A 111,194-nucleotide genomic window follows, 5' to 3' on the forward strand; every position below is an offset into this window, starting at 1 on the left:
GATGGCTATCGATCCAAAAATAAGCAACAGTGCCGAACTGATCAGGGTACCCCAAGTGTTCCAGAAGTGCTTGAGCTGGTCTATTTGCTCTTGTTCTTCAAGATCGAGATGATTGGCCATAAAGTGAACCCCGATTTAATGGGTGGATTTAAAGACGGCTGCCCACTCATGGACATGGGCAATGGCGTATTCCTGCTGTTGGCCTTGACCATCGCGCAGAGCCTTGACGATCACATGGCCACGAGAGACCTCATCTTCGCCAAAGATCAAGGCATACCGGGCGCCACTGGCATCGGCCTTCTTAAATTGCGATTTCATGCTGCCCATCCCCTCACCAGGCTGGGTGGGACTGTGCATTTGTACTGAAGTTCCCAGTGCGCGCAATTGCTGCAATAACGCGAATGCAGCTGGCAATACGGCAGCACTGGGCAAAATAGCGTAGGCATCAGGGGCCACAGGCTGTGGCGCGGCTCCTTGCTCCTTGAGCAGTTCCAGCACCCGCTCAACCCCCAAAGCCCAACCCACCGCTGGAGCGGGCTTGCCACCAATTTGTTCAATCAAACCATCGTAGCGGCCACCACCACAAATGGTACCTTGGGAGCCCAGCTGCTCGGTGATGAACTCAAACACCGTCAGGTTGTAATAGTCCATGCCCCGCACCAAACGCGGGTTGATCTGCCAAGCCACGCCAGCGGCAGTGAGAATAGATTGCACCGTGTGCAAATGGGCCAACGAGGCTTCACCCAAAAAATCAAGCAGGCGTGGCGCGGCTTCAACCAACGCCTTCATGGCTGGGTTTTTGGTGTCGAGAATGCGCAGGGGGTTGCTATGTAAACGCCGGCTGGCATCTTCATCGAGCTGATCGGCATGGGCCTCGAAATAGGTAATGAGCGCGGCACGGTGGGCCTTGCGTTCTTCAGGCTGACCTAGGCTGTTGAGTTCTAGGCGAACGTTGGTCAAGCCCAGTTCTTTCCAGAGTGCATCGGCCAGCAGGATCAATTCAGCATCCACTTCGGCACCCGGAAACCCCAAGGCCTCCGCACCCATCTGATGAAACTGTCGATAGCGTCCCCGCTGAGGCCGCTCGTGGCGGAACATCGGCCCCATGTAGTACAGGCGCTTGCCACCTTCATACAGCATCGAGTGCTCGACCACCGCCCGCACCACGCCAGCAGTGCTTTCAGGGCGCAAGGTGAGCTGCTCACCATTGAGGCGGTCTTCAAAAGAGTACATCTCTTTTTCGACGATATCTGTGACTTCGCCCAAGCCCCGGATAAAAAGGCCAGTGTTCTCTAGGATGGGGGTGCGGATATTTTGGTAGGCAAAGCGCGCCATCAGTTGGCGCACCTTGTCTTCTAGCCACTCCCATTGTGCAGAATGGGGTGGCAAGATGTCATTCATGCCCTTGATGGCTTTGATTTTTCCAGCTTTGGTCACAGTCTTGTTGTTCTCGGTACTCACACGCATCCCTCATCCATAAAAACCAGAATCCACCACATTAGGCACCGAACCGCTGCGCCACATAGTTGTCCACGATTTGGTGAAATTCGGCAATGATCTGGCCACCGCGCAGAGTGGTCACTTTTTTGCCATCAATAAACACTGGGGCCGCAGGCGCTTCGCCAGTACCGGGCAGGCTGATACCAATATCGGCGTGTTTGCTTTCACCAGGGCCATTAACGATGCAACCCATTACCGCCACCTTGAGGGTTTCGACCCCTGGGTATTGGGTGCGCCAAGTGGGCATTTGCTGACGCAGGTAGTCGTCAATTTGCTTGGCTAACTCTTGAAACGTAGTACTGGTGGTACGGCCACAACCGGGGCATGCCGTGACGCTGGGGTTGAACGTGCGCAAACCCAAGGCCTGCAAAATCTCAGACGCCACCACCACCTCTTGGGTACGCGACTCGCCGGGCTGAGGGGTGAGAGAGACACGAATGGTGTCGCCAATGCCTTCTTGCAATAACACCGACAGCGCCGCCGCAGAGGCTACCGTGCCTTTGGTGCCCATGCCAGCCTCGGTCAGGCCCAGATGCAAGGGATAGTTGCAACGGCGGGCCAACTCCCGGTAAACCGAGATCAGATCTTGTACGCCACTGACTTTACACGACAAGATGATTTGCTCACCGGGCAGGCCCATGGCTTCAGCCCACTGAGCCGATTGAATGGCCGAGGTAATGAGTGCCTCGTACATGATTTGCTTGGCATCACGGGGGGTGGCACGCAGGGCGTTATCGTCCATCAACCGAGCCAGCAGTTCTTGGTCTAAGCTGCCCCAATTGACACCGATACGCACCGGCTTTTGCCAACGCATGGCGGCCTCGATCATCTGACCAAACTGGCGGTCGCGCTTCTCCCCCTTGCCCACATTACCGGGGTTGATACGGTATTTGGATAAAGCCTGCGCACAGGCTGGGTAGTCCGTGAGCAGGGTATGGCCGTTGTAGTGGAAATCACCCACCAACGGCACGTCAATACCCATGCGGTCGAGCTGCTCGCGCACATACGGCACCGCTGCGGCAGCTTCAGGGGTATTGACCGTGATACGCACAAGCTCAGAGCCTGCCTGTGCCAACTCTTTGACCTGAATGGCTGTGGCAATGGCATCGACAGTGTCGGTGTTGGTCATGGACTGGATGCACACGGGGGCATCGCCACCGATACGCACCTCACGCGTCCCCCACACCACCTTGGCTTGGCGGCTGCGGCGGGCTAGGGGGGCTGCCACGGCAATGGCTTCTGTGGTGTCTTGGGGAGTTTGCATTACTTCACCTCAAATTTGGCGACATTTTCCCGAGACAGTGCGGCAATTTCAAAACGCGCACCACGCACATAAACATCGGTCATATCGGCCCGGCCCACGGTCACCCACAGGGGAGGTGAATGGGTGACGGTCACACTCTCGCCACTGGCCAGCGTGCGCTGCAATACCGTTGCACCTTTGGCATCGCGGACATGAATCCAAGAGGATGCACGGGCGCTCAACACCAAGACACCCTCAGCAGAGACAGCAGGGGCTGTCTGTGGGGAAGAAGATGCTGCCACTGTGGCAGGAGAGGGCGACAGAGGAAGCTGCTGCGGGGTGGCAGGCTGGGGCTGACTTAGTGCCAGTGTGGGAGTGGTGGTGGGCGGTGCCACAACCACGCTGGGCGTTGTTGGCACAGTGGGTGGTGGGGTGGGGATGTGATCGGTTTTTTCTGCGTCCAGCCTAGCAGCAGGCGCAGGCGCTGGGGCAGATAGCTCTTCTTCGGGTATTTCTGGCTCAGTTTCTGAACGCTGGGGCAGGAAAAACACCAGCAAAGCACCCAGCAGCAGAGCAAAAATAGCCAGCGTGATCGACTTACCCCCCAGCACGGTAAACAGTGAGCGGCTGCGCTCGTCACGCAAACGGGTATTGATACCTTCACTGTTATGTGCCAACCGAGGCAAGGCACCTGGAGGCATGGCTGCCAAAACTTCTGCGGCGTCTATTTTGAGCGTTCTACAGACGCTGGCTGCAAATGCACGAACGAAATTGGCATCTGGAAACACAGCAAAGTTATCTGCCTCCAGCGCCTCTAATTTAGCCACAGGCACTTTGAGCGAGGCGGCCAGCGTCTCGACATGCAGTCCTTGGGCTTGACGCGCTTGGCGCAACAAACTACCGGGGGATACCGAAGGCGGTGCTGCAAATGGCACTGTGGCCTCAGTGGGGGCGCTTGACAACTCACTCATCAAAGCGCCCCTTATCGTACAAGGCGAGTTCGGAGGAGTCTGGGAACCGTTTGCGCAACTGGTCTGCCAATTGTTGCATGGCCACCACATTACGCAAGGCCCGCTCTACCTTGATACCCAACCACAGTGTTTCGGCATTCGACATTTCGCTATTGTTCAAACGACGGATGTAAAACTGGGCCCGCACCAACTCATTGCGCCGCAAAAGCAAACTGGACAGGTGGTAGGCCACCACTGGGTTGCCTGCATCGAGTTCATAGGAGCGCATCAAGGCCTGCTCGGCGGCCACCTCGTCACCCGCCCTGGCATGGCAAAGCCCCTGCGCCATCAAGGTCTTGCTACGGGCAGCATAGGTAGGATGGGCCAACACCTGCATAAAGATGTCGTTGGCCTGCGGATATTTTTTTTGTGAACAGAGCAACCATGCCCGGTTGTGCAGAAGATTCGGGTCGGTGGGACGCAAATCCAGCGCCCGCTGGAAGCTGGTGTCGGCCTGTGCATACTCATTGAGCCGCATGTAAATCAGACCGAGCAGGTTGTAAGCGTCGGCATAACCAGGGTCGGTGACCAATGCTTGTTTAACTTCGTCCAGAGCTACCGAGGTTTGACCCGCCTCGAAATAATTGGCAGCCAACTCCAAACGAATACGGGCCCGGCGACGTGCTTCACCCTCCTCAGAGGGCGACAAAACGTCACTGTTTGCCACCGGAGGATGCCCAGTAGCGCAGCCAGACAGGCCACCGAGACACCAAAGCAATATCCCGATTCCTGCCCAATAACGGCCTTTCTTGGTCAGACCTGGGGGCATTTCAGTGCTTCTCCTGCCCGGAGGCGATGGGTGTCAGCACAATAGTACGCCGCTGCGCCATGCGTTCGGTAGCACGGGTACGATCTTGCACTTCACCTGCCAGTTGTCCGCAGGCGGCATCAATATCGTCGCCACGTGTTTTGCGCACGGTGGTCACAATGCCCGCATCATTGAGCAATTTGGCAAACGCCAATACCTGTGGCTGTGCAGAACGGTGCAAACCTGAAGCAGGAAAGGGATTGAAAGGGATAAGGTTGAACTTGCACCAAGCCTTGCCATTGGCATAAGAGCGCACAAGCCGGATCAGTTGCTGGGCGTGTTCTGGCTGGTCATTGACGCCATCCAGCATACAGTATTCAAAGGTAATGAAATCGCGCGGCGCATGGGCCAGATAACGCACACAGGCTTGCATCAACTCATCAAGGGGATATTTGCGGTTGAGCGGCACCAGGTGGTCGCGCAAAGTGTCGTTGGGCGCATGCAGGGAGACAGCCAAGGCCACGGGGCAATCCACTGCCAGTCGATCTATCATGGGCACGATGCCAGAGGTGGACACCGTCAGGCGGCGGCGCGACAGCCCATAGCCGTGGTCGTCCAGCATGGCACGCAAAGCAGGCAACAAGGCGCTATAGTTCTGTAAAGGCTCGCCCATGCCCATCATCACCACATTGGAAATCACCCGTTCTGAGACGCCAAGGCGAGCGCGCAGGGTGTGCTCGGCAAACCAGAGCTGGGCCAATATTTCTGCAGTGCTCAGGTTGCGGCTAAAACCTTGGTGTCCGGTAGAGCAAAAGCGGCAGCCCACAGCGCAACCCGCCTGTGAAGAAACACACAGGGTGCCCCGGTCATCTTCGGGGATAAAGACGGTTTCAACTGCATTACCGGCACCCACATCAAACAGCCATTTGACAGTGCCGTCCGCAGATTGGTGCTCGCTAACCACTGGCAAGGTGCTGATATGCGCGCAGGTGGCCAACTTTTCGCGCAGCGACTTAGCCAAATCACTCATTTGGCTGAAATCGCTGGCACCCCGCTGGTGAATCCAGCGGAACAATTGGGTAGCTCGAAAACGCTTCTCACCCAGCCGCTCACAAAAAGCGGTCAGGCCTTCAAGATCAAAATCCAGCAGATTGGTGCTCATGTCTTTGCAAAAACGCTTTCGTGCTTGTTGCCCCCATTCATGGGCTGACGCTGCATCCCGAGGGTGTGCGGTGCCAAGCCCGGCATGGGGTACGCCATCTCAGCGCGAGTAAACGTTCAGGCCAGCGAAGAAGAAAGCGATTTCTACAGCGGCTGTTTCGGGGGCGTCAGAGCCATGCACAGCGTTGGCATCGATGCTGTCGGCAAAGTCAGCACGGATGGTGCCAGCGTCTGCCTTCTTGGGGTCGGTTGCGCCCATCAGTTCGCGGTTTTTCAAGATAGCGTTTTCGCCTTCCAGAGCTTGAATCATCACGGGGCCGGAGATCATGAAATCGACCAGATCCTTGAAGAAGGGACGCTCTTTGTGCACAGCGTAGAACTGTTCGGCTTCGAGGCGCGACAGGTGGGCCATACGGGCAGCAACCACCTTGAGGCCAGCGGCTTCAAAACGGGCGTAGATTTGACCGATGACGTTCTTAGCAACTGCGTCGGGCTTGATGATGGAGAGAGTGCGCTCGATAGCCATAAGATTTCCTGATGAAACAAAGGTGGATAAAAGGGCTGCCTCTGATGAAACAGAGACAAAGCTTTTGATTCTAACTCGCTGTGTTGACGCCCACGCTTACCGGCGGCCTCGCCCGCCCGTGCCACGGCTGTTGCGGCGCTGCTCTTGGCGGTAACGAGACAGGCTGTCGGTGCCGATGTAGCCGACCGAAGTTTTCATGGGATCGGGCTGCTGGGCGGTTGTGCCTGTCTGGCGGGTGTTGCTGCGCTTTTCCACGGCACCTCGGGGCAATGGTGCCGCTGTGCCAGTACGTACATTGGTGCCGCGTGTGGTGGGTGTGGGGCCACGGCGCATAGGAGCAGAACCGGGTTGGGCCTTCTGGGCCAGTGTGTTCAGGCCCGTAGCTTGCAACAGCGCATTGATATCACGCTCATCCAGCTCCAACCAAGCACCACGCTTGAGACCGCGTGGCAGCACCATCGCCCCATAACGAATACGGATCAGACGGCTGACAGCATGGCCCACGGCTTCAAACATGCGGCGCACTTCACGGTTGCGACCTTCAGAGATGGTGACGCGGTACCAGCAGTTGGAGCCTTCTCCCCCGCCTTCTTCAATGGAGCCAAAGGAGGCCATGCCATCATCCAGCTGCACGCCATCGAGCAAGCGTTGCCGCTCCTCTTTACTCAAAGCCCCCAACACCCGTACGGCATATTCGCGCTCCAAGCCAAAACGCGGGTGCATCAACTGGTTAGCCAACTCGCCGGAGCTGGTGAACAGCAATAAGCCCTCGGTATTTAAATCCAGACGGCCCACCGACTGCCACTTGCCCTGCATCAGGCGTGGCAATTTACGAAACACCGTTGGGCGGTTTTGTGGGTCGTCTTGGGTCACGACCTCGCCCACTGGCTTATGGTAGGCAATCACCCGTGGTGGTGGTGGATCAATGCGGAAACGAATGGGCTTGCCATTGAGCTTGACCACATCTCCGTACTGCACCCGTTGTCCGATATGGGCAGGTTCGTTGTTGACAGAGATGCGCCCCTCCAAGATCAACTGCTCCATCTCTAGACGCGAACCCATTCCGGCCTGGGCCAACACCTTGTGCAATTTGGGTGTCTCTACCTGTGGCAACAACACCCGTTTAGGCGGCAATGCCTCGGCGCTGGTTTCGTCGGCATCGAACTGACCAGACACCACGTCAGCAAAATCGTATCCACTTACCTTGGGCGCTGCAGAAGACGCTGCTGTGGGGCGCTTTTGGGGCAGGGCCGTGCGCGCACCAGACTCCTTTGCGGCCCCATTGTTGCTTGGGCGCGAGCGGGAAGGACGATTTTTGGCGGCAGGACGTTTGGCACTGCCTTGGGGGCGGTGGGGCGGCTCGGCAGGCTGAGCGGAATCGCCGGAGAGAAGCTCTGGATTCATGGATATTTTGCGCAATGCCAAAGCATTGCCCGATAGGGACAAAAAAGAATGGCGCCCTTATGCCTTATGGCCTCTGGACTTGCGGCGATGCAGGCGTCGTCGTGGGCAAACCATCGTCCTGCAGGGACTCCAAGGTTTGCAAAACTGGCAAGGAACCGGATGGTTCAAGCGAACCCTCCAGAACCGGCAACTGGCTCAAGGACTGTAGCCCCAGATCATCCAGAAACTGGCGGGTGGTAGCCAACAGTGCCGGACGGCCCACCGATTCACGGTGGCCGATAGTTTCTACCCAGCCACGATCTTCCAATTGCTTGATGATCAGACTGTTGACCGTCACACCGCGGATATCCTCGATATCACCACGCGTTACGGGCTGGCGATAAGCAATGATAGCCAAAGTTTCTAAGGTAGCACGAGAATAGCGGCTGGGCTTCTCGGGCTGTAGGCGGTCGAGAAACTCCCGCATCTGCGGTTTGCTCTGAAAACGCCAGCCTGATGCCACCTGTACCAGTTCCATGCCCCGCAGTTGCCAGTCCTGCTGCAATTCCAGCAACAAAGACTTGAGGGTGTCAGCCCCTAAGGCACCATCAAACAGCGCCCGCAACTCACGCAACGGCATGGGCTGTGTGGTACACAGCAGCACCGTTTCGATAATTCGTTTGGCGTCCACCGTATTCATCGGTTCAGTGGCTCAAAAAAGGTGGCCCCATATCACACACGGGCTATTAGACGAGAATGAACAGGCTTGCGCCGTACAGGCAGAAAAACAGACAACAGGCGCAGTGGGCCTCAAACAGCAACCAGCCTCTTTGGAAGAAACATCAGCAGGTGTTAGGGGGGATTGTAGCCCAGCCCCCACAACAAGAGGGCTTGTTGCATGTCAGCAGGCAGTGGCGCACGCAAATCCAATGCTTGTGCTGTGATGGGATGGGTAAAGGCCAGACGGAAAGCATGCAAAGCTTGGCGCTGCATGCCCGCTACTTCGCTGCCGCCATACAAAGTGTCGGCCACCAACGGGTGCCCAATATGGGCCATGTGAACACGGATCTGGTGGGTGCGTCCAGTGTGCAAGGTGCATTGCACCAAACAGCCCACATCACCGTGGGCCAACAATTGCACATCGGTTTTTGCTGTTTTGCCTGCATGGGCAGCCAAATCAACCACGGCCATGCGCAATCGGTTGCGTGGATCACGGCCTATGGGGGCATTGACGCTGCGCTGCACGGCGCCCTGCCAAGGCCGGTGGGCCAGTGCCAAATATTGACGGCTGACCTGACGGGCCGCAATCATTTGCACCAGTGCATCCATGGTGCGGCGGTTGCGGGCCACCACCATCAACCCGCTGGTATCTTTATCCAGCCGGTGGACAATGCCCGCGCGTGGCAACAGGCTGGCTTGGGTATCACGGGCCAGCAAACCATTGAGCAAAGTGCCTGTCCAGTTGCCGGGCGCGGGATGCACCACCAGCCCTGCTGGTTTGTGCAACACCAGCAAATCGGCATCTTCGTACACAACGTCCAACGCCATTGGCTCGGGACGAAAGGCCTGGCTTTGCAACGTGGCACGCATTTCCAGCACAACCAGATCACCCGCCTTGATACGCTGGGATGCTTTGCTGGCAATCTGCCCATTGAGCCGCACGGCCCCCTGCTCCAACAGTTGTTGCAGGTAGCTGCGGGAAAATTCGGGAACGGTATCGGCCAAGGCACGGTCAAGACGCTGACCATGCTGTGCCAGTCCCATAGACAACGTACGCAGCTCAACTTCAGAGGTAACTTCGGCGTCCAGATCAAGGTCGGGGCCATCACCAGATGCGCCCAGCACCCCTGCCTCTGGAGGCAAGGACAGTATTGGTGTCATGTAGAAAACTCTGGCCTGCTCAACGGGATGGCAGATAGCGTGAGGGGTCTACAGGCTTGCCTTGGCGCCGGATTTCAAAGTGCAGTTTGACACGGTCAGCATCCGTGTTGCCCATTTCAGCAATTTTTTGGCCTTTGCGCACCGACTGGTCTTCCTTGACCAGCAGAGTTTGGTTGTGGGCATAGGCCGTCAGGAAGGTGTTGTTGTGTTTGAGGATGATCAGATTGCCATAACCGCGCAAACCGGCCCCTGAATATACGACGCGACCATCGGCAGCGGCCAGCACAGGATCGCCTGCTTTGCCACTGATGTCGTAGCCTTTGTTGCGCGCCTCATCAAAACCGGCCAGCAAAGGGCCACTGGCAGGCCAGATGAAGCCTACATCATCGTCGCCACCAGATGCCGCAGGGGCCGGCTTACTGGCAGACGGTGTGGCGGCAGGGGGCTTGGTGGTGGCGGCAGCAGCAGGGGCCACCACCGTTGTAACCACAGGGCGGCTCACCACGCTGGTGCCCGCTGTTTCAGGGGCAACTGGCGGCACAACGCGCAACACCTGTCCAACCTCAATCAGGTTGGCGTTCTCTAAATTGTTCCAACGGGCCAAATCTTTCCAACTTTGGCCCGTTTCCAAACCAATGCGGATCAGGGTGTCACCGGGTTTGACGGTGTAGTACCCCTGTTTGCCTGCGTTTTCTGCGCCAGGCAAAGGCTTATCGGCAACCACCACCGCACCGGGTTGACTGACAGTCATCCCCGCCGAGGTTCCGCGGTCTTCGACGGGTGCCTTGCTGAGCCGCGTGCCACAGCCAGAGAGCACCAGCCCGACCAGCACCATAGAACCCCAGACTTTCAGGCCACGCGATACCAACATATAAATCAATCCCTTTAGGCAATCCCCGATTTTAGAGGGACAAAATGTACCGACTCCAAGACGCTTTGCTTCAGGCCTTGGGCTGTCTTGTCGATCACCAACAGCACCTGCTTGCCACCCGACACCACGGTTGGGGCAACTAAACGGCCACCCACAGCCAGTTGCTCGCACCAGCCAGGGGGCAGGGTCTCACCACCTGCAGCAGCAATGATGCCTGCATAAGGTGCCCCTTTGGGATAGCCCAACATGCCATCGCCCAGCATCAGATGCACATTCATCAGTTGCAAGGGGCGCAAATTGATACGTGCGCGCTCATGCAGCCCACGCAAACGCTCCATAGAATAGACCTCACGGGCCAAGCGACTGAGTACGGCGGCTTGGTAGCCACAGCCCGTACCGATTTCCAGCACCCTGCCTAAGCCCCCCCCCGTTTTGGCAATTTCTGCCCCCAGCAACAATTCTGCCATTCGGGCCACAATGCTGGGCTTGGAGATGGTCTGGCCCAGTCCGATAGGCAAGCTGGTGTCTTCATAAGCTTGGTTGACCAACGCACTGTCTACAAAGCGGTGGCGCTCCACAGCGCCCATGGCTTGCAAGACTTGCGCCGAGGTAATGCCAGCAGCCGCCAATCTTTGCACCATTCGGGTGCGTACTGCCGCTGAGTCCATGCCCACCCCCACAGGGGTGGCCAATGGCATGGCAACACCCGCCTTGCGTGCAGCAGGCGTGGGCAGCGCCGCCGGGGTGTTGCTGGAGAGCTGGGGAATGCGGGCAGGAAACCCGGGCCGACGTTGCTGCATCAGTGCCCCTTGTCTGCCGACGTGGCAGGGCCATCCGATTCGTTGCCTGACTCCACAAAAACCATGCGCTGCGCCCAGTCTTGCAGGTGCAGATAGTCGGTCAGGTCGATTCGTAATGGTGTTATAGACACATGGCCTTGTGCCGTGGCATGAAAGTCCGTACCCTCACCATTGTCTTTGGCTGGGCCAGCGCCACCAATCCAATACATGGTGTCACCACGGGGGCTTTGTTGGGTGATGACACGCTCGGCTGCATGGCGTCTGCCAAGACGGCACCATTGCACAGGGCGCAAGGCCTGTAAAGGCAGATTGGGAATATTGACATTGAGCAGCCAAGGATCAGAACCAATGCGCTGCTGTGCTTGCAATTGCAACACGATCTCGCGGGCGCGGTGGGCTGCCGCTTGCAGCTCGCCCCAGCCCTTGTCTACCTGTGAAAAAGCGATGGCCGGAATACCAAACAAATACCCCTCCATGGCTGCACCGACCGTGCCGGAATAAATGGTGTCATCGCCCATGTTGGCCCCATTGTTGATACCCGAAACCACCAGATCGGGCCGATAACCCAACAACCCCGTCAGGGCAATGTGGACACAATCGGCAGGAGTACCATTGACGTAGCGAAAACCATTGGCTGCTGTGTGGACATACAAAGGCGAATGCAGCGTTAGGGCATTGGATTTAGCACTGTTGTTGTGCTCAGGAGCGACCACCTCCACATCAGCCACGGTAGACAATGCCGCATGCAGCGCCACAATGCCGGGGGCCAAGTGGCCGTCGTCGTTGGAAATGAGGATCTTCATGAGTGAACTGAACCAGAGTGCAGCCAATTGTAGGCGGCTCTGTGTGGTAGGGTGACGGCTTGCAACAGCAGTGCTTTGCAAGTGGGCAGCTGTCTGTCACACTCGCCGCTCTTGCTGATCCCTCCTTTCTTTGTACCGGTGCCCTTCCATGGCGCAACGACCACCCTCGGATATCGCACGCGAAACCCTTAAGCAACTGGCGGTGCGCCGCTTGCCACCCACGCCCGAAAACTATCAGGCGCTTTATGACGAAATTGCGGGCCATCGCTCGCCAGCACCTTTTCCCGAAGGGCCACTGCGCCACATTTTGCGCATCATTCCGGGCCAGACGCCCGCACAAAAGCGGCTACTGGATCAGTTTGAGGCGGCTGTGGCGCTGCACGACTGGTCTGCATTGCAGAACGTGCTGGTGGGCTATGCCAAGCTGGGACTGCATCCACAAGAAATCAGCGTAGCAGAGCCTCCCGCCCCGGCTGGCCCCACCACGTTGGCCGTGGTGTTACCCAACGAATTGGCAGAACAAATTGCCCGCATGGTCGAATACACCCTGCCTGCGCTTGACAGCGAAGATGTGCGCGTACACATGCTGGGGGAGCAGTTGGTTCAATTTCTGCGCCAACCCCAACCTCCGGTCAGCACCGCACAATTGATGCTGGCCAACTTCAGCTATCGGCTCTCTTTTGCCACAGAAGACCAAGCTGCTATTCGCAGCACCCTGCTGGAGTTGCTGCACATGGTGTTTGAAAACATTGCTGCATTGAGTGCCGATGACCAATGGCTCAGTGGTCAGGCCGAGGCGCTGATGGCTGCAACAGCGCAGACATTGTCACTGCGCCGTTTGGATGATGTGCGCTTACGACTCAAAGACGTGATCTTCAAGCAGACCGAAGCCAAAGGCCGCATGGTTGAGGCGCAAGAGCAAATGAAGGAGTTGCTCGCCATTTTCATTGACCGGCTGGCCGCCCTGAGTCGCTCCAGTGGCAACTACCAAGAACAGATAGAGCGATGCGCCGACTTGCTGGGCAAGGCGACCACTCTGCACCAAATCACGCCTGTGCTCAAAGAGGTAATGGCTGCCACCCGTGCGATGGCACTGGACAGCAGAGTAGCCCACGGTGAGTTGTCTGACCTGCGCCAGCGCACTGAAGAAAAGCAAGCCGAGATGGCTAGACTGCAGCAGGAGCTAGACCGTGTCAGCGCCCAAGCCCGCCATGACCCCCTGACCGGATCGCTCAACCGCAAGGGCTTGGACGAGGTAATGGAGCGTGAGTTGGCACGGGCGCGTCGTCAAGGCACGCCCCTGTGTCTTGCGCTACTGGATGTAGACAACTTTAAGCAAATCAACGACCGTTTAGGCCATGATATCGGTGATGCGGCACTGGTACATCTGGCAGATGTGGTGCGCGAAATCATGCGGCCCCAGGATATGCTGGGCCGCTATGGCGGTGAGGAGTTTGTCTTGGTGTTGCCAGATACCTCTTTACCCCAAGGCGTAGAAGCCATGCAACGCTTGCAACGCGAGCTGAGCACCCGGTTTTTTATGCAAGGCCCAGAGAAAGTGCTGATTACTTTCAGTGCCGGAGTGGCAGAAATTGAGCTGGATGAAACCAGCACAGAAGCACTGCGCCGTGCCGATCAGGGTATGTACTTAGCCAAGCGATCAGGTAAGAACCGGGTCATGGCCGCCTGAAATACCAGCCGACTGGGGACAAGATTTGCACAAAATACACTTCCGCACGGTATCTGCCTATAGCAATCTCTGACCAAGACCATGTGGCTAGAGATAGGTGCAGTGCAAGCACTAGGCCCGCAATAGCAGACCAGAGGGGTTGTTATATATCTTGCTGCATTTGGGTGGATGGCACAAAGATTCAACTTCAATAATATAATTCACCACTTTCTACTTCTTATTTCATAGACCCATCATGTCCAATTACAAAGAACTCCTGAAGCAGCGTGAAATTCTTGAGGCACAAATCAAGCAGGCCCGCCAGGCTGAATTGGCCGAGGCAGTGGAGAAGGTGCGTGCTCTGGTCAATGAATTCCAATTGACCGAACAAGATGTTTTCCCCCCTGCGCGTTCGCGTGGTGCTAGCACCAGTGCAGGCACCAAGGTAGCCCCTAAATACCGCGACCCAGCTACCGGCCAAACTTGGACTGGCCGTGGCAAGGCACCAAAGTGGATTCAAGGTCAAAATCGCGAACAATTCGCTATTTAAACCAGCCTCCAAGATGTCCGCCACGGCGGACATTCTTCATTCTGCCTGTGTGCAACAGCACATGGGTATTTTTCTCTAAGCTCCAAAGATAGCCTCATCTGAATGCGGGCTGGTTTGTCTTTGATTGTCTTGACCTTGTCTTGACAAAAGTTTACTGAGCATCGATTGCTTACCGGTGTATAGGCACACAGTGGGTCTGAATGAGACCGTGGCGGTTGTTCTTTTTACGCAATACCCCCACATGGCCCAAGGAATATTAACCCCGAGTATTGGCAGCGATATTGCCGTCTTGGTTCTGATAGATGGTGGTTATCGTTCAAACACACGGGCCAGTGCAGGCACAATTCCGACATGAAAAAACAGGTTTTGATTGCCGGAGGCGGTATCGGTGGAATGGCCGCCGCTTTGGGGGCAGCCCGTGCGGGTTGGGATGTTCGTCTGTATGAGCGGGCCGCCGCATTCACTGAAGTGGGGGCAGGCGTACAGCTTGGCCCTAATGTGGTTCGGTGTTTACAAAATTGGGGACTGCAACAAAGCCTACAAGCTGTAGCGGCATTTCCAGCACAACTGCATGTGCGCAGTGCCCTGAGTGGTCAAACACTGGCATCGCTCAGATTGGGTGTAGAAATGGTGCAACGCTACGGTGCTGCTTATGCCACTATCCACCGTGCTGATCTGCATCATTTACTGTGGCAGGCGGTACAGCCGTGTGCTGAAGTGCAACTGAACCAAGGCATTACCATCGACCACTATGCAGAGTCCGATGGCGTGGTGCTTATTCGTACCACCGATGGCAAAGAAATTGAAGGTGACGCCTTGATTGGTGCTGATGGTGTCTGGGGCCGTATTCGCACACAGCTGCTGGGCGACGGCCCACCGCGCAGCACAGGCCATCTAGCCTACCGTGCATTGGCACGACAAGCCTCGCTGCCTAAACGCCTGCGCACACAAGAAGTAACCGCTTGGCTAGGGCCACGCCTGCACGTGGTGCAATACCCCGTACGACGGGGCGATTGGCAAAATTTGGTGGTGATTGTGCATGGCCCAGCCCCTGAGGATATGGCGCATTGGGATCATGCAGCAAATGCCGCTGATCTGGCCCATGCCCTCACGGGAACTTGCAGCGCATTACAAGACATTGTCCGAGCCGTGCCCGCATCAGGACAAGGCTGGCGGCTTTGGCCCTTGTCGGACCGGCCTCCGTTGCGCCATGCCAGTCAGATGGCACAGGGTTTGGTGGCCTTGCTAGGCGATGCAGCCCACCCCATGCGCCCTTATCTGGCCCAAGGCGCAGGTATGGCCATTGAAGACGCCACACAACTGCAAAACGCCCTGTCTATGCACGACTTGGAAGTGCCATTGCGGCTGCGCCGGTATGCCCTGAATCGTTGGCAACGCAATGCACGGGTGCAGGCACGCTCACAACGCAATGGCAACATCTTTCATGCCACCGGGCCCATGCGCTGGGGACGTGATTTGTCACTGCGACTGTTGGGCGAACGGATATTGGATGTTCCTTGGTTGTACCGAGGTCATCAACCCGGTCAGATGGCCTGATTGCATTTTCCGACAATAACAGTCGGATATTAGACGGCCAGCCCCCCCTCTGCAACCCAGGAGGGGATAACAAAAAACCCCACTGCTTATGAAGCAATGGGGTTTTTGACTGGTGCCCGGGGCCGGAATCGAACCGGCACTCCTTTCGGAACAGGATTTTGAGTCCAGCGCGTCTACCAATTTCACCACCCGGGCGGGTAATTTGTGTAGGTCTGAATTATGGCACATTTATGCGCATGAAATATCCAACTATTGAAGATGCAGTGGGTCAGACCCCACTGGTAGCTCTGCAACGCATTGAAGCGCAGGCCAACAAGGCGCGTGGCAATGTGGTGTTGGGCAAGCTCGAAGGCAACAATCCAGCAGGTTCGGTGAAGGATCGGCCCGCACTGTCGATGATTCGACGTGCTGAAGAACGCGGCTCCATTCGCCCTGGAGACACCCTGATTGAGGCCACTTCGGGCAACACGGGCATAGCTCTCGCAATGGCTGCTGCCATCAAGGGTTATCGCATGGTGTTGATCATGCCTGAAGACCTGTCGATTGAACGTGCCCAGACCATGAAGGCTTTTGGTGCCGAGTTGGTTCTGACCCCCAAAAGTGGCGGTATGGAGTATGCGCGAGATCTGGCCAACAGCATGGTGCAGCAGGGCAAAGGCGTCGTGCTGGATCAATTTGCCAATGCGGACAATCCGCGCATCCACTACGAAACGACCGGCCCAGAACTGTGGGAGCAGACAGCGGGGCGCATCACCCACTTTGTATCGGCGATGGGCACCACTGGCACCATCACGGGTGTGTCGCGGTTTTTGAAGGAAAAGAACCCTGGCATCACGATCATTGGGGCACAACCTCAAGATGGCTCACGCATTCCAGGTATCCGCAAATGGCCGCAGGCTTATCTACCCGCAATTTACGAACCATCCGCTGTCGATGAGCTGGTCTTGGTCAGCCAAGACGATGCCGAAGAAATGTGCCGCCGTTTGGCGCGCGAGGAAGGCATTTTTGCTGGCATCTCGGCAGCGGGTGCTTGCTGGGTAGCACAACAAATTGCTGCACGGCACCACAATGCCACTATCGTGTTTGTAGTGTGTGACCGAGGTGATCGCTACCTCTCCACCGGCGTCTTTCCTGCTTAAAACCACATTTATCATCCATGCACATCAGTAAAGAAGTTGATGCACGCGGTCTCAATTGCCCGCTCCCCATTCTCAAGGCCAAAAAGGCACTGGCCGACATGGAGAGTGGCCAGCTCCTGAAGGTGGTAGCCACCGACACCGGCTCCTTGCGTGATTTCAAGGCGTTTGCCAAACAGACCGGCAATGAATTGATTGATCAGCAAACGGTAGGCCCGGAGTTCGTCCACATTCTGCGGCGCCGTTAAACGTTGGGGACTCCGCCGTAGGTTGGAGTCTGCCACTGGGCATGGTCAATGCGCTCGATGCGTTGCCCTTGCACACCTTGCAGCTGTGCCGTGGTAATGCGTTCGGGCACCAACTCGGCCAACGGCAACAGCACAAAAGCGCGCTCGTGCCAGCGGGGGTGCGGCACGGTGAGCGTGCTGGTGGCGATTTGCAGATCACCAAACCACAGAATGTCTAGATCAAGGGTGCGAGGAGCGTTGCGGTAGGGGCGCTGGCGCCCTGCATCAAGCTCTAAGGCCTGCAACACTTCTAACAGGGCTTGGGGTGCCAGGGAGGTGCTTAACTCAGCCACTGCATTGAGGTAGTCAGGCCCTGCTGCATCGACAGGGGCGCTACGGTACAGTGATGAGGTGCGTTGCACCCTGATGCCAGGCTGGGCGTGGAGTTGCTCCACAGCTTGGCATAGCGCACTGGCGGCGTTGCCCAAGTTGGCTCCTAGGCCTACCCAGGCCAAAGTGGCTGCATCGTGCTTCATAAGAGATACGACAGACCTGTTTAATCTGTATTGGAGGGGCTTGCCGTATCTCCAGTGCCGGGTTTGCGTCGACGGCGGCGGCGCTTTTTGGCAGCAGCTGCTACTGGCTCACCAGTGCTGCTGGCGGGCTCTGGGGCGGCAGGCGCTATGCCATGGTCGGTGGTGACTTTGGGCGCAACGCGCCGTACCACAGGTTGCTGCGCACGTTGACGGGCCTTTTGTTCCTCACGGGCCTGTTCCAACAGATCGTAGCGCCGCTGCTCATCGGCAGTGCTGTATTCCTGCCACCACTCGGCCAAAGCCTCATCGACTTCACCCACTTCAGCACGCAGCCAGAGAAAATCAAACCCCGCCCGAAAGCGCAGTTGCGCGACCATGCTGTCGGGCACCCGGCCTGTGCGCTTTTCAAAGCGTGGCTGCATCACCCAGATCTCGCGCATATCGGCAGCCAGTTTGCCCCGGCCTGAAATATCGCCAATGCGTTGGTCGAGCGTGTCGTCAATCGCCTCATAGAGTGCAGGCAATGGCAATTCTCCAGATTGCATACGGCGATTCCAGCCCGCACGGACATCTTCCCACAGCACACAGGCTAGCAGGAAACTGGGCGCCACGGGCTTGCCTTCACGCACACGCCGGTCGGTATCGCTCAGAGCAGCGTGGACAAAATCGGTATCTGCTCGCTCCACCACCACATCCAACAGCGGATAAATGCCCTGCGACAGCCCAAGTTTGTGCAACTGGTCAATGGTGGCAAGGGCATGGCCTGTCTGTAACAGCTTGAGCACTTCATCGAACATGCGGCTTTGTGGTACGTCTGCCAACAACGCTTGGGACTGCACCAAGGGTGCTGCTGTCTTGAGTTCCAGCGCAAAACCTAGATCGCCGAGTTTGGCCGCAAAACGCACAGCGCGAATGATGCGCACTGGGTCTTCACGGTAGCGTGTGGCAGGATCGCCAATCATGCGCAGCAGCTTCTTTTTGGCATCTTCAATGCCGTGGTGGTAGTCGACGACGATCTGGGTTTCAGGGTCGTAGTACATGGCGTTGAGAGTGAAGTCGCGCCGGGTGGCATCTTCATCCTGCGGCCCCCAAACGTTATCGCGCAACACACGGCCACTGGCATCAACCGCATGTTGCACGCCCGCGAGCGCACGACGGCTGGTTTTCTCATTGCCACTGACCTGTTCTGCGGCACTGTTGTCCAAAAAGGCGCGGAAGGTGGACACCTCAATCACATCGCTCTCTTTGCCGTGGCCATACACCACATGCACGATGCGAAAACGCTTGCCAATGATGAAAGCACGGCGAAACAGCCCTTTTACCTGCTCTGGTGTGGCATTGGTAGCCACGTCAAAGTCCTTGGGATTAAGCCCCAGCAGCAAGTCACGCACAGCCCCCCCAACGATATAGGCTTCAAAACCTGCATCTTTGAGCGTGCGCACCACATCGACCGCCCGGTGATCTACCAAGGAAGGATCAATACCATGCACTTCTGCGGGTACTTCTGTGCGTTTGCCAAACCGGGGCTTGGCCCGACGAGGGCCGGGCGTGGCCTTGGCGATCAGTTTGTCGATGAATTGCTTGATCATGGTTGGGCCGCAAAAAGGTCGAGGGTGCGCCAGCCACGTTCTTGCGCCAAAGCGCGCAGGCGGGCATCAGGATTGGTGGCCACGGGTTCGTTGACCTGTTCCAGCAGCGGCACGTCGTTGGTGGAATCGCTATAGAAGGTGCTGTGCACATCATCCCAACCGAGCTGCTGCCCGGCCAGCCACTGCGCCATGCGGCGCACCTTGCCTTCGCGCATATTGGGCTCGCCTCGGATTTCGCCAGTAAACCACCCATCGGCGCCACGCTCTAACTCGGTGGCCAAAAGCTCTTGCACCCCCAAGGCTTGCGCAATGGGGCGGGTGACAAACTCGTTGGTAGCCGTGATGATGAGCACCCGATCACCCGCTTGCTGGTGCTGGCGCAACAGTTCTAGCGCAGCTGGGCGAATGGCCGGGGTAATGACTTCCTGCATAAAGCGGGCATGGGCAGCGTCAGCCTCCTGGGGGCCGTGGCGGCGTACGGCTTCGATCGCAAAACGCACATAGTCATGGATGTCGAGCGTGCCCGCTTGGTAGTGGGCGTAGAACTCCGCATTGCGGCGGCTGAATTCTTGGGGGTCTGTCCAACCGATACGGGTAGTGAACTCACCCCATTCGTAATCGGAATCCAGGGGCAACAAGGTATGGTCTAGGTCGAACAGGGCCAGTCGGGGGCGGTGTGCCGGGGAATCAAAGGTCATGCGGTTTGCAGCAGATGGAAGGTATGAAGATAAAAAAGAAACTCTGCCCATTACTCGGTATCGAGCATGTCTTTGAGCAGCGGTATGGTGATAGCCCGTTGGGTGCGCAGGGCATGGTGGTCTAGTTTGTCTAACAGTTGCATCAGACTGCCCAGGTCGCGTGAGAAGCGCCGCAACATGTAGTCCACTACATCGCCTCCCAACGTCACGCCCCGCGCTGCAGCCTCTTGGCGCAGCACCATGTGGCGCTCTGTTTCGTCTAGCAAATGCAACTGAAATACATCTCCCCAGCCTAAGCGACTGCGCAAATCGGCACGCAGGGGCAAATCTGAAGGAGGCAAGTTGCCAGCCGCCAGTACCCAACGCGGCACACCGTTGGCAGGGCTCATGGCATTGATGAACCAGTTAAAAGCCACAGCCTGTTGCGACGTGCTGTAGAGATGCACATCATCCAAGATCACGGCCGTCCAACGCTCATCAAAGGCGGGGGCGTATTTGCTGCGGGCATCGCGCCAACCCACGCTGGCGCCCTGCTCGCGCAGCGCCTCGCGCACTGCCTTGAGTAAATGAGATTTACCACTGCCGGGCTCACCCCACAAATAGGTAGGCACAGGTGAATGCGCATCACTGGTGCTGGTATGCACCGATTGCAACACATGCTCCAGTGCCGCCGCATTGGGGCCCGGAAAAAAACGCTCCAGCGTAGGCATGGGCGCCAAACCGATGTCTAGGGCAAGCTGTTTCACGGCTACAGCCCCTGCATAGGCAGGATGGCACATGAAGGGGTGACAAATCGTGGCATGGGTCAGCGGGCAAAGTGACGGGAGCAGTGTAGAGGCCAGCAGGGCTGGCAAGCTGTGGTTGGCGGCGGTTAGGGGTTGCTAGTGCCGTTGACCGCACGACTCCTGGGGCAACTTTGGACAGCGCCGAACGCGCAGCCCGTAGAATCTGCGCAAATTCTAGTCTGTCAGCACGCTAGTCCGTGCCACGCCCGCCATGAGCTCCTCTGCATCCCATCCTACTCCCCTTTCGTACAAAGATGCTGGCGTCGATATCGATGCTGGTGACGCGCTGGTCGAGCGCATCAAGCCACTGGCAAAAAAGACCATGCGCGAAGGCGTGCTGGCCGGCATCGGTGGCTTTGGTGCTCTGTTTGAAGTCCCCAAACGTTACCAAGAGCCAGTGCTGGTCTCTGGCACCGATGGTGTCGGCACCAAGCTTAAATTGGCATTTGAGTGGAACATGCACAACACCGTTGGCATCGACTTGGTGGCCATGAGCGTCAACGATGTGCTGGTGCAAGGGGCTGAGCCCTTGTTCTTCTTGGATTATTTTGCCTGCGGCAAGCTGGATGTGGATACCGCTGCTGCCGTAGTCGGAGGCATTGCCAAGGGTTGCGAGTTGTCTGGCTGCGCCCTGATCGGTGGTGAAACCGCCGAAATGCCCGGCATGTACCCCCCCGGTGAATACGATTTGGCCGGTTTTGCGGTGGGTGCAGTCGAAAAATCCAAAATTCTCACCGGCCAAAATGTGCAACCCGGCGATGTGGTGCTAGGACTGGCCTCTGCCGGTGTGCACTCCAATGGCTTTAGCTTGGTACGCAAGTGCATCGAACGCGCTGGTGCCAATGCGCCCGCCACGCTGGACGGCAAATCATTCAAGCAGGCCATCATGGAGCCAACGCGCCTGTATGTGAAAAACGTGCTGGCCGCACTGGCACAACACCCCATCAAGGCACTGGCCCATATCACTGGTGGTGGTTTGCTGGAAAACATTCCGCGTGTACTGCCTGAAGGCACCGCAGCGCATCTGCAAAAAGGCAGCTGGCCACAAACCGAGCTGTTTGCTTGGTTGCAAGCCACCGCAGGCATTGACGATATCGAGATGAACCGCACCTTCAACAACGGCATTGGCATGGTGGTGGTGGTGGCCGCAGAGCACGCCGAAGCCACGGCTGCTACTCTGCGCGCAGCAGGTGAGCAGGTCTACACCATTGGCGCCATTGCGCCGCGTGGCGAAGGCGCTGCCGTCGTCGTGCGCTAAGCCAAGGTTACACAACCCTTATGGAGTGGCCGCCCCCCACGGCCGCGCGTTCCTCTGCGCCGCCCCCTGTTCCTGCCTTGCTGCCATCTGCAGGTGCTGTGCCGCCGCTATCGGCACAAACTTGCAGCCCTCCTGGGGTAGTGCTCAGTAGCTACCTGCTGATGGCCGCGGCGCTGCTGTTGATCATGTGGCGTGGCTTGTTGCCGGGGCTTTTGTGTGTCTGCTTGGGTTTTTTGCTCACACGCTGGTTAGCCCCCCGTTTTGCCATGTTGGCGCGCCCCGTGCCGGGGCATATTGGTGTGCCCCGCTGGGCGCAAGTGGTGGCGGCTACACTGGTCATGTTGTCCCCACTGGCCTTGTTGGGACTTGGCTTGTCGCACTCGCGAGGCTATCTGGTGGAAGCACCACAGCAATACCGCGAACTGCTGGACTATATGGCCCGCACGGTGCTTGAACTGCGCGAGAAGCTCCCCCCTGACATCGCGCAGCAATTGCCTGATGGGGCACAAGAAATCCAGCGCAGTATTGCCAGCTATTTGGGAGCCAAGGCTGGAGCGTTGGCACTGGCAGGTCGGGTTTGGTTGAGTGGTTTGCTGTTTGCCTATGTAGGCATCTTGATTGGTGCGTTGGCTGCGGTGCGCCACGTTGGGGGAGTGCGGGGGCCCTTGGCCCAAGAGTTGGTGTTGCGCATCGCACTGTTTGGTGAGGCTTTTCGGCAAATTGTGGCGGCACAGTTCTGGATTGCCGCCTTCAACACCCTGCTCACCGCACTTTTTTTACTGATCGTATTGCCTTTGTGGGATATGGCACTGCCCTATACGCCAGTCCTGATCACCATTACCTTTGTGGCAGGGCTGGTGCCGATTGTGGGCAACTTGCTGTGCAATGCCATCATCACAGTGGTGGGACTGTCGGTGTCGCCAGTGGCGGCTCTGGCCTGTCTGGGTTTTCTGATTTTGATACACAAGGCCGAATATGTGATTAACGCCAAAGTGGTGGGCCAGCGCACGCACATGGGCGTTTGGGAACTGCTGAGCGTGATGTTTGTGGCTGAGGCTGTGTTTGGCCCCGCTGGTTTGGTGGCTGCCCCTTTGTTTTACGCCTACCTGAAAAAAGAACTCAGCGTGGCCGGGCTGGTGTAAGGGCTAGCGCCTGGGCTCAGCGGCGCAAAGTTTGGCGCAGGTTCAAACCCGCCAGCCGCAAGCAGCCAAAATACAGCACCACGGCCCCCACCAGCAGCAAGGCCAGCAGGCCTGCCCGCTCTAAGCTGTGGCTGCGCAGAGCAATCCAATCAAAATGGCTGCTGGCCCAAAGTAAAAAAGCGGCCAGCAAGGTACTGGCTGCACCCACTTGCAAGCTGTAGCGCCCCCAACCCGGTTGGGGGCAATAGCTGCCTCGGCGCAACAAGCCGATCAACAACCACAACGCATTCACCAAAGCGCCCAAACCAATCGACAAGGCCAAACCGGTATGGGCCAACAGTGGCACCAAAGCCAAATTGAGCAATTGGGTAATCAACAGCACAACCACTGCAATCTTGACAGGGGTGCGGATGTCTTGGCTAGCGTAATACCCCGGAGCCAATACTTTGATGGCAACCAACCCCAACAGCCCAGCGCCATAGCCAGTCAGGGCCAAGGCAATTTGCTGCACATCGCTGTCTTTGAGAGCACCATAGTGGAACAAAGTAGCCACCAGCGGCTGGGCAAAAGCCAGCAAACCAATCGCACAAGGTACTGCTAACAACACCACAATACGCAAGCCCCAATCCAACATGGCCGAATAGTGCTGCGTATCACCTGCCGCTTTGGCAGCAGCCAGTTGTGGCGTAAGCACTACGCCCAAGGCCACACCCAACAGGGCGGTGGGAAACTCCATCAGCCGATCGGCATAGAACAACCAAGTAACACTGCCAGGGGCCAGATACGAGGCAATTTGTGTGTTAATCATCAAGGAGATTTGCGCCACACTCACGCCCAGCAGGGCAGGAGCCATCAAGCGCAAAATGCGGCGCACGCCCTCATCTTGCCCGGCTTGGCGCAAGGCACGCCAAGTGATGCCAATGCGCGGCAACAAGCCCAAGCGGTACAACACCGGCACTTGCACGGCCAGCTGCAACACGCCACCCAGCATCACGCCAGCGGCCATCGCATAAATGGGCTCTATGCCCTGCGCCTTGAGCAGTGGTGCCCCCAACCAGGCGGCCAAAATCATGCATAAATTGAGCAACACAGGCGTGGCCGCTGGCACGGCAAACCGCTTCCAGGTGTTGAGCACCCCGGCAGAAAGCGCCACCAGCGACATACAACCAATGTAGGGGAACATCCAGCGCGTCATGTCTACGGCAGCATCAAAACCCTCGCCGGTTTGGCGCAAGCCACTGGCCAGCAGCCACACCAAAATCGGCGCACCCACCACCCCTAGAATGCAAACCAACACCAACACCCACGCCAGCACGGTGGCGACATGGTCAATGAGTTGGCGCGTAGCCTCTTCGCCATGTTGCGTTTTGGCCGTAGCCAACACCGGCACAAAGGCTTGGCTGAACGCCCCCTCGGCAAACAAACGTCTGAACAAATTGGGGATGCGAAAAGCAACATTAAAGGCATCGGTGAGCGCGCTAGCGCCAAACATCGAGGCCATGATGAGATCGCGTGCCAACCCCGTGATGCGCGAGGCCAGGGTTAGCAGAGAAACGGTAGAGGCGGCTTTGAACAGTGACACAGCGCCAGTGTATGCGCTGGCGGGGTGATTGGAATGGCTGGGTTACAATCGCGGGCTTTGCTGGCATCATCCTCGAACACAAGGAATACACACAATGGCATCCGCTAAACCCAAGAAAAAGAACCCCCGTCTGGCATCCGGTCGCAAGCGCGTCCGCCAAGACACCAAACTGAACGCCGCCAATACCTCGCTGCGTTCTAAGTACCGTACCGCTGTCAAGAACGTCGAAAAGGCTGTTCTGGCTGGCGACAAAACCAAGGCTGCCGAACTGTTTGCCAAGATGCAATCTGTGGTGGACAACGTGGCCGACAAGGGCATCTTCCACAAGAACAAGGCCGCTCGCGACAAGAGCCGTCTGTCTGCCAAGGTCAAGGCCCTGGCACTGGCCGCCTGAGCCTCATCAGGCAAATCGCACAGATGGGCACAGCCCATCTGCCGTTTGCACTGGGTGCGCTGTTAGCAAAATGAAAAAACCGCCTTTGGGCGGTTTTTTTATGGGCGCTTAGAAGAGCCAGAGGGGGGATCGGGCAACAGGCAAGCCTCTGCCACCTGCAACTCGTTGTCGCGGGCAAAGTTCATGACAAAGTCCCAGGCCATAGGCTCGTGGTCACGCAGGGCGCGATTGACAATGACGCATTTGACGCCGTGGATCACCGTAGGTACGCACCAAGGTGAGTAACTGAGGTGACTACCAGGTTGGGCACCGCCGGGACGAAACTGGCTCATGACTCCGGCGAGGCGTTCAGCCCAGTCGCTGGGGCGAAAAGTTCTTCCGCTGTGGGTGATGCCCTGAATGAAAACCTCTTGGGTGGAAGGAGAAGCCATCTGGGTAAAGGAAGGATAGTGAAACGGTCGGTGCAGGATCGCTGCGGGCAACGCCGTGGTGCGTGATTCTAACTCTTATATAAGAGATAAGAGTTTCCACGGGTTATGGCAGATTGCACGCAACAGCCGTGCCAGACATTTTGCGCCACTAGAATCAGCGTTCTTTGGGGCCGCAAAGGCTTGTGGCCCGTTATCTGCCCTGTCTGGAGATTTCTGCATGACCGCTTTCATTGAGGCCACTTCGCCCCACGTCATGAACACCTATGGCCGTGTGCCCATTGCGCTCTCGCACGGTCAGGGCTGCCACGTTTGGGACGTGAACGAAAAGCTCTATCTGGACGCCCTGGCGGGCATTGCCGTCAATACTTTGGGGCATAACCATCCCAAGCTGGTGTCTGCCTTGCAAGACCAGCTCACCCGCCTCATTCACACGTCCAACTACTACCACGTGCCGCACCAAGAGGCACTGGCTGCCAAGCTGGTGGAGTTGACGGGCATGAGCAATGCCTTTTTCTGTAATTCAGGGCTGGAGGCCAACGAGGCCGCGCTCAAAATTGCCCGCAAATACGGACACGACAAGGGTATTGAACGTGCCGAGGTGGTGGTTTATGAAAAAGCCTTTCATGGCCGCTCCATTGCCACCCTGTCGGCTACCGGCAATCCCAAAATCCAGGCGGGTTTTGCACCACTGGTCGAGGGTTTTGTGCGTGTACCCAAAGACGACATCGAAGCCTTGAAGCAGGCCACCGATGGCAACCCCAACATCACAGCGGTATTTTTGGAAACCATTCAAGGCGAGGGTGGTCTGCACCCAATGCGCTTAGAGTACCTGCAACAGGTGCGCCAGCTTTGCGATGAGCGCGGCTGGTTGCTGATGATTGACGAAGTGCAAACTGGCGTGGGCCGCACGGGCAAGTGGTTTGCCCACCAATGGGCGGGCATTGTGCCCGATGTGATGACGCTGGCCAAAGGCCTGGGTTCTGGTGTGCCGGTGGGTGCAGTGGTGGCTGGCCCCAAGGCCGCCCAAGTATTGCAGCCAGGCAACCACGGCAGCACCTTTGGCGGCAACCCACTGGCAATGCGTGCCGGGCTCGAAACCCTGCGCATCATCGAAGAAGATGATTTACTGAAAAATGCCACCCAAGTAGGCGCCTATCTCCAAGAAAGCCTGCAACAGGCGCTGGGCCATGTAGAGGGTGTGAACGATGTGCGGGGCATGGGCCTGATGATTGGCATTGAGCTGGCCAAACCCTGCGGTGCCTTGGTAGGGGTGGCTGCAGATTCGGGGCTGCTCATCAGCGTCACGGCCGACAGCGTGATTCGTCTCGTGCCTCCACTGATCCTGACTGAAGGTGAAGCCGATCTGATCGTTGCCCTCCTGACCCCCTTGGTCAAAGCCTTCTTGGCTGCTTGAGAACCCGATGAAACATTACCTGCAATTCAACGACCTGGACACTGACGAGTACGCCTATCTGTTTGAGCGTGCCGCCCTGATCAAACACAAGTTCAAAGCCTACGAAAAGCACCGCCCACTGGTGGATCGCACGCTGGCGATGATTTTTGAAAAGGCCAGCACCCGCACCCGTGTCAGTTTTGAGGCGGGCATGTACCAGATGGGTGGCAGCGTGGTGCATTTGACCACTGGCGACAGCCAATTGGGCCGGGCCGAGCCGATTGAGGATTCGGCGCGTGTCATTAGCCGCATGGTCGATCTGGTGATGATTCGTACTTTTGAGCAGACCAAAATTGAACGCTTTGCCGCACATTCGCGGGTGCCAGTGATCAATGGCCTGACCAACGAGTTTCACCCCTGCCAGATCTTGGCAGACATCTTCACCTTTATTGAGCACCGGGGCAGCATTGCTGGTAAAACCGTGGCCTGGGTGGGCGATGGCAACAATATGGCCAATACGTGGTTACAAGCAGCCCAGTTGTTGGGCTTCAAAGTGCATGTGAGCACGCCGCGTGGCTACGAAGTAGATGAGCAACTGGCGGTGGGAGCCAACGGGGCCAGCGCAGGCAGTTACGAATTTTTTAGCAACCCGCTCGATGCCTGCCGAGGTGCTGACTTGGTCACCACCGATGTTTGGACGAGTATGGGCTATGAGGCCGAAAACGAGGCACGCAAGACAGCCTTTGCCGATTGGTGCGTCAATGCCGAGATGATGGCACTGGCCCAGCCCGACGCCCTGTTTATGCACTGCTTGCCCGCACACCGCGGCGAAGAAGTGACCGCAGAGGTGATTGACGGCCCACAATCTGTGGTGTGGGATGAGGCAGAAAACCGTATGCATGTGCAAAAGGCGTTGATGGAGTATTTGCTGTTGGGACGCCAGAGCGAATGAGCCATCCCTGCCTAAGCTGTGGTGCCTGCTGCGCGAGTTTTCGCGTAGATTTCTCGGTACACGAATTGCAGGAGCGTGGAGGTACGGTGCCCGATGGGCTGGTCGTGGAGGTGAACGCCAGCCTGTGCCGCATGCGTGGCACCGACCATTTGCAGGTGCGCTGCGCAGCACTGACCGGCAAGATCGGCCAGCAAGTGGCTTGCGGTATTTACGAGTGGCGGCCTTCGCCCTGCCGCGAGTTTGCCGCTGGCGACTATGCCTGCGACAAGGCCCGCCAACGCCACGGCCTGCCCCCTCTGGCAGGCCCAGCGCCCTGACGCACATGGCAGCGTTCCCATTGGAGCCAGATGTGCGCCAACTCTGGGACATTTCGGCCCCAGTGCACCCTGGCAGTCCGGTGTATCCAGGGGATGTGCCTTATTCCCAGCAATGGTGTGCCACGCTTTCTGCGGATTGCCCGGTCAATCTCAGTGCCATGACCTTGTCCCCCCATGTGGGCACCCATGCCGATGCACCTTTGCACTATGCCGCCAACGGGGTGGCAGTGGGTCTGCTGGCGCTGGAGCCTTTTATTGGGCCGTGCCGTGTTATCCATGCCATGCACTGTGGGCCGTTGATCGAGTGGCACCATCTGGCCCATGCGCTCACGGCCCTACCGCCGCGCGTGTTGGTGCGCACTTACCCTCAGGCCCCTACACAGTGGGACGCCGCCCTGACGGCTTTTGCCCCTGAAACACTGGAGCGTTTGGCCGATGCAGGGGTGGTGCTGGTAGGCACCGACAGCGCCAGCATCGATCCAGCAGACAGCACCCAGCTACCTGGCCATCAGGTTTTGTATCGACGCCAACTGCGGGTGCTGGAAAATTTGGTGCTGGATGCTGTATCTGAAGGCGACTATGAACTCATCGCCTTGCCTTTGCGGCTGATAGGTGCCGATGCTTCACCTGTACGGGCTGTGTTGCGCAGCTTGCCCCAAAATAGAGCATGAAACCATTTTTTGGTGCAGATTGGCACCATGATTGTGCGTTTTATGCAGTGCGGGTGTGGCGTGGGTGTTGCTTTTTGGTGGAGTGGTGGATGCGGGGTGGTGCATGGTATGCGGTGTGCTCAAGCTGCGAAGAAAATGCGAGAAATGTTCAAACCGTGTACCGACGATGGTCTCGGCACTGCCACACCATTTCTGCAATGACCACCTGCTCACCATGACAGAGAAAAATCATGAACACGCTTCCATCTGATCGTTCTGTATGGCACTGGTGCAAGGGTTGCGGGTTGCTGGCGTCTTTGCTGTTGTTGCTGGCCTGGGCAGCGGTGACAGCATCTGGGGCGCGGGCAGCCCCCAAAGAAGTGCATGTGGGGGTGTACAACAACCCTCCCAAGATCATGGCTGCTGCCAATAGCCAACCCAGTGGGATTTTGGGTGATCTGTTGCAAGAAATCGCACGCAAAGAGGGTTGGCTGTTGCGGCCTGTGCATTGCACTTGGGAGGCTTGCTTGGCGGCCCTGGAGTCTGGTGATATTGATTTGATGCCAGATGTGGCCTACAGCGAACAACGGGCCACCTCGTTGGACTTTCACCAAACCCCCGCTTTGCACAGTTGGTCACAGATTTACCGGCGCGACGGCGTGGTGCTGCATTCAATGCTCGATCTGCAAGGCAAGCGCCTGACCGTGCTGGCAGGGTCTGTGCAAGAAGAGTACCTTCGCACCTTGCTCGCCAGCTTTGGCGTGCAGACACACCTGATTCCAGCGCAAAATTTTGAGCAGGCATTCTCCAAGGTGGCTGCCGGTGAAGCCGATGCGGCTGCCGTCAATTATCACTTTGGCGATCAAGCCGCCCACCAGTTTCGGCTACAGCCGACCAGCCTGATTTTTTTGCCCTCTAAGCTCTACTACGCCACCCGCAAGGGCCGCAATGCCGACCTGCTGGCCGCACTAGACACCCACTTGGCCGCTTGGCAGGCCAATCCTGATTCGTTCTATTTTCAGAATCTCAAGCACTGGAGTGGTCAAAAAACACCATCGACCATACCCGTAGCCTTCTGGTGGGGACTGAGTGCTGTGGCGGCGCTTTTGCTATTGGCCTTGGCGGGCGTACTGCTGTTGCGCCGCGAGGTAGCCCGCCAAACATACAACCTGCGTGCCAGTGAAGAAAAGCTCTCTACTATTCTCAACAGCATTGAAGCCCATGTTTTTATCAAAGACCCGCAATTGCGCTACCAATATGCCAACCGCAAACTGTGTGAGTTTTTGGGCCTGTCTGTAGAGCAGATTCTGGGCAAAACCGATGAGGCCTTTTTTGATCCGGCCACCGCAGCCCGGATTCGAGAAGTTGATGAGTTGGTGCTGGAGTCGGGCCAGCGGCTGGTGAAGGAGGAATTTGGGCACAAATTGGGGCAGTCCAAAAAACATACGTTCTTGTCCGTGAAGCTGCCATTGGGTCTGCCAGGGCAGGAGGGATACACCCTGTGTGGTATTTCAACCGAAATCACCGAACAGCGGCAATTTATCGAAGAAATCCATCAATTGGCTTTTTACGATCCCCTCACCCACCTGCCCAACCGCAAGCAATTGATGGAACGCTTGCAACAATGGTTGAATGAGCCACATACGCACCAAGGCAGCCATGCGCTGCTGCTGATCAACCTCGACAACTTCAAAGATCTGAACGACACCCACGGGCACAGTGCAGGAGATCAGTTGTTGCAACAAGTTGCCCAGCGCCTGACCGCTTGCGCCCGCCCCGGTGACATGGTGGCCCGCTTGGGCAGTGACGAATTTGCCCTGCTGATGGGCGAACACAAACCCCAAGTGGCCAGCACCCAACACCAGATTGAATACGCTGCCACACATATTCTGAAAGCCCTGTCAGAGACCCCCTACCCTATTGGCACCTTGGAATACCGTGCGTCGGCAGGCATTGGCATTGCAGTGCTCGACAGCCGCCAGCTCTCGGTAGAAGCCATTCTGAAACATGCCGATCTGGCATTGTTTCAGGCCAAAGCCCAAGGACGCAACAATCTGCGCTTTTTCAAGCCTGATATGGAAGTGGTGGTGGCCGCCCGCGCTGCACTGGAAGCCGATCTGCGCGAAGGCTTGGCCCGCGAACAGTTTTTGCTCTATTACCAGCCCCAGGTGGACAGCCAGCACCGCATGTTTGGTGTAGAGGCGTTGGTGCGCTGGCAGCATCCGCAGCGTGGGCTGGTCGCCCCTGGCAGCTTTATTGGTTTGGCAGAAGCCTCGGGGCTGATCGAACCACTGGGGCTGTGGATTTTGCGCACAGCCTGTATGCAAATCAGGCGCTGGAGCAACCATTCAGACACAGCGCATCTGCAAATTGCTGTCAACATCAGCGCCCACCAATTACACCATCCCCGGTTTGTAGAGCAGGTGGTCGGTATTTTGCAAGAGACCGGCGCCAACCCCAACCGACTTGAGCTGGAGTTGACCGAAAGCCAACTGGTAGAGGACATGGAGGGTGCTATCGCCAAAATGCAAACCCTCAAGGGCCAGGGCGTACAGCTGTCGCTGGATGATTTTGGCACCGGGTATTCTTCGCTCAACCACCTCAAACGCCTGCCCTTAGACCAGCTCAAAATTGACCAATCATTCGTGCGCGATTTGTTGATCGATGCCAATGACCTGTCCATCGTCAAGGCCATTGTGGGTATGGGGCACAGTCTGCACCTGTCGGTGTTGGCCGAAGGGGTGGAAACCCAAGAGCAACGCAATATGTTGGAGCAGCTCGGTTGTGTGCTCTACCAAGGTTACTGGTTTGGCCGCCCCATGCCGGTAGAACAATTGCAGGATTGGCGCAGCCCTACTGTCTCAGGCGGCTAAGCCTTAGGGCCGCAGTTTGCTTAATCGGCCAAGAACCGAGCATAACGGGCCATGTCAACATTGCCCCCACTGATGAGGATGCCTACACGCTTGCCCTGAATATCCAAGCCACCGTGGCGGGCGCCTGCAATGGCCAACGCACCCGTGGGTTCGACCACGATTTTCATTCGTTCAGCAAAGAAGCGCAGGGCGTGCAGGAGCTGTAAATCACTGACCGTGACGATGTCTTGGACATGGGGTTGGAGCAAGCTAAAAACGATTTTGCCCAAGCTCTCGGCTCTGGCCCCATCGGCAATGGTGTGCGGAGGCGCAATTTGCACAATCTGCCCGCTACGCAAAGATTGTTGGGCATCGTTGCCCGCCTCAGGCTCTACCCCCACCAAAATGCAGGACGAGGCGCGGGCCTGAGCAGCGAGCACACTGCCTGCCAACAGACCGCCGCCACCTACGGCAACAAATAGGTAGTCCAGATCTGGAACCTCTTCCAACAGCTCTAAAGCCGCGGTGCCCTGCCCGGCAATCACCTGTTGGTGCTCAGACGGTGGCACCAACGTCATGCCACGTTCTTGGGCAAACTGGCGGCTGAGGGCTTCGCGGTCGGTGGTGTAGCGGTCGTAGGTCACCACTTGGGCACCATAGTGGCGCGTGGCAGCCATTTTGGAAGTAGAGGCATCTTCGGGCATAAACACCACTGCCGGAATGTCCAACAGGCGTGCGGCCAAGGCCACCGCTTGGGCATGGTTGCCCGCTGAGAAGGCCAGCACCCCATGCCGACGCTGCTCGGCATTGAGTTGGGACAAGGCATTGAAAGCGCCGCGAAATTTAAATGATCCTGTGCGCTGCAAACTTTCGCACTTAAAGAACAACTGTGCTCCTAACAAGCGGTCGGCAGTGCTGGAACGCAATACTGGCGTATGGTGTGCCACGCCTTTCAGGCGTGCAGCCGCTTGGATGACATCATCAGGGGTGGGAGCAGTCAGAGGCATTGCAGAATTCTCCATTGCATGGCAGTTCACCCCGGCGGGGCAGATCACATGGCAGGATGGATTATCCTGCAATGAATTGGCCCCATTGCCCATGCAAGCGACTCTTTCAGCTATGGTTTTATGGCCACCAGCATCGGGTGGCAACTCTGGTCAAGCCTTTCAATCACCACCGCAACCACCACCGCCATCCCCATCGCCTCCACCGTCACTGCCCCCATCAGAAGATTCGGCACCACCAAAATCATCGGCCCCCCCATCGTAGCTGGCATCCATAAAGTCAGTACCGCAATAGACGGCACCGCCACTGCCACCCATCTCGTTTTTGCGAGCAATGTCGGTGCAATCGGGCAGATAGAAAAAGCCATTGGCAATACCCAACTGCGCATCCAGCGCAAACAGCAGTGGCAAGCGGGTGGGGGCACGCGGGTCAATATCCTCTTGCCTGCAAGCCCAATACCAAGCCCGGCGCAACCCATCGTTGTGCTTGGCACGCCGTCCTAAGGTCTCGGCGGGCGTATGGTGCAAAAAAACCCCCAACGCACTCTGGCACCAGCCTTGGTAGGCACGGGTATGCAAGATGAACTCGTGCCACAACACATCTACCGCCCGCGATGGCATGGCCACAAACTTTTTGCGGCTGTGCAAACAAGCCAGAAAAAACTGCCGCAGCCCCTGCTCCACCAACTCCGCATCTTTCTGCGCCAGATGCGGATAGGCGTCACGCAACTTGCGTTTGAGAAACTGTGGCAAAGCCGCCTCGCGCACAAAACGTTCGCGTGCTGCCCGCACAATATAGGCCAGCAATGCCCACACCACCATCGTGGCAAACAGGTATAACGCCCATTGTGGCTGTGCAGGCCACCAACCCACCAGCACTCCGGCAGCCGCCCCTAACCAGACCAACGTGCACACCAGCACGCCACGCCGATAGTGATGAATCAGCCGTTGCGTCCACCAGCCCATGGTGCATGCTCCAGTTTTTTCGCTGGCTGCCAAACTGCTCCTATTGGACAGTTGTTTGCCATCAACAAAAGATCGGCCATAGCAAAGAGATAGGCAAAAGTAGAATCGGAGGGTTAGATTAAATCAGGATAGCAAAAGGACTTCCCATGGCCGGACACAGCAAATGGGCGAATATTCAGCACCGCAAGGGCCGCCAGGACGAAAAGCGCGGAAAAATCTGGACCCGCATCATCCGTGAAATTACCGTCGCTGCCCGCGCCGGGGGTGGCGACTTGAGCGCCAACCCGCGTCTGCGCTTGGCTGTAGAAAAAGCCAAGGCAGCCAATATGCCCGCCGACCGCGTCAAATACAACATTGACAAAGCCACCGGCAACCAAGAGGGCGTCAACTACGAAGAAATCCGCTACGAAGGCTACGGCATCGGTGGTGCGGCCATCATCGTTGACACCATGACCGACAACCGCGTGCGCACGGTGGCTGAAGTGCGCCATGCTTTTAGCAAATACGGCGGCAACATGGGCACCGAAGGCTCGGTGGCTTTTCAGTTTAAAAACGTGGGTCAAATCATTTTTGCCCCCGGCACCAACGAAGACAAAGTCATGGAAGTGGCTCTGGATGCAGGGGCAGAGGACGTTGTGACCGACGACGACGGCGCCATCGAGGTGCTGACCTCGCCTGCCGAGTTTGAAGCTGTAAAAAACGCACTAGAAGCGGCGGGCCTCACGCCCGATGCGGCCGATGTCACCATGCGCCCCGACATCACCATCACCCTAGAAGGCGAAGACGCCGCCCGTATGCAAAAACTCCTCGACATCCTTGAAGACCTGGACGATGTCCAAGAGGTCTACCACAACGCTGCATTATGAAAGTTCTTGTCATTGGCGGCGGTGGCCGCGAACACGCCATCGCTTGGAAACTCAGCCAGTCGCCCAAAGTCACGCGCGTTTTTGTCGCGCCTGGCAACGGCGGCACCGCCCTAAATCCCAAGTTTGAAAACCTACCCATCACCGATGTGGTGCAACTGCGTGAATGGGCGCAAGCTGAAAAAATTGGCCTGACCGTGGTCGGCCCCGAAGCGCCGCTGGCCGCTGGTGTGGTCGATGAGTTCCGGGCGCATGGCCTGCGCATTTTTGGCCCCACCAAAGCCGCAGCCCAACTCGAAAGCTCTAAAGCCTTTTCCAAGGCATTTATGCGCCGCCACGGCATCCCCACCGCCGATTACGACACCTTCACCGATCCCGCCGCCGCCCATGCGTTTGTCGATCGATTGGGTGCGCCTATCGTCATCAAGGCCGATGGCTTGGCCGCTGGCAAAGGCGTGGTGGTCGCCATGAACCTGCAAGAAGCCCACGATGCCGTGGACTTTATGCTCGTAGACAACAAATACGGCGTCACGCACAACGCCGGTGGTGCCCGTGTAGTGATCGAGGAATTCCTCGAAGGCGAAGAAGCCAGCTTTATTGTGCTGTGCGATGGCAAAAATGTGGCCGCTCTGGCCACCAGCCAAGACCACAAGCGCCTCAAAGACGGCGACGAAGGCCCCAACACCGGCGGCATGGGTGCCTACTCGCCCGCGCCAGTGGTCACTGCCGATGTGCATGCCCGCGCTATGCGCGAGATCATCATGCCCACCATCCGAGGCATGGAAAAAGATGGCATCCCATTCACCGGCTTTCTGTATGCTGGCTTGATGATTGATGCCCAAGGTCGTCCCAAAACGCTGGAGTTCAACTGCCGCATGGGCGACCCTGAAACCCAACCCATCCTGATGCGCCTCAAGAGCGACATGCTGGATTTGCTCAATGCTGCCGTGGATGGGCGCCTAGACCAGGTAGATCTGCAATGGGATCGCCGCCCAGCATTGGGCGTGGTCATGGCTGCGCACAACTACCCCGAAGACCCGCGCAAGGGCGATGCCATCACGGGCCTGCCTGCCGACCACGACGATGCCATGGTGTTCCATGCTGGCACCACCATGCAAGAGGGCGTCGTGCGCACCAGTGGTGGCCGTGTGCTGTGCGTGACCGTGCTGGCCGACAGTCTGCGCTTGGCCCAAAACCGGGCCTACGACGTGGCCCGTGGCATTCACTTTGACGGCATGCAGTACCGCCGCGACATCGGCCACCGCGCCATCAAAAACCCATGAGTCCAGCCATCAGCCCAACGTTCAACCCCGACAGCACGGTAGCACAGGTGCGCGGCTATTTGGTGGGCCTACAAGCACGCATCATGGATGCGCTTGAGGCCATTGAAGGCCCGCAAGGTGTGCGCTCCGTCATTGACCCTTGGCACAAACCCGAAGGCGAACGCTTGCAGGGCGATGGCATCACCCGCATCATCGAAGGGGGCCGTGTGTTTGAGCGTGCGGGCTGCGGCTTCAGCCATGTGCGCGGGCCACAGTTGCCACCCTCGGCCACGCAGCACCGCCCCGAACTGGCCGGTGCCCCCTTCGAGGCGATGGGGGTGTCGCTGGTGTTTCACCCGCGCAACCCCTATGTGCCCACCGTACACATGAACGTGCGCATGATTGCTGCGGGCCAACCGGGCCAGCCCCCTGTGTGCTGGTTTGGTGGCGGCATGGATCTCACGCCCTACTATGCCTTTGAAGAAGACGCGGTGCATTTCCACCGCAGTTGCCACAATGCGTTGGCCCCGTTTGGCGAAGACAAATACCCACGCTTCAAACAATGGTGTGATGAGTATTTTTTCCTCAAGCACCGCAACGAGCAACGCGGCGTGGGTGGCATCTTCTTTGATGACTTTGCCGAACTCGGGTTTGAGCAAAGTCTGGCTATGACGCAATCCGTGGGTGACGCCTTTTTAGGCGCCTACCTACCCATTGTGGAGCAGCGCCAGCACCTGCCCTATGGTGAACGCGAACGCGAATTCCAGTTGTACCGCCGGGGGCGCTACGTTGAATTCAACCTCGTCTGGGACCGTGGTACCCATTTTGGCCTACAGTCGGGCGGACGCACCGAGTCCATCTTGCTGTCGATGCCACCACACGCATCGTGGGCCTACCAACGCCAAGATGCACCGGGCACCCCCGAGGCTGAATTGACGCAGCATTACTTGGTGCGCCGTCACTGGCTGTAAACCGTGCCCCATGGCCGACCAATGCTGCGCTTTGGTGCCACCCTTGGTGCCAAGCGGCTGCCCTGACTCTGCCCACGTCTTTTTCCTGACACCGCCGCCGCGGGGCCACTGGCCTGATCTGCGGCGGCGCGCTATATTGGGCCTTCCCGATTTTTTTCTTTATTCCAAACATACAACCTGATGACCACCAATACCACCTCGGCCCCCGCTGCCAAAAAAGACGTGACCAAACTCCAGCGCGCCATCGTCGATGGCCTTGAAGACGTCAAGGCACAGGACATCCAGGTTTTCAACACCGAGCATCTGTCACCACTGTTTGAGCGTGTGATCGTGGCATCGGGCACCTCCAACCGCCAAACCAAGGCACTGGCCGCCAGCGTGCGCGATGCCGTGCGCGAAGCAGGCTTTACCAAGCCCCGCACCGAAGGCGAAGACAATGGCGAATGGATCATTGTGGACTGTGGGGCTGCCGTGGTTCACATCATGCAACCCACCATCCGCCAATACTACCGATTGGAAGAGCTGTGGGGTGAAAAACCCGTGCGCCTCAAACTCGGTGCAGCCAAGCCAGTAGCCCCCGCAGCCAAGGTGCCTGCCAAAACGGCCGCCCGCCGGGCAGCCAAAGCACAAGCGGCCACCCCAGAAGACACCCCTGCCACCAAGAAACCCGCCGCGCGCAAAACCAGCCGCAGTGTCGCTGCCACTGCCGAGTCGCCCGTGGCAGCCAAAAAGCCCGCTGCCCGCAAGACAGCCGCTCCCAAGAGCACCTCGGCCAACGCAGCCAGCCCCAGCACGGTGACCAAGGCGCCCGCCAAAAAAGCCCCCAAGAGCACCACTACAGCACCTGCTACTCCCAAGCCAGTCAAGACCGTGGTAGTCAAGCCCCGCGCCGACAAAAAAGCGGCCCCGGCCAAAACCACCGCCGCCAAGAAAGCCCCTGCCCGCAAGGCCGCACCCCGCAGCAAGCCGGAATAAGGAGTCTTGAGCCATGCGCCTGCTGATTGTTGCAGTAGGCCAGCGCGTGCCCGACTGGGCACAAACTGCCTACGACGACTACGCCAAACGCTTTCCGCCAGAGCTTAAGGTGGAACTCAAAGCCGTCAAGACCGAGCCGCGTGGCTCCAAAACGCTAGAAACCCTTTATGCCGCCGAACGCGAACGCATCGAAGCGGCTATTCCACGCGGCACCCGTGTGGTGGCGTTGGACGAACGCGGCACCAACCTGACCACCAAGGCCTTGGCCGAACGGCTCAAAGGCTGGCAGCTGTCGGGCGATGATGTGGCACTGGTGATTGGTGGCCCCGATGGCCTAGACCCAGCCTTTCGGCAAGCGGCGCATGAGCGCATTCGCTTGTCTGATCTGACGTTGCCACATGCCATGGTGCGGGTGCTACTGATTGAGCAGCTCTACCGGGCTTGGTCAGTCAATGCGGGGCATCCTTACCACCGAGAATAGCCCGTTTATCGCCATTTCGCTGGAGCATTGCCATGCCTGCTTTTATTTACTTGGCCTCGCAAAGCCCACGCCGCAGCCAATTGCTAGAGCAACTGGGCATTCAGCACCAATTGCTGCTGGCCCACTCCCCAGACCATCCTGATGAGGCCGAAGATGCCGAGGCATTAGAGGCAGTGCTGCCCGGTGAATCCCCCACGGCCTATGTGCAGCGCGTAACGGCCCTGAAGCTCGATGCCGCCGTGGCCCGCCATGCGCGCCGGGGACTGCCACCGGCCCCCATTTTGTGTGCCGACACCACCGTGGCACGGGGCCGTACCATTTTTGGTAAGCCAGAAGATGCCACACATGCCACGCACATGCTGACACAACTGGCAGGCAGCACCCACCGCGTGCTCACCGCCGTGGCTTTGCAGCACGGTGTACGGCGCTGGAGCACTCTATCGGTGTCTCGCGTGACTTTTGCCGCCATGAGTGCAGAACAGATTGCTGCCTACGTGGCCAGCGGTGAACCTTTGGGCAAGGCAGGAGCCTATGGCATTCAGGGCCGAGCAGCAGCCCATGTACAACACCTGAGCGGCAGTTACTCAGGCATCATGGGCCTGCCACTGTTCGAAACCGCGCAATTGCTGCGTGGTGCCGGATTTTCCCTCTGATCCTTCTCTTTGCCGAGCGCCTGCGGGCGCCCATCTGCCATGCCCAGCCTGCAACAAGACATCCTCATCAACTGGTCACCCCAAGAAACCCGCGTTGCCATTATCGAGAACGGTGCCGTGCAAGAACTGCACTTGGAGCGCCCGCTGGAGCGGGGCTTGGTTGGCAACGTTTACTTGGGCAAAGTAGTACGGGTGCTGCCCGGCATGCAATCGGCTTTTATCGACATTGGGCTGGAACGTGCCGCCTTTTTGCACGTAGCCGACGTTTGGCAACGCCAACCCGATGGAGAACCACCCAGTTTGGCCCGCAAAGGCGAACCACTGGTGCCCATTGAAAAACAAGTTTTTGAAGGCCAGTCACTGATCGTGCAGGTCATTAAAGACCCAATGGGCACCAAGGGTGCCCGCCTGTCCACCCAAATCAGCATTGCCGGACGCTTGCTGGTATTTTTGCCACAAGACGACCACGTCGGCGTTTCACAAAAAATACCCGCTGCCGAGCGCGATGCCTTGCGCAGCCGTTTGCAAGCCTTGGTGGGCACCAAAGAAACCGGCGGTGGCGGCGGTTTTATTCTGCGCACCAACGGCGAAGATGCCAGCGACACCGAACTGGCCGAAGACATTGCCTACCTGCGCAAAACTTGGGCGCGCACCAAAGAAGCCTCGCTCAAGTTGCCCCCCAAATCACTGCTGCTGCAAGACCTAGACCTGTTGCAACGTGTGCTACGCGACTTGGTTGGTGAACACACACACACCATCCGGCTTGACTCTATGGAGCAGTTCCAGCGCCTGCGCGCCTTCGGCCAAGAATTTATGCCTGCGGCCACGGCCAAGTTACAGCATTACAAAGGCGAACGCCCAATCTTTGACCTGTATTCGATTGATGAAGAGATTGCCAGGGCGTTGGGCCGCCGGGTGGATCTCAAGTCGGGCGGCTATTTGATCATTGACCAAACCGAAGCCCTCACCACCGTGGATGTGAACACAGGTGGCTTTGTGGGTGCGCGCAATTTTGACGACACCATCTTCAAGACCAATCTGGAGGCAGCGGGTGCTATTGCCCGCCAACTGCGCCTGCGCAACTTGGGTGGCATCATCATTGTCGATTTTATTGACATGGTGCGCGAAGACCACCAACATGCCGTGCTGGCCGAATTTAAGAAGCAACTAGGCCGCGACCGGGTCAAGACCACTGCCGGGGGCTTCTCGCAATTGGGGCTGGTAGAGATGACACGCAAACGCACCCGAGACTCGCTGGCACACATGCTGTGCGAGCCTTGTCCTTCATGCCAGGGACGGGGAGCCATCAAAACTGCCCGCAGCGTGGCCTACGATATTCTGCGCGAGGCCCGCCAGTTCCATCCACGCGAGTTTCGCGTGGTCGCAGCACCGCAGGTCGTGGAGCTACTACTGGACGAAGAAAGCCAACATCTGGCCGGACTGAGCGACTTCATCGGCAAACCCATTTCGCTGCAAGCAGAAAACGCCATCGGACAAGAACAATACGACATTGTGCTGCTGTGATGCAACCGCAGGCATAAGATGGTGGCCCCGACCTGCCACGACTGTCCTTGCTCCCATGACCAGCCTGCACATTCCCACCATGTTTGTCATGCTCTTCGTGGGCGTGATGGCAATGGCACTGTCGATTGCTTCCGTAGCCTACCGCCGCCAACCAGATTTACAGGTTTTCTCTTGGGGCTTGCTAGCGCAAAGCGTGGGTTATGCCCTCTTCTTTTGGCGCGATCAGGTGTCACCGCTGTTATCAGTGGTCTTGGGCAATATGGCCATCAATGCCGCAATGGCGTTGTATGTTTTGGCGCTGTACCGCTTTCAGGGGCGCAAGGCTCCGCGGGGCTTGGTGGCGATTCCGGTGGTCATCGTGGGGCTGGGCACCTGGTGGCTGGTGGATGCCTACCAAGCTCGCCGGATTCTGTTGTCCTTCATTACCTTGCTACAGTTTGTCCACATGTCGGTGCTGTTGTGGCAGGGGCGTCAGCAGATTGTGGGGCGGGGCAAATACATCTTGGGGTTTGCCGCCGTACTCACCTCCTTGACCATGCTCTATCGGATAGTGGTGACCTTGGCCGGATTAGATTCCGCACAAAAAATCACCGACTCCACTTTGACAGTGATCCTGAGCTTTATGCTGTCGCTACTGGACACGCTGCTGCTGTCGGTGGGGATGCTGGTGATGGCGCAAGAGCGGTCAGAACAGGCCCGTGTAGAAAGTGAGCACCGCTACCGCAAGCTGATTGAGTCGGCCAATGAAGGCATCTGCGTGCTAGAAAACGGCGTGTTGCGCTTTGTCAATCCCAAATTTATAGATTTGTTTGGCTATAGCCGTGACGAACTGCTGGGGCAGTCCATCTTGAGCTTCATCCACCCTGACGACCGCCCACTGGTGTACCAAAACCACCAAAAACGGCTACAGGGCCATGCCGATGACCTGAAATACCCGGCCCGTGTGCTCACCAAAAACCGGGGTGTGCGTTGGATGGAAATCAGTGGTGTGGCCATTGATTGGTGTGACCAACCCTCCACGCTGAACTTCTGCTCCGACATTACCGAACGGCAGCAAATGGACGAACGCATCCGGGCACTGGCCTTCCATGATGCGCTCACGCACCTGCCCAACCGCCGCTTGCTGCACGAGCAGCTGGATCTGGCCATGACAAATAACCAAGGCACCGGCCAGCACAGTGCGGTGGTGTTTATGGACTTGGACAACTTTAAACCGCTGAACGACCGCTATGGTCACCATATAGGCGATCTGCTGCTGATAGAAGTCGCGCAGCGCCTGCGCCAGACCATTCGGGGCAGCGATACCGCAGCCCGTTTGGGTGGCGACGAATTTGTGGTGGTGCTCAATGGTCTGAGCAACCATTGGCCTACCGCCACCGAACAGGCCCGCCATGTGGCAGAAAAGGTGATCCAAGCTCTGTCAGAACCCTACCAGTTGCAAGACACGGATGCACAAGGCCAGCCCACGGTGATTGAACATCGCTGCACGGCCAGTGCAGGTGTGACTTTTTTCTCAGGACATGACACCAGCGCCGAACAGCTGCTAGATCAGGCAGATGCAGCGATGTACCGCGCCAAAGATGCTGGGCGCAATCGCATGGAGTTTTTTCAGCCTCCCCCTGCCGTCATCCCTTAACGGCTGGCACGAAAACATCCCCGCAAACGCTCCAGCGCAGCCCGCAAGGTTTCGTCCCGTTTGGCAAAGCAAAAGCGCACCACGCGCTGGTCAAAGCCATCACCATAAAACGCCGACAGCGGAATAGCCGCCACGCCCACTTCGCGCACCAGCCACTGGCAAAAATCGGCTTCGTTCAAATCACTGACTGCAGAAATATCTACACACTGAAAGTAACTGCCCGTGCTGGGCAACAGGCGCAGGCGGGAGCCTTCAAGCCCTTGACGGAATAAATCACGCTTAGCCTGGTAAACCCTGGGCAATTGCAGATAGGGGGCCGGGTCGCTCATGTAGGCGGCCAAGCCATACTGCATCGGGGTGTTGACGCTAAACACATTGAACTGGTGCACCTTGCGAAACTCAGCCATCAATGCCGCCGGGGCCGCCACCGTGCCCACCTTCCAGCCCGTGACATGGAAGGTTTTGCCAAAACTGGACACCAAAAAAGCCCGTGCCGCCAACCCCGCAAAGAGGGCGGCACTTTCATGCTCGGCACCATCAAACACCATGTGTTCATACACTTCATCACTGATGAGCAGCACATTGGTGGGGGCCAACAACTCTTGCAGCCGTAGCATATCCTGCCGACTCCACACAGTGGCGCTGGGGTTGTGTGGGCTGTTGATGATGAGTGCGCGCGTGCGTGGCGTGATAGCAGCACCGATACGGTCAAAATCAGGGCGAAAACTACCGGGTGTCAAGGGCACGCGCACGGCCACACCACCAGCCAAGGCAATATTGGGCACATAGCTGTCGTAGCAGGGATCAAGCACGATCACTTCATCGCCCGGATGCACCACGGCCAAAATAGCGGTCAAAATGGCTTGTGTAGCCCCAGCAGTGATGGTGATTTCAGTATCGGGGTGGTAGCTGCGCCCATGCAATGCCTCTATTTTGGCGGCCACTGCCTGTCGTAGCAGGGGCACCCCCGCCATCGGCGCATATTGGTTGTGTCCAGCCCGCATCGCTTGGCCGACAGCCTCCAGCAAGGTGGGATCGCAATCAAAATCTGGAAATCCTTGCCCCAAATTAACGGCCCCATGCTCGGCAGCCAATGCCGACATGACCGTGAAAATGGTGGTGCCTACTTGGGGCAGGCGACTGGTTAGTACAGGAGTAGGGTCAGCGGCAAAAGTGGAAGTCATGGCACACCCTGGCAGCCTTAGAGTTCGTAGTCGTTCACATGCCCAGTCATGGCACGGGCCACCAAATCGCGGCTCAATCGGTCGCTGATGAGTTCAGCGAACTTATAAACAAAGTTGCGCAAATACGCCCCCCGCTTAAAAGCCACCCGTGCCACACTCTGACCAAACAGATGGCCCACGGGGCGCACCACCAAGTCGCCTACTGGGTCGTCACGCATGGCCATTTCGGCCACAATGCCAATGCCCAACCCCAAACGCACATAGGTTTTGATCACGTCCGAGTCAATCGCTTCTAAGGCGATGCGCGGTTGCAAGCGACGCGCAGCAAAAGCGGCATCAATCTTGCCGCGCCCAGTGAAGGACGGGTGGTAAGTAATGAGCGGCTCGTGGGCAATGTCTTCTACGGCAATGCGCTCTTTTTGTGCCAACGGATGGCCCGGCGGCAACACCAACACATGCTGCCACTCGTAGCATGGCAGTGTGACCAATTCGGGGTAGTCGGCCAGCGATTCGGTCGCCATACCAATCTCGGCTACTTCGTCAATCACCATGCGCGCTACTTGATCGGGCGTTGTTTGGTGCAGGCTCACATTGACTTTGGGATAGGCTTCGCGCAAACGCGCCACCGGCACGGGCAACACATAACGCGCTTGGGTGTGGGTAGTAGCAATGCTCAGGGTGCCATTGTCTTGGGCGCTGAACTGCTCACCAATGCGTTTGAGGTTGCTGACCTCGCGCATGATGAGCTCAATACTGCGCAACACATGCTGGCCCGGCTCGGTAATGCGCTTCAGACGCTTGCCATGGCGGGCAAAAATTTCTACGCCCAGCTCCTCTTCCAACTCAATGATGGCCTTGGAGACCCCCGGCTGCGAAGTGTGCAACGCCTTGGCGGCTTCGGTCAGGTTGAGATTGCGGCGGGCTGCTTCTTGCACGAAGCGGAATTGATGCAGGTTCATGCTTTATTTTTCATAAAGATTTTCTTCATTATGTCTTATCCATCTAAAGCACTCACCATCCCCGTGGCCGTATGCCCCCCGCACCCACCCTACAGGGAGGGTGGGTGCGCGCCAGCAATATCGGCCATCAGCGCCGTCATGCGGGGGTCTTCACCAATGGCGGCTTGCACTGTCAAATCAATCGTCGGGTGGGCCACACGCAAGGCATCGACCAAATGGGGCAGGTCTTCACGGGCGTGTTTACCTGTGCCCAAAAACATCGGTACGACCGTAATGGAACGAACGCCCTGATCGCACAAATGCTGCACAGCCTGCGTCAGATCTGGCTGGCACAACTCCAGATACGCACAACAGGCCAGCACCTGTGGCTGGGTCGCAGCCATGCGCTCCCGCACTGCCTCGATGGGAAGACGCCACAAGGGGTCGCGCGAGCCGTGGGCAAACAAAATCACACCGTGGGAAGGAGGGGGAGACAGGGCCATCAGAACATCCAGAAAACTACACCTTCAACGGCGCAGCACCAACCAGCCAAAAGCCGCCAATGACAGCAAGGAATACAACACCCCAGGCACCGCAGCCGCCACCCAAGGCGCCCAATGCTGCAAACTGCCCACAAAACCAAACACATTGTTGAGCAAAAAGAAACTAATGCCTGCCATCACACCACCAAACACATAGCTGGCAATGCCTCCAGAGCGGAAATGCAGGTACGCAAAAGGCAGCGCCAGCACAACCATCACCAAGCAGCTCAGGGGATAAAACACCTTGCGCCAGAACTCAATCTCGTAGCGTTGGGCTGCTTGCCCGTTGGCCTCCAAGTGGTGGATGTACTGGAACAGATCGAGAGTAGCCATGCGATCGGGTTTGAGCACAGCAGCAGCCACCATGTCGGCACTGATCTGCGTGGGCCAATGCCATTGGGGCAATTGCAGGGTCTCAACACGCGCAGGGGCCATTGCATCTGTGGCGGCGTAGTAGGCTGTGTGCTGGGCCTGCTGCAACATCCAGCCACCTTCAGCAGCAAACTGTGCTCCGGCAGCCTGTGTGCGCGACACCATGCGGCCTTGGTGATCAAAACCAAACACCCGCAAACCCAGCATGTGGCCATCTGGGCCAATGGCACGCACATTCACCACAAAGGAGTATTCTCCTTGGGTTTCGCGCAGCCAAGCCCCGGTTGCGCCCGTCGTTAACACACCTTGGTAGCGGGCCTTGACCAACTGTGCAGCCCGGTCGGCCAAGGGGGCCAAATAGTCTCCCACCGCAAAGGTCAGCAAGACAAAAAAGCCGCCCAGTGTCAGTAAGGTGCGCAAAGCCCGCCAAGGCCCAAGCCCACTGGTACGCATGATGGTGAACTCTGAGCTTTGCGCCAGCCTGGCCATGACAAAAATGGTGCCAATCAACACCGTGATAGGCAGCAGCTCATACAGGTGGTTGGGCAATGCCAACGTCACAAACAGCAAGGCATGGGGCAACTGGTAGCCGCCAGTAGGACTGCGGCCTACCCAGCGCAACTCATCGACCAGATCGAAAAAGAAGAACAGTGCCAAAAAACCCAGTGTGACAAAACCCACCGCTGCCAGCACTTCGCGATGGATCAAACGACGGATGGTTTTCATGCAGCACTCCGACGGCGCCACCAATAGCGCGGACTCCAATGGTGATGGCGCACCGCCAGCAATATCGCCGCCAACACCAGCGTGCTGCCATGCAGCAACCCCAGGAAAGACACGAGCGTGATACGGCCCGACCCCACCCAACTTTGGCCCAACGTGAGCAAGTTGTAATACACAATGAAAGTAAACAAGGCCAACAGCAGGTTGCCGCTGCGGCTGGCGCGGGGATTGACACTGGCCAATGCCAGCGCCAGCAACACAAAATTGAAGGCGGCCAAGGCCAACCCCAGACGCCAGCCCACCTCGGCCAAATCGGTGGAAGCGCCTTGGGCCAACAGTTGTGGGGTGCTGCGCGTCTTGACAGGGCGGGCATTGTTGGAATCAATGGCCGCAGTGCCAATGCGGGTGCCGTATTCGGCAAACTCACTGACCTTGGTGCCAGGCTGATCGACAGCGGTCTCGACCCGCTGGCCCTTGCTCAAAATGACCAGTCGCTCGCCATCGCGCACTTCCACCCTGGCGCTGTGGGCCGAAGTAACAGCCTCGCTGCGGGCCTCCGTGGCGGCAATGAAAACCTTGCTGGCCACATCGCCCGCCGTGCTGTCGCGGTCAATAAAAAACACACGGGTGCCATTGGCCGACTCTTGGAACTCGCCCGGAGCAATCCGGTCAATGTCGCTGCGTTGCTCGTACTGAAGCTTGAGGGTTTCAATCTGCTGATTAGCCCAAGGCCAAACCAGTAATGCGAGCAAGGCAATAGCCAGTAACACCGGCCAGGCAAAGCGCAACAGCGGCCCCAGAAAACTGAGCAATCCCCGGCCACTGGCAAACCAGATCACCATTTCGCTGTCGCGGTACATGCGCGTCAGCGTGCTAACAATCGCAACAAACAGGCACAGGCTCAACAGAGTGGGCAATTGGCCCAGCACCGTAAAACCCATGACCAGCATCACATCCGAAGGACTGACATTGCCGCGTGCCGCCTGACCCAAAGTGCGGATCAGCATCATGGTCATCACCACCGTGACCAACACCACCAAGGTGGCGCCGAAGCTGCGGGCCAGCTCCTTGCGGATGGATGAATCGAATAACATTGGTTGAAAATAAAAGGTGAATTATGAACTTCGACTTGAAAGCCCTTACGCTGTCCACAGCCGCCACCGAAAAATGCGATCTGCTGATCGTGCTGGTGCCCGATGGTTTTACCGCAGGCAGCGATGCACTGTCCACACTGGTGGCTGGGGCCATCAAGGCGGGTGACCTGCAAACCAAAGCAGGCAAAATTCTGCCTTGTTACCAAGTGCCCACGGTGGCGGCCCGCCGGGTGGTGCTGGCAGGCATAGGTGACGGCCTAGCAGCCAGTGTGCGCCAAGGCGTACAAGCACTGGCAGGCACACTCAGCACTGGCGCCCCCAAACGCGCTGTGGTCTGCTTTGCTGGCCCCGTGGAGGCCAGCGCAGTGGCGGCTGCCGTGGCAGCGGTGTCGCAAGCCAGCTATGTTTACACTGCGACCAAGCCCAAAGCCGAAGCCCGCAGCCTGCAACGGGTGCTCATTGGTGTGGCCAACCCCGCCTCAGTGGCCGAGGCCTTTCACCAGAGTGTAGCCATAGCCACGGGCGTAGAACTGGCCCGCGAATGGGGCAACCGCCCCGGCAACCACGCTACCCCCACAATGCTGGCTAACGCAGCCAAAGAGCTGGCCAAACAACCCAACATCCAATGCAAGATCATGGGGCCAGCCGAGGTGAACAAACTGGGCATGGGCGCCTTTATGGCGGTGGCCCAAGGCACACATGAAGAATTGCGCTTTATTGAACTGCGCTACAACGGCGCTGCCAAGTCCCAAGCCCCCATCGTACTGGTAGGTAAGGGCATTACCTTTGACAGTGGCGGCATCTCGCTCAAGCCCGGCGCCGAAATGGATGAGATGAAGTTTGACATGTGCGGTGCTGCCAGCGTGTTGGGCGTGTTTCAGGCGCTGGGTGAACTGCAACCCGAGATCAATGTGGTGGGGCTGATTCCTGCCTGTGAGAACCTGCCCGATGCCCGAGCCGTCAAACCCGGTGATGTGGTCACGAGCATGAGCGGCCAGACCATCGAAATCCTCAACACCGATGCCGAGGGCCGACTGATTTTGTGCGATGCCCTCACTTATGCGGCCCGCTTCAAGCCGACTGCCATCATCGATATTGCCACGCTCACAGGTGCCTGTGTCATTGCCCTGGGCAGCGTACGCAGTGGCTTGTTTGCCACCAATGATGCGCTGGCCCAGTCTTTGCAAACTGCTGGCGAGGCTGCACAAGATCTGTGCTGGCGCTTGCCATTGGACGATGATTACGCCGAAGGGCTGAAGTCCAATTTTGCCGATATGGCCAATGTGGCAGGGCGCCCCGGTGGCTCCATTACCGCAGCCAAGTTTCTGCAAAAATTTGTAGGCAGTACCCCGTGGGCACATCTGGACATTGCTGGCACCGCTTGGAAGGGTGGCGCCGCCAAGGGCGCTACAGGCCGCCCGGTAGGTCTGTTGGTTCAATACCTATTGCAGCAAACCAGCACCCCCAAGGCAGCAGCACCTGCCAAGCCCGCACGCCCCTCGCGCGCCAAGGCCAGCACACCCCGCGCTGCTTGAACCTGCAAACGACGATGACGCAGATTGCCTTTCATTTCAATGCCCCCGACAAACTGGCCTACGCCTGCCGAGTGGCCCGCAAGGCACTGCGTCATGAACAACGGCTGGTGATTACAGCCCCCCCCGATATTCTGGCGGAGCTCGATCCCATGCTATGGCAGTGGGCACCTGAGGAGTTCATTGCCCATTGCGGTGCCGAGGCCAGTGAAGAGCTGCTCGACGCTTCGCCGGTGCTGTTGCTGCCCGACCCACGCCAAGCACGACACCACCAGGTGCTGCTGAATTTGGGCACGACAGTGCCCGCCGGTTTTGAACAGTTCGAGCGTCTGATCGAGGTCGTCAGCATGGGGGACGATACCGACCGCCAACACGCCCGCGCCCGCTGGCGCGACTACAGCAGCCAAGGCTATGCCATCGTGCGCCACGATCTGGCCCCAGAAGGTCGCAATCCAAGGTGATTTTTAGATGAGCCGACACCCCAAGGCACCACCCCGTTTTATTCCTACCCTGACCGAAGTGGTGCCGATCCCTCGTGACAAACCACCTCTCGCGTCTGCACCAGTGGCAACACCTCCTGTGGCTACCGCCACAGACTTGCCTCCAGCCAGCCCTCCGCCCTGGATGCTCGATATCCCCACACTGGCCGATAGCATTGATGCGGCATTGGCCTCGCAGATCACATCACCCACGCCATTGCACCCTGCCACACCAGTGCCGCCCGCACTGCCCGGCACCCTGTCAGCAGAGCAGGAAGCCCGCCTAGTCCAACGCCTCCTGCAACGGGTGGAAAGCACGTTAGAACACCGCTTGCATGAAGCCATCAACCATATTGTGCAAGAACAGGCCGCCTTGATCTTGCCCAAACTGCGTACCGAAGTCCGTAGTTTGGTACGACAGACGGTGGGCGAGGCCGTCGCCCAAGAGTGGATCAATGCCCGCACCCCAGGCCGCCAAGAGCCGGTCAACGGCGCATCTGTAACGCCCCTGGATTGACGATATTGGTGGGTGTGCCTTTGATGTAGTGCAGCACATTGTGAAAGGCTGCACCAAAAGACTGTTCATAGCTGTCTTGTTCCACATAACCAATGTGGGGCGTGCAGACACAGTTTTCTAACCGCAGCAAGGCATGGCCTTGCAGAATGGGTTCGCTCTCAAACACGTCAATGGCCGCCATACCAGGGCGCCCACGGTTGAGTGCGGCAATCAAAGCGTCGGGCGCAATCAGTTCGGCGCGTGATGTATTGACCAACAAAGCCGTAGGCTTCATGCAGGAGAGGTCTTCTAAAGTAATACTTGCTTGGGTCTCTGCACAAAGCGGTAGGTGCAACGAGACCACATCACATTCGGCAAAAAATGCCTTACGGTTGCTTGCCACGGCAAAACCATCCTGCTGCGCCCGTGCCAGTGAAGTGTCACGCCCCCAGATACAGACCTGCATACCAAAAGCCCGACCATACCCAGCAACCAACTGGCCCACCTGACCATAACCCCAGATGCCCAGCGTTTTGCCGCGCAGTACAGCTCCCAACCCAAAATTGGCAGGCATGGAGCCAGCCTTCAGACCCGACTGTTGCCAGGCACCGTGCTTCAGATTGGAAACATACTGTGGCAACCGCCGCATGGCCGCCATCAACAGCGCCCAAGTGAGTTCGGCGGTGACAACGGGAAAGCTCACCCCCTCGGCCACGGCCACACCCTGCTCGGTACAAGCCAGCACATCCACATGGCTACCTACTCGCCCCACCTGAGCAATCATGCGCAACCGGGGCAACTTGTCGATCAACTGGCGGGTGATTTGCGTACGATCGTGAATCAGGACGATGATGTCGGCATCTTTAAGACGCACAGACAACTGCCCTAATCCCTTGACCGTATTGGTGTAAACCTTGATGGTGTAAGCGTTGAGATAGGAAACGCATTGCAGCTTGCGGACAGCGTCCTGATAGTCGTCCAAAATGACAATGTTCACTGTCATGCGCATCCTTCTCCCGTATAGGGAATGACAAACCAATCGATAAAACGGCACAGCAGGTGGTTGCCGCTGGGATGCTGGAGTTTACGCAAGGTGAGAAGGTGCCAATGGCCCATCGTGGCAGTGGTACTAGGTGACGATACGTTTACACAACTTGTCTTGGGAGACCGCCAAGCCGCCGGTAGTAGTCAGGCGTTGTTGCGTAAATCAAGTTTGAGATGCATTGCCACAGCCACAGCCACAGCCACAGCCATTGTCTGAGGACGACCCAGCTCAGTGAATCTGTTCAATATCGTTGTCCAGATGTGCAACTCGTTGGCTGGGTGCTCGAAGGTGCGTGACATCACACGCTTACCCAGTCGCTTGATGCAGTGCATCTTGGTCTCCACCCAACTTCGCTGGCGGTAGCTACTCCAGACTTGCCATGCTGAGCTACCAACACCTGCCGATGTGGACGACAACCGTCTTGACTGGTCAAGTAACGGCCTGGCCAAACGAGTTGTTTGTCACTACAGCGAGGCTTGCTAGAACAAGCCCGCGACGGACGATCGAACACCGCATTTTTGTTTCCGATGTCGAGTTGGTAATCAATTTTTCTTGGGTACGTCCCGTGCGGCAGGACCGTCATAAGTCCACAAATACTCGCGTGGGATTGGCCCCTTGTTCCGCCCGCCTTGGCCCGTCTGTTCCCAAGCATGCGACAAAATCCCAACCGAGCGGGAAAGGCAGAACAGGCCGCGCGCTAGTGGTGCAAGGAATCCCAGCTCTGCATAGATCACGGCCGTCGCGCCGTCTATGTTCATAGGAATGCGTCGGCCGCCTTTACGTGCCGCGAGTTCGTCCTCGACGCCGCGGGCGATGGTGGCGAAGCGCCCGCTGACGATGCCATCGCGCGCAGCAGCATCGACCAGTGCTAGAAGCGGCGCTGCGCGCGGGTCTACCGGGTGGAAGCGATGTCCAAAGCCAGACACAAACTTGCCGTGTTCAGCGATGGCTGCATCCAGCCCTGCACGCACAGCATCGGTCAGCAACGCCCCTGCGTCTTGTCGGGTGGCAATGTCGAGGTACATGCTGACGGCCTGCTCCCCTGCACCACCGTGAACGTCACCGAGCACGTTTACCGCCGAGGCCATGGCGTTGTTCAGGCCCACGCCGCATGTAGCTGCCATGCGCGCAATTGCGATGCTTGGTGCTTGGGGGCCGTGATCCACGGCAGACATAAGCGCAGCATCCAGCAGTCGGCCTTGGCCTTCACTGGGCAGTTCTCCGCGTGTCATGAGCCAGATCATTTGCGCGAAGCTAGTGCGGCCGATCAGATCCTCGATGGCATAGCCGCTGTAGCGGATCATGCCGGGCTTCATTTCGATGATGGAAGTGCGCCACCAGTCGGGCACACGTGGGTCTTCGATGGTCATACGACCTTCTCCTGAAAGTGTTCCTCAATCTCACGATCCGAATAGCCAAGTTCGGCCAGGATCGCTGCGGTGTGCTCACCGAGCTGGGGTGGGGGGGTATCGACCGTAGGGGTCTCGCCGTTGAGCTTGAATCCCGTGCGAACTACCCGAATATCCCGACCTACGCCCGGTACGCTCTCAAATGTTCCGACCATGCCACGTTTAGCGATCTGCGGGTGCTCCAGCGCCTGCGGTACCGTGTATACCGGCCCTGCTGGCACGCCGACCTCGTTCAGAAGCAACCACCAGTCGTCGGCTGATTTCGCGGCAAGCCCGTCCTCAATCAAGGCCTTGAGTTCGGCACGGTGCTGCAGGCGGCCTTGCCGCTCGATGAAGCGTGGATCGGTTTTCCACTCTGGATGGCCCAGAACGTCGCATACCGCCTCAAACTGTTCCTGCTTGTTCGCTGCGATGTTCAGCAGGCCCTTCCCTGTACGAAAAGTGCCGGACGGACTGGCCGTAACGTTGTCATTGCCCAGCGGCTTGGGTTCGCGGCCAGCGATCAGGTGGTTGGACACAGCCCAGCCCATCGTGGCCATTGCAGCTTCAAGCATAGACACATCGATGAAGACACCTCCAGTACGGTGACGGTTAGCGAGGGCTGCCGCGACTGCGAAAGCAGCCGTAATACCACCGATGGTGTCTGCGACTGGATAGCCCACACGATATGGAGCATTCTCCGGGGCGCCTGTGATGCTCATAACGCCAGACATGCCTTGGATGATCTGGTCGTAGGCCGGGAGGTCGCGCAAGGGCCCATCTTGGCCGAAGCCAGAGATTGCGCAGTAGATGAGCGTGGAGTTCTCCTTCAGCAAATCCTCGTAGCCCACGCCCAAACGCTGCATCACCCCGGGCCGATAATTTTCGACCAGCACATCGGCGGTGCGCACGAGGCGACGCAAGGCCTCCTTGCCTTTAGGGTGCTTTAGGTTTAGTGTGATCGAACGCTTGCCAGGGTTTTGTGCCAGGAATGACACACCCATCATGGCTTGGTTCAGTTCTTGGTCTGCACCCAATTGCCGCGCCAGATCACCAGTGTTGCACGCCTCCACCTTGATGACATCAGCGCCCATGTGAGCCAGTTGGTGGCAAGCGAACGGCCCGGCCAACACGTTGGTCAGATCCAGCACACGGATGCCGCGTAGAGGTTTGATGGACATGGCAACTCCTTATTCGGGCTTGATGTTCCCCGCCTTGACGACAGCGGCCCAGCGTTTCATTTCAGCTGTAGCTTGCTGCGATGCCTTCGCAGGTGTGTTGGCAACGGGGGTCAAGCCTTGTTCAGCGAGTCGTCGCTTGCCGTCTTCGGAATTCAGGGATGACATGAAGGCATGGTTCAGCTTGTCGATGACTGGTTGGGGAGTGCCTGCAGGCGCGGCAAAGCCAACCCAGAAGTCCATCACGAAGCTGGGCAGATTGGCTTCTTTGGCCGAGGGGACGTCGGGTAGTAGCGGCGAACGGTGATCGCTGGTTACAACCAACGCCCGCAGCTTGCCGGATTTGATGTGCGGCAATGCGGTTGGAAGCGATGTGACCAGCGCCTGCACTTGACCTGCCATCAAGTCCGTCAGCACTGCTCCGGCTCCCTTGTAGGGGACATGCATCAGGTCAACACCCGCTGCGCTCTTGAACAGCTCGCCGCCCAGGTGGGTGTTGGTACCATTCCCGCCCGAGCCGTAGTTCATGCTGCCTGGCTTTGCTTTGGCCAATGCGATGAATTCCTGCACCGTCTTGGCTGGCAGGTTAGGAGTAACGACCAAGACGTGTGGTGCAGACGCAGCAGTGATGATGTGCGAGAAACCTTTCTGTGCATCAAAGGGCATCTTTGGCAAGAGCCCAGGAGCGATGGTGAAGGACATTTCTGTGGTGAGGAGTGTGTAGCCGTCCGGGGCTGCGCGTGCCACTGTTCCCCAACCGATAAGACCGCCCCCGCCGACCTTGTTGTCCACGACGAAAGGCTGACCCAGGCCATTGCCAACCTGGTTGGCGGCTAGGCGCGCCACGATGTCAGTGGTGCCACCGACTGAATATGGAACGACGATGGTGATGGGGCGCACAGGGTAATTCTGCGCGAAGACAGTTTGAGCGATGGCAAGAGTGCAGACTACAGCAGCGGTGGTCGAAAGAAAGCGGGTGAAGTTCATGGCCGGTCTCCAAAAAATGGCTTAATCGAGCTTGATGTTGCCGGTGCGCACGACTGTGCTCCAGCGCTGTTGTTCGGTTTTCAGAAGGGAGGCAGCCTCCTGAGACGAGCCACCCAAGGGGGTGCTGCCTTCTGCCAGCAACGTGGCCATGGTGTCGGTACGCGCTAACGCCTTCGCTACCTCGGCTTGCAATCGCGACACGATGGCGGGTGGCGTTCCAGCCGGTGCCACCAGCATCTTCCAGTCATTGGTGTCGAATCCTGCATAGCCGCTCTCGGCCACAGTGGGAACGTCGGGTAGTGCTGGCATGCGCTTGCTTGAACTGACGGCCAACGCCCGCAGCTTGCCGCCCTTGATGAACGAGATTACGGTCTGCGGTGTGGCGAAGTAGTAGTCCACCTGGCCGCCCAGCAAATCGTTAGCGGCGGGGCCCGCCCCCTTGTAGGGAATGTGTCGCGTGACGATTCCGGCCTTTTTGGCAAAGACCTCGCCTGTAAGATGGCCTACGGTGCCGTTGCCGGCAGACGCCATGGTGAGCGAATCGGGTCTGGTTTTGGCCGTGCTGACCAAGTCCTTGAGTGTTTTATAGGGTGAGTCACCCTTGACCACCAGTAGCACAGCTTGGCCCGCCACCGTGGCGATGGGTGTGAATGCCTTGCTCGCGTCGTAAGGCATCTTGGCGTACAGCGAAGGATTGATTGCCAAGTTGGCTGTTTGCCCTATGCCCAACGTATACCCGTCCGGCACCGCTTTTGCTACGGCGTCCATGCCGATGTTGCCACCGGCACCGGCTTTGTTCTCAACGATCAACGTCCAGTTTGTGCCGATCCGAATCTTGTCTAGCACCATGCGGGTCACAGCATCCGTGCCACCACCTGGTGGGAATGGAACTATGACTTTGATGGGTTGGTTGGGATATGCCGACTGCGCCTGAGCGGTCACAGCGAACGCAAAGGCGCAAGCGCCGATTAGACGGGGAAGAAAGGACATGATGTCTCCTGGGGCGTGTATGTGGGAAAAGTTGTCAGGCAAGCCGATACACGCGGCGCGCGGTGCCTTGGAAAAGCTCTTGTCGTTCGGCGGCCGACAATTCCTGAGTCAGTCGTTTGAAGGCATTCCAGCCGTTTACGTAGCTGTAGGAGCCTTTGTCAACGGGGAAATTGCTCTCAAACATGCAGCGTTTGGGGCCGAACACCTCAATGCAGGTCAGCATCCATGGCCGCCAGGTGGTAGCAAGCAACTCCGAGGATGGTGGCAGTGCCTTGTGCTCAAAGCCGAAGCCGTTGATACGCATACCCAGGCCGCCGAGCTTGACGAACACGTTGGGCCGGCGGGCGAGTTCATGCATTCCCGCACGCCAACCAGAAAAGACTTCTGCCTCGCGGCCGGCATAGGAGCCAATGCGCACGACACCGCCGCAGTGGTCTACGATGATCGGGAGATTTGGTAATGCGTCTGCGACGTCGCATAGCTCGCCAAGCTGGGGCCAAAACAACCAAGCGTCATAGCTCAGTCCGCGCGCCGAAAGTTCTGCTAAGCCTACGCGATAGCCGGCATCGGCGAGGAGGCCTTTGGGGGCAGCGGTCAGTGGGTTGGCCAGCGAGCTGTCTGTATCCCAGGTTGCCAAGTGCCGGACGCCCCGAAATCGCCCCTCACCTGCCGCCTCATGCGCTTCTAATACCTCGCGCACTGCCGCCCCTCTGCGCAGATCGACATAGCCAACGATCCCATGAGCAATGAATGGCGTACTTGGCTGCGGCAAGGTGGACTGCACCACAAACGCAGTTTCGCCCACAGGCCTCAGGTGCTCCGGACCATCGGCCCGATAGCGCGTAAGCGCCTGCATGTAGACCGAGGCCTGCACTGCATGACCAGACATGGCGTCCGCAAGATACTCTTCGCGTAAATAAGTCCAGCCAGGGCGGTCGTAAAAGTGGTGATGCGCATCCACGATGGCAAGGTCTGGCTCTAGCACCGGCTCCAGCCCCTTTGCCAGCCAGTCAGGTCGCACGCTCAGATAGTTCCCGCTCATGTCGTACCCCTCATCCGACCACTGAAATAAACGGGATGACGCCGAACAGCAGCATGGCCAGCACCAAGCCGAAGAACCATAACAACGACGTTTTTGGTCGCCTCCGTATCTGATGTCCTCATGATGTTGAAGTAGAGGATGCTGAAAGTCAGCATCTTTCCGATCGCATCAGGCGAGGCGGCAACCAAACCAAATGCGATGGGCACCAACGCCAGAGCTACCAGGGCCAACATACGCCGCCGGGTCATGATCAAAACCATGAAGGTGATGATGACCATGCCGTATCTGAGAGCGCGCAACATCACTGTTTCCACCACTTTCTTATGAGGTGCGGCGTGCCGCCGCATTCAACTTTTGTTAATTATGTTCTGTTAGATAGAACTATATTCTGTGTGGAAGAACTGTAAGGTCATGAAAAAGGCAGGGGCTATAGGGGAAACCCTTGTTATTTCGTTATATGTCACTATGTTCTACTAGGCAGAACAACCTCTACGACAATGACTCCCGATTTACCAAACCTCAAGTCCTCAAATGACGGCATCGCAGAGAATTCGAGTGGCGTCGCCGTTCTTGATCGTGCTTTTGCCTTGCTAGAGGCATTCCAGCTGACCGATGAGCGGCTGACTCTCACGGAGCTCTCCCGCCGTACAGGTCTGTACAAGAGCACCGTACTGCGCCTTCTGGCGGCACTGGAGCATGGCGGTTTCATGCGAAAACTAGAGGATGGGCAATACACCATCGGCCCGCAGCCGATGCGCTTGGCTGCGATCTACCAACGGTCTTTCCGGGTTGATTCGATCATTGAGCCTTTACTTGCCGAGTTGAGCGCCAAGCTTGGCGAGACTGCCTCGTTCTACGTGCGCGCGGGTGCGCGACGCTTGGTGGTTAGCCGCGTCGAACCTGCACGTGCAGTACGCGTGTCGATTCGGATCGGCGAGGACTTTGATGTGAGTAAGGGTGCGTCGGGCAAAGTGCTCTTGGCATTTACGGAAACAGACAGCAGTTTCGAACTGATAAGAGAGCGCCTGTGGGCAACTTCATACGGCGAACGCGATCCCGAAACGGCTTCTGCCTCCGTACCGGTCTTTGGGGCCTTGGGAGACCTGAAAGGGGCGCTGACCATTTCAGGCCCATTGTCCCGCTTAGGAGAGCCGTCTGCCATGGAGGTAGCTGTGGCAGCACTGCTTGAAATGGCGCGCCGTGCAACAGCTGAGTTCGGGGGGAACCCCAGCCGCTACACAAGCGCCTTGCAGAGTGCTTCAGTAGACGGTGCGTAGGCGGTTGCCGCCGCACGGCACATGTTCAAGCAGCGATAGAGAACTGGAATCACCCCAGCTTCCGCTGGCGGGAAGTACCCGATGGGTTCAAGCAGGCGGTGGTGATTGAATCATGATACCCATTCGAGCGTTGTGACTTCGACAGCTTCTTTGGTTTTCTATTGAGACCATGCTGTGCATCCATTGCCTGCAACTGTGGTGGAACCTGTGAGTGATCCTGCCATGGAAGAAGAGCTGCACGAGCGGCCGCTGTGCCGCTGCTTTGCGGATCTTGATGGCGCAGCCCGCATGCCTGACGAAACCATCATCTTGCACTTTCGCCACCTGCTGGAGAAACACCTGCTGGCGACCATCAACATCGGTTTGGCCCAGCAAGATCTGATGCTCAAGACCGGCCCCATCGTGGATGCCAGCAGCATTGCTGCGCCCAGCTCGACCAAAAACAAAGAGGGTGAGCGAGATCCAGAGAGGCACCAGACAAAGACAAGGCCGAGCGGCTTAAGGCCAGCGTGTGAGACAAGGTGGAACAACCGTTCAGGGTGAAAAAGCAGTAGTTTGGCTACCACCAAGGTGGGCTACCGGGGCCAGGGGAAGAGCACGGCGCGGTTGACGATGCTGTTTACGTTGGGAAATCTGTGAATGGCAAGGAAGTGCATCATGGGTGCACAGGGATAGGAGTGCTTTCCCAGTGCTAAAGCGGTATCGCAGAGGCCAAAACAGGCCTGCAAACTGCGCGAAAAGGGTGCCAATCAACCGGTTATGCAGGCATCAAGTGAACCTGCGCGCTCTGTCGGGCGGAGTTGATAGGGCCACCAGAACCACAATCTTCTGTATTTTCGAGACAATTCCCACATCATGGAATAAAAAACAACGGTGAAAAGTAAGAAATTGCTTCGCCGAAGATTTCAGTCCTCAGCCCTTACTCAAACTCCCGAGTTCCATGCTGTATTTGCCCTTGTCTCACGTGGCAAACGTCCCCATAGTTCAGTGCTCAGTGCAAAAAACAGAACCTAGAAAAATTTCGCTGGGTCTTACATCAGCGGAGGTTTGAACAAGCTTGACGAAGTCGGCGTTAAAGGCATCCGCCAGAGTCGCCCCCTTTATTGGGTAGCGTATTCGGTGCCTCCTTGTCTGAACGAGAGGCTAGAGGCACTATCAATCCAACCCCAGTAATTGGGGCTATTGCCCTTTGATCCCAAACGAAAGAAGCAGTCAGAGTTCAGAACTCAGTGCAAAGAGCGGGAAACTGAGTGACGATCAACATTGATTTTTTTGTTACAGGGTCGGGAACTTCGGGTCTTGGCACTCTCTCCAACAGAGTGCTAACATGAAGACTTGGAAGAAAGGACTTCTGGAATGACACTCTCATCTGGATCCGCATCGGCGGCTTTGGCATCGACCAACCCGTGGGCCGTAGTGCCGTCGCTGGGCAATCTGGACGCTTATATCTCGGCAGCCAATCGCTTGCCCTTGCTCACCTATGAGGAAGAGCAAAGCTATGCGCGTCGGCTGCGCGACCACAATGATGTGGAGGCGGCTGGGCGCTTGGTCATGTCACACCTGCGGCTGGTGATTTCTATTTCGCGTCAATATTTGGGGTATGGGCTGCCCCACGGCGATTTGATCCAAGAAGGTAACGTGGGCCTGATGAAGGCGGTCAAACGCTTTGATCCTGATCAGGGGGTACGTCTGGTCAGTTATGCCATGCACTGGATCAAAGCCGAGATCCATGAATACATTCTGAAGAACTGGCGTATGGTCAAGGTGGCTACCACCAAGGCGCAGCGCAAGCTGTTCTTCAATTTGCGCTCCATGAAGCAAGGCTTCAAGACCGATGCCGAAGACACGCACCGCAGCAGTTTGTCCGATACTGAAATTGACCAAGTAGCCCATCAGCTCCAAGTCAAGCGCGAAGAAGTGATAGAGATGGAAACACGCATGTCTGGTGGTGACGTGCTGTTAGATCCAGCTCCCTCCGACGATGGTGAGCAGGCGTTTGGCCCGATTGCCTATCTGGCTGATGCTTCGCACGAGCCTACGGCTGTGATGGAGTCGCACCAGCGCGACATGCTGGCCAGCGATGGTATTGCCACTGCCTTGGCTACGTTGGATGAGCGTGGTCGCCGGATCGTGGAGGAGCGTTGGCTCAAAGTGAATGACGATGGTTCTGGTGGCATGACACTGCATGAATTGGCGGCGGTTTATGGCGTGAGTGCCGAGCGCATTCGCCAGATTGAGGTGGCCGCTATGAAGAAAATGCGCAAGGTGTTGAGCGCCTACGCCTGATGGGCTGTTCCCCACCGTATGGGGTGGCGATAATGTAGGATGCACCATTGAGGTGCAACGTGCCTTCTTTGCGCTGGGGTCATAGGATCACAGCGATTGTTCAGGAGTTTTGATGCCCCCTTCCTCCTCGCGCCGCACGGCCCTGCTTTGGGCCTTGGCTGCTGTTGGCAGCAATGCCTGTCTGGCACAGCCCGTGGTGGCGGGCAGGGCGCTGGCTACGCCTGGATGGCCTACGCAACCTATCCGGTTGGTGGTGGGTTTTCCGGGGGGCTCTTCGCCCGATTTGGTCGCACGTACATTGGCAGAACCCCTTGCACAGGCTTTGGGCGTGCCAGTGGTGGTAGAAAACCGGGTGGGGGCTGGAGGCAACATCGCCGCCGAGGTGGTGGCCCGTGCCACCGACCACCACACGCTGGGAGTGATGATCAACGGCAACTTGACAATTGCACGGATGCTCAACCCCAAACTTGTTTACGACCCCCTCAAAGATTTGGCGCCTATCAGTTTGATCGGTACCGCCCCTTTGGTTTTGGCGGTGCCTGCCAAAGCACCGGGGAGTCAAACCCGTGATTTCTTGATAGCAGCTCGCCAAGCGGGGGATCGGTGGAGTTATGGCACGCCGGGGGTGGGCACAGTCGCCCACATTGGCATGGAGTTGCTCAAAGCCAAAACAGGCATGGCCCCAGTGCATGTGCCCTATCCTGGCAATCCTCAGGTCATCCAGGCGCTGGTGGGGGAGCAGTTGCAATTGGCCCTGCTGCCCCCAGCAATGGCAGCCGCCCAAGAGCGGGCAGGCAAGTTGCGCATTATGGGGGTGACATCTACTGGGCGTAGCACGTTGGTGCCCCATTACCCCAGTTTGTCCGAGGCGGGGGTGGCTGATTTCCATTTAGAAATATGGAATGCCGTGGCCTCCTCGCCAGCACTGCCGTTGCCAGTGCGAGAGCGGCTCTCAGTGCTGCTCAGCCAGATCGTACGCAATCCAGGGGTGCGCCAAAAATTGTTCCAACAGGGCTGGCAGGTTGCAGGCACCACCGCCGAAGGGCTGGCCCGACGCATTCAGGCTGACACCCAGCTGCTGGGGGGAGTGATTGCCACCCAGAGCATTCGGGCCGATTGAGCCAAGGAGCGTCCTTTGGCTGCTGCACCTTTGCCATTGCCAGCCCCCCCCCAAGGGGCCGTGTTGCGTGGCTTGGCGGTAGACGCAGCCGAGGGGCGGGCAGCCGATTGCGCACGCTGTGCCTGTCAGCGCCTGTGCCTGATGGGCAAGATGGCTCCAGAGGTGCGTCCGCATTGGCAGTCGTTGGTCACCGAGCGATCTTTTGCCAAGGGGAGCTATTTGCTGCGCCAGGGGGAGGCTCTGACGGTTTTTCGTATCGTCAAGGTGGGCACCACCATGTTGTTGCGCAGTTCAGAATACGGCATTGAACGGCCTGTGGGCCTGTGCGGTCATGGTCAAACGTTGGGTTCCACCATGTTGCTCGGTCAGCCTGCCATGTTGTCGTGCATTGCCATGTCACCCGTGCGGATCTGTGAAGTGCCCATTGCACCTTTGTTGGCGGGTGGCTTGGTCAACCAGACTTTTTTATGGGAATTGGCCGTGGCTTATGCACAGACCAATGCCCAAATGGCAGATTGGGCGCGTTTGGTACGCATTCCTACCGTGGCAGGTCAGGTGGCAGCGGCTTTGCTGCAATTGGCCACTTTGCAACGCAGCACCTTGGTGCGCCTGCCTAGCCAGAGCGCATTGGCGGCCTTGTTGGCCACCACGCGCGAGACGATTGCCCGCACCTTGCGCCAGTTGGAACTGGAAGATTGTTTGGTTCGCCGAGACCGCTGGCACTGCGAGATTCGGCGCGAGTTGCTGCTGGCCCGTTGTGGTGAAGGCCAAACGGCATTGCCGTCTTGACCTGTTGCACAACGGTGGCAGTTTAGGGTGTTGGGCAACTCGCCGCAGCGCACAGGGCGGCAAAGGACACAGGCGTGCCCATCCAGCGCGGCATTTCTTGGGCTGGAACGGCCTTGGCGTAGAGCCAGCCCTGCACGATGTCGCAGCCATAGCGGTGCAAACGGCGCAATTGATCGGGCGACTCGACTCCTTCGGCTACCACGGTCAGGCCCAACGTGTGTGAGAGATCAATGACTGCCCGCACCAGTGCGGCCTGATTGTCGCCTTGCAACATAGGCTCAATAAAGTCGCGTGCGATCTTGATGCGTGAGATGGGCAACTGTTGCACATAGGCCAGCGAAGAATGGCCCGTGCCAAAGTCGTCCAACGTCACGTTCAGGCCCAAGGATTTGACGCAGGCCAGTGACTGGCGGGCCAGCACTGGGTCGGCCATTGCCTCGGATTCGGTCAGTTCTAGCTCCAGCAGGTCGGGTGGGACACCGTGGCGCTGCAATACTTCTTGCAATTGCGAGCCCCAGTCGGGTTGCTGTAATTGCTGCATGGAGACATTGACGGCTACTCGCAGCGGAGTACCTGCCTGCTGCCAAGCCATGATTTGCCTGCACACAGTGTTGAGCACCCATTGCCCCAAGGGCAAGATCAGCCCCGTGGCTTCGGCCACCGGAATAAAACGTGACGGCGGCACTTCGCCCAGTGCGGGATCTGTCCAGCGCAGCAGGGCTTCAGCCCCCACCACCTCGCCACTGAAAACATCGACTTGTGGTTGGTAGTGCAAAGACAAACCGCCATAGGCCAGCGCCAGTTTCAGACGATCATGCAGCAATACCTTTTCTGCCATTTTCTCGCCCATGGGCGGGGTGTAGAGCGCATATTGTCCCCGACCCCGATCTTTGGAGTGGTACATGGCGATGTCGGCATAACGCATCAATGTTTCGGCATCGCTGGCATCGTGTGGGAACACGGCAATGCCCGCACTGGCACCGCAGTTGAGTTCAAAGCCCTGCACCCGAAATGGCTCTTGCAGCAGTTGCAGGAGTTTGGCGGCTGTGGTTTGGGCCTCTTGCACTTGGGTCAGGGCAGGTAGCAGCACGGTGAATTCATCACCACCCAAGCGCCCCACCACATCGCTGGCCCGCAAGACGCTTTTCAAGCGCCGCGCCACCTCAATCAGCACTTGGTCGCCAGCGGCGTGGCCGTAGCCATCATTGATGGCCTTGAAGTCGTCCAGATCCAGTAGCAACAAGGCAAACGGTTGATCTTCTTCCGCGCCCAACTGGATGGCCTGTTCTAATCGCTGGCCAAACTGCCAACGGTTGACGAGCCCGGTCAGGTTGTCATGTGCGGCTTGGTAGCAAGTTTGTGCTTCCAGGCGCTTGACTTCAGAGATGTCGCGCACAAAGGCCACTGCCGCACCACCATAGGCTTCTGAGTAGCCCAGTGCCACATCCACAGGAATCAGATTGTTGTCTTTGCGGTACAGCCACAGATCATGGCCCATGCCCATAGGACGGCGCGTGGGGTTCTGGAAGTAGCTGCGCATTTGTTGTGCATGCTTGGCACCAAGATGCGGCGCTAGCAACACGCTGACCGATAGCCCTATCAATTCGTCGGTGTGGTAGCCAGAGATGATTTCGATGGCCGGATTGGCCATGATGATGGTGCCCTCACGGTCGACCAACAAGATGCCATCGGGTGCTGCCTGCATGGCCACTTGTTCGAGCCAGCCACCAGGAACCTCACGCAAGCTATCGGCATAGACCAGCGGCGGACTGCTGCCGTGGTGGAAGGGGCAGCGGCGGGGGGCGACAGTGCCTTGGCTGTTGCTGTCGCGAAGCGCGGGAAGATCAAAAATATGCATCGATGCGGCTCCTGTTCTGTAACAAAAGCCCCTATCGGGTGCTTCTGCAATCAGCCCACTGGCCGTGTGGGAGGGTAGATACTGTCTTCACTCTAAGCAAGTTTGATGACAACACTATGGGGTAATCCCGTATCTCCGCACCGACGAAACTGCAATGTGATGCAGTTGGCAATTCGCGCTGTTTTTGTGTGGGCTTAATGGCTGGAAGTTGCCACGGGTTGCAGCAGCGCACGCACATCAGCGGCCAGTGCTTGGGCTCCGCTGCCATAACGGGCGTATACGCGCAGCTTGCCTGTGGGGTCGTAAATGTAACTGCCGGCCGAATGGTCTAATGTGTAGCTGGTAGGGGTGGGGCCATCTACTTTCTTGTAGTAGATCTTGAAATCTTTGGCTAAGGCTGGCAGTTGCTCTGGCGTTGGGCGCAGGGCCAGAAAGTGGGGGTCGAAGTTGGCCATGTAGGCTTTGAGCATCTCGGGTTGGTCACGCTCCGGATCGACACTGATGAAAATACCCTGCAACCGTTCACCATCGTTGCCCAACAATGCCTTGGCTTGGGCTAGCTCTTGTAGCGAGGTGGGGCAGACATCGGGGCACTGGGTGTAGCCAAAGAACACTACGACCGCTTTGCCACGAAAGTCTGACAACCGGCGCAATTGGCCTTGGTGGTCGGTCAGGGCAAAGTCGCGGGCGTAGTCGGCTCCAGAAATATCAACACCTCGGAAGGTCGGGCCTTCTTTGGAGCAGGCACTCAACATAGCACCTGCACTGATGACCAGCGTGGTAGCACCCAGCTGCCGTAGAAATTGTCTTTTGAGTATGGTCATGGTCAAGGTTGTGTGCTGCCCCGCAGCATGGCGCGCATGTCTTGCAAAGAGACTGCGCTTTCAGAGGCCACGCGTACGCGCGGAGTTGGTTTGAAAGCGTGGCCGTAAATGATTTCAAAAGTGAGCGCCAGCTGACCATTGTCACCCGGCGTGGCGAGGCGTTGGCTGATTTGCTCTAGCAGTTGCCCGTACCAATGGCGTCCGCGCAGGGCGGCAAAGCGTTGTGGGTGCAGGTTGCGCCCGAGTTCGCGCAACTCTTGCAGCAGGCGCTGCGGGCTGGAAAAAGTCAGGGTGATGCGTTCCATGTCCATCACCGGCTCGGCAAAGCCGGTATGTACCAGCATGTCACCCCAGTCGTGCATATCGGTGTATTGGTGGCTGGGGGCGGGCCAGCCCAGTGCCTCATAAAGGCTGCGCAGTTCTTTGAGCGTATCTGGCCCTAGGCAGGAAAACATCAGGTAGCCATCTACAGCCAAAGTGCGGTGCCACTGTGCCAACAGCTCTTGTGGCTGGCTGTGCATGTGCAGGGCCATATTGGCCCAAAGCATCTGCATGGTGCCATTGGGGGCCGGCCCAAATTGTGTGGCGCCGCCTTTCCAGCGGGCGGCGCTCCACCAAGCGGGGGAAAGGGTTGCTTTGGCAGTCGCTTGGCGTTCTGGCGCTGTCTCGGTGATATGGCACAGTGCATCTGGGTAGCGTTGGCGCAGCAGGGCATGGGCTTGCAGACCGCCGCGCACCGGGTCCCAGTGGCACCAACTGGTGGGCGCTTGGCGTATCCATTGCAGGCGGCCCTCCATGCGCCGGGCTACTTCTTCATGGAGCCAGGGTGAAGGGGAGGGGGCCATTTGGTGCCAGCGGGCGGCTGCCACGCAGTCCATGGTGGGTGGGGAGGTGCTTGGGGTAGAGGGCGATGACATGAAAAACAGAAAAAAGCAGCGCGTATATATTGGACACCATCATGACCAACCCATTGTTCGCCAAGGTTTCCACTGCATGGCATCGTTTGTTGGCAGGTGTTCCTAGCCAGTGTGAGGTGTGCCGTGCTTGGCCTGCGCAGCGTATCTGTGAGGACTGTGTAGCACGGTTTGCCAGACCTCGTTTGCGCTGCCGTACCTGTGCGCTGCCTGTGCCTGTTGGCGTAGTGCAATGCAGCCATTGTCTGCGTCAGCCCCCGCCGCTGGATGCCTGTGTGGCTGCAGTGGATTACGGCTTTCCGTGGGAGCATATTTTGGGTGCCTATAAATTTCATGGCGACCCAGGCTGGGCAGGCACTTTGGGGCAGTTGTTGCGCAGCACTCCGTGGGCAGAGCCTGTGCTCGAGGCCGCCGATCTGGTGCTGCCTTTGCCGCTGTCTCCGCAACGTTTGCGCCATCGGGGTTTTCATCAAACCTTGCTGTTGGCACAGGTGTTGGCTGCAGACAAGGTAGATGCCAAATTGTTGCTGCGTGTGCGCAATACGCCTGCGCAAAGTGGCTTAGGGCGGGCCCAACGGCTCGAAAATTTACAAGGCGCCTTTGCGCTGGCACCGGGCCGCTTGTCGGATGTGCGGGGGCGGCGTGTCGTCTTGTTGGACGACGTGATGACCACTGGCACCACGCTGCACACGGCGGCCACGGTGCTGCGCGAGGCTGGTGCAGAACATATCGCCGCTTTGGTTGTGGCACGGGCTGCCTGACGTCTTTGCCACACTGGCGGACAATACGGGCCATGTTCCATATCGTTTTGGTTGAACCTGAAATCCCGCCCAACACGGGTAATATCATCCGTCTTGCAGCCAACACAGGTTGTGCCTTGCATCTGATTGAGCCGTTGGGCTTTTCGATGGAAGACCGCCTGATGCGCCGCGCAGGGCTGGATTACCATGAATATGCCCAAGTGCTGCGCCATGCGGATTGGGCCGCCTTTGTGCAACAGACACAGCCTGATCCAGCCCGCATGTTTGCACTCACTACCCACGGCACGCAGCAGGTGCATGACGTGGCTTTTGCCCCTGGTGATTGGCTGGTGTTTGGCTCTGAAACCCGTGGTTTGGCCCCAGACTTGCGCGAGACTTTTGCACCTGCCCAGCGTTTACGTCTGCCGATGGTGCCGGGTCAGCGCAGCCTTAACCTGTCCAATGCGGTGGCCGTGACGGTGTTTGAGGCGTGGCGTCAGCATAGTTTTGCCCCTGTGGGCCTGAAAGCAAGCAATGGGCTGGTTTGAGACCCCTTTTGAGCTGTTGCGTTACCTGCTAGAGGTCGCCGCCACTATCGCTTTTGCCTTGTCCGGCGTCATCATGGCGGCGCGCAAGCGGCTCGATATCGTGGGCGTCTGTGTGGTCGCTTTTGTGGCAGCGTTTGGTGGTGGCACGCTGCGCGATTTATTGCTGGATCAGCGGCCCTTTTTCTGGGTGCGCCATGTGGGCTTTGTCTGGGGTATTTTGGCCCTGTGTGTGGCTGCCATGCTGTTTATGCGCCAACGCCACTTTCAGCCCACGGAGCGGGCCATGCTGTTGCCCGATGCTATCGGGCTGGGTCTGTTTGCTGCGGTAGGGGTGGATGTGGCCTGTGCCACGGATATGCCCGCGCTAGTGGCCGTGATGATGGGCGTGATTACGGGGGTGTTTGGTGGTGTGTTGCGCGACGTGTTGTGCAATGAAATCCCCCAAGCTTTCAACGACCACCGGCCCTATGCCCTGTGTGCTTTTATAGGTGGCTGGGCCGATATTGGCTTGCGTCAGTTGGATGCGCCAGCTTGGTTGACTCTGCTGGCCTGTGTGGTGGTCACTGCGGGTCTGCGTGGGGTGGCACTGTGGCGCAATTGGCAACTTCCGGTCTGGCGGGTTTGAGCTGCAACGCGTGCTACGCTTGCGGCCATGTTCAATCCCTCCCAAGCCGATGTGCGGCGGTTTTTCTGCGCTGCACATGCCAAAGCCCAAACCGGTGCCCCCATGGAAGCCATAGAAACCTTGGCCAGTCTGTGGATTGCTGAGCACCCCGAGTACCACACTGACTTGGCAAATGTGGATGCTGCGGTAGCCCGCAACTACGATAAAACCCCCGAGCAGACCAACCCGTTCTTGCATCTCTCGATGCACTTGTCCATCAGTGAGCAGTGCAGCATTGACCAGCCTCGAGGCATTCGTCAGGCGGTAGAGCTGTTGGCCAAACGGCTGGACTCGTTGCACGATGCCCACCATGCCGCTATGGAATGCCTAGGACAAATGCTGTGGGACAGCCAACGCTCAGGCCAACCGCCCGATGGTGATGCCTATGTGGCGGCGGTGCAGCGCCGCGCCACCCGCGACTGAGCAGGTGGCCCCAGCAGGGTAGCCTGCACGCTGATCAGGCTGGCCGTAAAATCGCCCGCTCCCATGCCTGCTATCTCCTTCCAATCGGTCTCTAAGACCTACACCACGGCCCAAGGGCCGTTCCATGCGCTCAACAACGTCAGTCTGGACATCCAAGAAGGCGAGTTTTTCGGCCTGCTTGGCCCCAACGGCGCCGGTAAAACCACCATGATCAGCATTTTGGCTGGTTTGGCCCGTGCCAGTAGTGGCCGGGTGTTGGTGCAAGGCAGCGATGTGCAAACCGACTACGCCGCAGCCCGGCGCAAGTTGGGCATCGTGCCACAAGAGCTGGTGTTCGACCCCTTTTTTAATGTGCGTGAGGCACTGCGCTTTCAGTCCGGTTATTTCGGCGTAACCCACAACGACGACTGGATTGACGAACTGTTAGAAAGCTTGGGCTTGACAGAAAAAGCCAATGCCAACATGCGCCAGCTCTCAGGCGGCATGAAGCGGCGTGTGCTGGTGGCCCAAGCCCTAGTCCACAAGCCGCCCATCATCGTGCTGGATGAACCCACCGCCGGGGTGGACGTGGAGTTGCGCCAAACCCTATGGCACTTTATTGCTCGCTTGAACAAAGAGGGCAACACCGTACTCCTGACCACGCACTATTTGGACGAGGCCGAAGCCCTGTGTGGCCGTATCGCCATGCTCAAGCGTGGGCAGGTGGTGGCGCTGGACGACACCTCCAAACTGCTGCAAGCGGTATCGGGTAATGTGCTGGTGTTCAAAACCGATGATGTGCTGCCACCCGCCTTGGCGGCCCAAGCACGCATCACGGGACGTGTGGTGCAGATGGTCGCCCACGATGCGGGGGATATTGAACGCCACTTGTCTGCCCTGCGCGAGGCCCAGGTGCAGGTGCAAGATGTAGAAATTCGCCGTGCCGATTTAGAGGATGTGTTCCTCAGCGTCATGGCCGCCCACACCCCCGGAGGTGCCGCATGACCGGCTGGCAAATGCTGTTTTACAAAGAGGTGCTGCGTTTCTGGAAAGTCAGTTTCCAGACGGTGGCAGCCCCGGTGCTCACTGCCGCCCTATACCTGCTGATTTTTGGTCATGTGATGCAAGACCATGTTAAGGTGTACGACCGAATTGACTACGCCAGCTTTTTGGTGCCGGGTTTGGTGATGATGAGTGTGCTGCAAAACGCCTTTGCCAACAGCTCGTCGAGCTTGGTGCAAAGCAAAATCATGGGCAACGTGGTGTTTTTGTTGCTCACCCCGTTGTCGCATTGGGCATGGTTTGTGGCTTATGTGGGGTCGTCCGTGGTGCGTGGCTTGGTGGTGGGCGTGGGCGTGTTTTTGGTCACGCTGGGTTTTGCCACACCAGAGTTTGCGGCACCGTTGTGGATTGCTGTGTTTGCCGTGTTGGGGGCAGCGTTGTTGGGCACCTTGGGCCTGATTGCCGGGCTGTGGGCCGACAAATTTGACCAGATGGCCGCCTTCCAGAACTTTGTCATCATGCCCATGACTTTTTTGTCGGGTGTGTTTTATTCCATTCACTCGCTGCCACCGTTTTGGCAGCAGGTGAGCCACCTCAACCCGTTTTTCTACATGATTGATGGTTTTCGCTATGGCTTCTTTGGTCAGAGCGATGCCTCGCCCTGGCTGAGTTTGGGCATTGTCGGCGTGGCCTGGTTGGCCGTGAGTGCGCTGGCCCTGCACCTGCTGCGCACAGGATACAAAATTCGCAACTGAGATTTTTCAATGACTGCCGATCAACTCCAGCAACTGATTAGCGCGGGCCTGTCCTGCCAGCACCTGAGCGTCGAGGGCGATGGCCGCCACTGGTACGCCACCATTGTTTCGCCCGAATTTGAGGGCAAGCGGGCCATTGCCCGCCACCAGCGCGTGTATGCCACGCTGGGCAGCAAGCTGCAAACGGACGAGGTACATGCCTTGTCCATGAAAACCTACACCCCTGCCGAGTGGGCTGCCCAATCGGAATCGGGCACCTGAGATTTTGACCATGCACAAACTCCTGATTCGCGGTGGTCGCCCCTTAGAGGGCGAAGTGGTGGTCTCTGGCGCTAAAAATGCCGCCCTGCCTGAGCTGTGTGCTGCTTTGCTCACCGCAGAGCCGGTACAACTCAATAACGTGCCGCATCTGCAAGATGTAGCCACCATGCTCAAGCTGATTCGCAACATGGGCGTGACGGCCCAGCGCGATCACCACGGTGGCGTACACATTGATGCTGGTGCGCTGTCCAACCCCGAGGCTCCTTACGAATTGGTCAAAACCATGCGCGCCTCGGTGCTGGCGCTGGGGCCATTGCTGGCGCGTTTTGGCCGGGCTACCGTGTCTTTGCCCGGTGGTTGCGCCATTGGCTCGCGCCCCGTCGATCAGCATATCAAGGGCTTGCAGGCGATGGGGGCTGAGATTGTGGTCGAGCATGGCTACATGATTGCCCGCTTGCCCGAAGGCCGCACCCGCCTCAAGGGCGCACGCATCACCACCGATATGGTGACCGTCACTGGCACCGAAAACTTCCTCATGGCCGCCACGCTGGCCGAGGGCGAGACGGTGCTGGAAAACGCAGCCCAAGAGCCTGAAATTGTCGATTTGGCTGAGATGCTGATCGCCATGGGAGCCCAAATTGAAGGCCACGGCAGCAGCCGCATTCGCATCCAAGGGGTAGAGCATTTGCATGGCTGCACCCACCAGGTGGTGGCCGACCGCATTGAGGCTGGTACCTTTTTGTGCGCCGTGGCCGCCGCTGGTGGCGATGTGGTGTTGCGCCATGCCCGCCCCGATCATTTGGATGCTGTCACCGACAAATTGCGCGATGCTGGGGTGGATGTACAGGCCGCGCCGGGGGGCATCCGCGTGCGCAGCCCAGGTGCTGCCCACCTGAAGGCGCAGGGCTTTCGCACCACCGAGTATCCGGGCTTTCCCACCGATATGCAGGCGCAGTTTATGGCGCTCAATTGTGTGGCCCAAGGCACGGCCACCGTTACCGAAACCATTTTTGAAAACCGCTTCATGCACGTCAATGAGCTGTTGCGGTTGGGGGCGCACATCCAAATTGATGGCCGTACCGCCGTCATTGAGGGGCTGGGCCACAGTGGTCAGCGTTTGTCTGGGGCTACGGTGATGGCGACCGATCTGCGGGCATCGGCCAGCTTGGTGATTGCCGCCCTGGTGGCTGAAGGCGAAACCTTGGTAGACCGCATCTACCACCTTGACCGTGGCTACGACTGCATGGAAGCCAAACTGCGCGGCTTGGGTGCCGACATAGAAAGAATTTGACCGATGATTACCCTTGCCCTGTCCAAAGGCCGCATTTTTGATGAAACCCTGCCTTTGTTGGCCGCCGCTGGCATCGAGGTGCTTGAAGATCCAGAAAAATCGCGCAAGCTGATTTTGCCCACCAACCAGCCCGATGTGCGCGTCGTCATGGTGCGCGCCAGCGATGTGCCCACCTATGTGCAGTATGGTGGTGCCGATATGGGCGTATGTGGCAAAGATACCCTGATAGAACACAGCGCCGAATGGGGCGGTGCCGGGCGCTCGGGCCTGTACCAGCCGCTGGACTTGCGCATTGCCCAATGCCGTGTCAGCGTGGCGGTGCGTGCGGGTTTTGACTATGCCCAAGCCGTCAAAAAAGGCTCACGCCTGAAGGTAGCCACCAAATACACCGCCATTGCCCGCGAGTTTTTCGCTAGCAAGGGTGTGCATGTGGATTTGATCAAGCTCTATGGCAGCATGGAGCTGGCCCCGCTCACGGGCATGGCCGATGCTATCGTCGATTTGGTCTCTACCGGCAACACCCTCAAGGCCAACCATTTGGTCGAGGTTGAGCGCATCATGGACATCAGCTCGCATTTGGTGGTTAACCAAGCGGCCCTCAAACTCAAAATGGCGCCACTGCGGCGCATTATTGACATTTTTGCTGCGGCCATTCCAGCAAAAGACTGAGTTACAAAAAAGGCACAACCTTACAATAATTTTCTCCCCATTGAGAAATTTTATGGAAGGCCGTGCCATGCCTAACAAGCAACAACTGCTCGACATCATTGGTATCCAGTCAACTACTGCGAGCCAGCATTGGTGCTGCTTATTTTCCAGACGATGGCAAGGACTTGGAGACTCTGATGGAAATCGCTGATCAGCGGATGTATGCTGTGAAGAAAGAACACCATCAGCGGCAAAAGCCCGTGGTGCCTCGCCAAGATACTTGCACCGCCTAAAACGGCCCTGACAGGAAGATTGCCCCATGAAAGCCACACCCGCCCGCCTGCATACCAGCAGCGATTCGTTTGATGCTGATTTTGCCGCTCGCCTGCATTGGTCTGCCGATACCGATGCCGCTATTGAGCAGCGGGTGGCCGACATCTTGGCCGATGTGCGTCAAGGGGGTGATGCGGCAGTGCTCGAATACACGCAGCGTTTTGACAGCGTGTCTGCCACCAGCATGGCCGAGTTGGAACTGTGCCAAGCAGAACTCAAGGCCGCTTTTGACGCTTTGCCCGAGGCGCAACGCCAAGCCCTGCAGCAGGCTGCTGTCCGTGTGCGTCGCTATCACGAGGCACAAAAAAAAGCCAGTGGTGAAAGCTGGAGCTACCGTGACGAAGACGGAACCCTGTTGGGCCAAAAAGTGACGCCGCTAGACCGCGTGGGCATTTATGTGCCCGGCGGTAAAGCCTCCTACCCTTCCAGTGTGCTGATGAATGCCATTCCAGCCCATGTGGCAGGCGTGGCTGAGATCATCATGGTCGTGCCTACCCCCCGTGGCGAAAAAAATCCGCTGGTGTTGGCAGCCGCCTATGTGGCGGGCGTCACGCGGGCTTTTACGATTGGAGGTGCTCAGGCAGTGGCGGCCTTGGCCTATGGCACCGAGACTGTGCCTAAGGTGGACAAAATCACTGGCCCTGGCAATGCTTATGTGGCCAGTGCCAAAAAGCACGTCTTTGGCACCGTAGGCATTGACATGATTGCTGGCCCCAGCGAAATCTTGGTGTTGGCTGATGGCACCACCCCGCCCGATTGGGTGGCGATGGACTTGTTTAGCCAAGCCGAGCACGACGAGCTGGCCCAATCCATTTTGCTAAGCCCCGATGCCGCCTATTTGGATGCTGTGCAAGAAGCGATTGATCGCCTGCTGCCCACCATGCCACGGGCTGAGATCATCGCCAAGAGCCTGAATGGCCGTGGTGCGCTCATCCACACACGCAGTATGGAAGAAGCCTGTGCCATCAGTAACCAAATTGCGCCAGAGCATTTAGAAGTCTCTAGCCGCGAGCCGCACCGTTGGGAGCCATTGCTCAAACACGCTGGGGCGATTTTTCTGGGTGCCTACACCAGCGAGAGCCTAGGCGACTATTGTGCTGGCCCCAACCATGTGTTGCCCACTTCGGGCACGGCACGGTTCAGCTCGCCCTTGGGCGTGTATGACTTTCAAAAGCGTAGCAGTCTGATTGAAGTCAGCGAGCAAGGGGCGCAAACCTTGGGCCAGATTGCCTCGGTGATGGCGCATGGTGAAGGTTTGCAGGCCCATGCCCGTGCCGCCGAGTTGCGGCTCATCGGCAACTGCGAGCAGTACACAAAAGACTAAGCGTATGCTCATCAAGTCGGCAGATGACAAAAGTCGGCGTATTGCCTTATTGGAGTCTTTACTGCAAGCCCCACAGTTGAGCAGTGAGCAAAAAACCTGGTTGCAGCACGAGGTCAAAAATGTGCGTTATGGTGTGCAAGGTGAGCGTGATGCAGCACACTACATTGACAACCATTTTGCAGATGCCCCCAACCACGCCGTGATTCATGATTTGCGTGTGGTGCATGAGGGCGAGGTGGCACAAATCGACCATCTGGTCATTTCTCGTGGCTTTGTCTTTTATTTGCTAGAAACCAAAAATTTCAGTGGCAATTTACAGATCAACGAGTTTGGTGAATTCACAGTGAATTATGGGCCAGATAGGGCGTTTGGCATCCCATCACCACTGGAGCAAAGTCGTCGCCACGAAAACGTATTGACCAAGGTGTTAGAGCAGTTGGGCATTACTGGGCGTGTGCAGAGAAAACCAGACTTTCGGCACGTAGTGCTAATTCATCCCAAGTGCACCATCCAGCGTCCAGATGCCAAAAAATATGACACCAGTAGTGTCATCAAAGCGGATCAGTTTGCTAGTTGGCATAAAGAGCACGTCGAGAAAGATACTTCTACTTTCCAAGTGCTAGGCTCAATATTTAACCTGCGCAGCGCCGATACGGTGCGTCAATGGGCAGAAAAATTAGCCAGCCTGCACTCTCCGCCCGATTTACTGGCCTTGCCTGAATTTCTGCAATCCCGTGCTGCGGCCCCTATCACACCTCCCGCTGTCGCTCGTGTGTCGACCCCAGCACATCATCCAGCTGCACCAGTTGCACCAACCCCGACTCTTGTAAGCGGTAGTGATGATGGCACTGCCCTGAAAAAGCGCTGTATCTGTGCAACCTGTGCTGCAAAGATCAGTTATGCAGAAGCCAAATTTTGCTGGAACAATCCCCGGCGTTTTGGCGGTCTTCAGTACTGTAGAGAACATCAGGGTGCATTTGTTTAATGGATAAGGAAGCGCGTTGTCATCCACCCCGAGGTCTACGCCATGAAAAAAGCCGCACCAAGCTGCAGCTTTTTTCTGGATGGGGTGGCTGTGGTTGGCTTTAGCCTGCCAATATCTCGCCCAAGGCTTGAACCAACAGAGCACATTGTGCGTCAGTGCCCACAGTGATGCGCAAAAATTGATCGATGCGGGGCTGTTTGAAATGGCGCACGATGATGGCGCGCTGGCGCAGTGCGGCTGCCAGTGCGGCTGCATCTTGCTGTGGGTGGCGGGCAAAGATAAAGTTGGCTGCTGAAGGCAGCACTTCAAAGCCCAAGGCGGCCAAATCGGTCACCAATTGCTCGCGCGTGGCAATGACCTTGCGGCAGCTGTCCTGAAAGTAGTCTTCGTCTGCCACCGAGGCCACGGCACCGGCCAAGGCCAGCCGATCGAGTGGATAGGAGTTGAAGCTATTTTTGACCCGCTCCAGCCCTTCAATCAGCGCCGGGTGGCCCACGGCAAAACCTACCCGCAGCCCAGCCAAAGAGCGGCTCTTGGAGAAGGTATGCACCACCAGCACATTGGGGTATTGGTTGACCAGCGCGATAGCACTCTCGCCACCAAAATCAACATAGGCCTCATCGACCAAGACCACGGCAGCGGGGTTGCCCGCCACAATGCGTTCAATCTCGGCCAAGGCCAACAGCCGACCTGTGGGGGCATTGGGGTTGGGGAAAATGATGGCCCCAGCTTTCTCGTCACCTTGGGGTAGGTAGTCTTCAGCGCGAATAGCGTAATCTTCGGTCAGTGGAATGGCTTTGTGTGCCACACCATACAAGCCGCAATACACTGGGTAAAAACTGTAAGTAATATCCGGAAACCACAACGGGCGTTCTTGGTCTAGCAGGGCCATGAAGGCATGTGCCAGCACTTCGTCAGAGCCATTGCCGACAAAAATATGTGCTGGTTGCACTCCGTGGCGCTGGGCCAAGGCCGCTTTAAGGGCATCGGCATTGGGGTCGGGGTACAGGCGCAGGCTGTCATTGGTGGCGCTGCGAATGGCCTCTAAGGCGCGTGGCGAGGGGCCATAGGGATGCTCGTTGGTATTGAGTTTGACCAAATTGTCAATTTTGGGCTGTTCGCCCGGAACGTAAGGGGTCAGGCCGTGAACAACGGCACTCCAGAAACGGCTCATGCGGTGGCTTCCCAAGGATGGGCGGCAGCGTTGCAACAGACAGAGACAGGGGCTGCCGCTGAGGCGCTGGATGCTATCATGCCCAGCTTTCCACCACCCTTGAACGAGTGCCCCACGACATGCGTCAAGCCGACGTTACCCGCCATACGCTGGAAACCCAAATCACTGTGCGCCTCAATCTGGACGGCACAGGCCAATCGCAGCTGCACAGCGGCATTGGTTTTCTTGATCACATGCTCGAACAGATCGCCCGCCACGGCCTGATTGATCTTGACATCCAGTGTCAAGGCGATCTGCATATCGACGGCCACCATACCGTCGAAGATATTGGCATCACGCTGGGGCAGGCTTTTGCCCAAGCCGTGGGCGATAAAAAAGGCATCCGCCGCTACGGCCATGCCTATGTGCCACTGGACGAAGCCCTGAGCCGTGTGGTGGTCGATTTTTCCGGCCGCCCTGGCCTGCACATGGATGTGCAGTTCACCAGTGGATCTTTAGGCCAACTGGATACGCAATTGGTGTTTGAGTTTTTCCAAGGGTTTGTCAATCATGCAGGCGTCACGCTGCACATTGACAACCTCAAGGGCGTTAATGCCCACCACCAATGTGAAACCATCTTCAAGGCTTTTGCGCGGGCTTTGCGGGCTGCGCTAGAGCTGGACCCGCGCGCAGCAGGTACCATTCCCTCTACCAAGGGTTCCTTGTGATGATTGCAGACCAGATGCGCCGCCATGGTGGGTCTGCAATGCACTGACAGTTATGAATACAGAAGCAAAAATAGTCGCCGTGGTTGATTACGGCATGGGCAATCTGCGCTCGGTGTCTCAAGCAGTGCAAGCAGCAGCCCAAGACAGTGGTTGGACGGTACAGGTCACGTCCAACCCCGAGCAGGTGCGTGCCGCCCAGCGCGTGGTGCTGCCCGGTCAGGGGGCCATGCCCGACTGCATGCGCGAACTGGCCCAATCGGGCCTGCGCGATTCGGTGCTCGAGGCTGCTGCTAGCAAACCGCTGTTTGGCGTTTGTGTGGGTATGCAGATGTTGCTTGATCACAGTGCCGAAGGAGACACCCCTGGCTTGGCACTCATTCCGGGTGAAGTGGTGAAGTTTGACTTACAGGGTTGCAACCAAGCCGATGGCAGCCGCTATAAGGTGCCACAAATGGGCTGGAACCAAGTGCGCCAAGTTTGCCACGGTGGCACCGTGCACCCAGTTTGGGCAGGGGTGCCAGACAATAGCTATTTTTATTTTGTCCATAGCTTTTATGCCCGGCCACAGAACCCCGAGCATTGCGCTGGCGAAACTGATTACGGTGGCTGGTTTGCGGCAGCCATCGCGCGCGATAATATTTTTGCCACGCAGTTTCATCCTGAGAAAAGCGCCGATCAGGGTTTGCGGCTCTATCGCAACTTTCTGCACTGGAACCCCTAAGCCCGGCCGGTACCTCGTTCTAGGGTACCGCCGCATTTTTCCTTCCGTCTGGGTCATTGCTGTGATGGCCCCTTTTTCTTGTCAAACCCACCATGTTGCTCATCCCTGCCATCGACCTCAAAGACGGCCACTGCGTACGCCTGAAACAAGGCGATATGGATCAATCCACCACCTTCGGTGAAGACCCGGCTGCAATGGCCCGCCGTTGGGTCAATGCGGGCGCACGGCGCCTGCATTTGGTCGACTTGAACGGCGCCTTTGCGGGCAAGCCGCAAAATCTGGCAGCTATCAAGTCCATCCTGCGTGAGGTAGGCGATGACATTCCAGTGCAACTGGGCGGTGGTATTCGCGACCTCGACACCATTGAGCGTTGCATTGATGGCGGTTTGCGCTATGTCATTATCGGCACTGCCGCTGTGAAAAATCCTGGTTTTCTCAAAGATGCCTGCACCGCCTTTGGTGGTCACATCATCGTTGGTTTAGATGCCAAAGATGGCAAGGTAGCCACCGATGGCTGGAGCAAGTTGACGGGCCACAACGTCACCGATCTGGCTAAGAAGTTTGAGGATTGGGGTGTAGAGTCCATCATTTATACCGATATTGGTCGTGATGGCATGCTCTCGGGTATCAATGTCGAGGCCACCGTCAAGTTGGCCCAAGCGGTGACGATTCCAGTGATTGCCTCGGGTGGTTTGGGCAGTATGGCCGACATCGAGGCGCTGTGTGCCGTTGAAGACGAAGGCGTGCAAGGGGTAATTTGTGGCCGTGCCATTTACTCCGGCGACCTGAATTTCGAGGCCGCGCAGGCCCGCGCTGACGAACTCAGCCCCGCCTAAAGGCGCTACACCCAACGCTGTATCAGTGCTTGGGTGTTAGACAAAGCACACCACACTCAACAACTCGGCAGTGGTTGGCCCTGGTTCAGGGCTTGCACGCTGTCGAGCAGCTCTGTCCAGTAACTGGGCAGACTCGCCCAAGGGTTGCCGGTGTTGGTGGCATAGTCGTATGGCCGGTGGGTGACATACACCAGACCGCTGTTGGTCTGTGTGGACGCTGCAGTGCGCAAGGCCGTTTGCATGGCCGTGCAACTGCTGGCGGAATGCAGGAGCGTACCTTGCCGATTGTTGCTCAGTGTGTAGAGCCAGCCACCCTTTTTGCGTGGGTCGTAATGGGCGAAATCTGCTGCTGTGCCCTCAAACGTAATCAGGGCATCGCTCACGCCAGCCATGTCGGTGGCCGGTATGGTACCGGGGTTGCCAACCACGCGCAGGCTAGGATCTTTGGCCTTGATGTAATGGTAGACCTGTCGGTAAAAGTCCAGCGTGGAGCTTTGGCCGCTCATTTCATCCAGAAAAATACCGCTGATGAGGTCGCGTCCATACAGTTCTAGGTAACGGTCGATGTTGGTCTGCACATCAGACAATGAGCGCACACCCGTACCGTAACTGGTATGCACATAGCCCAGCAACTGCCCCCCCGCATGGACAAAATTGCCTGCGGCTTCCACATAGCGGCGATCAGCGGTACTGAAAATCCCATTGTTGGGGTTGAGAATGGCCGTGACCTTCAGGCCAGGGTGCGCTGCCACACTAGAGGCCAGCAGCGTCCAGCCTGAACCCGTAGAGGGGTAGAAGTAAGCGGGCACCAGTACTTCCAGGGGGGCGGGTGTATGGCGCAAATAAAAGGATTTTGTATTGCCTGTGCGCACACCCGCCACTTCGGCTTCGGCCCGCAGTGTGTGGGGGCCTGGCACCGTGCCCCATAAAGCACTATGGGCCTGCCCGTTGCGGGTGGAGGCCGTGGCCGGTGCGAATAAACCGGCAGAACTGCTGAAATGCACAGGGGTGTCATCGGGCGCAGTCAGCGTATTCACCGCCACGGTGGCCTCTACGCTCAGTGGTGTTTGCAGTTCGAACACGGGCGAATCACCGCTGGGGGCGGTGATCTCCACCACCACATTGGGGGCAATGTCTGAGCCCCCGCCGCAGGCGCTTGTTAGCAAGACCACGCAAAGCGCAGCGGTCGTGCGTTGCAGAGCAAAGAATCGCGGCATGGTCATGGTCTGTGGGCCCCAAAATGAAACAGATCCGTATGCTACTGGAGCATGAAAGTCTGATACTCCAAACGGTTAAGCTGGCGTGTGAGCAAGATCAGGCCAGTCAGGAGGCTGATCAACATAGCCAGCGTGAAACCATAGCCGTATAGTGCAGCACCGTAGTATTGGCTGACGGCTGTGAACACAATATTGAGCAAGACCATTTGCCCGCACAGCAGCAGCACAATTCGACGCTGGTCTAGGTAGAAAAAGACGTTCAGCACCGCCATCAGCCCCACTTGCAAGCCAGCTCCCACCACCTGCACATACAACAGTGGCAGATACAGCAGCGAAATACCCAAGGCATCCAGAACGACGGGGCCAGCCACAAAGGTTACCAGTACTGCCAAAGTCTGGGTTTTGGCAATTTCTACCAAACCCTGTTGGATAGAGTAGACCATTTCATCGTGCATGGACTCGATGTATTCCAGTGAGCCACCCCCCCGCACAGCATCGTAGAACTTGTCGTAAAACTCGACAAAATCTGTCTCGATGCGCACCAAAAAGACGGCCATGCCTGGAATGATGGACAGGTATGACAAAAACACTGGCAAATCGTAGATCAGGGAAGCGCGCAAGCCGCCAATGACTTGTTGGGAGGTTGGCTCAAAGTACCAAAACATCAGCTTATCGACCCAGATGCCGAAGTTGTACAAAAAACCTACCGCCACCAAAGACAGATACCGCAGCTCATGCCGTGCAAAGTCAAAGGCAATCAGTTGTCCAGAAGGATTGAAGTCGCGCACAATGAACAGCCACATACCCGCCAGCAGCACCAGATTGCCCAACACAAAGCCCCCCAGCAGCCCCTCCAGCCCCCAAGGCCGCATGAGCAAAGAGGCCAACACAATCAGGGTGTAAGCCACGGCAAACAGCAGCGTAATGGCTTTGTAGTGCTTCATGCCTGAGAGCAAAACCGTTAGCACCCAGACGGCACACATGATGGCAAACCCCGCCAACATCAGCAATCGATAGAGCAGACGCTCGCTAGGCAAAAGCAGAAACAGGGCCACCGTACCCAGCACACAGGCGGCGCCCACCACCAGCAGCAGCAAGCCATGCAAATTGGGCAAGATCAGTTCTTGGCGTTTTTCAAACAGCCGATCCGACACAAAGCGGGTAAATGCCAATTGCACCAGCCCCGTCAGCACCAAACTCGATGCCACCAGATAGGTCACAGAAGTCTGGAATTGCGTGACCAAAAAAGACGGCACGACAACGGTGGCACTGAAAATACCCACCAGCAAGATGCCCACAATGGAGAACACCCAAGGGCCAGAACCGATCACACCGGCATAGGCATAGGCTTGCGCCAAGCCCAGCAAAGTGTTTTTGCGCAACAAGCGCCGCAGTTCAAATCCAATGCCCGCCATCAACGTGCTCCTTTGGGGTCTTGCAACGCCTGTTCGTACACTTTGCGGTAGCGGTCAAACATCATCGTATCGGTGTAATAGCGTTCTACCCTGGCAATGGCTGCTGCACTGGCCCGTGCCCATGCGGGGGTGTCGGTGAGCAAGGCAATCGCCGCATCGGCCAAGGCTTGTGGGTCGGCAATGTTCACTACCACCCCACTGTGGCCGAGGGCACGATCCTCCTCGTCCAAGCCCTCAATCAATTGACGGCAGGAGCCTACATCGGTGGAAACGGTGGGCACGCCTGCGGCATAGCCTTCCAGAATCACCAGGGGCAGTGCCTCGCTGATAGAGGAGAGCACTACCAGCCCAATTTGCGGCATCAGGGCTTCCACTTTTTGAAAACCAAGAAACTTCACTTGGGCTTGCAGGCCGAGGCTTTGCACCAGGTTTTCGCACTCTTGGGCGTAGCTAGGATCTTCTTCGGTGGGGCCAGCAATCCACCCTTGGGCTTGGGGCAGTTGGTTGACCACTCGGCGCATGGCGCGAATAAAGGTTTTGACATCCTTGATGGGCACCACGCGCCCAATCAGACACAGCACAGGCGGTGGGGTGGCAGGCCGCTGTGAGCGCAACGGGGCAAAACGCCCCAAATTGATGCCATTGGGGATATTGAAGGTGCGTTCTGGTTTGGCTCCGTCGTGGATTTGGCGTAGACGGTTGGCTTCATACAGGGCAATGATGGGGTTGGAGGCCTCGTAGCAGTAGCGTCCCATCCACTCGAAAAAGCGAATCCACATTTGGCGAAAATAGGACAGCTCGGTGGGATCGCGTTGAAAGACATTGCGGTTGTCGCGAATCCACTCGCTCTTGAGCAGGTCAATTTGGCGCTCTTTGGTGTAAATGCCATGTTCAGACAAAATCAAGGGCAGGCCGCGGCGCTGGCGCAGCATGGCCCCTAAACAGCCTGCATAACCTGTGGAGGCACTGTGCAGCACCCTCACCGGAATCAACTGGTGGGCAATGCGTGCCAACAGCCACAGGGGCTGAAACATGATGCGCACCGTCCAGAAATAATCCACAAACGATGGGTCGGTGCAATAGCGCCGATAGGTGTCGCACAGTAGCTGCCAAGAGCGTTCGCTGTACAAAAAATCGTCCAGTTGCAGTTTGCCACCGGGCATGATTTCGCGCACCAGATGGCGCAACAGCCCCAGGGTGAGATCCCGCTGCGCCTCTCCTTGGCGCAGCGAATTCACGAGCGCACTCATCATCTCAAAGGCCAATGGGCTGCCCCGTCGGGCAGCGGGCAAGCCCGGTGCTACCAGATCGTCGTACAGGTAGTGCTCTTCAAAATGCACCACATTGGCGGGCAACTCGTACCGAAAGCCTTTGTAGTCGCTGCGGCGGCTACCCAGAAACACAATCGCGTAACGGTATTCCGGATAGGCCCGGATGATTTGATTGATCCAGCTCGATACGCCTCCACTCACATACGGAAAGGTGCCCTCTAGCAGCAGGGCGATGTCGGCACTTTGGGCTTTGGGTGGTTTGTGCGGTGTGTTCATCCGCCTGTTTTCCAGTAATCGATGATGGGCCGCAGCCGGGGTACAGAGTCTGCTGCGTCCAATTGCTGGATCAACAGGTAGGTGCGCACAATGTCGCGGCGTTCAAAGCTCAGTTCTGCTTGGTAGGGCAGTACCCGTGTGGCGGGCAGTCCCAATTTGACGGAGCGTTGATAGGCCAAGGCAGCCTCATCGAAGCGGCGCAGCGAGTGCAGCAATCGCCCTTTGCGCAACCACAACGGTGCATTCTGGGGTTGTATTTTTAACACCTCATCGCAGTAGTGCAGGGATTGTGCAATCGCGTAGTCGCGCAGATCACCTTGGGCCAAGTCTTGGTAGATGAATTCCCAATACAGATCAGACAGGTGCTGCACGGCTTTGAGGGTTCGGGGGCCGGGGCGGGCGGTGCCCTCTCTGGCGCGAGCAGTGCGCAGGGCTTGGAGTTCTTCGTCCACCGCCCGGCTGATGCGCTGTTCTAGGCCATCGAGCATGCCATAGGCGAGCAAGCGTAAATCTTCACTGGGGTCGTTGAGCACATTGCGCAGCAAAGGCGAAGCCACCCGGCCAGAGACATGTTGTAATGAGACCATCGCCCGCATCCGTGAAGTCATGGGTACATCCCGGTTGCCCAGAAAAGAGCCAAGACCTGTCTGCCGAAAGGCGCCGGTAATGCGCTGGTGTTGGTCAAACTCGGGCAATTGCAGAGACTCAAACATGGCCACGGTTTGCGCAGGACGGTGGTAGCGCAACACCAAGGCAGCTGCCAAAACGCCAACAAAACCCACCAGCGGTACGGCATAACTGCACAGTACCATCAAGCTCAACATGGCTGTGCGCGGTTGGGCCTGCTCTTTGGGTAGCAAAGGCAGTGCAAACAGTGCCAACAGGGTGCTGGCCCCTGCATGCAGCAACAAATAACTGGCCAATGCTGTATCGGAGTGACCATGCAGCAGCACCGGGCCGCTCCAGGCCGACAGCTCCATGATGACCGCCGAGAATCCAAGCTTGCTATTGAGCATCGGCAATCTCGTGCAGGCGCTGCAATAGTCCCAGAGGTGGCGTTTGGCTCAGCGGAAGTTGGTGCGGAAAAATCCCTGCATCGGCCAGCGAAATACTTTCTTTTTGATGAATCCAGTTCTCTAAGCGGGCCAGAAAACCTTCTGCCGTTGCACTGTCACCCAAAGGCATCAGCACGGCCAGCAAAGCACGGCGCTCGCCTTGAATCAGCCAGGTCTCGTCCATCAGGCGGCGCAGGCGCAGCAATTGTTGTGGCAGGTCGCGTTCAATCGCCGTAGGGGTGAACTCTAGTGCCACCACCATGCTGGGAACCCCAGTCGTTTGGTGCATGTGCCATAGGCGTTGCATTTCAAAGGCAAATTCAGCTGGACAGTCTGGCCAGTGCTGCAACAAGGGTTGTGCCAATGCCTGGGTAGACAGGCCATCGGTGTAGTAGCCCAGCAGCAGGTTGATGGTTTGTAAATTCTCTTCTTGCAACGCAAAAAAAGGCATGTCGTCGACCAGCAAGAGCCCATAGATATCGCCGCCCAGATCGAGCAGGGGGGCCGCCATCAGATACTGGCTCTGTTGCTTGAGGGCCAGCGTCTGCACCACATGGCACAGCTTGTGCGTTTCCAGTGCTTGGCGCACCAAGGGATCGTTGTTATCCAAGGTGATGGGCGCACCCATACTGGACAGGGGTTGTGTGTCGAGCTGATCCCCATCCACACGGTATAAGGCGGCCGCACCAATCTGGCAGTATTGCGACAACAGGCGCAGCAGGGTTTGGGCGTCAGACTCCATGCTGCCCAGTCCCCGCAGGGTTTTGAGGGCATCGCGCATCGACATGGGGCGGCCTATCAATTCATGTTCCAGCCGGTCATGAGACAGACGCAACAGGTAATACTGCCGGATCAGGTGCTCCATCCGTTGGTGCAGATAGTGTTGCACGCTCTCGGCCCGTCGGGTACGTGCTACCCACAGACTGGAGAACTCACCCACCAACATGACCAGAATCAGCCCCCCCAGAAAAAACACCTGTGGAAACGGCTCATCTTGCCCGTGGTGTAGCAGCAACCAGCCTGCCAACAATACACTGGCAGAGAGCAAACCCGCCAAGGGGCCATAACGCAGCGCGACGATCATTGGAGCCAGCCAGGCCCAATGAAAATCGGCATGTACCCACAAGGGGTCTTGGGGGTTCAGCCACCAGCCCAGCGCCAGCGTCAGTGCCGGCAGCAACACGGCTTCCAGCAACACGATCCAGGGGCGTATCCCTGTGGGCGCCAACTTGCCTAAGGGCGAGCCGGTAAAGCTGGCCCCAGTGATAGCTCTGGGTTGTGCCGAGGTTTCTGGGGGACGGACGTTGCCACTAGCACTAGACATGACCAGGGATAAGTCAACGGACTGTGGTCAGGCCGGCACGCAGCAGTTCACGGATCAATTTTTGGGCCACCGAGGACAAAGCCTCGCGGCTCCAGCCGCTTTTGCCACCGGTACCACTCCACAAGGTTTCGCCGGTGCTCACGTCCACAATTTGCAAGGTGACGCCAGCGGCGGGTTCACCATCTACCCCCACTTTGTAGCGCCATTCGTCTACAGCGCCCGTGAGGGCATAGCGCACATTTTGTTCCCGTGCCCAAGCCAGTGCCTCCTCTTGCCGTTTGGTTTCGGCCCCTTCAAACAGGGCTTCGGATTGCGCATGGCCTGGGTAACGTTTGACGGTGCCAATGTTCTGGGCCTGTAGCAGTGCTTGGGCAATGGCCTCTGCCCGATTGCCTGCCAGGGGGGTTTCTGTATGGTTGGCAAACGGCAGTACTACCCATTGGGCATCGCGCTCCAAGGTGGGTGCTTTGCCGTGGTCTACCGTGGAGCAAGCCGCCAATGTGGTCAGCAGCACTGTGCCAATCAGCCATTGAAAGATGCGCAGGAGAAAAGACGGGTGGATCATGATGCCTTGTGCAGAGATAACGGTTAAAAGTGATAACGGTAGTTCAATTGAACTTCTTGGCTCAGGCCCGGAGTTTGTGCTCCAGATTTGCCCAAACCCCAGATCAGGCTCAGGTGGTCTGCTCCGAGCACGCTGCCCGCCAAGCCCAAGCGCAGACTGTAGCCCGCCCCTTGGCGGCTGTGCCAGGTGTGCGCCAGACTGGCCAAGGGCAGGAGGGCGCGGATGTAGTCCCGCTCAAAACGCAGATTGGTAGTGAGTTGCACGCCATAGAACTGAAAATTGTCGGGCAGCAAATAGCCACGATCTACATTGGCGATGCCTGGGGGCAGATAGCGAGTGAAGGCACGGTCGGCGCCCGATAAGCCTTGGGGGTTGCGCCGGTCGTAACTGTGGCTAGACCAGAAAGCACCCATATCCACAGTGGGTACGTCTAAGCGGTAGGTGTGGGTGTAACTCAGGGCGGAATGTTGTCCATTGCCTACTTCACCCCCGGTTTGCCATTCGTATTTTTCTCGCCAGTGGTTGAGCGTTACTTGGTCTAGGCGGGTGGCTTGGTAGCGCATGCCTATGCCCAAACGGTCTTTCATCCCGCCCATGCGCAAAGCCAGACTCTCTTGGGTAGGCAGTTGATTGCCCCAGTCCAGATGCAATGACAAGCGGTTGTCCAGCCGTTGTATATGTTCAAGCTGCCAAGGGGTAGAGCTGGCTAAGCTTTCGCGCCAGCCCAGATGCAGCATGGTGGAGCTACCCCCCCCATACTGCCAGCGCAAGGCACCATAGGCGGCACGCTCCTGAGAAGGCTCTTGCAGGGCGCGTGGATCGGTGGTTTGCCGGTCGGTACGCAGCATTTTGAGCCCCAATGACAAAGAGGGGCTCAATGGGTAGTGCAGCCGTGTCTCTGTTTCTTGTTCGTCCAGCTTGTCTAATCTGCGTGAGGCTATGTTGCCATTGGCATGGGGGCTGAAGGCCAATAGGTTCTCGGCCAGTTGCTGGTGCAGTGGGCTGTCATCGGGTTGGTCGTGTTGGGTCTCGAAGGCGGCACTTTGCGCCAAGCGCACATCCCCCACAGCGGCTGCTGCATTCACCCGGTCGTAACGGGGCAAGCGTTGATCGAAGATTTCGAGCAGCTCGCCGGTGGCAGCTTTGTCTTTCTCGGCCAAAGCCACGGTAATTTCGGCCCACAGTGGCCGGTTGGCTTGTATGCTATGGCTGCGGGCATATTGTTGCCATAGAAAACCACGTTCGGCGGTGTATTCCCCCGCGTCTTGCAGCCAGCCAATGGCGGTCTCTGCCGCTGCATTGGATAGGCCGTGGCGGGCGTCACGGTCTAGCCGCAGCAGCTCGCGCAACGTAGCCAGTCCCACGTCTCCTGGGCGCTGTGTCAGTTGTAGGCGGGTGCGGGCTATTCGCCGTGTTGTATTCAAGCCCTCCTCGGTCAGCCAGCGGGCACGCGACTGTGTGGTGCTGACATTGCGGTGGACTTTTTGCCATTCTTGACTGAGCAGGTAGCGCCGTAAGCGCCATGCACGATCCGATTGTTGGTTTTGATCTAGCGCATCGGCATAGTTCATGAGCCAAAGCAGGTCGTTGCGGTGCGCTTGCACACGGGGTTGTAAATAGCGATCCAGGGCAATAGCGGGCAGTGACAGGGACTGGTAGGCCGATGCCAGGGCATCGTGCAATTCTTTGTCTTGGCTCCATTGGGCCTCGTAACGCGTCAAAATATCGCGCAAGGCAGTGGCATCGTTGCCCTCGATGAACAGCCATAGCAGCGCATGGCGCATGGCTGTCGACTGTGGTGCCTGTCGCAATCCAGCCTCGTAATACTGGCGGGCTTGGGCACGACGGCCTGTGTTTTGGTAGCACAGCCCAGCTAGGCGCAAAAACTCAGGTTCTTGGCGCAAGCGGTGCAAGGCCCGACGTTGTGCATGGGGGGCTGGATCTACCCGCTGTAGTACCCGTTGCGCCTCAGACCATTGGTTGCGGCTGGCATAAATACCCAGGGCCAAAATGAAGTGGCGGGACTGGTCGTGTTGTTGCCACGCCAGCAGCGCCACCTCAGCGGCCTCTAGCGGTTGGTCGGTTTGTAACAGCCGAATCAGGGCATCAAAGTCCCCAACATCAGCACCATCTTCGGCCAACAATTGGCGATAAGCCTGCACGGCCAACAGGTCTCGTTGTTGGTCTTGTGCCATCTGGGCCGTGAGGCGCCAGAAGGCGGCACTGTCTGTGGTGTCAGGGGTGATCTTTTTTTGCGCCGCCTCTAACCACGCCAGTCCTTGTGCCGCTTGGCCGCGCAACAGGGCCAACACTGCTGCACGCATCGCCAGCGTGGGGGTCAATTGGGTGGGGTCTTCAAACAGGCGTTGCCAACTGGCCAGAGCCAAGTCCAAATCGCCCGCTCGCTTGGCTAGGCCAGCCAACATTTCCAGGGTCTGGGGGGTGGCAGGTTGCTGGCGCAGGTAGTCCAGTGCAGGCTGGGGAGACCCCAAACGCTCATAGGCATCTACCAATTCTTGCAACAATGTGGGGTGGCCAGGCCTGCGCCGTAACTCGTAACGCAATGCCTCGACCAGTGCAGCATCATCAAACTGTCCGGGAGCCAAGCGCAACACCGCTTGCCAGGCCACATTGTTTTGTGTCTGACGGGCCACCTGCAACCAGTGTTGCAAAGCCAACTCCAGTCGCCCCGTCCATTCAGAGACTTGGGCCAACCGCTCATGCCAAAGAATGAGTTGAGGGGCTTGTTGTACGGCTGCTTTGGCCACACGCCAAGCATCTTCAAGGTTCTTGTTTTCTAAGAACACTTGGTACCCTAGGGTGTAGATCTTGTCATCAAACGGCAGTCCGGGCGCCGCGATCGGGGGAGACTTTTGGCTGCTGGATACAACTTGCCAGTCTTCTGGGGCCACCCCATCGTTGGGGTGATGCAACAAGGATGGATCCAACAGATAGGCCCGATCTTCGTATTGCTGCGGAGGGGGGCTGGGCAGCTGCCTGTGCGTGACTGGCTCCAGTAAGGTTGGGGTGGTGGTGGATGCTTGGGCATGGGCTTGCCATTGCCGCCACAGGGCCAGACGCAGCAACTGCTTGACATATTGCTCAGCAATGTCTGGGCGGCCTGCGGCCCGTGCCAGTTGTACCAACCGTTCAATGATTTCGCTGTCGCTGTGCAGTGTCTGCAGCTCTTTTTCTGCCAGTTCTAGGGCTGCCAGTGGTTGCCCGCTCGACTGCATGGCGGCAATGGCTGCCAGAAAGTATTGCTTGGCCTGTGGGGCATGGGGCGTGGCTTGGCGTGCCAGCAGATACAACTCAGCACATGCTGCGTAATGGGAATGGGCCAATGCGGTTTGTGCCGCTTGTTCATACAGTCGTGCGGCTTGGTCTGGCTGCCGTTGTTGCAATGCCCGCTGGCGCATCAGCGTGATGGCAACGGTGGGCTGCCCCAAGTCCAATGCTTGGCGGGTTAATTGTTGTTGTTGCTCTGCAGACCATTCTTCACGTACGAGCGCGGGCAACTGTTCTACCAGCTTGGTATGCAATTGGGCGCGCGCTTGGGTGGCCGAGCCCGCTGTTTTTTCGTAGGCTTGGTAGGTACTCTCCCACAGGAGCCAGACAGCACGGCGGTGTATGCCCGCATCGGCCGATTGCAGGGCGGGTTGCAAGGTCTGGCGCATAGTGTCGAGCTCGCCCGCTTGCCCCTGTTGTCGTGCCAATAACCAACGCAGTTGCGGATTGTCTGGATCGCTGCGCAAAAGGTTGTGCAGATAGTTGGTAGACAAATCGGAGTGTTCATTGCCCGCCTGACTCAAACGGCGTTCCAAGTCTTGGCGAGGATAGAGCAGCCATAACCCCCCGCCCACCATCACTGCCAATAGAAATAGCAGCCAGTAAGGAGCAAGCAAAGGCCGCTCAGCGGGTTGGGCAGACGATCTGGAAGTCGGCATGTGTAGCAGTCAACTCAAACATTTGGACATCGGCACGTACAGCGGTGGTGGTGCGGACAGGGGCCAACACCCGTTGGCCGGTGCGCACTTGGCAGTGGCTGCTGTGGGCCACACTAAACTCGAGTGGCACATGGCCTTGCAGGGAGAATTCGGTGTGTGTGGCATTGGCATTCACCTGCCACTTTTTGATGCGTGCATTGGCCTCATACAAAAACGGGCGTGGGGGGGGGGCTGTGCCTGTTTTCTCCAGCGTTTGGAAGCGGGCGCTATCACCTGTCAGGTGCAGGTAGGTGCCTTCGGCACCTTCACGGTAGCCGGCTACCTGTTGGCTCTGGGCCAGTGCTGGCATGCCCCAACTGGCAGGCAGGCGCAAAGTGCGCAACTCACCACTACCGCGCACACGCCAGCCCTGCCCATCGCGGGCCAGGGCATAAGTATAAAAATCCAGTACCTTGCGAATGTATTCAGAGGCAAAAACCGGGTGCAGGGGTTGTGCCTGCGCCCAACGGTACACCTTGTGCAATGCCTGCAGCCCCGCCCGCTTGCTGGCTGAGTAGGTGTGGTAGTAAATATCCACTGCTTTGATACGGCGTGGATGGCCCGTCATCTCAAAGGTTTCAATCGCCCGCTCAAAACCATAAAACGGCCCCTGCCAAAGGTTGGTGTAAATGTTCTCGTTGGTGATGGGGGCAAATACCTGCACATAGCCATCCTTCTGAATGCCGTGGCTGCGCACAGCGGTCAGCGAGGGCTGGTTGCGGGAGATGAAGGTATCGCCACCGTTCATGTTCAGTAATCCAGCACGGTCGGCAATCGCCAAGGCTTCACTGCTGGGGGCGGTATCGCCTGTCCACAGCATGATCTGCACCTTCTTGCCGGTGGGGGCCAGCCGTTGTTGGATGTAGTTGACCGAACCGACAATTTCGCGTTCTAAATTGAAGGTGTAGCCGGGCAGCTCCAGGTGGTAGTCTTTTTGGGTTTCGTCCAAGAACGTGCCGTGTTTGGCTTCCTGGTTCCATAAAAAGGGATGGCTATAGCTGTGGCTGGCCATTTCGACATGCGGCAACCGAAACATCCGCCGTGCAATGTCCTCTAGTTGGGTGCTGTATTGTGGGTAGAGGCCGTGTGCGGCAATCTCTCCTTCAATCACCGACATGGTGTGCGGGATACGGTATTTTTCCAGCACATCCTTGAGCAGTACTTCTGAAGAGAAGGGGCTGCCTGCCATTTCGGCTCTGGATGGAAAGCCATCGCCATCAATGTGGGCCATCAGCAAGCGGCGGCCATTTTCGGTGGTCACATCTGGCACTGGCATGGGGGGCAAACGCAGTGCCTGCGTTAAGAAAGTGAAGGGGTCAATCACCCAACGTTGCTGGTCTGTGCCAGGAAGAGTCACCAAAACGAAAGGATCGAGCACAAAGCCACCCCAAGGCATGATGGCACCCGCCACAGCCCGTTGCCCACGCTGGTCCTGTAGCTCCAACAAGGGCGTAGCCTGTGCGCTCCATTTGTTGGTAATGCGTACTGGCTCATATTCCCGGCCTGGCATCGGGGGGGCGATTTCAAAACCCATCATGGGGTGCTGGCGTATCGTTTGCAATGTGCCCTGCATCCCCAAGTCACCCACTTGCAGCCCCAACTGTTCTGTCCAGCTGCGGTCGGGCAGAAAGCCAAAATCATCAATCAGTGCCAATGGCATTCCTTCGCCAGCACGGGCCAGTAGCCAACGGCTCAACTCCTTGCCTTTGGTGGCAGGCAAAAAGCCCGAGAACCAAGTCACTACCCCCGCATAGCGATCCCGATAAATGCCTTGGGGCAAAGGCTGCCTCGTATCGGCATACTCCACCAAATAGCCCATGTGGTTGAGGGGCATTTGCAGGTAGCGGTGGGCGTTGGTGTAGTTGAGCGCAACAGTCTCGCCGCCGTTATAAAGAACCAAAACACGCCGGGGCTGGAATTCGATATTGCCCACACCAATGGTGTGCAATTGGCTGTCACCCACCCAAGGAATGAACCCCAGCGCCTCAATTTGGCTGGCTGTGGCACGGGCCAAGGAGCGGTTGTGGGGTGGCACATAATCAATCACCAGCACCGGAATTCCATGTTGTTGCCGGATGGTTTGCAACTGGCCTAGCAACCATTCGCGACTGGCCGCCGGAACTTCCTCATAACGCTTTTGACCAGCATTCCAGCCACGGAACAACGACTCGGCGGCCACCATCTCAATTTTGTCGCGCACCCGAGGCACGATTTCAAAACCGCGATTCAAAATCAGTCGGATGCCCGGAAAGCGCCGGTGCAGCGTTTCAATGACCCGTACCAACCCGGCCTGCTGGGCCGCTTCATCAAACTGGGCGGCTAGGCGATAAGAGTCCAGTGTGTCCAGAAAGAACCCTCGGTAACCGCGCTCCCACAAAGGAGCCACCACCCGGTTGGCAAAAAACTCGGGCCAGTCTGCAGGCGTTTGGTCTAGCACCTCTGACTGCCAGTCACCATTGCGTGCCAGCTTCCAGGTTGTTGGAATGTCTGGGTAGTAGCGGCGTGAAGGCTGCACCTCTGCTACCGACACATAGGCATACAACTGGCTGCCGCTGCGCTGGTACAGCAGCGGGTCGTGGCCGTGGTCAGGCTCTACCACCACGATGTCAAACACTTTCAGATCGGCCAAGGGTGCCGCGCCGTAATGCAAGGCCACCGCAGGCAAAGCATGGACAGACACGGACAACAGACTGCCCAGAACCCACAGCAGCAGAGGAAAGAATTTAGACATGGTGGGTGTAACCAAAAACATGTAATGCACAAAACACCAAAAACGTAACAAGGTGTTTTTAAATTGAATTATAGTGATAGTCTATCTAAAGCAGATATTCATTAGTTCATATTGCCGTTGTGGTGGGGGCTGCAAAATATCAAGCTCTTTTGCCATGAGGGTCGCCCTGTGTTGGGGCACTTTCCAAAGGATGCAAGGGCATGATTTTGGTGACTGGTGGTGCCGGTTTTATCGGCTCGCATACCTGTGTGGCACTGGCGGCTGCGGGTTTTCCTTTTCTTATTCTGGACAATTTCAGTAACAGTCGCCGCTCAGTGTTGGAGCGCATGGGCCGCATTATCGGTACAGAGCCAGTCTGTATCGAAGGTGACGTGTGTGATGCGGCCTTGCTGGCCCGTATCTTGGCACAGTACCCGATTCAGGCGGTGATCCACTTTGCCGCACTGAAGGCGGTGGGTGAGTCCGTCGCTGCCCCCTTGCGTTACTACCAGAACAATGTGGCTGGCACCATCACCTTACTGCAAGCCATGCGGCAGGCAGGGGTGCGTAACTTGGTGTTTTCATCTTCGGCCACGGTGTATGGTGAGCCGGCGAGTGTGCCTATTCGCGAGAATTTTCCGTTGTCGGCCACCAACCCTTACGGTTGGAGCAAACTGATGATGGAGCAAGTGCTGGCTGATGTGGATGCGGCAGAGCCGGGGCAGTGGTGCATTGCGCGTTTGCGTTACTTCAACCCTGTGGGGGCGCACGAGAGCGGCTTGATTGGCGAAGACCCGCAAGATGTACCGGGCAATTTATTGCCCTATGTGGCCCAAGTGGCCGCTGGTCAGCGCAGTGGTCTTTGCATTTATGGCAACGATTACCCCACTCCTGATGGCACTGGGGTGCGTGATTACATCCATGTGATGGATTTGGCCCAAGGCCATGTGGCAGCCTTGCGTTATTTACAGCAACATCCCGGCCTGCTCACGGTCAATTTGGGCACAGGCCGTCCAGTGTCCGTGCTAGAAATGGTGCGTCGCTTTGAGCAGGCCAGTGGCCGCCCCATTCCCTACCAAATAGTAGGCCGCCGTCCCGGTGATGTGGCCCAATGTTGGGCCGACCCTTCGTTGGCGGCGCACCTGTTGGGGTGGCAGGCCCAGCATGGCATTGAACGCATGTGCCAAGATGCTTGGCGTTGGCAGAATGGTGTGGCCCGCAGTTTGTCTTAGCCGCGTGGTATCTTCCTTGGCTTGTTCTCCATTGCTACATTTACTGCGCCATGCTTGCCAAACGCATCATCCCCTGCCTTGACGTGACCGGAGGCCGTGTCGTCAAGGGCGTCAATTTTGTTGAACTGCGCGATGCGGGCGATCCCGTCGAGATCGCCGCACGATACAACGCCCAAGGGGCCGACGAGCTGACTTTTCTTGACATCACCGCTACCAGTGATGGTCGCGACCTGATCCTCCACATCATTGAGGCCGTGGCTAGCCAAGTTTTTATCCCGCTGACTGTGGGTGGGGGCGTGCGCACCGTAGAAGATGTCCGCCGCCTGCTCAATGCCGGGGCTGACAAGGTCAGTTTTAATTCGGCAGCCATTGCCAACCCCGATGTCATCAGTGCCGCTTCTGGCAAATATGGCGCCCAGTGCATTGTGGTGGCAATTGACGCCAAGCGCCGCACCCCGCAGGACGAAGCCCGCCTAGGCACCAATGGCCAAGCGGTAGGTGCGGGCTGGGATGTATACAGCCACGGTGGGCGCAAAAACACCGGTCTTGATGCAGTGCAATGGGCCGCCGAGATGGCCCGGCGTGGCGCTGGCGAGATTTTGCTGACCAGTATGGATCGCGATGGCACCAAGGCTGGATTCGATCTGGCCTTGACACGCACCGTGAGCGACACTGTGGCCGTACCCGTCATCGCCTCTGGGGGGGTGGGTAACTTGGATCACTTGGCCGATGGTGTGCAGCAAGGCGCTGCCGATGCGGTGCTGGCGGCCAGCATTTTTCACTATGGTGAATACACCGTGCAACAGGCCAAACAGCACATGGCGGTGCGTGGTATTCCGGTGCGTTTGTAATCTAATCGTTCACAATGGGTGCCATGAACTGGATAGAGCAAGTCAAATGGGATGCGCAGGGCTTGGTACCTGTGATTGCACAAGAGCAGGGCACTGGTGATGTGCTCATGTTTGCTTGGATGAATCGAGAGGCTCTGCAAAAGACCGCTGAATTGGGCCGAGCTGTCTATTTCAGCCGGTCACGCGGCAAGTTGTGGTTTAAGGGCGAAGAGTCTGGCCATGTGCAAATGGTGCACGACATTCGCATCGACTGTGACAACGATGTCATTTTGCTGCAAGTCACACAGCAAGGCCATGAACCGGGCATTGCCTGCCACACTGGGCGGCACAGTTGTTTCTACAGTGTGCTGCGTGAGGGGCAGTGGCAGCCGGTCGATCCGGTGCTCAAAGACCCCCAATCGATCTACCAATAAAGAAAGGTTGCTTGCATGTCTGCTGCTGATACGTCGATAGAGGGGGCACTGGCCCGTCTGGCGGTAGTGATTGAGAGCCGCAAGCCTGCCCAAGGCGGCAACCCCGAGAAAAGTTATGTGGCCCGTCTGTTGCACAAAGGCCCAGATGCGTTTCTGAAAAAGATTGGTGAAGAGGCCACCGAGGTGGTGATGGCCGCCAAAGATGTAGACCACGGGGCTGACAAGGCCAAGCTGCTGTATGAAGTGGCTGATCTCTGGTTTCATTCCATGATTGCGTTGGCCCACTATGGGTTGGAGCCTGCCGATGTGGTGGCCGAACTCGAACGCCGTGAGGGCACCAGTGGTTTAGAGGAAAAAGCCCAGCGTCAGGCCACACCATGAGCGATATCTTGGATGTGCAAAGCAACGAAGAAAAAGCCCGTGGCCTGATGGCTTGGGGTTGGGTCAGCTACCTCCTGCATCTGGTGGTGGCGGTGGGGGCCGTCATTCCGGGGGCGCAGCCCGGTGCGGCCTTGTTAGTGATTGCACTCATCATTGATTTGGTCAAAAAAGGGGACGCCGAAGGGACTTGGCAGGCCAGTCATTTTTCTTGGCGCATTCGTACTGTGCTGTGGGCCGGGGTGCTCTATGTGCTCACGTCCCCACTGTGGTTGCTGTTCGTCTTTCCTGGCTGGATTGCATGGGCGCTGATCTCGTTATGGTTTCTCTACCGAATAGTGCGCGGCATGGTGGCGATGAACAAGGGGCAAGAGCTGTATGCCTGAAAGCAGCAACCCGGCCCCGCGCTTGAGCCTGGCTTTGCAAGGAGGGGGGCCACATGGTGCCTTGACCTGGGGGGTGTTAGATGCCTTGCTCGAAGACGGCCAGATTGAGCTAGACAGTATCAGTGGTACTAGCGCCGGCGCCATGAATGCTGTGGCTGTGGCCTACGGCTTTGCCCAAGCAGCACAACAGTACCAAGATCCGCAAGATGTGCGCCAAGCGGGTGCCGATTTGGCCCGCGCTACCCTGACGCGCCTGTGGGAAGGCACTGGCGCTTTGGGCAATTTGGCTTGGGGGGCACCGCTGTCGCAGGTGTTTCCAGGTTTGGCCATGATGACGCCTTGGCTGGCACCTGCACAGGCCAATCCTTTGGATATCAATCCGTTGCGCCAGCTGTTAGAACGTGAGGTCGATTTCGAACTGTTGGCTACTTCTGAAGCTGCACCTCGGGTGTTTGTGTGTGCCACCAACGTGCGCACTGGGCAGGGCGAGATATTTTCCGGCCACCGCCTGACTGCGGATGCTGTCATGGCCTCGGCCTGCCTGCCGTTGATCTTCAAAGCCGTTGAGATTGATGGCGAAGCCTATTGGGATGGCTGCTATTCGGGCAACCCACCACTTTACCCACTGATTTACAGTGCCCAAAGCAGCGATATTTTGTTGGTACAGATCAACCCGGTAGAGCATCTGCGGGTGCCTGCCACAGTGCCCGAAATCACTGATCGTGTCAACGAGATCACCTTCAATGCCGGTTTGCTGGCCGAACTGCGCTCTCTGGAGTTTGCCCGCAGGTTGCGCGCTGAAGGCAAGATTGACACCGGACATTTCAAAGAGGTTCACATGCACCGCATTGATGGTGGTGCCGTGCTGGCCGACTTTGGCATGGCCAGCAAAACACGCGCTGATCTGGGCTTTATGCGTCAGCTGTTTGCGCTGGGCCGCACGGTGGGCCTGCGGTGGTTGCAAGACCATCGTTCTGACATTGGTGTGCGTTCCAGCTTTCAGTTGGCACGGGCCATCTGAAAAGATTCACCGTCTCCTCAGAGAGTTTTATGCACGATTCCAATTGCCTTTTCTGCAAAATTATTGCGGGTCAAATTCCATCACGCAAAGTCTACGAAGACGAAGAAATCTTTGCCTTTCATGACATTCACCCTTGGGCACCCGTACACTTTCTGATGGTGCCCAAGCTACACATTCCCTCTATGGCCCAAGTGCAGCCAGAGCATATCGGCCTGTTGGGGCGCATGATGGCACTGGCCCCACGCTTGGCATTAGAGCAAGGCTGCAACCCCTATCCCGAAGGAGGATTTCGCATGGTTGTCAACACTGGCCTTGAAGGTGGGCAGGAAATCCACCATCTGCATCTCCATGTCATGGGTGGCCCGCGTCCCTGGTTCAAGAAGGGCTGATACCCCCCTCTACAATGAACCGCATTCCTTAGGAGATTTTCATGGGTTCGTTTTCCATCTGGCACTGGTTGATTGTGCTGCTCATCGTCGTCATGGTGTTTGGCACCAAGAAGCTCAAGAACATCGGCTCCGATTTGGGTGGCGCTGTCAAGGGGTTCAAGGACGGCATGAAGGACGGCAGCACGGCAGCCGACAGCACTACCAGCCCATCTGCTGGGCAAGTGGCCAACCACACCGCCACCGACAAATCGACCATCGATGTCGAGGCTAAGCACAAAGGCTGAGTCTTTGGGATGGCATCGGCATGATTGATATTGGCTTTTCCAAACTGGCACTGATCGGTGCGGTGGCGTTGATCGTCATTGGGCCAGAGAAACTGCCGCGCGTGGCGCGGACGGTGGGCGCTCTGTTGGGCAAGGCACAGCGTTATGTGGCCGATGTCAAGGCCGAAGTCAACCGCTCGATGGAGCTGGATGAGCTGCGCAAGATGAAGGAGACCGTCGAGGGCGCAGCCCGCGAGGTAGAGCATTCCATCCACACCCAGACCCAAGCATTTGAGCAGGATTGGGCTGATGCCACCCGCTTCGATGCCTTGGGGGTGGACACCACTGCCAGCAGTGCAGTAGTGCCTGCCTATCGTCATCCTGGTAAAAACTGGCGACTCAAGCGCGGTACCATGCCCCAGTGGTACAAATCGCGCCACGGTGTACGCACCAAAGTACAGTCCGGTGCAGCGCGAGTAGCGCGCCACCGCCCTCCTAAATTTCGTTGATGCCGCAGCGCCCTGCGCGGCAGGGGCGGGCCTTATCTCCCGCAGTTTCTACACATGTCCGACCACTCACCCCAAGACGAACTCGCGGGCACCGAACAGCCCTTTGTGCAGCACCTGATGGAGCTGCGCGACCGCATGGTCAAGGCCTTGTTGGCCGTGCTGGTTGCGGCTGCCCTGTTGTTCTTTTTTCCTGGCCCCGGCACGCTGTATGACTGGCTGGCAGCACCCCTGGTAGCCCATTTGCCCAAAGGAGCTACGTTGATTGCCACCTCGGTGATTTCGCCCTTTATGGTGCCACTGAAAATACTACTGATGGCCGCTTTTTTGCTGGCGTTGCCGTTGGTGTTGTGGCAGGTGTGGGCTTTTGTGGCGCCAGGGTTGTACTCGCACGAGAAGAAGTTGGTGTTGCCTTTGGTCATCTCCAGCACCATCTTGTTCTTTATTGGGGTGGCGTTTTGCTACTTCTTCGTTTTTGGGCAGGTGTTTGCCTTTATCCAAGGCTTTGCGCCAAAAAGCATCACTGCCGCACCAGACATTGAGGCCTACCTGAGCTTTGTGTTGACCATGTTCTTGGCTTTTGGCCTGTCGTTTGAGGTGCCGATTGCTGTGGTGGTGTTGGCACGTATGGGGGTGGTCAGTGTAGAGAAACTTCGGGAGTTTCGGGGTTACTTTATTGTGCTGGCCTTTGTGATTGCCGCTATCGTTACGCCACCCGATGTAGTGTCACAGTTGGCACTGGCTATACCCATGTGCCTGCTCTATGAGTTGGGCATCTGGGCTGCACAGATTTTCATCCAGCACACCCAGGCGCCCTCTGAAAGTGACGATACGCCTGCGGCTTCTTCCTGATCAGCGGCGCAGTGCCCGTTGTGGGCGGGGGCGTATGCCAGGGGTCACGGCCAACTCCAGCATCCGGTCATTGCGTTGCACTTGGAAGCTCGCTGGCACACCCGGTTTGAGCGAGGCCACAGTAGCCAGCAGTGTGGGTACATTCGTAATAGCCTTGTCGCCCACCTGCACAATCACATCACCAGGGCGTATACCTGCCAGTGCCGCTGGCCCGTCTTGTAGCACCCCAGTCAATATCACCCCTTCACTGGCCTTGACACCAAAGGTTTCAGCCAGTTCGGGTGAAAGTTCGTTGGGTTCGACGCCAATCCAGCCCCGTGTGACCTGACCGTCCTTCACGATGCCATCCAGCACCATCTTGGCTGTGGACACCGGAATAGCAAAGCCGATCCCCATGCTGCCTCCTGAGCGTGAGTAAATGGCCGTATTGATGCCCAACAGATGGCCATTCACATCCACCAGTGCCCCACCAGAATTGCCAGGGTTGATGGCAGCATCGGTTTGGATGAAGTTCTCGAAAGTGTTGATACCCAGTTGGCTGCGGCCCAGCGCACTCACGATGCCGCTAGTGACTGTCTGGCCCACGCCAAATGGGTTGCCAATCGCCAGCACCTGATCACCCACCGCCAATTGGTCAGAGTTGCCCAACACAATCACTGGCAGTTTGTCCAATTCGATTTTGAGAATAGCCAGATCTGTTTCTGGGTCGGTACCAATGGTGCGGGCGCGGGCACGGCGACTGTCAGTGAGCGTCACATCGATCTCGTCAGCGCCCTCCACCACATGGTTGTTGGTCAAAATATAACCATCAGGGCTGATGATGACACCACTGCCCAACCCAGTCTGGGGTTGGCTTTGTTGATCCCCAAAAAAGAACTGGAACCATGGGTCGTTGCTGCGCGGGTGCCGCACGGCTGCCTTGCTGGTGTTGATGCTAACTACCGCCGGTGCGGCCTTACGGGCTGCGGGGCTGAAGCTGCCTGGTGCTGGACGGGCCGGATCGGTGACGGGGGCCTCAAACAAAGTCACGCCAGCACCAGAGCGTCTGGCTCCAGCGGTGAGCCAGTCTGGTTGCAGTGTGGCAACTACAAAATAGGCCGCGACAAACACCGTCACGGCTTGGGAAAAAATCAGCCAAAAGCGTTTCATGAAAAATCAGAACTAGATGGGCCTAAAAAGGCAGGTTGCCATTGTGAACCAGCTGGGATACTGCTGTCGTCGCCTATTGGCGCGACAATGGGCACATGAGCATTTTTCGCGATACCTTGCGGCAATCTCTGGATGTGCTGCTGCAACCCGAGCGTTTTAAAGACTATGGCCCCAATGGGTTACAAGTGGAGGGCAAGGCACAAATTGAACGCATCGTCAGTGGTGTCACTGCCAGCCGTGCCTTGATTGATGCAGCCATTGAGGCCCGAGCCGATGCCATTTTGGTTCACCATGGGCTGTTTTGGCGCGGTCAGGACGGCTGTATCACTGGCTGGATGAAGCAGCGTTTGCAACGTCTGCTGGCACATGACATCAACCTTTTTGCCTACCACTTGCCGCTGGATGCCCATCCAACATTGGGCAACAATGCCCAATTGGCTTGTGTGCTGGGTTTGCAGGGGCAAGCCTGTTTTGGCGATCAGTCACTGGGCTGGCTGGGGCAGCGCGAGGATGGCAGCCATTTTGCCAGTGCTCACGCTTTGGCGGCACAGGTAGAAGAAGCGTTGAACCGTCAGGTCACTGTAGTGGGGGATGTCTATAGCCCTATTCGCAAAATTGCCTGGTGCAGTGGCGGTGCCCAAGGCTTTTTTGAGGCCGCCATTGCTGCGGGCGCAGAAGCCTTTATCACTGGTGAAATCTCAGAACCTCAGATGCATTTGGCCCGCGAGTGTGGCGTGGCCTTTATTGCAGCCGGTCATCATGCCACTGAGCGTTATGGTGCCCCTGCGGTGGCTGCACAGTTGGCACAGCAGCATGGGCTGGATCATTACTTCATCGACATCGACAACCCCGCCTGAGTGGGCTTGAGCATGAATACCACCTCCGTTTCCTCTCGCGTTTGGGCCATCACCCAAGGCGATTCTGCCGGTATTGGCCCAGAAACCATTGCCAAAGCATTCCGTGATGTGCCTGAGCAACTCCAAGGTTGTTTTGTTGTGGGCGATGTCGCCACCCTGCGCCGAGCAGCCTCTTGTGTGCTGCGCCCTGGTCTGCCCACATTGCCTGTGGCCTTGATCACGCATCCAATGCAAGCCTTGGAGATGCCACCACGTTGTCTGCCAGTCTTGCAACTGCCGGGCCTGCCCGGCCCCCAAACTTTTGGGCGTATCAGTGCTGCGGCTGGACGGGCTGCTGCCGACAGTGTGCTGTGGGCAGCACAGGCGGCTCTGCGTGGTGAGATTGCTGGATTGATCACAGCACCTTTGCACAAAGAAGCACTCCATGCTGCTGGCGTCGATGTCCCTGGCCATACCGAACTGCTCCAAGCACAAGCGGCAACCCATGCGGGTGTTGCGTTGGCCCAGATGCCTGTGCGCATGATGCTAGCCAATGACGAATTGCGAACGGTGCTGGTCAGCATCCATGTGTCTTTGCGAGATGCCATTGCTGCCGTTACGTACGACAACGTGCTGCAAACCCTGTGCATCACCCACCACGCGCTGGCCCGTAGCTTAGGACGGGCACCTCGGATTGCGGTAGCAGGTCTCAACCCCCATGCTGGAGAAGGAGGGCTTTTTGGCCGTGAAGAAATCGACACCATTGTCCCTGCGATTGCTACAGCTTGTGCCCAAGGGATCAATGCCCACGGCCCGTTTGCACCCGACACCATCTTTATGCGCGCTCGTCAAACCCCGGCGCACCCTGGTGAATTTGATGTGGTGGTCGCCATGTACCATGACCAAGGCTTGATTCCTGTCAAGTATTTGGGCGTGGACAAGGGAGTCAATGTGACCTTGGGGCTACCACTGGTGCGTACTAGCCCAGACCACGGCACCGCCTTTGACATTGCTGGTCAAGGCATAGCAGATGCAAGCAGCCTGATCGCAGCAGTACAAATGGCCAAGCAACTGGGCTAAGGCCATCAGCGTTTGAGACTGTCCCGAATCTCCCGCAGCAGCACAATGTCTTCGGGGGTTGGTGGTGGCGCTGCTGGGGCCACGGGGGCAGATTCAGCATTGCGCTTGAGGCGGTTGATTTGCTTGACCATCATGAAAATGATGAAGGCCAAAATCAGAAAGTTCACGGCGACAGTGATGAAACTGCCATAGGCGAACACCGGCACCCCGGCTTTCTTGATGGCATCCAGCGTCATGGTGGTGCCTTCTGGTACTGTGCCCAGCACAAGAAACAAGTTGGAGAAATCCAATTTGCCAAACACCAAGCCCACCACGGGCATGATCAGATCGCCCACCACAGAATCCACAATCTTGCCAAAGGCGCCGCCAATAATCACGCCCACGGCCAGATCGATCACATTGCCTTTGATGGCAAACTCCCTAAATTCTTGCACCATTCCCATGAGTATTTCCTTTCTGATGACCAAAACTTGTAGGAAGGCTGCTCCACAAAGGCCGTAACCGCGAACGTCCAGACCGGGATACCCCTACGCACTCCGCTACAATTTGAGGCTAAACCCCCAATATAGCGATGTTCATCGAGGATTCCCATGAGTGACACTCCAATCGACTCCAGCAAGCGGACGTGGCTGATTGCGTCCGGCTGCGCGGGTGCGGTGGGCGGCGTGGCAACCGCCGTCCCCTTCGTGAGTACTTTTCAGCCCTCCGAAAAAGCCAAGGCAGCCGGTGCTGCGGTCGAGGTGGACATCTCCGCCCTCAAGCCCGGTGAAAAAATGACAGCCGAATGGCGCGGCAAGCCGGTATGGATCGTCAAACGTACCCCCGAGCAATTGGCTGATCTGCCCACCATTGATAGCCAGTTGGCCGACCCCAAGTCTGAGCGCAAGCCCAACGAGTTCACGCCAGTGTATGCCCGCAATGGCCACCGTTCCATCAAGCCCGAGATTTTTGTGGCTGTGGGCATTTGCACCCATCTGGGTTGCTCGCCGTCAGACAAGTTCGTTACGGGTGCCCAGCCTTCGTTGCCTGCCGATTGGAAGGGGGGCTTCCTGTGCCCCTGCCACGGTTCTACCTTCGATATGGCTGGTCGCGTGTTCAAGAATAAGCCCGCACCCGACAACCTCGAAGTGCCGCCCCACATGTACCTGTCAGACTCTAAGTTGCTGATCGGTGAAGACAAGAAGGCCTGAGGAATAACGACATGGCTCACGAATTCAAGGAAATTTCCCCCAACGCCTCGGGTGGTGCCAAGCTGGCCAACTGGTTTGAAAACCGGTTCCCCACAGCTTTTGATGCCTACCGGGTACACATGTCGGAGTATTACGCTCCGAAAAACTTCAATTTCTGGTACATCTTTGGCTCGCTGGCACTGCTGGTGCTGGTGATCCAGATCGTCACCGGCATTTTCTTGGTGATGCACTACAAGCCCGATGCGGATAAGGCATTTGCCTCGGTGGAGTACATCATGCGTGATGTGCCGTGGGGTTGGCTGATTCGCTACATGCACTCCACCGGTGCATCGGCCTTCTTTGTGGTGGTCTATCTGCACATGTTCCGTGGTCTGCTTTATGGCAGCTATCGCAAACCACGTGAGCTGGTCTGGGTGTTTGGCTGTGCCATCTTCTTGGCACTGATGGCCGAAGCCTTCATGGGTTACCTGCTGCCTTGGGGCCAGATGTCCTACTGGGGCGCTCAGGTGATTGTGAACCTGTTTGCCGCTGTGCCCTTTGTTGGCCCCGACTTGGCTTTGTTGATTCGTGGTGACTATGTGGTTTCTGACGCCACACTCAACCGCTTCTTCAGCTTCCACGTCATTGCTGTGCCCCTGGTGCTGCTGGGCTTGGTGGTGGCTCACTTGTTGGCCCTGCACGATGTGGGCTCGAACAACCCCGATGGCATCGAAATCAAAGGCCCCAAAGCCCCCAAAGATGCCAATGGCCACCCGCTCGATGGCGTTCCTTTCCATCCCTACTACACAGTGCATGATATTTTGGGCGTGTGCTTGTTCCTGATGGCCTTCACGGCAGTGATCTTCTTCGCCCCAGAATTTGGTGGCTATTTCTTGGAATACAACAACTTTATTCCTGCTGATCCGCTGCAAACTCCACTGCACATTGCCCCAGTGTGGTACTTCACGCCGTTCTACTCCATGCTGCGTGCTATCACCACTGAGATGATGTATGTGTTGATCGCTTCTGTAGTGTTGGGTGCCTTGCTGGCTGTGCTCAAGTGCAAGCTGCCCGCCTTTATCAAGGCTGGGATCATGGGTGCTGCTGTGGTCGTTGTCGCCATGATGTTGTCCATCGACGCCAAGTTCTGGGGTGTGGTGGTCATGGGTGGTGCTGTGGTGATTTTGTTTGGCCTGCCTTGGTTGGATCACAGCCCCGTCAAGTCGATTCGCTATCGTCCGAGCTGGCACAAGTATGTGTACGCTGTGTTCGTGGTCAACTTTGTGGTGCTGGCCTATTTGGGCGTGCAACCTCCCTCGCCAGTGGGTGAGCGTGTCTCGCAAGTGGGCACCCTGTTCTACTTCGGCTTCTTCTTGCTCATGCCTTGGTGGAGCCGTTTGGGCGAGCCCAAGCCCGTGCCCGACCGTGTCACCTTTACTCCACACTGAGCTGGAGACGAATACCATGAAGAAAATTATTCTTTCGTTCATCGCTGCTCTGGGTTTGGTAGCCGGTGCTGCCCAAGCGGCAGGCGGTGGTATGGCTTGGGATAAAGCGCCCAATCGCCTCAATGATCAGGGTGCATTGCAAAATGGTGCCAAGCTGTTCGTCAACTACTGTGTGGGCTGTCATTCTGCAGCGTTCATGCGCTACAACCGCCTGAATGACATTGGGTTGACCAATGAGCAGATCAAGGACAACATGTTGTTCACCACCGACAAAATTGGTGAAACCATGAAGGCCGCTATTGATCCCAAACAGGCCAAGGAATGGTTTGGTGCCAATCCACCTGATTTGACCGTGATTGCACGTTCGCGTGCGGGTGCTGGTGGCACAGGATCAGACTATCTGTATACCTTCTTGCGCACTTTCTACCGTGATGAGGCCAAGGCCACTGGTTGGAACAATCTGGCATTCCCCAACGTGGGCATGCCCCATGTGCTGTGGCAGTTGCAGGGTCAGCGCCGTGCCGTGTTTGAAGAGCAACAAAGCCACGGTCAGACAGTGCAAGTCCACAAAGGCTGGGAGCCCATCAGCCCTGGCAGCATGACGCCTGAACAGTACGATGAGGCCATTGGCGACTTGGTTGGCTACCTGCAATGGATGGGTGAGCCTGCTCAGAAGAAGCGTGTCAACCTTGGTATCTGGGTGTTGGCCTTCTTGGCATTGACCTCAGTGGCAGCCTGGAAGCTCAATGCTGCGTTCTGGAAAGACGTGAAATAAGCAGTGTCTGCCATGCCACGCTCTAGCAGCGTGGCGCCATCTTTTTCAGAGTGGGCGCACTATGCGTTCCACTCTTTTGATTTTTAGGAGTTCCTTGCCATGATGGTGCTTTATTCGGGTACAACCTGTCCTTTTTCCCACCGCTGCCGTTTTGTGTTGTTTGAAAAGGGCATGGATTTTGAAATCCGCGATGTCGACTTGTACAACAAGCCAGAAGACATCAATGTGATGAATCCCTATGGTCAGGTGCCCATTCTGGTGGAACGTGACCTGATTCTCTATGAGTCGAACATCATCAACGAATACATTGATGAGCGTTTTCCGCACCCACAACTCATGCCCGGCGATCCCGTGGATCGTGCCCGTGTACGCCTGTTTCTGCTCAACTTTGAGAAAGAGCTGTTCGTCCATGTGAACACGCTGGAATCTCGCGCAACCAAGGGCAACGAAAAGGCGATGGAAAAGGCCCGCGCCCATATCCGTGACCGTTTGACGCAACTGGCGCCCGTGTTCTTGAAGAACAAATACATGCTGGGCGAGAGCTTCTCGATGTTGGATGTAGCCATTGCACCGCTGCTCTGGCGCTTGGATTACTACGGCATTGAAATGAGCAAAAATGCCGCACCACTGCTCAAGTATGCCGAGCGCATCTTCTCACGTCCGGCTTACATTGAGGCACTGACGCCCTCGGAAAAGGTCATGCGCAAGTGAGTTCAGCGCACATCCACTCTCCATTGCCCACAGGTGCACTATGAACGCACAGGAACCCACTACCACACGCCCATACCTGATCCGTGCTTTGCACGAGTGGTGCATTGACAATGGGTTCACGCCCTATATTGCTGTGCGCGTTGACGCGTCAGTTCAGGTGCCGCGTGAATACGTTAAAGATGGTGAGATTGTGCTCAATGTGGGATTGGATGCCACCAGCGGTCTCTTGTTGGGCAATGACTATATTGAGTTCAAGGCCCGTTTTGGAGGCAAGGCCCGTGACATCATGGTGCCGGTAGGGCGTGTGGTGGCTATTTACGCGCGCGAGAATGGGCAGGGTATGGCGTTTCCTCCCCCTATGGACTTGGATGCCACAGAGGCTACCGAAGCCTTGGTGTCTATCTCCGAGGAGATGCCCGATACGGGTTTGGCGGGGCATCTGGCCGTCGATGCAGATCGTGTCATCCAGTTGGTATCCAGTGAGGCCACCCCATCGGAGGATTCGCCGCGTCCGCCAACGGGGGGGGGACGACCTGCCCTCAAGCGTGTGAAATAAAACGGATAATTTTTACTAGGCGCTTTTTTATTGCTATAATAAGAGCTTAGCCGGTTTAGCTCAGTTGGTAGAGCACCCGCCTTGTAAGCGGTAGGTCGTCAGTTCGAATCCGACAATCGGCACCAACATTAAAACCCACCTGTTCATTGCAACAGGTGGGGTTTTTTATGCCCATCGACCACCCCAGAACATGGGGTGGCAGGATGTCTATGTTGGCTAGACATCCTGTGTGCAGTGCCTTGCTTACAGCTTTACAGAGGCCATATAAGCATTGAAGCGTTGCTCAGAGAATTTTTCCCACAGCAACTGGTCGCGCTGGAAGGCGCGCATATCTTGGTGGATTTTCTTGAACTCGGGCGATTTGGCCTCGTGTTCGGCAAACACTTCCATCGATGCCTTGAAGCCCGCATCCAGCACCTCTTTGGAGAATGCCTTGAGTTGGGTTTTGGCGCCCACCAGCCGCTTGAGGGCTTGTGGGTTGAAGGCATCGTACTTGGAGCCCATGTCACGGGCAGCCACAATGGTGGCGGCATCCACAATGGCTTTGAACTCTGGGCTTAATGCCGCATAGGCCTTGGTGTTGACATAGAACTCCAGCTCGGCGCTGCCTTCCCACCAGCCAGGGTAGTAGTAAAACGGGGCCACCTTGTTGAAGCCCAGTTTTTCGTCATCGTAAGGGCCAACAAACTCGGTGGCGTCTAGGGTGCCTTTTTCCAGAGATTGGTAGACCTCACCTACGGGCATGTTCTGTGCCACCACCCCCAACTTTTGCATGGCTTCGCCGAACAGGCCGCCACCCAAGCGCATTTTGAGACCCTTGAGGTCAGCCACGGTTTTGATTTCTTTGCGGTACCAGCCGCCCATTTGGGTGCCGGTGTTGCCTGCGCTGTAGCTCTTGATGTTGTAACCTTCCAAGAAGGCATCCATCAGCTTGCGGCCGTTGCCATGATTTTTCCAGGCATCCATCTGGCGGGCGGTCAGGCCAAAAGGCACAGCGCAGCCGAATGCAAAGATGGGGTTCTTGCCGGTGTAGTAATAGGCTGCTGTTTGGGCCATTTCAATGGTGCCGTTTTGCAAACCATCGACCACGCCAAATGCAGGCATCAGTTCGCCAGCAGCATGTACAGACACTTCAAACTTGCCGCCCGACAAGGCTTTGACGGTCTTGGCAAACATTTCGGCGCTGCCGAAGATGGTGTCGAGCGACTTCGGGAAGCTCGATGCCAAACGCCAGCGCACGGTGGCTTGGGCATGTGCCGCAGGGGCGACACCAGCCGCCAGAACGCCAGCCATGCCAGCGTGTTTGATAAGGGAACGACGATCCATAGGAAGACTCCGAAAAGGACTGCAAAACCTGCCGTGGCAGGAACTTCTGGACTGCTGATAGGGATCGGCAGCAGCCTTTGATCGCCGCACGGGGGTAGGGTGTGCGGCGCTTGCACCAGCATAGCGAGGGGCCGGTGCCAGATTTTTCATGGGGGTTATGGGGTGGGGAGCTGAAAATGGCTACGCACCGCTTGTTCGATACCCAAGGCGTCCAGCCCCTGTAGGGCCAGTAGTTTGCTGGGGTCGCCGTGCTCAATGAAGACATCAGGCAAGCCCAGCGACAGCACGGGGCGCTGCACCTTGGCTGCAGCCAGAGCTTCTAGCACGGCACTGCCTGCGCCACCGGCAATGGCCCCTTCCTCTACCGTGATCAGCAGGTCATGCTCGGCAGCCACTTGGAGCAGCAGTGCTGTATCCAGGGGTTTGGCCCAGCGCATGTTGACTACCGTGGCATCCAATGCTTCAGCTGCTTGCAGTGCTGGATAGAGCAACGTGCCAAAAGCCAAAATGGCAATGCGTGGCATGCCCACCACGTCGCTGGTGGCTGCTTGGCTGCACTGGCGGCGGATTTCGCCTTTGCCAAAGGGCAGTGGCTCTAAATGGTGCAGTGGTGCAATGCCTGCACCCGCCCCACGCGGGTAGCGTACCGCGACTGGCTGGTTTTGCGCAAAAGCGGTGCTGAGCAGTTGGCGGCATTCGCGCTCATCGGCTGGGCAGGCCAGTGCCATATTGGGAATGCAGCGGATAAATGAAATATCGTAGGCTCCGGCATGGGTAGCACCATCGGCCCCCACCAAGCCGGCCCGGTCTAAAGCAAATACCACTGGCAGATTTTGTAACGCCACATCGTGGATCATCTGGTCATAAGCGCGTTGCAAGAAGGTGGAATAAATGGCCACCACTGGTTTGAGCCCTTCGCAAGCCAAACCGGCGGCAAAGGTAACGGCGTGCTGCTCGGCAATGCCCACATCGTAATAACGCTCAGGAAAGCGGCGATGGAATTCCACCATGCCCGAGCCTTCACGCATGGCTGGGGTGATGCCTACCAAGCGTTCATCTTGTGCGGCCATATCGCACAGCCATTCGCCAAATACCTGGGTGAAAGTGGGTTTGGGGGGGGTGGCAGGCTTGACCAAACCAACGCTAGGGTCAAACTTGCCCGGGCCGTGGTAGGCGATTGGGTCGGCTTCGGCCAGTTTGTAGCCTTGGCCTTTTCTGGTGACTACATGCAAAAATTGTGGGCCAGGCAGGCTTTTGATGTTCTCTAGCGTGGGAATCAACGAATCGAGGTCGTGACCATCGATGGGGCCAATGTAGTTGAAGCCAAACTTCTCAAACAGGGTGGCTGGCACCACCATGCCTTTGGCCTGTTGCTCTAGCCGTTTGGCCAGCTCTAGCAACGGGGGCGCATTTTTGAGCACGTTTTTACCTACGTTCTTGGCCTTGGCATAAAACTGGCCGCTCATCAGTTGTGCTAGGTAGCGGTTGAGCGCGCCCACGGGTGGGCTGATGCTCATGTCGTTATCGTTAAGCACTACCAGCAGTTTGCAGTCTTCTACGCCAGCGTTATTGAGCGCCTCAAAGGCCATGCCTGCTGTCATGGCACCATCGCCAATAATGGCGACGGCGTGGCGGTCTTCACCCTTACTGCGCGCAGCCAAAGCCATGCCCAAGGCGGCAGAAATACTGGTGCTGGAGTGTGCTGTGCCAAAGGTGTCGTACTCGCTCTCGGCACGTTGCGGAAAGCCACTCAGGCCGCCCAACTGACGCAGTGTAGACATGCGCTCGCGCCGTTCAGTCAGGATCTTGTGCGGGTAGGTTTGGTGGCCTACATCCCACACCAGCCGGTCGTGTGGGGTATTGAAAACCCGGTGCAGGGCAATGGTGAGTTCTACCGTGCCGAGGTTGGAGCTGAGATGGCCGCCGGTTTGTGCCACGCTGTCAATGACAAAGGCGCGCAGTTCAGTGGCCAGTGCCTTGAGTTCGGTGCGGGGCAGGCGGCGCAGATCGGCTGGGTTATTGACAGTCTGCAACAGGGGATAGGGCTTGGTGGGCATCTTGAAGGGCGGCTGGCTTGGGACGGGGACTTGCAGGTGCAGGTCAGTAGGCGCGATGGACGACTTTGTCGGCCAAGGCGGCCAAGGCACGGGTATCGGGCAGGCCACTGGCTTCTAGAGCTGCCAAGGCTTGTTGGTGCAGATCTTGGGCATGGCGTTGGGCGGATTCCAGACCCAGTAGCGACACATAGGTCGGCTTGTCTTGTGCGGCATCTTTCCCTGCTGTTTTGCCCAGTGTGGCCGCATCGGCGGTGACGTCTAGGATGTCATCTACTACTTGAAAGGCCAGCCCCAAGGCCGCTCCATATTGAGCCAAAGCGGCTAGGGCTGTGGCATTGGCTTGCCCACAGGTGGCCCCCATGAGCACGCTGCCTTCCAATAAGGCGCCTGTCTTGAGGCGGTGCATGTGGCGCAACTGATTTTCGTTGAGGGCGACCCCAACGCTAGCCAAGTCAATGGCTTGGCCTCCGGCCATGCCTTGGGCACCAGCGGCGCGTGCCAGCACACTGCACAAACGGGCTTGGATGTTATGGGGGATGGCACTATTTTCGGGCACTAGAAGCTCAAAGGCCAAGGCTTGCAGTGCATCACCGGCCAGCAGGGCTTGGGCTTGACCAAATTGCACATGCACTGTGGGTTTACCTCGGCGCAGCACATCGTTGTCCATGCAGGGCATATCGTCATGCACCAAAGAATAGGCATGGATCAATTCAACCGCACACGCGGCGCGCAGCGCAGCTTCATCACAACTGCTGTGCAGAGAGGCATCGGCGCCATCAGCACTGGCGACGGCGTGGCGGGCGGCTAACACCAGCAGTGGCCGCAGGCGTTTGCCACCATCGAGCACTGCGTAGCGCATGGCTTCGCCCAGGCCCGCAGGGGCACCTTGGCCTACCCAGACCGACAAGACTTGCTCAATCCGCAGCAGATGGCCCTGTATCCAGTCTGCAATATCAAAGGGGGTGACCATTTTTGGGCTCATGCAAGCACCTGTGTGCAGTAGTAGGCAGCTTGGTGTGGTTGTGCCCCCTCCGGCTGCGCTTGTTCTGCCAGCACTGCCTGTGGGCAGGCCGGGGCGGCGGTCTTGGGTGTGGGCATGGGGACGGGTCCGCAAAAGTCTGAAACCTTCAATTTTAGGCCGATACCAGCTGGCAATACACGCATGGCCCCTGCGGGAATCCTATACGGCAATAACCCCACGTCCTATAATCCCATTCCCTGCAAGCCGGCGTCCTGCCGGTTTATTTTTTTCTCACCCGCGCCTCGTGCGCACCTCCCTGTGGGGAGTCTTTAGGTCAGGTCATCCATGTCTGATTTAAGTCTTCGACTGCAGCAGGCTGCAAGCCAACTACCAGTTTCAAGCTACTTTGACGAGGCGCTGTTCCAGCGCGAGTTGGAGCTTATCTTCCAGCGCGGGCCCCGCTATGTGGGGCACCAATTGGCAGTACCCAACGTGGGCGATTATTACGCCCTTCCTCAAGAAGGCGAGGGCCGTGCTTTGGTGCGCAATGCCCAAGGGCAAGTGGAGCTGGTCTCAAACATTTGTCGCCACCGCCAAGCCGTGATGTTGCAGGGGCGCGGCACGCTGCAAGGCCAAGGCAAGGGTTATGCGGGTGGCAATATTGTTTGCCCGTTGCACCGCTGGACTTACAGCCCCAGTGGCAGTTTGTTGGGTGCGCCCCATTTTCCGCAAGACCCCGGCTTGGACTTGAAGAATTACCCCCTGCGCGAGTGGAACGGTCTGTTGTTTGAAGACAATGGCCGTGACATTGCTGCTGATCTGGCCGGTATGGGGCCACGGGCTGAACTCAGCTTTGAGGGCTTTGCACTCGACCGGGTAGAACTGCACGAGTGCAACTACAACTGGAAGACGTTTATCGAGGTCTACCTAGAGGATTACCACGTTGGCCCCTTCCACCCCGGTTTGGGCAATTTTGTCACCTGTGATGACTTGCGCTGGGAGTTCAGCAAAGAGTACTCGGTGCAAACGGTGGGGGTGGCTTCTACGTTTGGCCATTCCGGCTCGGATGTGTACCAAAAGTGGAAAGAGGTGTTGCTGCAATACCGCGAAGGCAAACTGCCCGAGCGTGGTGCTATCTGGCTCACTTATTACCCCCACATCATGGTGGAGTGGTATCCGCATGTGCTGACGGTTTCTACCTTGCACCCTATCAGCCCGACCAAGACGCTGAACATGGTGGAGTTTTACTACCCCGAAGAGATCGTGGCTTTTGAGCGCGAATTCGTCGAGGCCCAGCAGGCCGCCTATATGGAAACCTGCATTGAAGACGATGAAATTGGCGAACGCATGGACGCAGGTCGTAAAGCCCTGTTGGCCCGTGGCGATAACGAGGTTGGCCCTTACCAAAGCCCCATGGAAGATGGTATGCAGCATTTCCATGAGTGGTACCGTGCCACTGTGGGCGCGGCGGTTCCCCAACGCTAACGCTTTTTTGGGCCCCTGAGTGCTATAGCTGCCAGTGCTGTTTGATCAGCACTGGCAGCTATTTTGCCTTTGACACTTATTTTTTTGGGATTCCATGCAAGCT

Annotated in this window: 112 protein-coding genes, 2 tRNA genes and 3 pseudogenes (2 of these 117 cut by a window edge); 64 read left to right on the forward strand and 53 right to left on the reverse strand. The window is 57.5% G+C overall.

Features of this window, described 5'->3' with window-relative positions; all coding sequences use genetic code 11:
• The 13 genes from ACFO6X_RS09130 to surE all read right to left on the reverse strand — a co-directional run.
• A protein-coding gene (locus tag ACFO6X_RS09130; RefSeq protein ID WP_382432250.1) for a YfgM family protein crosses the window boundary here: on the reverse strand, positions 1-120 show its 5' end (the start). It extends 564 nt beyond the left edge of the window; the window shows 120 of its 684 coding nt (coding positions 1-120); the start codon lies at positions 118-120; its stop codon lies off the left edge, out of view.
• A 15-nt stretch (positions 121-135) separates the two neighbouring features.
• Positions 136-1,401 carry a histidine--tRNA ligase gene (gene hisS, locus ACFO6X_RS09135; protein ID WP_382432504.1) on the reverse strand — a complete coding sequence of 422 codons (1,266 nt, stop codon included), beginning with the start codon at positions 1,399-1,401 and terminating at the stop codon, positions 136-138.
• A 97-nt stretch (positions 1,402-1,498) separates the two neighbouring features.
• Positions 1,499-2,764, reverse strand: a complete 1,266-nt coding sequence (gene ispG / locus ACFO6X_RS09140; RefSeq protein ID WP_382432252.1) for a flavodoxin-dependent (E)-4-hydroxy-3-methylbut-2-enyl-diphosphate synthase — start codon at positions 2,762-2,764, stop codon at positions 1,499-1,501.
• Positions 2,764-3,714: a helix-turn-helix domain-containing protein gene (locus ACFO6X_RS09145; RefSeq protein ID WP_382432254.1), complete on the reverse strand. Its 951-nt coding sequence runs from the start codon at positions 3,712-3,714 to the stop codon at positions 2,764-2,766. Before ACFO6X_RS09145 ends, ispG begins: the two co-directional genes overlap by 1 nt.
• Positions 3,707-4,522 carry a type IV pilus biogenesis/stability protein PilW gene (pilW, locus tag ACFO6X_RS09150; RefSeq protein WP_382432256.1) on the reverse strand — a complete coding sequence of 272 codons (816 nt, stop codon included), beginning with the start codon at positions 4,520-4,522 and terminating at the stop codon, positions 3,707-3,709. Before pilW ends, ACFO6X_RS09145 begins: the two co-directional genes overlap by 8 nt.
• A gap of 1 nt (position 4,523) precedes the next feature.
• Positions 4,524-5,663 (reverse strand): dual-specificity RNA methyltransferase RlmN, encoded by a 1,140-nt coding sequence (rlmN, locus tag ACFO6X_RS09155; RefSeq protein WP_382432258.1) that lies wholly within the window; start codon positions 5,661-5,663, stop codon positions 4,524-4,526.
• Between the two features lie 99 nt (positions 5,664-5,762).
• On the reverse strand, positions 5,763-6,188 hold the full coding sequence (ndk, locus tag ACFO6X_RS09160; protein ID WP_382432260.1) for a nucleoside-diphosphate kinase: 426 nt from the start codon (positions 6,186-6,188) through the stop codon (positions 5,763-5,765).
• Positions 6,189-6,284: 96 nt separating this feature from the next.
• Positions 6,285-7,592: a pseudouridine synthase gene (locus tag ACFO6X_RS09165; RefSeq protein WP_382432262.1), complete on the reverse strand. Its 1,308-nt coding sequence runs from the start codon at positions 7,590-7,592 to the stop codon at positions 6,285-6,287.
• A gap of 64 nt (positions 7,593-7,656) precedes the next feature.
• Positions 7,657-8,271: an SMC-Scp complex subunit ScpB gene (gene scpB / locus ACFO6X_RS09170; protein ID WP_382432264.1), complete on the reverse strand. Its 615-nt coding sequence runs from the start codon at positions 8,269-8,271 to the stop codon at positions 7,657-7,659.
• A gap of 152 nt (positions 8,272-8,423) precedes the next feature.
• The gene (locus ACFO6X_RS09175) at positions 8,424-9,452 is read right to left on the reverse strand and encodes an RluA family pseudouridine synthase (RefSeq protein WP_382432266.1); all 1,029 of its coding nucleotides are present in this window, start codon (positions 9,450-9,452) and stop codon (positions 8,424-8,426) included.
• Between the two features lie 19 nt (positions 9,453-9,471).
• Positions 9,472-10,323, reverse strand: coding sequence for a peptidoglycan DD-metalloendopeptidase family protein (locus tag ACFO6X_RS09180; RefSeq protein ID WP_382432268.1), 852 nt, complete (start codon positions 10,321-10,323; stop codon positions 9,472-9,474).
• A 14-nt stretch (positions 10,324-10,337) separates the two neighbouring features.
• Positions 10,338-11,021, reverse strand: a complete 684-nt coding sequence (locus ACFO6X_RS09185; RefSeq protein WP_382432505.1) for a protein-L-isoaspartate(D-aspartate) O-methyltransferase — start codon at positions 11,019-11,021, stop codon at positions 10,338-10,340.
• 101 nt (positions 11,022-11,122) lie between these two features.
• On the reverse strand, positions 11,123-11,926 hold the full coding sequence (gene surE / locus ACFO6X_RS09190) for a 5'/3'-nucleotidase SurE (RefSeq protein WP_382432269.1): 804 nt from the start codon (positions 11,924-11,926) through the stop codon (positions 11,123-11,125).
• 148 nt (positions 11,927-12,074) lie between these two features.
• On the opposite strand from surE, the gene ACFO6X_RS09195 reads away from it, so the two are divergent.
• The 3 genes from ACFO6X_RS09195 to ACFO6X_RS09205 all read left to right on the forward strand — a co-directional run bounded on the left by ACFO6X_RS09195 (position 12,075) and on the right by ACFO6X_RS09205 (position 15,702).
• Positions 12,075-13,616, forward strand: coding sequence for a GGDEF domain-containing protein (locus tag ACFO6X_RS09195; protein WP_382432270.1), 1,542 nt, complete (start codon positions 12,075-12,077; stop codon positions 13,614-13,616).
• Positions 13,617-13,851: 235 nt separating this feature from the next.
• Positions 13,852-14,145 (forward strand): H-NS histone family protein, encoded by a 294-nt coding sequence (locus ACFO6X_RS09200; protein ID WP_382432272.1) that lies wholly within the window; start codon positions 13,852-13,854, stop codon positions 14,143-14,145.
• A gap of 351 nt (positions 14,146-14,496) precedes the next feature.
• Positions 14,497-15,702 (forward strand): FAD-dependent monooxygenase, encoded by a 1,206-nt coding sequence (locus tag ACFO6X_RS09205; RefSeq protein WP_382432274.1) that lies wholly within the window; start codon positions 14,497-14,499, stop codon positions 15,700-15,702.
• A gap of 110 nt (positions 15,703-15,812) precedes the next feature.
• Here the strand turns inward: ACFO6X_RS09205 and ACFO6X_RS09210 are convergent.
• A tRNA-Leu gene (locus ACFO6X_RS09210) sits at positions 15,813-15,897 on the reverse strand.
• Between the two features lie 41 nt (positions 15,898-15,938).
• Here ACFO6X_RS09210 and cysM point away from each other — a divergent pair.
• Both cysM and ACFO6X_RS09220 read left to right on the forward strand, forming a co-directional pair.
• A complete protein-coding gene (gene cysM / locus ACFO6X_RS09215; RefSeq protein ID WP_382432276.1) occupies positions 15,939-16,841 on the forward strand; it encodes a cysteine synthase CysM in 903 nt (300 codons plus the stop codon).
• 17 nt (positions 16,842-16,858) lie between these two features.
• The gene (locus ACFO6X_RS09220; RefSeq protein ID WP_382432278.1) at positions 16,859-17,086 is read left to right on the forward strand and encodes a sulfurtransferase TusA family protein; all 228 of its coding nucleotides are present in this window, start codon (positions 16,859-16,861) and stop codon (positions 17,084-17,086) included.
• Here the strand turns inward: ACFO6X_RS09220 and folK are convergent.
• Genes folK through hda form a run of 4 tightly spaced genes read right to left on the reverse strand, consistent with a single transcriptional unit; the run spans position 17,083 to position 20,634 of the window.
• Positions 17,083-17,601, reverse strand: a complete 519-nt coding sequence (gene folK, locus ACFO6X_RS09225) for a 2-amino-4-hydroxy-6-hydroxymethyldihydropteridine diphosphokinase (RefSeq protein WP_382432279.1) — start codon at positions 17,599-17,601, stop codon at positions 17,083-17,085. The two genes, ACFO6X_RS09220 and folK, sit on opposite strands and share 4 nt — an antisense overlap.
• A gap of 20 nt (positions 17,602-17,621) precedes the next feature.
• Positions 17,622-19,190: a polynucleotide adenylyltransferase PcnB gene (gene pcnB / locus ACFO6X_RS09230; RefSeq protein WP_382432281.1), complete on the reverse strand. Its 1,569-nt coding sequence runs from the start codon at positions 19,188-19,190 to the stop codon at positions 17,622-17,624.
• The gene (locus ACFO6X_RS09235; RefSeq protein ID WP_382432283.1) at positions 19,187-19,888 is read right to left on the reverse strand and encodes a histidinol-phosphatase; all 702 of its coding nucleotides are present in this window, start codon (positions 19,886-19,888) and stop codon (positions 19,187-19,189) included. The genes pcnB and ACFO6X_RS09235 overlap by 4 nt, the downstream gene beginning before the upstream one ends.
• A 50-nt stretch (positions 19,889-19,938) precedes the next feature.
• Complete coding sequence (gene hda / locus ACFO6X_RS09240) at positions 19,939-20,634, reverse strand: DnaA regulatory inactivator Hda (protein WP_382432285.1); 696 nt, start codon at positions 20,632-20,634, stop codon at positions 19,939-19,941.
• A 250-nt stretch (positions 20,635-20,884) separates the two neighbouring features.
• On the opposite strand from hda, the gene purM reads away from it, so the two are divergent.
• Positions 20,885-21,931 (forward strand): phosphoribosylformylglycinamidine cyclo-ligase, encoded by a 1,047-nt coding sequence (gene purM / locus ACFO6X_RS09245; RefSeq protein ID WP_382432287.1) that lies wholly within the window; start codon positions 20,885-20,887, stop codon positions 21,929-21,931.
• 20 nt (positions 21,932-21,951) lie between these two features.
• Positions 21,952-23,073, forward strand: coding sequence for an AI-2E family transporter (locus ACFO6X_RS09250; protein WP_382432289.1), 1,122 nt, complete (start codon positions 21,952-21,954; stop codon positions 23,071-23,073).
• 16 nt (positions 23,074-23,089) lie between these two features.
• Here the strand turns inward: ACFO6X_RS09250 and murJ are convergent, their stop codons facing one another.
• Positions 23,090-24,655 (reverse strand): murein biosynthesis integral membrane protein MurJ, encoded by a 1,566-nt coding sequence (gene murJ / locus ACFO6X_RS09255; RefSeq protein WP_382432291.1) that lies wholly within the window; start codon positions 24,653-24,655, stop codon positions 23,090-23,092.
• A gap of 94 nt (positions 24,656-24,749) precedes the next feature.
• On the opposite strand from murJ, the gene rpsT reads away from it, so the two are divergent.
• Positions 24,750-25,049 carry a 30S ribosomal protein S20 gene (gene rpsT / locus ACFO6X_RS09260; protein ID WP_091454156.1) on the forward strand — a complete coding sequence of 100 codons (300 nt, stop codon included), beginning with the start codon at positions 24,750-24,752 and terminating at the stop codon, positions 25,047-25,049.
• A gap of 98 nt (positions 25,050-25,147) precedes the next feature.
• Here the strand turns inward: rpsT and ACFO6X_RS09265 are convergent, their stop codons facing one another.
• Positions 25,148-25,480, reverse strand: coding sequence for a DUF3579 domain-containing protein (locus ACFO6X_RS09265; protein ID WP_382432293.1), 333 nt, complete (start codon positions 25,478-25,480; stop codon positions 25,148-25,150).
• 217 nt (positions 25,481-25,697) lie between these two features.
• On the opposite strand from ACFO6X_RS09265, the gene ACFO6X_RS09270 reads away from it, so the two are divergent.
• The 5 genes from ACFO6X_RS09270 to ACFO6X_RS09290 all read left to right on the forward strand — a co-directional run bounded on the left by ACFO6X_RS09270 (position 25,698) and on the right by ACFO6X_RS09290 (position 31,665).
• Positions 25,698-26,894 carry an aspartate aminotransferase family protein gene (locus tag ACFO6X_RS09270; protein ID WP_382432295.1) on the forward strand — a complete coding sequence of 399 codons (1,197 nt, stop codon included), beginning with the start codon at positions 25,698-25,700 and terminating at the stop codon, positions 26,892-26,894.
• 7 nt (positions 26,895-26,901) lie between these two features.
• Positions 26,902-27,825, forward strand: coding sequence for an ornithine carbamoyltransferase (gene argF, locus ACFO6X_RS09275; RefSeq protein ID WP_382432297.1), 924 nt, complete (start codon positions 26,902-26,904; stop codon positions 27,823-27,825).
• Complete coding sequence (locus ACFO6X_RS09280) at positions 27,822-28,142, forward strand: YkgJ family cysteine cluster protein (RefSeq protein WP_382432299.1); 321 nt, start codon at positions 27,822-27,824, stop codon at positions 28,140-28,142. Before argF ends, ACFO6X_RS09280 begins: the two co-directional genes overlap by 4 nt.
• Positions 28,143-28,147: 5 nt before the next feature.
• Positions 28,148-28,813 carry an arylformamidase gene (gene kynB / locus ACFO6X_RS09285; RefSeq protein ID WP_382432301.1) on the forward strand — a complete coding sequence of 222 codons (666 nt, stop codon included), beginning with the start codon at positions 28,148-28,150 and terminating at the stop codon, positions 28,811-28,813.
• Between the two features lie 230 nt (positions 28,814-29,043).
• Positions 29,044-31,665, forward strand: a complete 2,622-nt coding sequence (locus ACFO6X_RS09290) for an EAL domain-containing protein (protein WP_382432303.1) — start codon at positions 29,044-29,046, stop codon at positions 31,663-31,665.
• 20 nt (positions 31,666-31,685) lie between these two features.
• Here the strand turns inward: ACFO6X_RS09290 and ACFO6X_RS09295 are convergent, their stop codons facing one another.
• A complete protein-coding gene (locus tag ACFO6X_RS09295) occupies positions 31,686-32,651 on the reverse strand; it encodes a threo-3-hydroxy-L-aspartate ammonia-lyase (protein ID WP_382432305.1) in 966 nt (321 codons plus the stop codon).
• 159 nt (positions 32,652-32,810) lie between these two features.
• A complete protein-coding gene (locus ACFO6X_RS09300) occupies positions 32,811-33,614 on the reverse strand; it encodes a glycine-rich domain-containing protein (protein ID WP_382432307.1) in 804 nt (267 codons plus the stop codon).
• Positions 33,615-33,760: 146 nt separating this feature from the next.
• On the opposite strand from ACFO6X_RS09300, the gene ACFO6X_RS09305 reads away from it, so the two are divergent.
• The 8 genes from ACFO6X_RS09305 to ACFO6X_RS09340 all read left to right on the forward strand — a co-directional run bounded on the left by ACFO6X_RS09305 (position 33,761) and on the right by ACFO6X_RS09340 (position 41,979).
• Positions 33,761-34,480: a YebC/PmpR family DNA-binding transcriptional regulator gene (locus tag ACFO6X_RS09305; RefSeq protein ID WP_382432309.1), complete on the forward strand. Its 720-nt coding sequence runs from the start codon at positions 33,761-33,763 to the stop codon at positions 34,478-34,480.
• Positions 34,477-35,760 (forward strand): phosphoribosylamine--glycine ligase, encoded by a 1,284-nt coding sequence (gene purD, locus ACFO6X_RS09310; protein WP_382432311.1) that lies wholly within the window; start codon positions 34,477-34,479, stop codon positions 35,758-35,760. The genes ACFO6X_RS09305 and purD overlap by 4 nt, the downstream gene beginning before the upstream one ends.
• Positions 35,757-36,710, forward strand: coding sequence for an oxygen-dependent coproporphyrinogen oxidase (hemF, locus tag ACFO6X_RS09315; protein WP_382432313.1), 954 nt, complete (start codon positions 35,757-35,759; stop codon positions 36,708-36,710). Before purD ends, hemF begins: the two co-directional genes overlap by 4 nt.
• A gap of 180 nt (positions 36,711-36,890) precedes the next feature.
• On the forward strand, positions 36,891-37,685 hold the full coding sequence (gene rsfS, locus ACFO6X_RS09320; protein ID WP_382432315.1) for a ribosome silencing factor: 795 nt from the start codon (positions 36,891-36,893) through the stop codon (positions 37,683-37,685).
• Positions 37,686-37,698: 13 nt separating this feature from the next.
• Positions 37,699-38,166 (forward strand): 23S rRNA (pseudouridine(1915)-N(3))-methyltransferase RlmH, encoded by a 468-nt coding sequence (rlmH, locus tag ACFO6X_RS09325; RefSeq protein WP_091457947.1) that lies wholly within the window; start codon positions 37,699-37,701, stop codon positions 38,164-38,166.
• A gap of 32 nt (positions 38,167-38,198) precedes the next feature.
• Entirely contained in the window at positions 38,199-38,819 is a 621-nt protein-coding gene (locus ACFO6X_RS09330; protein WP_382432317.1) for a Maf family protein, read from the forward strand.
• Between the two features lie 48 nt (positions 38,820-38,867).
• Complete coding sequence (gene rng / locus ACFO6X_RS09335) at positions 38,868-40,343, forward strand: ribonuclease G (RefSeq protein WP_382432506.1); 1,476 nt, start codon at positions 38,868-38,870, stop codon at positions 40,341-40,343.
• Positions 40,344-40,398: 55 nt separating this feature from the next.
• Positions 40,399-41,979, forward strand: a complete 1,581-nt coding sequence (locus ACFO6X_RS09340; protein ID WP_382432319.1) for a diguanylate cyclase domain-containing protein — start codon at positions 40,399-40,401, stop codon at positions 41,977-41,979.
• Here ACFO6X_RS09340 and ACFO6X_RS09345 read toward each other — a convergent pair.
• The 5 genes from ACFO6X_RS09345 to lptF all read right to left on the reverse strand — a co-directional run bounded on the left by ACFO6X_RS09345 (position 41,976) and on the right by lptF (position 46,832).
• Positions 41,976-43,163, reverse strand: a complete 1,188-nt coding sequence (locus tag ACFO6X_RS09345) for a pyridoxal phosphate-dependent aminotransferase (protein WP_382432321.1) — start codon at positions 43,161-43,163, stop codon at positions 41,976-41,978. The two genes, ACFO6X_RS09340 and ACFO6X_RS09345, sit on opposite strands and share 4 nt — an antisense overlap.
• Positions 43,164-43,180: 17 nt before the next feature.
• The gene (locus ACFO6X_RS09350) at positions 43,181-44,122 is read right to left on the reverse strand and encodes a CysB family HTH-type transcriptional regulator (RefSeq protein WP_382432323.1); all 942 of its coding nucleotides are present in this window, start codon (positions 44,120-44,122) and stop codon (positions 43,181-43,183) included.
• 89 nt (positions 44,123-44,211) lie between these two features.
• Complete coding sequence (locus tag ACFO6X_RS09355) at positions 44,212-44,604, reverse strand: sirohydrochlorin chelatase (protein WP_382432325.1); 393 nt, start codon at positions 44,602-44,604, stop codon at positions 44,212-44,214.
• 24 nt (positions 44,605-44,628) lie between these two features.
• Positions 44,629-45,741: an LPS export ABC transporter permease LptG gene (gene lptG, locus ACFO6X_RS09360; RefSeq protein WP_382432326.1), complete on the reverse strand. Its 1,113-nt coding sequence runs from the start codon at positions 45,739-45,741 to the stop codon at positions 44,629-44,631.
• Positions 45,738-46,832: an LPS export ABC transporter permease LptF gene (gene lptF / locus ACFO6X_RS09365; protein WP_382432328.1), complete on the reverse strand. Its 1,095-nt coding sequence runs from the start codon at positions 46,830-46,832 to the stop codon at positions 45,738-45,740. The genes lptG and lptF overlap by 4 nt, the downstream gene beginning before the upstream one ends.
• Before the next feature lie 23 nt (positions 46,833-46,855).
• On the opposite strand from lptF, the gene ACFO6X_RS09370 reads away from it, so the two are divergent.
• Genes ACFO6X_RS09370 through ACFO6X_RS09380 form a run of 3 tightly spaced genes read left to right on the forward strand, consistent with a single transcriptional unit; the run spans position 46,856 to position 49,360 of the window.
• Positions 46,856-48,367, forward strand: coding sequence for a leucyl aminopeptidase (locus ACFO6X_RS09370; protein ID WP_382432330.1), 1,512 nt, complete (start codon positions 46,856-46,858; stop codon positions 48,365-48,367).
• A 14-nt stretch (positions 48,368-48,381) separates the two neighbouring features.
• Complete coding sequence (locus tag ACFO6X_RS09375) at positions 48,382-48,825, forward strand: DNA polymerase III subunit chi (RefSeq protein ID WP_382432332.1); 444 nt, start codon at positions 48,382-48,384, stop codon at positions 48,823-48,825.
• A gap of 7 nt (positions 48,826-48,832) precedes the next feature.
• Positions 48,833-49,360, forward strand: a complete 528-nt coding sequence (locus tag ACFO6X_RS09380) for a hypothetical protein (protein WP_382432334.1) — start codon at positions 48,833-48,835, stop codon at positions 49,358-49,360.
• On the opposite strand, the gene ACFO6X_RS09385 is transcribed toward ACFO6X_RS09380, so the two are convergent.
• The 8 genes and pseudogenes from ACFO6X_RS09385 to ACFO6X_RS09420 form a co-directional block, all read right to left on the reverse strand.
• Positions 49,329-50,336 carry a D-2-hydroxyacid dehydrogenase family protein gene (locus tag ACFO6X_RS09385; RefSeq protein ID WP_382432508.1) on the reverse strand — a complete coding sequence of 336 codons (1,008 nt, stop codon included), beginning with the start codon at positions 50,334-50,336 and terminating at the stop codon, positions 49,329-49,331. The genes ACFO6X_RS09380 and ACFO6X_RS09385 overlap by 32 nt on opposite strands.
• A gap of 191 nt (positions 50,337-50,527) precedes the next feature.
• Positions 50,528-50,764: pseudogene (locus tag ACFO6X_RS09390) on the reverse strand (hypothetical protein); the annotation flags it as partial.
• A 162-nt stretch (positions 50,765-50,926) separates the two neighbouring features.
• Positions 50,927-51,754, reverse strand: coding sequence for a citryl-CoA lyase (locus ACFO6X_RS09395; RefSeq protein ID WP_382432336.1), 828 nt, complete (start codon positions 51,752-51,754; stop codon positions 50,927-50,929).
• A complete protein-coding gene (locus ACFO6X_RS09400; protein ID WP_382432338.1) occupies positions 51,751-52,953 on the reverse strand; it encodes a CaiB/BaiF CoA transferase family protein in 1,203 nt (400 codons plus the stop codon). Before ACFO6X_RS09400 ends, ACFO6X_RS09395 begins: the two co-directional genes overlap by 4 nt.
• A gap of 9 nt (positions 52,954-52,962) precedes the next feature.
• Positions 52,963-53,937, reverse strand: coding sequence for a Bug family tripartite tricarboxylate transporter substrate binding protein (locus tag ACFO6X_RS09405; protein ID WP_382432340.1), 975 nt, complete (start codon positions 53,935-53,937; stop codon positions 52,963-52,965).
• Positions 53,938-53,958: 21 nt separating this feature from the next.
• Positions 53,959-54,927, reverse strand: a complete 969-nt coding sequence (locus ACFO6X_RS09410) for a Bug family tripartite tricarboxylate transporter substrate binding protein (RefSeq protein WP_382432342.1) — start codon at positions 54,925-54,927, stop codon at positions 53,959-53,961.
• Positions 54,928-54,961: 34 nt separating this feature from the next.
• The gene (locus ACFO6X_RS09415; protein WP_382432344.1) at positions 54,962-55,969 is read right to left on the reverse strand and encodes an amidohydrolase family protein; all 1,008 of its coding nucleotides are present in this window, start codon (positions 55,967-55,969) and stop codon (positions 54,962-54,964) included.
• Positions 55,966-56,271 carry a hypothetical protein gene (locus tag ACFO6X_RS09420; protein WP_382432346.1) on the reverse strand — a complete coding sequence of 102 codons (306 nt, stop codon included), beginning with the start codon at positions 56,269-56,271 and terminating at the stop codon, positions 55,966-55,968. The genes ACFO6X_RS09415 and ACFO6X_RS09420 overlap by 4 nt, the downstream gene beginning before the upstream one ends.
• 195 nt (positions 56,272-56,466) lie before the next feature.
• Between ACFO6X_RS09420 and ACFO6X_RS09425 the strand changes: the two genes are divergently transcribed.
• On the forward strand, positions 56,467-57,246 hold the full coding sequence (locus ACFO6X_RS09425) for an IclR family transcriptional regulator (RefSeq protein ID WP_382432347.1): 780 nt from the start codon (positions 56,467-56,469) through the stop codon (positions 57,244-57,246).
• On the opposite strand, the pseudogene ACFO6X_RS09430 reads toward ACFO6X_RS09425, so the two are convergent.
• Positions 57,204-57,404: pseudogene (locus ACFO6X_RS09430) on the reverse strand (hypothetical protein); the annotation flags it as partial. The gene ACFO6X_RS09425 and the pseudogene ACFO6X_RS09430 sit on opposite strands and share 43 nt — an antisense overlap.
• On the opposite strand from ACFO6X_RS09430, the pseudogene ACFO6X_RS09435 reads away from it, so the two are divergent.
• The 4 genes and pseudogenes from ACFO6X_RS09435 to ACFO6X_RS09450 form a co-directional block, all read left to right on the forward strand.
• Positions 57,401-57,729, forward strand: a pseudogene (locus ACFO6X_RS09435) (transposase); the annotation flags it as partial. The pseudogenes ACFO6X_RS09430 and ACFO6X_RS09435 overlap by 4 nt on opposite strands.
• Positions 57,730-58,602: 873 nt before the next feature.
• Positions 58,603-59,532 (forward strand): RNA polymerase sigma factor RpoH, encoded by a 930-nt coding sequence (rpoH, locus tag ACFO6X_RS09440; RefSeq protein WP_382432349.1) that lies wholly within the window; start codon positions 58,603-58,605, stop codon positions 59,530-59,532.
• 112 nt (positions 59,533-59,644) lie between these two features.
• Positions 59,645-60,652 (forward strand): Bug family tripartite tricarboxylate transporter substrate binding protein, encoded by a 1,008-nt coding sequence (locus ACFO6X_RS09445; protein ID WP_382432351.1) that lies wholly within the window; start codon positions 59,645-59,647, stop codon positions 60,650-60,652.
• Positions 60,653-60,667: 15 nt separating this feature from the next.
• Positions 60,668-61,441, forward strand: a complete 774-nt coding sequence (locus ACFO6X_RS09450; protein ID WP_382432353.1) for a Crp/Fnr family transcriptional regulator — start codon at positions 60,668-60,670, stop codon at positions 61,439-61,441.
• Positions 61,442-61,463: 22 nt separating this feature from the next.
• Here the strand turns inward: ACFO6X_RS09450 and ACFO6X_RS09455 are convergent, their stop codons facing one another.
• The 3 genes from ACFO6X_RS09455 to ACFO6X_RS09465 all read right to left on the reverse strand — a co-directional run bounded on the left by ACFO6X_RS09455 (position 61,464) and on the right by ACFO6X_RS09465 (position 65,040).
• Positions 61,464-63,299: a putative bifunctional diguanylate cyclase/phosphodiesterase gene (locus ACFO6X_RS09455; RefSeq protein ID WP_382432355.1), complete on the reverse strand. Its 1,836-nt coding sequence runs from the start codon at positions 63,297-63,299 to the stop codon at positions 61,464-61,466.
• A gap of 194 nt (positions 63,300-63,493) precedes the next feature.
• Positions 63,494-64,123: an SCO family protein gene (locus ACFO6X_RS09460; protein ID WP_382432357.1), complete on the reverse strand. Its 630-nt coding sequence runs from the start codon at positions 64,121-64,123 to the stop codon at positions 63,494-63,496.
• A 2-nt stretch (positions 64,124-64,125) separates the two neighbouring features.
• The gene (locus ACFO6X_RS09465) at positions 64,126-65,040 is read right to left on the reverse strand and encodes a biotin synthase (RefSeq protein ID WP_382432359.1); all 915 of its coding nucleotides are present in this window, start codon (positions 65,038-65,040) and stop codon (positions 64,126-64,128) included.
• 41 nt (positions 65,041-65,081) lie between these two features.
• On the opposite strand from ACFO6X_RS09465, the gene ACFO6X_RS09470 reads away from it, so the two are divergent.
• From ACFO6X_RS09470 to ACFO6X_RS09525, 12 genes are all read left to right on the forward strand, one after another.
• Entirely contained in the window at positions 65,082-65,798 is a 717-nt protein-coding gene (locus ACFO6X_RS09470; RefSeq protein WP_382432361.1) for a ComF family protein, read from the forward strand.
• Between the two features lie 32 nt (positions 65,799-65,830).
• On the forward strand, positions 65,831-66,325 hold the full coding sequence (gene trmL / locus ACFO6X_RS09475; RefSeq protein ID WP_382432363.1) for a tRNA (uridine(34)/cytosine(34)/5-carboxymethylaminomethyluridine(34)-2'-O)-methyltransferase TrmL: 495 nt from the start codon (positions 65,831-65,833) through the stop codon (positions 66,323-66,325).
• On the forward strand, positions 66,312-66,950 hold the full coding sequence (locus ACFO6X_RS09480) for a trimeric intracellular cation channel family protein (protein ID WP_382432365.1): 639 nt from the start codon (positions 66,312-66,314) through the stop codon (positions 66,948-66,950). Before trmL ends, ACFO6X_RS09480 begins: the two co-directional genes overlap by 14 nt.
• Positions 66,951-66,977: 27 nt before the next feature.
• Complete coding sequence (locus ACFO6X_RS09485) at positions 66,978-67,412, forward strand: DUF1841 family protein (RefSeq protein ID WP_382432367.1); 435 nt, start codon at positions 66,978-66,980, stop codon at positions 67,410-67,412.
• A 63-nt stretch (positions 67,413-67,475) separates the two neighbouring features.
• Complete coding sequence (locus ACFO6X_RS09490) at positions 67,476-68,396, forward strand: ABC transporter ATP-binding protein (protein ID WP_382432369.1); 921 nt, start codon at positions 67,476-67,478, stop codon at positions 68,394-68,396.
• A complete protein-coding gene (locus ACFO6X_RS09495) occupies positions 68,393-69,148 on the forward strand; it encodes an ABC transporter permease (protein ID WP_382432371.1) in 756 nt (251 codons plus the stop codon). Before ACFO6X_RS09490 ends, ACFO6X_RS09495 begins: the two co-directional genes overlap by 4 nt.
• Before the next feature lie 9 nt (positions 69,149-69,157).
• Positions 69,158-69,409 carry a BolA family protein gene (locus tag ACFO6X_RS09500; RefSeq protein ID WP_382432373.1) on the forward strand — a complete coding sequence of 84 codons (252 nt, stop codon included), beginning with the start codon at positions 69,158-69,160 and terminating at the stop codon, positions 69,407-69,409.
• Between the two features lie 10 nt (positions 69,410-69,419).
• Positions 69,420-70,700 (forward strand): UDP-N-acetylglucosamine 1-carboxyvinyltransferase, encoded by a 1,281-nt coding sequence (gene murA / locus ACFO6X_RS09505; RefSeq protein ID WP_382432375.1) that lies wholly within the window; start codon positions 69,420-69,422, stop codon positions 70,698-70,700.
• Positions 70,701-70,703: 3 nt separating this feature from the next.
• Positions 70,704-71,369, forward strand: coding sequence for an ATP phosphoribosyltransferase (gene hisG / locus ACFO6X_RS09510; RefSeq protein ID WP_382432377.1), 666 nt, complete (start codon positions 70,704-70,706; stop codon positions 71,367-71,369).
• A gap of 62 nt (positions 71,370-71,431) precedes the next feature.
• Positions 71,432-71,641, forward strand: coding sequence for a diguanylate cyclase domain-containing protein (locus ACFO6X_RS09515; protein ID WP_382432379.1), 210 nt, complete (start codon positions 71,432-71,434; stop codon positions 71,639-71,641).
• Between the two features lie 26 nt (positions 71,642-71,667).
• Positions 71,668-73,005 (forward strand): histidinol dehydrogenase, encoded by a 1,338-nt coding sequence (gene hisD, locus ACFO6X_RS09520; protein WP_382432381.1) that lies wholly within the window; start codon positions 71,668-71,670, stop codon positions 73,003-73,005.
• A gap of 4 nt (positions 73,006-73,009) precedes the next feature.
• Positions 73,010-73,990 (forward strand): nuclease-related domain-containing protein, encoded by a 981-nt coding sequence (locus tag ACFO6X_RS09525; protein WP_382432383.1) that lies wholly within the window; start codon positions 73,010-73,012, stop codon positions 73,988-73,990.
• 100 nt (positions 73,991-74,090) lie between these two features.
• On the opposite strand, the gene hisC is transcribed toward ACFO6X_RS09525, so the two are convergent.
• Positions 74,091-75,164: a histidinol-phosphate transaminase gene (gene hisC, locus ACFO6X_RS09530; RefSeq protein WP_382432385.1), complete on the reverse strand. Its 1,074-nt coding sequence runs from the start codon at positions 75,162-75,164 to the stop codon at positions 74,091-74,093.
• 119 nt (positions 75,165-75,283) lie between these two features.
• Between hisC and hisB the strand changes: the two genes are divergently transcribed.
• From hisB to hisA, 3 genes are all read left to right on the forward strand, one after another.
• Complete coding sequence (hisB, locus tag ACFO6X_RS09535; RefSeq protein WP_382432387.1) at positions 75,284-75,871, forward strand: imidazoleglycerol-phosphate dehydratase HisB; 588 nt, start codon at positions 75,284-75,286, stop codon at positions 75,869-75,871.
• 52 nt (positions 75,872-75,923) lie between these two features.
• Entirely contained in the window at positions 75,924-76,592 is a 669-nt protein-coding gene (hisH, locus tag ACFO6X_RS09540) for an imidazole glycerol phosphate synthase subunit HisH (RefSeq protein ID WP_382432389.1), read from the forward strand.
• Between the two features lie 92 nt (positions 76,593-76,684).
• Positions 76,685-77,428 (forward strand): 1-(5-phosphoribosyl)-5-[(5-phosphoribosylamino)methylideneamino]imidazole-4-carboxamide isomerase, encoded by a 744-nt coding sequence (hisA, locus tag ACFO6X_RS09545; RefSeq protein ID WP_382432391.1) that lies wholly within the window; start codon positions 76,685-76,687, stop codon positions 77,426-77,428.
• Between the two features lie 56 nt (positions 77,429-77,484).
• Here the strand turns inward: hisA and ACFO6X_RS09550 are convergent, their stop codons facing one another.
• Genes ACFO6X_RS09550 through ACFO6X_RS09585 form a run of 8 tightly spaced genes read right to left on the reverse strand, consistent with a single transcriptional unit; the run spans position 77,485 to position 91,268 of the window.
• Complete coding sequence (locus ACFO6X_RS09550; RefSeq protein ID WP_382432393.1) at positions 77,485-78,645, reverse strand: spherulation-specific family 4 protein; 1,161 nt, start codon at positions 78,643-78,645, stop codon at positions 77,485-77,487.
• Positions 78,646-78,686: 41 nt separating this feature from the next.
• The gene (pelG, locus tag ACFO6X_RS09555) at positions 78,687-80,060 is read right to left on the reverse strand and encodes an exopolysaccharide Pel transporter PelG (RefSeq protein ID WP_382432395.1); all 1,374 of its coding nucleotides are present in this window, start codon (positions 80,058-80,060) and stop codon (positions 78,687-78,689) included.
• Positions 80,060-81,607 (reverse strand): GT4 family glycosyltransferase PelF, encoded by a 1,548-nt coding sequence (gene pelF / locus ACFO6X_RS09560; protein WP_382432397.1) that lies wholly within the window; start codon positions 81,605-81,607, stop codon positions 80,060-80,062. Before pelF ends, pelG begins: the two co-directional genes overlap by 1 nt.
• Entirely contained in the window at positions 81,604-82,623 is a 1,020-nt protein-coding gene (locus ACFO6X_RS09565; RefSeq protein WP_382432399.1) for a hypothetical protein, read from the reverse strand. The genes pelF and ACFO6X_RS09565 overlap by 4 nt, the downstream gene beginning before the upstream one ends.
• Positions 82,613-83,986 carry a PelD GGDEF domain-containing protein gene (locus ACFO6X_RS09570; RefSeq protein ID WP_382432401.1) on the reverse strand — a complete coding sequence of 458 codons (1,374 nt, stop codon included), beginning with the start codon at positions 83,984-83,986 and terminating at the stop codon, positions 82,613-82,615. Before ACFO6X_RS09570 ends, ACFO6X_RS09565 begins: the two co-directional genes overlap by 11 nt.
• Positions 83,987-83,999: 13 nt before the next feature.
• Positions 84,000-84,551, reverse strand: coding sequence for a penicillin-binding protein activator LpoB (locus tag ACFO6X_RS09575; RefSeq protein ID WP_382432403.1), 552 nt, complete (start codon positions 84,549-84,551; stop codon positions 84,000-84,002).
• A 23-nt stretch (positions 84,552-84,574) separates the two neighbouring features.
• Positions 84,575-88,498 (reverse strand): tetratricopeptide repeat protein, encoded by a 3,924-nt coding sequence (locus ACFO6X_RS09580; RefSeq protein WP_382432405.1) that lies wholly within the window; start codon positions 88,496-88,498, stop codon positions 84,575-84,577.
• On the reverse strand, positions 88,464-91,268 hold the full coding sequence (locus ACFO6X_RS09585; protein ID WP_382432407.1) for a bifunctional glycoside hydrolase 114/ polysaccharide deacetylase family protein: 2,805 nt from the start codon (positions 91,266-91,268) through the stop codon (positions 88,464-88,466). The genes ACFO6X_RS09580 and ACFO6X_RS09585 overlap by 35 nt, the downstream gene beginning before the upstream one ends.
• Before the next feature lie 200 nt (positions 91,269-91,468).
• Here ACFO6X_RS09585 and galE point away from each other — a divergent pair, with 200 nt between their 5' ends.
• From galE to tatC, 10 genes are read left to right on the forward strand one after another with little or no spacing between them, the layout of a single operon-like run.
• Positions 91,469-92,479 carry a UDP-glucose 4-epimerase GalE gene (gene galE / locus ACFO6X_RS09590; protein WP_382432409.1) on the forward strand — a complete coding sequence of 337 codons (1,011 nt, stop codon included), beginning with the start codon at positions 91,469-91,471 and terminating at the stop codon, positions 92,477-92,479.
• A 50-nt stretch (positions 92,480-92,529) separates the two neighbouring features.
• Positions 92,530-93,330 (forward strand): imidazole glycerol phosphate synthase subunit HisF, encoded by an 801-nt coding sequence (hisF, locus tag ACFO6X_RS09595; protein WP_382432411.1) that lies wholly within the window; start codon positions 92,530-92,532, stop codon positions 93,328-93,330.
• A 14-nt stretch (positions 93,331-93,344) separates the two neighbouring features.
• Positions 93,345-93,743 (forward strand): phosphoribosyl-AMP cyclohydrolase, encoded by a 399-nt coding sequence (gene hisI, locus ACFO6X_RS09600; RefSeq protein ID WP_382432413.1) that lies wholly within the window; start codon positions 93,345-93,347, stop codon positions 93,741-93,743.
• 15 nt (positions 93,744-93,758) lie between these two features.
• A complete protein-coding gene (locus ACFO6X_RS09605; protein WP_382432415.1) occupies positions 93,759-94,124 on the forward strand; it encodes a phosphoribosyl-ATP diphosphatase in 366 nt (121 codons plus the stop codon).
• Positions 94,121-94,507, forward strand: a complete 387-nt coding sequence (locus tag ACFO6X_RS09610) for a DUF4870 family protein (protein ID WP_382432417.1) — start codon at positions 94,121-94,123, stop codon at positions 94,505-94,507. The genes ACFO6X_RS09605 and ACFO6X_RS09610 overlap by 4 nt, the downstream gene beginning before the upstream one ends.
• Positions 94,500-95,528: a patatin-like phospholipase family protein gene (locus ACFO6X_RS09615; RefSeq protein WP_382432419.1), complete on the forward strand. Its 1,029-nt coding sequence runs from the start codon at positions 94,500-94,502 to the stop codon at positions 95,526-95,528. The genes ACFO6X_RS09610 and ACFO6X_RS09615 overlap by 8 nt, the downstream gene beginning before the upstream one ends.
• 29 nt (positions 95,529-95,557) lie before the next feature.
• Positions 95,558-95,917, forward strand: a complete 360-nt coding sequence (locus ACFO6X_RS09620; protein ID WP_382432421.1) for a histidine triad nucleotide-binding protein — start codon at positions 95,558-95,560, stop codon at positions 95,915-95,917.
• Positions 95,918-95,958: 41 nt separating this feature from the next.
• A complete protein-coding gene (tatA, locus tag ACFO6X_RS09625) occupies positions 95,959-96,201 on the forward strand; it encodes a Sec-independent protein translocase subunit TatA (protein ID WP_382432423.1) in 243 nt (80 codons plus the stop codon).
• Positions 96,202-96,221: 20 nt separating this feature from the next.
• Entirely contained in the window at positions 96,222-96,689 is a 468-nt protein-coding gene (gene tatB, locus ACFO6X_RS09630; RefSeq protein ID WP_382432425.1) for a Sec-independent protein translocase protein TatB, read from the forward strand.
• A gap of 54 nt (positions 96,690-96,743) precedes the next feature.
• On the forward strand, positions 96,744-97,538 hold the full coding sequence (gene tatC / locus ACFO6X_RS09635; RefSeq protein ID WP_382432427.1) for a twin-arginine translocase subunit TatC: 795 nt from the start codon (positions 96,744-96,746) through the stop codon (positions 97,536-97,538).
• Here the strand turns inward: tatC and ACFO6X_RS09640 are convergent, their stop codons facing one another.
• The gene (locus ACFO6X_RS09640) at positions 97,539-98,687 is read right to left on the reverse strand and encodes a trypsin-like peptidase domain-containing protein (protein WP_382432429.1); all 1,149 of its coding nucleotides are present in this window, start codon (positions 98,685-98,687) and stop codon (positions 97,539-97,541) included.
• Positions 98,688-98,782: 95 nt separating this feature from the next.
• Here ACFO6X_RS09640 and ACFO6X_RS09645 point away from each other — a divergent pair, with 95 nt between their 5' ends.
• Entirely contained in the window at positions 98,783-99,544 is a 762-nt protein-coding gene (locus tag ACFO6X_RS09645) for a Nif3-like dinuclear metal center hexameric protein (protein WP_382432431.1), read from the forward strand.
• Between the two features lie 12 nt (positions 99,545-99,556).
• Positions 99,557-100,603, forward strand: coding sequence for a 4-hydroxythreonine-4-phosphate dehydrogenase PdxA (gene pdxA / locus ACFO6X_RS09650; protein WP_382432433.1), 1,047 nt, complete (start codon positions 99,557-99,559; stop codon positions 100,601-100,603).
• Positions 100,604-100,608: 5 nt separating this feature from the next.
• Here the strand turns inward: pdxA and mscL are convergent, their stop codons facing one another.
• Complete coding sequence (gene mscL, locus ACFO6X_RS09655) at positions 100,609-101,046, reverse strand: large conductance mechanosensitive channel protein MscL (protein WP_382432435.1); 438 nt, start codon at positions 101,044-101,046, stop codon at positions 100,609-100,611.
• Between the two features lie 147 nt (positions 101,047-101,193).
• Here mscL and petA point away from each other — a divergent pair, with 147 nt between their 5' ends.
• The 6 genes from petA to ACFO6X_RS09685 all read left to right on the forward strand — a co-directional run bounded on the left by petA (position 101,194) and on the right by ACFO6X_RS09685 (position 105,387).
• Positions 101,194-101,793 carry a ubiquinol-cytochrome c reductase iron-sulfur subunit gene (petA, locus tag ACFO6X_RS09660; protein WP_382432437.1) on the forward strand — a complete coding sequence of 200 codons (600 nt, stop codon included), beginning with the start codon at positions 101,194-101,196 and terminating at the stop codon, positions 101,791-101,793.
• Between the two features lie 11 nt (positions 101,794-101,804).
• A complete protein-coding gene (locus tag ACFO6X_RS09665; protein WP_382432439.1) occupies positions 101,805-103,220 on the forward strand; it encodes a cytochrome b in 1,416 nt (471 codons plus the stop codon).
• A gap of 16 nt (positions 103,221-103,236) precedes the next feature.
• Positions 103,237-103,995: a cytochrome c1 gene (locus ACFO6X_RS09670; protein ID WP_382432441.1), complete on the forward strand. Its 759-nt coding sequence runs from the start codon at positions 103,237-103,239 to the stop codon at positions 103,993-103,995.
• Between the two features lie 99 nt (positions 103,996-104,094).
• Positions 104,095-104,706 (forward strand): glutathione S-transferase N-terminal domain-containing protein, encoded by a 612-nt coding sequence (locus tag ACFO6X_RS09675; RefSeq protein ID WP_382432443.1) that lies wholly within the window; start codon positions 104,095-104,097, stop codon positions 104,704-104,706.
• 40 nt (positions 104,707-104,746) lie between these two features.
• Entirely contained in the window at positions 104,747-105,262 is a 516-nt protein-coding gene (locus ACFO6X_RS09680) for a ClpXP protease specificity-enhancing factor (protein ID WP_382432445.1), read from the forward strand.
• A 49-nt stretch (positions 105,263-105,311) separates the two neighbouring features.
• A tRNA-Thr gene (locus ACFO6X_RS09685) sits at positions 105,312-105,387 on the forward strand.
• Between the two features lie 118 nt (positions 105,388-105,505).
• On the opposite strand, the gene ACFO6X_RS09690 is transcribed toward ACFO6X_RS09685, so the two are convergent.
• The 3 genes from ACFO6X_RS09690 to ACFO6X_RS09700 form a co-directional block, all read right to left on the reverse strand.
• Complete coding sequence (locus ACFO6X_RS09690; protein WP_382432447.1) at positions 105,506-106,588, reverse strand: TRAP transporter substrate-binding protein; 1,083 nt, start codon at positions 106,586-106,588, stop codon at positions 105,506-105,508.
• A gap of 155 nt (positions 106,589-106,743) precedes the next feature.
• Positions 106,744-108,645, reverse strand: a complete 1,902-nt coding sequence (gene dxs / locus ACFO6X_RS09695; RefSeq protein WP_382432449.1) for a 1-deoxy-D-xylulose-5-phosphate synthase — start codon at positions 108,643-108,645, stop codon at positions 106,744-106,746.
• Between the two features lie 43 nt (positions 108,646-108,688).
• On the reverse strand, positions 108,689-109,615 hold the full coding sequence (locus ACFO6X_RS09700) for a polyprenyl synthetase family protein (RefSeq protein WP_382432451.1): 927 nt from the start codon (positions 109,613-109,615) through the stop codon (positions 108,689-108,691).
• Between the two features lie 336 nt (positions 109,616-109,951).
• Between ACFO6X_RS09700 and ACFO6X_RS09705 the strand changes: the two genes are divergently transcribed.
• Together ACFO6X_RS09705 and ACFO6X_RS09710 are read left to right on the forward strand one after the other, a co-directional pair.
• Positions 109,952-111,091, forward strand: a complete 1,140-nt coding sequence (locus tag ACFO6X_RS09705; protein WP_382432453.1) for an aromatic ring-hydroxylating oxygenase subunit alpha — start codon at positions 109,952-109,954, stop codon at positions 111,089-111,091.
• A 94-nt stretch (positions 111,092-111,185) separates the two neighbouring features.
• Positions 111,186-111,194, forward strand: partial view of a DMT family transporter gene (locus ACFO6X_RS09710; protein WP_382432455.1) — the 5' end (the start) only. It continues 903 nt past the right edge of the window; only the first 9 of its 912 coding nucleotides appear in the window; the start codon lies at positions 111,186-111,188; its stop codon lies beyond the right edge, outside the window.

Origin of the sequence: Giesbergeria sinuosa (assembly GCF_042652905.1) — a bacterium.
Classification (GTDB): Bacteria; Pseudomonadota; Gammaproteobacteria; order Burkholderiales; family Burkholderiaceae_C; genus Simplicispira; species Simplicispira sinuosa.

What these genes read in the sequence shown, in the direction of transcription:
- ACFO6X_RS09640 (WP_382432429.1), bottom strand. Translation starts at nt 98,687, where the DNA reads ATGAAACGCTTTTGGCTGATTTTTTCCCAAGCCGTGACGGTGTTTGTC.
- hisF (WP_382432411.1), top strand. Translation starts at nt 92,530, where the DNA reads ATGCTTGCCAAACGCATCATCCCCTGCCTTGACGTGACCGGAGGCCGT.
- pdxA (WP_382432433.1), top strand. Translation starts at nt 99,557, where the DNA reads ATGAATACCACCTCCGTTTCCTCTCGCGTTTGGGCCATCACCCAAGGC.
- rpoH (WP_382432349.1), top strand. Translation starts at nt 58,603, where the DNA reads ATGACACTCTCATCTGGATCCGCATCGGCGGCTTTGGCATCGACCAAC.
- ACFO6X_RS09305 (WP_382432309.1), top strand. Translation starts at nt 33,761, where the DNA reads ATGGCCGGACACAGCAAATGGGCGAATATTCAGCACCGCAAGGGCCGC.
- ACFO6X_RS09490 (WP_382432369.1), top strand. Translation starts at nt 67,476, where the DNA reads ATGCCTGCTATCTCCTTCCAATCGGTCTCTAAGACCTACACCACGGCC.
- pelG (WP_382432395.1), bottom strand. Translation starts at nt 80,060, where the DNA reads ATGGCGGGCATTGGATTTGAACTGCGGCGCTTGTTGCGCAAAAACACT.
- ACFO6X_RS09295 (WP_382432305.1), bottom strand. Translation starts at nt 32,651, where the DNA reads ATGCCTCTGACTGCTCCCACCCCTGATGATGTCATCCAAGCGGCTGCA.
- ACFO6X_RS09265 (WP_382432293.1), bottom strand. Translation starts at nt 25,480, where the DNA reads ATGGCTTCTCCTTCCACCCAAGAGGTTTTCATTCAGGGCATCACCCAC.
- pelF (WP_382432397.1), bottom strand. Translation starts at nt 81,607, where the DNA reads ATGAACACACCGCACAAACCACCCAAAGCCCAAAGTGCCGACATCGCC.
- lptF (WP_382432328.1), bottom strand. Translation starts at nt 46,832, where the DNA reads ATGTTATTCGATTCATCCATCCGCAAGGAGCTGGCCCGCAGCTTCGGC.
- ACFO6X_RS09405 (WP_382432340.1), bottom strand. Translation starts at nt 53,937, where the DNA reads ATGAACTTCACCCGCTTTCTTTCGACCACCGCTGCTGTAGTCTGCACT.
- ACFO6X_RS09300 (WP_382432307.1), bottom strand. Translation starts at nt 33,614, where the DNA reads ATGGGCTGGTGGACGCAACGGCTGATTCATCACTATCGGCGTGGCGTG.
- hisH (WP_382432389.1), top strand. Translation starts at nt 75,924, where the DNA reads ATGAATACAGAAGCAAAAATAGTCGCCGTGGTTGATTACGGCATGGGC.
- ACFO6X_RS09445 (WP_382432351.1), top strand. Translation starts at nt 59,645, where the DNA reads ATGCCCCCTTCCTCCTCGCGCCGCACGGCCCTGCTTTGGGCCTTGGCT.
- ACFO6X_RS09345 (WP_382432321.1), bottom strand. Translation starts at nt 43,163, where the DNA reads ATGACTTCCACTTTTGCCGCTGACCCTACTCCTGTACTAACCAGTCGC.
- ACFO6X_RS09670 (WP_382432441.1), top strand. Translation starts at nt 103,237, where the DNA reads ATGAAGAAAATTATTCTTTCGTTCATCGCTGCTCTGGGTTTGGTAGCC.
- ACFO6X_RS09280 (WP_382432299.1), top strand. Translation starts at nt 27,822, where the DNA reads ATGAGCCATCCCTGCCTAAGCTGTGGTGCCTGCTGCGCGAGTTTTCGC.
- cysM (WP_382432276.1), top strand. Translation starts at nt 15,939, where the DNA reads ATGAAATATCCAACTATTGAAGATGCAGTGGGTCAGACCCCACTGGTA.
- hisA (WP_382432391.1), top strand. Translation starts at nt 76,685, where the DNA reads ATGTTGCTCATCCCTGCCATCGACCTCAAAGACGGCCACTGCGTACGC.
- ACFO6X_RS09610 (WP_382432417.1), top strand. Translation starts at nt 94,121, where the DNA reads ATGAGCGATATCTTGGATGTGCAAAGCAACGAAGAAAAAGCCCGTGGC.
- ACFO6X_RS09690 (WP_382432447.1), bottom strand. Translation starts at nt 106,588, where the DNA reads ATGGATCGTCGTTCCCTTATCAAACACGCTGGCATGGCTGGCGTTCTG.
- pilW (WP_382432256.1), bottom strand. Translation starts at nt 4,522, where the DNA reads ATGCCCCCAGGTCTGACCAAGAAAGGCCGTTATTGGGCAGGAATCGGG.
- ACFO6X_RS09470 (WP_382432361.1), top strand. Translation starts at nt 65,082, where the DNA reads ATGACCAACCCATTGTTCGCCAAGGTTTCCACTGCATGGCATCGTTTG.
- ACFO6X_RS09380 (WP_382432334.1), top strand. Translation starts at nt 48,833, where the DNA reads ATGAGCCGACACCCCAAGGCACCACCCCGTTTTATTCCTACCCTGACC.
- pcnB (WP_382432281.1), bottom strand. Translation starts at nt 19,190, where the DNA reads ATGATCAAGCAATTCATCGACAAACTGATCGCCAAGGCCACGCCCGGC.
- ACFO6X_RS09195 (WP_382432270.1), top strand. Translation starts at nt 12,075, where the DNA reads ATGGCGCAACGACCACCCTCGGATATCGCACGCGAAACCCTTAAGCAA.
- ACFO6X_RS09615 (WP_382432419.1), top strand. Translation starts at nt 94,500, where the DNA reads ATGCCTGAAAGCAGCAACCCGGCCCCGCGCTTGAGCCTGGCTTTGCAA.
- ACFO6X_RS09605 (WP_382432415.1), top strand. Translation starts at nt 93,759, where the DNA reads ATGTCTGCTGCTGATACGTCGATAGAGGGGGCACTGGCCCGTCTGGCG.
- ACFO6X_RS09375 (WP_382432332.1), top strand. Translation starts at nt 48,382, where the DNA reads ATGACGCAGATTGCCTTTCATTTCAATGCCCCCGACAAACTGGCCTAC.
- kynB (WP_382432301.1), top strand. Translation starts at nt 28,148, where the DNA reads ATGGCAGCGTTCCCATTGGAGCCAGATGTGCGCCAACTCTGGGACATT.
- ACFO6X_RS09570 (WP_382432401.1), bottom strand. Translation starts at nt 83,986, where the DNA reads ATGTCTAGTGCTAGTGGCAACGTCCGTCCCCCAGAAACCTCGGCACAA.
- ndk (WP_382432260.1), bottom strand. Translation starts at nt 6,188, where the DNA reads ATGGCTATCGAGCGCACTCTCTCCATCATCAAGCCCGACGCAGTTGCT.
- rlmN (WP_382432258.1), bottom strand. Translation starts at nt 5,663, where the DNA reads ATGAGCACCAATCTGCTGGATTTTGATCTTGAAGGCCTGACCGCTTTT.
- galE (WP_382432409.1), top strand. Translation starts at nt 91,469, where the DNA reads ATGATTTTGGTGACTGGTGGTGCCGGTTTTATCGGCTCGCATACCTGT.
- ACFO6X_RS09340 (WP_382432319.1), top strand. Translation starts at nt 40,399, where the DNA reads ATGACCAGCCTGCACATTCCCACCATGTTTGTCATGCTCTTCGTGGGC.
- ACFO6X_RS09200 (WP_382432272.1), top strand. Translation starts at nt 13,852, where the DNA reads ATGTCCAATTACAAAGAACTCCTGAAGCAGCGTGAAATTCTTGAGGCA.
- rpsT (WP_091454156.1), top strand. Translation starts at nt 24,750, where the DNA reads ATGGCATCCGCTAAACCCAAGAAAAAGAACCCCCGTCTGGCATCCGGT.
- ACFO6X_RS09395 (WP_382432336.1), bottom strand. Translation starts at nt 51,754, where the DNA reads ATGACCATCGAAGACCCACGTGTGCCCGACTGGTGGCGCACTTCCATC.
- ACFO6X_RS09500 (WP_382432373.1), top strand. Translation starts at nt 69,158, where the DNA reads ATGACTGCCGATCAACTCCAGCAACTGATTAGCGCGGGCCTGTCCTGC.
- ACFO6X_RS09675 (WP_382432443.1), top strand. Translation starts at nt 104,095, where the DNA reads ATGATGGTGCTTTATTCGGGTACAACCTGTCCTTTTTCCCACCGCTGC.
- ACFO6X_RS09480 (WP_382432365.1), top strand. Translation starts at nt 66,312, where the DNA reads ATGGGCTGGTTTGAGACCCCTTTTGAGCTGTTGCGTTACCTGCTAGAG.
- petA (WP_382432437.1), top strand. Translation starts at nt 101,194, where the DNA reads ATGAGTGACACTCCAATCGACTCCAGCAAGCGGACGTGGCTGATTGCG.
- rlmH (WP_091457947.1), top strand. Translation starts at nt 37,699, where the DNA reads ATGCGCCTGCTGATTGTTGCAGTAGGCCAGCGCGTGCCCGACTGGGCA.
- ACFO6X_RS09175 (WP_382432266.1), bottom strand. Translation starts at nt 9,452, where the DNA reads ATGACACCAATACTGTCCTTGCCTCCAGAGGCAGGGGTGCTGGGCGCA.
- ACFO6X_RS09410 (WP_382432342.1), bottom strand. Translation starts at nt 54,927, where the DNA reads ATGTCCTTTCTTCCCCGTCTAATCGGCGCTTGCGCCTTTGCGTTCGCT.
- ACFO6X_RS09465 (WP_382432359.1), bottom strand. Translation starts at nt 65,040, where the DNA reads ATGTCATCGCCCTCTACCCCAAGCACCTCCCCACCCACCATGGACTGC.
- scpB (WP_382432264.1), bottom strand. Translation starts at nt 8,271, where the DNA reads ATGAATACGGTGGACGCCAAACGAATTATCGAAACGGTGCTGCTGTGT.
- lptG (WP_382432326.1), bottom strand. Translation starts at nt 45,741, where the DNA reads ATGAAAACCATCCGTCGTTTGATCCATCGCGAAGTGCTGGCAGCGGTG.
- ACFO6X_RS09425 (WP_382432347.1), top strand. Translation starts at nt 56,467, where the DNA reads ATGACTCCCGATTTACCAAACCTCAAGTCCTCAAATGACGGCATCGCA.
- mscL (WP_382432435.1), bottom strand. Translation starts at nt 101,046, where the DNA reads ATGGGAATGGTGCAAGAATTTAGGGAGTTTGCCATCAAAGGCAATGTG.
- ACFO6X_RS09350 (WP_382432323.1), bottom strand. Translation starts at nt 44,122, where the DNA reads ATGAACCTGCATCAATTCCGCTTCGTGCAAGAAGCAGCCCGCCGCAAT.
- ACFO6X_RS09235 (WP_382432283.1), bottom strand. Translation starts at nt 19,888, where the DNA reads ATGACCTTTGATTCCCCGGCACACCGCCCCCGACTGGCCCTGTTCGAC.
- ACFO6X_RS09420 (WP_382432346.1), bottom strand. Translation starts at nt 56,271, where the DNA reads ATGTTGCGCGCTCTCAGATACGGCATGGTCATCATCACCTTCATGGTT.
- ACFO6X_RS09460 (WP_382432357.1), bottom strand. Translation starts at nt 64,123, where the DNA reads ATGACCATACTCAAAAGACAATTTCTACGGCAGCTGGGTGCTACCACG.
- argF (WP_382432297.1), top strand. Translation starts at nt 26,902, where the DNA reads ATGAAACATTACCTGCAATTCAACGACCTGGACACTGACGAGTACGCC.
- hisI (WP_382432413.1), top strand. Translation starts at nt 93,345, where the DNA reads ATGGGTGCCATGAACTGGATAGAGCAAGTCAAATGGGATGCGCAGGGC.
- ACFO6X_RS09205 (WP_382432274.1), top strand. Translation starts at nt 14,497, where the DNA reads ATGAAAAAACAGGTTTTGATTGCCGGAGGCGGTATCGGTGGAATGGCC.
- ispG (WP_382432252.1), bottom strand. Translation starts at nt 2,764, where the DNA reads ATGCAAACTCCCCAAGACACCACAGAAGCCATTGCCGTGGCAGCCCCC.
- ACFO6X_RS09290 (WP_382432303.1), top strand. Translation starts at nt 29,044, where the DNA reads ATGAACACGCTTCCATCTGATCGTTCTGTATGGCACTGGTGCAAGGGT.
- ACFO6X_RS09645 (WP_382432431.1), top strand. Translation starts at nt 98,783, where the DNA reads ATGAGCATTTTTCGCGATACCTTGCGGCAATCTCTGGATGTGCTGCTG.
- ACFO6X_RS09580 (WP_382432405.1), bottom strand. Translation starts at nt 88,498, where the DNA reads ATGCCGACTTCCAGATCGTCTGCCCAACCCGCTGAGCGGCCTTTGCTT.
- folK (WP_382432279.1), bottom strand. Translation starts at nt 17,601, where the DNA reads ATGAAGCACGATGCAGCCACTTTGGCCTGGGTAGGCCTAGGAGCCAAC.
- ACFO6X_RS09700 (WP_382432451.1), bottom strand. Translation starts at nt 109,615, where the DNA reads ATGGTCACCCCCTTTGATATTGCAGACTGGATACAGGGCCATCTGCTG.
- ACFO6X_RS09485 (WP_382432367.1), top strand. Translation starts at nt 66,978, where the DNA reads ATGTTCAATCCCTCCCAAGCCGATGTGCGGCGGTTTTTCTGCGCTGCA.
- ACFO6X_RS09250 (WP_382432289.1), top strand. Translation starts at nt 21,952, where the DNA reads ATGGAGTGGCCGCCCCCCACGGCCGCGCGTTCCTCTGCGCCGCCCCCT.
- dxs (WP_382432449.1), bottom strand. Translation starts at nt 108,645, where the DNA reads ATGCCCACCAAGCCCTATCCCCTGTTGCAGACTGTCAATAACCCAGCC.
- ACFO6X_RS09455 (WP_382432355.1), bottom strand. Translation starts at nt 63,299, where the DNA reads ATGCATATTTTTGATCTTCCCGCGCTTCGCGACAGCAACAGCCAAGGC.
- ACFO6X_RS09220 (WP_382432278.1), top strand. Translation starts at nt 16,859, where the DNA reads ATGCACATCAGTAAAGAAGTTGATGCACGCGGTCTCAATTGCCCGCTC.
- ACFO6X_RS09180 (WP_382432268.1), bottom strand. Translation starts at nt 10,323, where the DNA reads ATGTTGGTATCGCGTGGCCTGAAAGTCTGGGGTTCTATGGTGCTGGTC.
- hisG (WP_382432377.1), top strand. Translation starts at nt 70,704, where the DNA reads ATGATTACCCTTGCCCTGTCCAAAGGCCGCATTTTTGATGAAACCCTG.
- purD (WP_382432311.1), top strand. Translation starts at nt 34,477, where the DNA reads ATGAAAGTTCTTGTCATTGGCGGCGGTGGCCGCGAACACGCCATCGCT.
- ACFO6X_RS09400 (WP_382432338.1), bottom strand. Translation starts at nt 52,953, where the DNA reads ATGTCCATCAAACCTCTACGCGGCATCCGTGTGCTGGATCTGACCAAC.
- hisS (WP_382432504.1), bottom strand. Translation starts at nt 1,401, where the DNA reads ATGAATGACATCTTGCCACCCCATTCTGCACAATGGGAGTGGCTAGAA.
- hisD (WP_382432381.1), top strand. Translation starts at nt 71,668, where the DNA reads ATGAAAGCCACACCCGCCCGCCTGCATACCAGCAGCGATTCGTTTGAT.
- hisC (WP_382432385.1), bottom strand. Translation starts at nt 75,164, where the DNA reads ATGAGCCGTTTCTGGAGTGCCGTTGTTCACGGCCTGACCCCTTACGTT.
- tatB (WP_382432425.1), top strand. Translation starts at nt 96,222, where the DNA reads ATGATTGATATTGGCTTTTCCAAACTGGCACTGATCGGTGCGGTGGCG.
- ACFO6X_RS09370 (WP_382432330.1), top strand. Translation starts at nt 46,856, where the DNA reads ATGAACTTCGACTTGAAAGCCCTTACGCTGTCCACAGCCGCCACCGAA.
- hisB (WP_382432387.1), top strand. Translation starts at nt 75,284, where the DNA reads ATGCGTCAAGCCGACGTTACCCGCCATACGCTGGAAACCCAAATCACT.
- ACFO6X_RS09185 (WP_382432505.1), bottom strand. Translation starts at nt 11,021, where the DNA reads ATGCCATTGGCCACCCCTGTGGGGGTGGGCATGGACTCAGCGGCAGTA.
- ACFO6X_RS09495 (WP_382432371.1), top strand. Translation starts at nt 68,393, where the DNA reads ATGACCGGCTGGCAAATGCTGTTTTACAAAGAGGTGCTGCGTTTCTGG.
- ACFO6X_RS09525 (WP_382432383.1), top strand. Translation starts at nt 73,010, where the DNA reads ATGCTCATCAAGTCGGCAGATGACAAAAGTCGGCGTATTGCCTTATTG.
- ACFO6X_RS09145 (WP_382432254.1), bottom strand. Translation starts at nt 3,714, where the DNA reads ATGAGTGAGTTGTCAAGCGCCCCCACTGAGGCCACAGTGCCATTTGCA.
- ACFO6X_RS09585 (WP_382432407.1), bottom strand. Translation starts at nt 91,268, where the DNA reads ATGTCTAAATTCTTTCCTCTGCTGCTGTGGGTTCTGGGCAGTCTGTTG.
- trmL (WP_382432363.1), top strand. Translation starts at nt 65,831, where the DNA reads ATGTTCCATATCGTTTTGGTTGAACCTGAAATCCCGCCCAACACGGGT.
- ACFO6X_RS09680 (WP_382432445.1), top strand. Translation starts at nt 104,747, where the DNA reads ATGAACGCACAGGAACCCACTACCACACGCCCATACCTGATCCGTGCT.
- ACFO6X_RS09415 (WP_382432344.1), bottom strand. Translation starts at nt 55,969, where the DNA reads ATGAGCGGGAACTATCTGAGCGTGCGACCTGACTGGCTGGCAAAGGGG.
- ACFO6X_RS09550 (WP_382432393.1), bottom strand. Translation starts at nt 78,645, where the DNA reads ATGCCGCGATTCTTTGCTCTGCAACGCACGACCGCTGCGCTTTGCGTG.
- surE (WP_382432269.1), bottom strand. Translation starts at nt 11,926, where the DNA reads ATGAAGATCCTCATTTCCAACGACGACGGCCACTTGGCCCCCGGCATT.
- ACFO6X_RS09575 (WP_382432403.1), bottom strand. Translation starts at nt 84,551, where the DNA reads ATGATCCACCCGTCTTTTCTCCTGCGCATCTTTCAATGGCTGATTGGC.
- tatC (WP_382432427.1), top strand. Translation starts at nt 96,744, where the DNA reads ATGTCCGACCACTCACCCCAAGACGAACTCGCGGGCACCGAACAGCCC.
- purM (WP_382432287.1), top strand. Translation starts at nt 20,885, where the DNA reads ATGAGCTCCTCTGCATCCCATCCTACTCCCCTTTCGTACAAAGATGCT.
- ACFO6X_RS09355 (WP_382432325.1), bottom strand. Translation starts at nt 44,604, where the DNA reads ATGGCCCTGTCTCCCCCTCCTTCCCACGGTGTGATTTTGTTTGCCCAC.
- ACFO6X_RS09565 (WP_382432399.1), bottom strand. Translation starts at nt 82,623, where the DNA reads ATGCTCAATAGCAAGCTTGGATTCTCGGCGGTCATCATGGAGCTGTCG.
- ACFO6X_RS09705 (WP_382432453.1), top strand. Translation starts at nt 109,952, where the DNA reads ATGTCTGATTTAAGTCTTCGACTGCAGCAGGCTGCAAGCCAACTACCA.
- murA (WP_382432375.1), top strand. Translation starts at nt 69,420, where the DNA reads ATGCACAAACTCCTGATTCGCGGTGGTCGCCCCTTAGAGGGCGAAGTG.
- ACFO6X_RS09665 (WP_382432439.1), top strand. Translation starts at nt 101,805, where the DNA reads ATGGCTCACGAATTCAAGGAAATTTCCCCCAACGCCTCGGGTGGTGCC.
- hemF (WP_382432313.1), top strand. Translation starts at nt 35,757, where the DNA reads ATGAGTCCAGCCATCAGCCCAACGTTCAACCCCGACAGCACGGTAGCA.
- rsfS (WP_382432315.1), top strand. Translation starts at nt 36,891, where the DNA reads ATGACCACCAATACCACCTCGGCCCCCGCTGCCAAAAAAGACGTGACC.
- tatA (WP_382432423.1), top strand. Translation starts at nt 95,959, where the DNA reads ATGGGTTCGTTTTCCATCTGGCACTGGTTGATTGTGCTGCTCATCGTC.
- ACFO6X_RS09330 (WP_382432317.1), top strand. Translation starts at nt 38,199, where the DNA reads ATGCCTGCTTTTATTTACTTGGCCTCGCAAAGCCCACGCCGCAGCCAA.
- ACFO6X_RS09270 (WP_382432295.1), top strand. Translation starts at nt 25,698, where the DNA reads ATGACCGCTTTCATTGAGGCCACTTCGCCCCACGTCATGAACACCTAT.
- ACFO6X_RS09620 (WP_382432421.1), top strand. Translation starts at nt 95,558, where the DNA reads ATGCACGATTCCAATTGCCTTTTCTGCAAAATTATTGCGGGTCAAATT.
- ACFO6X_RS09165 (WP_382432262.1), bottom strand. Translation starts at nt 7,592, where the DNA reads ATGAATCCAGAGCTTCTCTCCGGCGATTCCGCTCAGCCTGCCGAGCCG.